This is a genomic window from Ferrimonas marina, assembly GCF_900129905.1.
Taxonomy (GTDB): Bacteria; Pseudomonadota; Gammaproteobacteria; order Enterobacterales; family Shewanellaceae; genus Ferrimonas; species Ferrimonas marina.
This window is the reverse complement of record NZ_FQXG01000003.1, coordinates 397214-508365: the sequence shown is the minus strand read 5'-3', so window position 1 is coordinate 508365 and position 111152 is coordinate 397214. Positions and strand designations below refer to the sequence as shown.

Annotated in this window: 126 protein-coding genes and 1 tRNA gene (1 of these 127 cut by a window edge); 56 read left to right on the top strand and 71 right to left on the bottom strand. The window is 56.0% G+C overall.

The features are described 5' to 3' along the window. Positions 1–14: 14 nt before the first annotated feature. The 5 genes from nrdB to BUC04_RS09755 form a co-directional block, all read right to left on the bottom strand. A complete protein-coding gene (gene nrdB, locus BUC04_RS09780) occupies positions 15–1148 on the bottom strand; it encodes a class Ia ribonucleoside-diphosphate reductase subunit beta (RefSeq protein ID WP_067655113.1) in 1134 nt (377 codons plus the stop codon). Between the two features lie 76 nt (positions 1149–1224). Then, positions 1225–3531 (bottom strand): class 1a ribonucleoside-diphosphate reductase subunit alpha, encoded by a 2307-nt coding sequence (gene nrdA / locus BUC04_RS09775; protein ID WP_067655116.1) that lies wholly within the window; start codon positions 3529–3531, stop codon positions 1225–1227. 44 nt (positions 3532–3575) lie between these two features. Next, positions 3576–4190 carry a hypothetical protein gene (locus tag BUC04_RS09770; RefSeq protein ID WP_067655119.1) on the bottom strand — a complete coding sequence of 205 codons (615 nt, stop codon included), beginning with the start codon at positions 4188–4190 and terminating at the stop codon, positions 3576–3578. Between the two features lie 116 nt (positions 4191–4306). Continuing rightward, complete coding sequence (locus tag BUC04_RS09765; protein WP_143165660.1) at positions 4307–5143, bottom strand: hypothetical protein; 837 nt, start codon at positions 5141–5143, stop codon at positions 4307–4309. A gap of 592 nt (positions 5144–5735) precedes the next feature. Next, the gene (locus tag BUC04_RS09755; RefSeq protein ID WP_067655126.1) at positions 5736–6644 is read right to left on the bottom strand and encodes a recombination-associated protein RdgC; all 909 of its coding nucleotides are present in this window, start codon (positions 6642–6644) and stop codon (positions 5736–5738) included. Positions 6645–6898: 254 nt separating this feature from the next. On the opposite strand from BUC04_RS09755, the gene BUC04_RS09750 reads away from it, so the two are divergent. From BUC04_RS09750 to BUC04_RS09740, 3 genes are all read left to right on the top strand, one after another. Further along, the gene (locus BUC04_RS09750; protein WP_067655128.1) at positions 6899–7309 is read left to right on the top strand and encodes an H-NS histone family protein; all 411 of its coding nucleotides are present in this window, start codon (positions 6899–6901) and stop codon (positions 7307–7309) included. 231 nt (positions 7310–7540) lie between these two features. Further along, positions 7541–11023: an Ig-like domain-containing protein gene (locus BUC04_RS09745; RefSeq protein ID WP_143165659.1), complete on the top strand. Its 3483-nt coding sequence runs from the start codon at positions 7541–7543 to the stop codon at positions 11021–11023. A 96-nt stretch (positions 11024–11119) separates the two neighbouring features. Further along, positions 11120–12067, top strand: coding sequence for a metallophosphoesterase family protein (locus tag BUC04_RS09740; RefSeq protein ID WP_067655133.1), 948 nt, complete (start codon positions 11120–11122; stop codon positions 12065–12067). 47 nt (positions 12068–12114) lie between these two features. Here BUC04_RS09740 and BUC04_RS23660 read toward each other — a convergent pair whose 3' ends face one another. Continuing rightward, on the bottom strand, positions 12115–12342 hold the full coding sequence (locus BUC04_RS23660; RefSeq protein WP_143165658.1) for a hypothetical protein: 228 nt from the start codon (positions 12340–12342) through the stop codon (positions 12115–12117). A gap of 482 nt (positions 12343–12824) precedes the next feature. On the opposite strand from BUC04_RS23660, the gene BUC04_RS09730 reads away from it, so the two are divergent. Beyond that, positions 12825–13220, top strand: a complete 396-nt coding sequence (locus BUC04_RS09730) for a hypothetical protein (protein ID WP_067655142.1) — start codon at positions 12825–12827, stop codon at positions 13218–13220. Between the two features lie 349 nt (positions 13221–13569). Here the strand turns inward: BUC04_RS09730 and BUC04_RS09725 are convergent, their stop codons facing one another. Continuing rightward, on the bottom strand, positions 13570–15912 hold the full coding sequence (locus BUC04_RS09725; protein WP_067655144.1) for an RCC1 domain-containing protein: 2343 nt from the start codon (positions 15910–15912) through the stop codon (positions 13570–13572). Between the two features lie 179 nt (positions 15913–16091). Between BUC04_RS09725 and BUC04_RS09720 the strand changes: the two genes are divergently transcribed. Next, complete coding sequence (locus tag BUC04_RS09720) at positions 16092–16622, top strand: DUF262 domain-containing protein (RefSeq protein ID WP_082766545.1); 531 nt, start codon at positions 16092–16094, stop codon at positions 16620–16622. 9 nt (positions 16623–16631) lie between these two features. On the opposite strand, the gene BUC04_RS09715 is transcribed toward BUC04_RS09720, so the two are convergent. Beyond that, entirely contained in the window at positions 16632–18335 is a 1704-nt protein-coding gene (locus BUC04_RS09715) for a hypothetical protein (RefSeq protein WP_143165657.1), read from the bottom strand. 138 nt (positions 18336–18473) lie between these two features. Between BUC04_RS09715 and BUC04_RS09710 the strand changes: the two genes are divergently transcribed. Genes BUC04_RS09710 through BUC04_RS09700 form a run of 3 tightly spaced genes read left to right on the top strand, consistent with a single transcriptional unit; the run spans position 18474 to position 20797 of the window. Continuing rightward, complete coding sequence (locus tag BUC04_RS09710; protein ID WP_067655153.1) at positions 18474–19268, top strand: sugar phosphate isomerase/epimerase family protein; 795 nt, start codon at positions 18474–18476, stop codon at positions 19266–19268. A 9-nt stretch (positions 19269–19277) separates the two neighbouring features. Continuing rightward, positions 19278–20000, top strand: coding sequence for a hypothetical protein (locus BUC04_RS09705; RefSeq protein ID WP_067655156.1), 723 nt, complete (start codon positions 19278–19280; stop codon positions 19998–20000). Between the two features lie 53 nt (positions 20001–20053). Then, on the top strand, positions 20054–20797 hold the full coding sequence (locus BUC04_RS09700; protein ID WP_067655159.1) for a hypothetical protein: 744 nt from the start codon (positions 20054–20056) through the stop codon (positions 20795–20797). A 1418-nt stretch (positions 20798–22215) separates the two neighbouring features. Here the strand turns inward: BUC04_RS09700 and BUC04_RS09695 are convergent. Then, entirely contained in the window at positions 22216–22920 is a 705-nt protein-coding gene (locus tag BUC04_RS09695; protein WP_067655162.1) for a class I SAM-dependent methyltransferase, read from the bottom strand. 266 nt (positions 22921–23186) lie between these two features. Between BUC04_RS09695 and BUC04_RS09690 the strand changes: the two genes are divergently transcribed. The 4 genes from BUC04_RS09690 to BUC04_RS09670 all read left to right on the top strand — a co-directional run bounded on the left by BUC04_RS09690 (position 23187) and on the right by BUC04_RS09670 (position 25246). Further along, positions 23187–23444, top strand: a complete 258-nt coding sequence (locus BUC04_RS09690) for a hypothetical protein (protein WP_067655165.1) — start codon at positions 23187–23189, stop codon at positions 23442–23444. A gap of 92 nt (positions 23445–23536) precedes the next feature. Next, on the top strand, positions 23537–23848 hold the full coding sequence (locus tag BUC04_RS09685; RefSeq protein ID WP_067655168.1) for a hypothetical protein: 312 nt from the start codon (positions 23537–23539) through the stop codon (positions 23846–23848). 68 nt (positions 23849–23916) lie between these two features. Then, a complete protein-coding gene (locus BUC04_RS09680) occupies positions 23917–24414 on the top strand; it encodes a hypothetical protein (protein WP_067655170.1) in 498 nt (165 codons plus the stop codon). Between the two features lie 526 nt (positions 24415–24940). Further along, a complete protein-coding gene (locus BUC04_RS09670) occupies positions 24941–25246 on the top strand; it encodes a hypothetical protein (RefSeq protein ID WP_143165656.1) in 306 nt (101 codons plus the stop codon). Positions 25247–25262: 16 nt separating this feature from the next. Here the strand turns inward: BUC04_RS09670 and BUC04_RS09665 are convergent, their stop codons facing one another. From BUC04_RS09665 to BUC04_RS09655, 3 genes are all read right to left on the bottom strand, one after another. After that, positions 25263–26027: an EAL domain-containing protein gene (locus tag BUC04_RS09665; RefSeq protein WP_082766546.1), complete on the bottom strand. Its 765-nt coding sequence runs from the start codon at positions 26025–26027 to the stop codon at positions 25263–25265. Between the two features lies 1 nt (position 26028). Further along, entirely contained in the window at positions 26029–26400 is a 372-nt protein-coding gene (locus tag BUC04_RS09660) for a winged helix-turn-helix domain-containing protein (protein WP_082766547.1), read from the bottom strand. Positions 26401–26515: 115 nt separating this feature from the next. Further along, positions 26516–27466 carry a helix-turn-helix domain-containing protein gene (locus BUC04_RS09655; RefSeq protein WP_067655186.1) on the bottom strand — a complete coding sequence of 317 codons (951 nt, stop codon included), beginning with the start codon at positions 27464–27466 and terminating at the stop codon, positions 26516–26518. A gap of 207 nt (positions 27467–27673) precedes the next feature. On the opposite strand from BUC04_RS09655, the gene BUC04_RS09650 reads away from it, so the two are divergent. Beyond that, positions 27674–27982 carry a hypothetical protein gene (locus tag BUC04_RS09650; protein WP_067655189.1) on the top strand — a complete coding sequence of 103 codons (309 nt, stop codon included), beginning with the start codon at positions 27674–27676 and terminating at the stop codon, positions 27980–27982. Positions 27983–28018: 36 nt separating this feature from the next. Here the strand turns inward: BUC04_RS09650 and BUC04_RS09645 are convergent, their stop codons facing one another. Then, the gene (locus BUC04_RS09645; protein ID WP_143165655.1) at positions 28019–29827 is read right to left on the bottom strand and encodes a hypothetical protein; all 1809 of its coding nucleotides are present in this window, start codon (positions 29825–29827) and stop codon (positions 28019–28021) included. Positions 29828–30023: 196 nt separating this feature from the next. Here BUC04_RS09645 and BUC04_RS09640 point away from each other — a divergent pair, with 196 nt between their 5' ends. Genes BUC04_RS09640 through BUC04_RS09625 form a run of 4 tightly spaced genes read left to right on the top strand, consistent with a single transcriptional unit; the run spans position 30024 to position 33477 of the window. Further along, on the top strand, positions 30024–30452 hold the full coding sequence (locus BUC04_RS09640; RefSeq protein ID WP_067655194.1) for a hypothetical protein: 429 nt from the start codon (positions 30024–30026) through the stop codon (positions 30450–30452). Between the two features lie 30 nt (positions 30453–30482). Beyond that, the gene (locus tag BUC04_RS09635) at positions 30483–31502 is read left to right on the top strand and encodes a hypothetical protein (RefSeq protein WP_067655197.1); all 1020 of its coding nucleotides are present in this window, start codon (positions 30483–30485) and stop codon (positions 31500–31502) included. After that, positions 31499–32485 (top strand): hypothetical protein, encoded by a 987-nt coding sequence (locus BUC04_RS09630; RefSeq protein ID WP_067655199.1) that lies wholly within the window; start codon positions 31499–31501, stop codon positions 32483–32485. Before BUC04_RS09635 ends, BUC04_RS09630 begins: the two co-directional genes overlap by 4 nt. After that, entirely contained in the window at positions 32482–33477 is a 996-nt protein-coding gene (locus BUC04_RS09625) for a hypothetical protein (RefSeq protein ID WP_067655201.1), read from the top strand. Before BUC04_RS09630 ends, BUC04_RS09625 begins: the two co-directional genes overlap by 4 nt. 113 nt (positions 33478–33590) lie before the next feature. Here the strand turns inward: BUC04_RS09625 and BUC04_RS09620 are convergent, their stop codons facing one another. Then, a complete protein-coding gene (locus BUC04_RS09620) occupies positions 33591–34082 on the bottom strand; it encodes a hypothetical protein (RefSeq protein WP_067655204.1) in 492 nt (163 codons plus the stop codon). Positions 34083–34182: 100 nt separating this feature from the next. Continuing rightward, positions 34183–35550, bottom strand: a complete 1368-nt coding sequence (locus BUC04_RS09615; RefSeq protein WP_067655207.1) for a PhoH family protein — start codon at positions 35548–35550, stop codon at positions 34183–34185. 266 nt (positions 35551–35816) lie between these two features. Here BUC04_RS09615 and BUC04_RS09610 point away from each other — a divergent pair, with 266 nt between their 5' ends. The 6 genes from BUC04_RS09610 (at position 35817) to BUC04_RS09585 (ending at position 39018) form a co-directional block, all read left to right on the top strand. Continuing rightward, positions 35817–36443: a hypothetical protein gene (locus tag BUC04_RS09610; protein WP_143165654.1), complete on the top strand. Its 627-nt coding sequence runs from the start codon at positions 35817–35819 to the stop codon at positions 36441–36443. Further along, on the top strand, positions 36440–36919 hold the full coding sequence (locus BUC04_RS09605; RefSeq protein ID WP_067655213.1) for a hypothetical protein: 480 nt from the start codon (positions 36440–36442) through the stop codon (positions 36917–36919). Before BUC04_RS09610 ends, BUC04_RS09605 begins: the two co-directional genes overlap by 4 nt. Before the next feature lie 8 nt (positions 36920–36927). Continuing rightward, complete coding sequence (locus BUC04_RS09600) at positions 36928–37485, top strand: hypothetical protein (protein WP_143165653.1); 558 nt, start codon at positions 36928–36930, stop codon at positions 37483–37485. Between the two features lie 130 nt (positions 37486–37615). Next, positions 37616–38146, top strand: coding sequence for a hypothetical protein (locus BUC04_RS09595; protein ID WP_073325795.1), 531 nt, complete (start codon positions 37616–37618; stop codon positions 38144–38146). A gap of 132 nt (positions 38147–38278) precedes the next feature. Continuing rightward, positions 38279–38689 (top strand): hypothetical protein, encoded by a 411-nt coding sequence (locus BUC04_RS09590; RefSeq protein WP_143165652.1) that lies wholly within the window; start codon positions 38279–38281, stop codon positions 38687–38689. Continuing rightward, positions 38686–39018, top strand: a complete 333-nt coding sequence (locus tag BUC04_RS09585) for a hypothetical protein (protein ID WP_067655224.1) — start codon at positions 38686–38688, stop codon at positions 39016–39018. The genes BUC04_RS09590 and BUC04_RS09585 overlap by 4 nt, the downstream gene beginning before the upstream one ends. Before the next feature lie 260 nt (positions 39019–39278). On the opposite strand, the gene BUC04_RS09575 is transcribed toward BUC04_RS09585, so the two are convergent. Next, positions 39279–40103, bottom strand: coding sequence for a phospholipase A (locus BUC04_RS09575; protein ID WP_067655230.1), 825 nt, complete (start codon positions 40101–40103; stop codon positions 39279–39281). A gap of 264 nt (positions 40104–40367) precedes the next feature. Between BUC04_RS09575 and BUC04_RS09570 the strand changes: the two genes are divergently transcribed. Together BUC04_RS09570 and BUC04_RS09565 are read left to right on the top strand one after the other, a co-directional pair. After that, on the top strand, positions 40368–40640 hold the full coding sequence (locus BUC04_RS09570) for a hypothetical protein (protein ID WP_159437681.1): 273 nt from the start codon (positions 40368–40370) through the stop codon (positions 40638–40640). Between the two features lie 83 nt (positions 40641–40723). Then, positions 40724–41410: an extensin family protein gene (locus BUC04_RS09565; RefSeq protein ID WP_067655236.1), complete on the top strand. Its 687-nt coding sequence runs from the start codon at positions 40724–40726 to the stop codon at positions 41408–41410. On the opposite strand, the gene BUC04_RS09560 is transcribed toward BUC04_RS09565, so the two are convergent. From BUC04_RS09560 to BUC04_RS09545, 4 genes are all read right to left on the bottom strand, one after another. Then, complete coding sequence (locus BUC04_RS09560) at positions 41402–43060, bottom strand: hypothetical protein (RefSeq protein WP_067655239.1); 1659 nt, start codon at positions 43058–43060, stop codon at positions 41402–41404. The two genes, BUC04_RS09565 and BUC04_RS09560, sit on opposite strands and share 9 nt — an antisense overlap. A 131-nt stretch (positions 43061–43191) precedes the next feature. Next, complete coding sequence (locus tag BUC04_RS09555; RefSeq protein ID WP_143165649.1) at positions 43192–43443, bottom strand: hypothetical protein; 252 nt, start codon at positions 43441–43443, stop codon at positions 43192–43194. A gap of 207 nt (positions 43444–43650) precedes the next feature. Further along, positions 43651–43893, bottom strand: a complete 243-nt coding sequence (locus BUC04_RS09550; protein WP_067655245.1) for a hypothetical protein — start codon at positions 43891–43893, stop codon at positions 43651–43653. A 68-nt stretch (positions 43894–43961) separates the two neighbouring features. After that, positions 43962–44411, bottom strand: a complete 450-nt coding sequence (locus BUC04_RS09545) for a hypothetical protein (protein WP_067655248.1) — start codon at positions 44409–44411, stop codon at positions 43962–43964. A 229-nt stretch (positions 44412–44640) separates the two neighbouring features. Here BUC04_RS09545 and BUC04_RS23925 point away from each other — a divergent pair, with 229 nt between their 5' ends. Continuing rightward, positions 44641–44910 (top strand): hypothetical protein, encoded by a 270-nt coding sequence (locus BUC04_RS23925; protein ID WP_067655251.1) that lies wholly within the window; start codon positions 44641–44643, stop codon positions 44908–44910. Positions 44911–45137: 227 nt separating this feature from the next. Here the strand turns inward: BUC04_RS23925 and BUC04_RS09530 are convergent, their stop codons facing one another. The 4 genes from BUC04_RS09530 to BUC04_RS09515 form a co-directional block, all read right to left on the bottom strand. Beyond that, positions 45138–45788 carry an HD domain-containing protein gene (locus tag BUC04_RS09530; RefSeq protein ID WP_159437680.1) on the bottom strand — a complete coding sequence of 217 codons (651 nt, stop codon included), beginning with the start codon at positions 45786–45788 and terminating at the stop codon, positions 45138–45140. After that, positions 45778–46176: a hypothetical protein gene (locus tag BUC04_RS09525; protein ID WP_067655261.1), complete on the bottom strand. Its 399-nt coding sequence runs from the start codon at positions 46174–46176 to the stop codon at positions 45778–45780. Before BUC04_RS09525 ends, BUC04_RS09530 begins: the two co-directional genes overlap by 11 nt. A gap of 23 nt (positions 46177–46199) precedes the next feature. Next, a complete protein-coding gene (locus BUC04_RS09520) occupies positions 46200–46709 on the bottom strand; it encodes a hypothetical protein (protein WP_067655264.1) in 510 nt (169 codons plus the stop codon). Between the two features lie 389 nt (positions 46710–47098). Then, entirely contained in the window at positions 47099–47986 is an 888-nt protein-coding gene (locus tag BUC04_RS09515; RefSeq protein ID WP_067655267.1) for a hypothetical protein, read from the bottom strand. A gap of 162 nt (positions 47987–48148) precedes the next feature. Between BUC04_RS09515 and BUC04_RS23655 the strand changes: the two genes are divergently transcribed. After that, entirely contained in the window at positions 48149–48793 is a 645-nt protein-coding gene (locus BUC04_RS23655; RefSeq protein ID WP_143165648.1) for a hypothetical protein, read from the top strand. Between the two features lie 150 nt (positions 48794–48943). Beyond that, positions 48944–49591: a hypothetical protein gene (locus BUC04_RS23650; RefSeq protein WP_143165647.1), complete on the top strand. Its 648-nt coding sequence runs from the start codon at positions 48944–48946 to the stop codon at positions 49589–49591. A gap of 96 nt (positions 49592–49687) precedes the next feature. Here BUC04_RS23650 and ssb read toward each other — a convergent pair whose 3' ends face one another. The 7 genes from ssb to BUC04_RS09475 form a co-directional block, all read right to left on the bottom strand. After that, positions 49688–50263 (bottom strand): single-stranded DNA-binding protein, encoded by a 576-nt coding sequence (ssb, locus tag BUC04_RS09510; RefSeq protein WP_067655270.1) that lies wholly within the window; start codon positions 50261–50263, stop codon positions 49688–49690. 102 nt (positions 50264–50365) lie between these two features. Then, positions 50366–51013, bottom strand: coding sequence for a TIGR04219 family outer membrane beta-barrel protein (locus tag BUC04_RS09505; protein WP_073325790.1), 648 nt, complete (start codon positions 51011–51013; stop codon positions 50366–50368). 864 nt (positions 51014–51877) lie between these two features. Further along, on the bottom strand, positions 51878–52063 hold the full coding sequence (locus BUC04_RS09495; RefSeq protein ID WP_067655279.1) for a hypothetical protein: 186 nt from the start codon (positions 52061–52063) through the stop codon (positions 51878–51880). Positions 52064–52186: 123 nt separating this feature from the next. After that, positions 52187–52684, bottom strand: a complete 498-nt coding sequence (locus BUC04_RS09490) for a hypothetical protein (RefSeq protein WP_067655282.1) — start codon at positions 52682–52684, stop codon at positions 52187–52189. Continuing rightward, positions 52677–52979: a hypothetical protein gene (locus BUC04_RS09485; RefSeq protein WP_143165646.1), complete on the bottom strand. Its 303-nt coding sequence runs from the start codon at positions 52977–52979 to the stop codon at positions 52677–52679. Before BUC04_RS09485 ends, BUC04_RS09490 begins: the two co-directional genes overlap by 8 nt. A 5-nt stretch (positions 52980–52984) precedes the next feature. After that, entirely contained in the window at positions 52985–53233 is a 249-nt protein-coding gene (locus BUC04_RS09480) for a hypothetical protein (RefSeq protein ID WP_067655288.1), read from the bottom strand. A gap of 6 nt (positions 53234–53239) precedes the next feature. Then, positions 53240–53980, bottom strand: a complete 741-nt coding sequence (locus BUC04_RS09475) for a hypothetical protein (protein WP_067655291.1) — start codon at positions 53978–53980, stop codon at positions 53240–53242. Between the two features lie 185 nt (positions 53981–54165). Between BUC04_RS09475 and BUC04_RS09470 the strand changes: the two genes are divergently transcribed. From BUC04_RS09470 to BUC04_RS09460, 3 genes are read left to right on the top strand one after another with little or no spacing between them, the layout of a single operon-like run. Beyond that, on the top strand, positions 54166–54516 hold the full coding sequence (locus BUC04_RS09470) for a hypothetical protein (protein WP_067655294.1): 351 nt from the start codon (positions 54166–54168) through the stop codon (positions 54514–54516). Then, positions 54516–55373, top strand: coding sequence for a DUF6884 domain-containing protein (locus tag BUC04_RS09465; protein WP_067655297.1), 858 nt, complete (start codon positions 54516–54518; stop codon positions 55371–55373). The genes BUC04_RS09470 and BUC04_RS09465 overlap by 1 nt, the downstream gene beginning before the upstream one ends. 53 nt (positions 55374–55426) lie before the next feature. Further along, a complete protein-coding gene (locus BUC04_RS09460) occupies positions 55427–55921 on the top strand; it encodes a nucleoside triphosphate pyrophosphohydrolase family protein (protein WP_143165645.1) in 495 nt (164 codons plus the stop codon). Positions 55922–55936: 15 nt separating this feature from the next. Here BUC04_RS09460 and BUC04_RS09455 read toward each other — a convergent pair whose 3' ends face one another. Continuing rightward, positions 55937–57079: a hypothetical protein gene (locus BUC04_RS09455; protein ID WP_143165644.1), complete on the bottom strand. Its 1143-nt coding sequence runs from the start codon at positions 57077–57079 to the stop codon at positions 55937–55939. Positions 57080–57212: 133 nt separating this feature from the next. On the opposite strand from BUC04_RS09455, the gene BUC04_RS09450 reads away from it, so the two are divergent. After that, a complete protein-coding gene (locus tag BUC04_RS09450) occupies positions 57213–58073 on the top strand; it encodes a hypothetical protein (RefSeq protein ID WP_067655307.1) in 861 nt (286 codons plus the stop codon). Between the two features lie 434 nt (positions 58074–58507). Then, entirely contained in the window at positions 58508–58786 is a 279-nt protein-coding gene (locus BUC04_RS09440) for a hypothetical protein (RefSeq protein WP_067655313.1), read from the top strand. Here the strand turns inward: BUC04_RS09440 and BUC04_RS09435 are convergent. Continuing rightward, complete coding sequence (locus BUC04_RS09435; RefSeq protein ID WP_067655317.1) at positions 58783–59403, bottom strand: hypothetical protein; 621 nt, start codon at positions 59401–59403, stop codon at positions 58783–58785. The two genes, BUC04_RS09440 and BUC04_RS09435, sit on opposite strands and share 4 nt — an antisense overlap. Before the next feature lie 133 nt (positions 59404–59536). On the opposite strand from BUC04_RS09435, the gene BUC04_RS23455 reads away from it, so the two are divergent. Continuing rightward, a complete protein-coding gene (locus BUC04_RS23455) occupies positions 59537–60148 on the top strand; it encodes a DUF4326 domain-containing protein (protein WP_067655320.1) in 612 nt (203 codons plus the stop codon). On the opposite strand, the gene BUC04_RS09425 is transcribed toward BUC04_RS23455, so the two are convergent. Both BUC04_RS09425 and BUC04_RS09420 read right to left on the bottom strand, forming a co-directional pair. After that, entirely contained in the window at positions 60145–60831 is a 687-nt protein-coding gene (locus BUC04_RS09425) for a hypothetical protein (protein WP_067655323.1), read from the bottom strand. The genes BUC04_RS23455 and BUC04_RS09425 overlap by 4 nt on opposite strands. 66 nt (positions 60832–60897) lie before the next feature. Beyond that, on the bottom strand, positions 60898–61653 hold the full coding sequence (locus BUC04_RS09420; RefSeq protein ID WP_067655325.1) for a hypothetical protein: 756 nt from the start codon (positions 61651–61653) through the stop codon (positions 60898–60900). Positions 61654–61833: 180 nt separating this feature from the next. Between BUC04_RS09420 and BUC04_RS09415 the strand changes: the two genes are divergently transcribed. After that, positions 61834–62220: a hypothetical protein gene (locus BUC04_RS09415; RefSeq protein ID WP_067655328.1), complete on the top strand. Its 387-nt coding sequence runs from the start codon at positions 61834–61836 to the stop codon at positions 62218–62220. A 1044-nt stretch (positions 62221–63264) separates the two neighbouring features. Here the strand turns inward: BUC04_RS09415 and cas6e are convergent. From cas6e to BUC04_RS09395, 3 genes are all read right to left on the bottom strand, one after another. After that, complete coding sequence (cas6e, locus tag BUC04_RS09410; RefSeq protein ID WP_067655330.1) at positions 63265–63849, bottom strand: type I-E CRISPR-associated protein Cas6/Cse3/CasE; 585 nt, start codon at positions 63847–63849, stop codon at positions 63265–63267. Between the two features lie 809 nt (positions 63850–64658). After that, the gene (locus BUC04_RS09400) at positions 64659–65342 is read right to left on the bottom strand and encodes a hypothetical protein (protein ID WP_067655338.1); all 684 of its coding nucleotides are present in this window, start codon (positions 65340–65342) and stop codon (positions 64659–64661) included. Between the two features lie 163 nt (positions 65343–65505). Beyond that, positions 65506–65928: a hypothetical protein gene (locus BUC04_RS09395; protein ID WP_067655341.1), complete on the bottom strand. Its 423-nt coding sequence runs from the start codon at positions 65926–65928 to the stop codon at positions 65506–65508. 77 nt (positions 65929–66005) lie between these two features. Here BUC04_RS09395 and BUC04_RS09390 point away from each other — a divergent pair, with 77 nt between their 5' ends. After that, positions 66006–67364, top strand: a complete 1359-nt coding sequence (locus tag BUC04_RS09390; protein WP_067655344.1) for a hypothetical protein — start codon at positions 66006–66008, stop codon at positions 67362–67364. Here BUC04_RS09390 and BUC04_RS09385 read toward each other — a convergent pair. The 4 genes from BUC04_RS09385 to BUC04_RS24275 all read right to left on the bottom strand — a co-directional run bounded on the left by BUC04_RS09385 (position 67361) and on the right by BUC04_RS24275 (position 70267). After that, on the bottom strand, positions 67361–68302 hold the full coding sequence (locus tag BUC04_RS09385; RefSeq protein WP_067655347.1) for a class I SAM-dependent methyltransferase: 942 nt from the start codon (positions 68300–68302) through the stop codon (positions 67361–67363). The two genes, BUC04_RS09390 and BUC04_RS09385, sit on opposite strands and share 4 nt — an antisense overlap. A 76-nt stretch (positions 68303–68378) precedes the next feature. Next, complete coding sequence (locus BUC04_RS09380; RefSeq protein WP_067655350.1) at positions 68379–68732, bottom strand: DUF4870 family protein; 354 nt, start codon at positions 68730–68732, stop codon at positions 68379–68381. Positions 68733–69020: 288 nt separating this feature from the next. Further along, positions 69021–69094: transfer RNA gene (locus tag BUC04_RS09375), tRNA-Arg, on the bottom strand. A gap of 477 nt (positions 69095–69571) precedes the next feature. Then, the gene (locus tag BUC04_RS24275) at positions 69572–70267 is read right to left on the bottom strand and encodes a cold shock domain-containing protein (protein WP_073325788.1); all 696 of its coding nucleotides are present in this window, start codon (positions 70265–70267) and stop codon (positions 69572–69574) included. 135 nt (positions 70268–70402) lie between these two features. Between BUC04_RS24275 and BUC04_RS09360 the strand changes: the two genes are divergently transcribed. The 3 genes from BUC04_RS09360 to BUC04_RS09355 are packed head-to-tail and all read left to right on the top strand — an operon-like array spanning position 70403 to position 71429. Then, the gene (locus BUC04_RS09360; protein WP_067655356.1) at positions 70403–70762 is read left to right on the top strand and encodes a DUF5983 family protein; all 360 of its coding nucleotides are present in this window, start codon (positions 70403–70405) and stop codon (positions 70760–70762) included. A 36-nt stretch (positions 70763–70798) separates the two neighbouring features. After that, positions 70799–71209 carry a hypothetical protein gene (locus tag BUC04_RS23645; RefSeq protein ID WP_143165643.1) on the top strand — a complete coding sequence of 137 codons (411 nt, stop codon included), beginning with the start codon at positions 70799–70801 and terminating at the stop codon, positions 71207–71209. Then, complete coding sequence (locus BUC04_RS09355) at positions 71166–71429, top strand: hypothetical protein (RefSeq protein ID WP_067655360.1); 264 nt, start codon at positions 71166–71168, stop codon at positions 71427–71429. Before BUC04_RS23645 ends, BUC04_RS09355 begins: the two co-directional genes overlap by 44 nt. 61 nt (positions 71430–71490) lie before the next feature. Here the strand turns inward: BUC04_RS09355 and BUC04_RS09350 are convergent, their stop codons facing one another. Together BUC04_RS09350 and BUC04_RS09345 are read right to left on the bottom strand one after the other, a co-directional pair. Next, positions 71491–72132, bottom strand: coding sequence for a hypothetical protein (locus tag BUC04_RS09350; protein WP_067655363.1), 642 nt, complete (start codon positions 72130–72132; stop codon positions 71491–71493). A 63-nt stretch (positions 72133–72195) separates the two neighbouring features. Continuing rightward, a complete protein-coding gene (locus tag BUC04_RS09345) occupies positions 72196–76137 on the bottom strand; it encodes a YobI family P-loop NTPase (RefSeq protein ID WP_067655366.1) in 3942 nt (1313 codons plus the stop codon). A 289-nt stretch (positions 76138–76426) separates the two neighbouring features. Here BUC04_RS09345 and BUC04_RS09340 point away from each other — a divergent pair, with 289 nt between their 5' ends. The 6 genes from BUC04_RS09340 (at position 76427) to BUC04_RS09315 (ending at position 80295) form a co-directional block, all read left to right on the top strand. Next, positions 76427–76861, top strand: coding sequence for a hypothetical protein (locus BUC04_RS09340; protein ID WP_067655369.1), 435 nt, complete (start codon positions 76427–76429; stop codon positions 76859–76861). 74 nt (positions 76862–76935) lie between these two features. Beyond that, the gene (locus tag BUC04_RS09335; RefSeq protein WP_067655372.1) at positions 76936–78078 is read left to right on the top strand and encodes a hypothetical protein; all 1143 of its coding nucleotides are present in this window, start codon (positions 76936–76938) and stop codon (positions 78076–78078) included. Positions 78079–78203: 125 nt separating this feature from the next. After that, on the top strand, positions 78204–78836 hold the full coding sequence (gene yfbR, locus BUC04_RS09330; protein ID WP_067655374.1) for a 5'-deoxynucleotidase: 633 nt from the start codon (positions 78204–78206) through the stop codon (positions 78834–78836). Between the two features lie 57 nt (positions 78837–78893). Then, the gene (locus BUC04_RS09325) at positions 78894–79340 is read left to right on the top strand and encodes a hypothetical protein (RefSeq protein ID WP_067655377.1); all 447 of its coding nucleotides are present in this window, start codon (positions 78894–78896) and stop codon (positions 79338–79340) included. Continuing rightward, on the top strand, positions 79337–79813 hold the full coding sequence (locus tag BUC04_RS09320; protein WP_067655380.1) for an ASCH domain-containing protein: 477 nt from the start codon (positions 79337–79339) through the stop codon (positions 79811–79813). Before BUC04_RS09325 ends, BUC04_RS09320 begins: the two co-directional genes overlap by 4 nt. A 239-nt stretch (positions 79814–80052) precedes the next feature. Then, positions 80053–80295, top strand: coding sequence for a hypothetical protein (locus tag BUC04_RS09315; RefSeq protein WP_067655383.1), 243 nt, complete (start codon positions 80053–80055; stop codon positions 80293–80295). 65 nt (positions 80296–80360) lie between these two features. Here BUC04_RS09315 and BUC04_RS09310 read toward each other — a convergent pair whose 3' ends face one another. The 5 genes from BUC04_RS09310 to BUC04_RS09290 all read right to left on the bottom strand — a co-directional run bounded on the left by BUC04_RS09310 (position 80361) and on the right by BUC04_RS09290 (position 84558). Then, the gene (locus tag BUC04_RS09310) at positions 80361–81185 is read right to left on the bottom strand and encodes a hypothetical protein (RefSeq protein ID WP_143165642.1); all 825 of its coding nucleotides are present in this window, start codon (positions 81183–81185) and stop codon (positions 80361–80363) included. 113 nt (positions 81186–81298) lie between these two features. Next, positions 81299–82027 (bottom strand): hypothetical protein, encoded by a 729-nt coding sequence (locus BUC04_RS09305; RefSeq protein ID WP_067655389.1) that lies wholly within the window; start codon positions 82025–82027, stop codon positions 81299–81301. A gap of 64 nt (positions 82028–82091) precedes the next feature. Beyond that, a complete protein-coding gene (locus tag BUC04_RS09300; protein WP_067655392.1) occupies positions 82092–82874 on the bottom strand; it encodes a hypothetical protein in 783 nt (260 codons plus the stop codon). Positions 82875–82936: 62 nt separating this feature from the next. Beyond that, positions 82937–83233, bottom strand: coding sequence for a hypothetical protein (locus BUC04_RS09295; protein ID WP_067655395.1), 297 nt, complete (start codon positions 83231–83233; stop codon positions 82937–82939). A 56-nt stretch (positions 83234–83289) separates the two neighbouring features. Beyond that, positions 83290–84558, bottom strand: coding sequence for a hypothetical protein (locus tag BUC04_RS09290; protein WP_143165641.1), 1269 nt, complete (start codon positions 84556–84558; stop codon positions 83290–83292). 65 nt (positions 84559–84623) lie between these two features. Between BUC04_RS09290 and BUC04_RS09285 the strand changes: the two genes are divergently transcribed. Continuing rightward, positions 84624–85754: an AAA family ATPase gene (locus BUC04_RS09285; protein ID WP_067655401.1), complete on the top strand. Its 1131-nt coding sequence runs from the start codon at positions 84624–84626 to the stop codon at positions 85752–85754. A gap of 62 nt (positions 85755–85816) precedes the next feature. Here BUC04_RS09285 and BUC04_RS23640 read toward each other — a convergent pair whose 3' ends face one another. The 9 genes from BUC04_RS23640 to BUC04_RS09240 form a co-directional block, all read right to left on the bottom strand. Next, positions 85817–86290 carry a hypothetical protein gene (locus tag BUC04_RS23640; RefSeq protein ID WP_143165640.1) on the bottom strand — a complete coding sequence of 158 codons (474 nt, stop codon included), beginning with the start codon at positions 86288–86290 and terminating at the stop codon, positions 85817–85819. Positions 86291–86665: 375 nt separating this feature from the next. Beyond that, complete coding sequence (locus BUC04_RS09275) at positions 86666–87478, bottom strand: hypothetical protein (RefSeq protein WP_143165639.1); 813 nt, start codon at positions 87476–87478, stop codon at positions 86666–86668. Between the two features lie 32 nt (positions 87479–87510). After that, positions 87511–88278 carry a hypothetical protein gene (locus tag BUC04_RS09270; protein ID WP_067655410.1) on the bottom strand — a complete coding sequence of 256 codons (768 nt, stop codon included), beginning with the start codon at positions 88276–88278 and terminating at the stop codon, positions 87511–87513. A 2-nt stretch (positions 88279–88280) separates the two neighbouring features. Then, positions 88281–88751 (bottom strand): hypothetical protein, encoded by a 471-nt coding sequence (locus tag BUC04_RS09265; protein WP_067655413.1) that lies wholly within the window; start codon positions 88749–88751, stop codon positions 88281–88283. 32 nt (positions 88752–88783) lie between these two features. Next, on the bottom strand, positions 88784–89749 hold the full coding sequence (locus tag BUC04_RS09260) for a hypothetical protein (protein WP_067655416.1): 966 nt from the start codon (positions 89747–89749) through the stop codon (positions 88784–88786). 81 nt (positions 89750–89830) lie between these two features. Further along, positions 89831–90682 carry a hypothetical protein gene (locus BUC04_RS09255; RefSeq protein ID WP_067655419.1) on the bottom strand — a complete coding sequence of 284 codons (852 nt, stop codon included), beginning with the start codon at positions 90680–90682 and terminating at the stop codon, positions 89831–89833. A 203-nt stretch (positions 90683–90885) separates the two neighbouring features. Continuing rightward, the gene (locus tag BUC04_RS09250) at positions 90886–91881 is read right to left on the bottom strand and encodes a hypothetical protein (protein WP_067655422.1); all 996 of its coding nucleotides are present in this window, start codon (positions 91879–91881) and stop codon (positions 90886–90888) included. A gap of 116 nt (positions 91882–91997) precedes the next feature. Beyond that, complete coding sequence (locus BUC04_RS09245) at positions 91998–92945, bottom strand: hypothetical protein (RefSeq protein ID WP_143165638.1); 948 nt, start codon at positions 92943–92945, stop codon at positions 91998–92000. Positions 92946–93058: 113 nt separating this feature from the next. Further along, positions 93059–93454 (bottom strand): hypothetical protein, encoded by a 396-nt coding sequence (locus BUC04_RS09240; protein WP_143165637.1) that lies wholly within the window; start codon positions 93452–93454, stop codon positions 93059–93061. A 276-nt stretch (positions 93455–93730) separates the two neighbouring features. Here BUC04_RS09240 and BUC04_RS09235 point away from each other — a divergent pair, with 276 nt between their 5' ends. After that, the gene (locus BUC04_RS09235) at positions 93731–94150 is read left to right on the top strand and encodes an Hsp20 family protein (RefSeq protein ID WP_067655431.1); all 420 of its coding nucleotides are present in this window, start codon (positions 93731–93733) and stop codon (positions 94148–94150) included. A 65-nt stretch (positions 94151–94215) separates the two neighbouring features. On the opposite strand, the gene BUC04_RS09230 is transcribed toward BUC04_RS09235, so the two are convergent. The 6 genes from BUC04_RS09230 to BUC04_RS09210 form a co-directional block, all read right to left on the bottom strand. After that, complete coding sequence (locus BUC04_RS09230; protein ID WP_067655434.1) at positions 94216–94425, bottom strand: hypothetical protein; 210 nt, start codon at positions 94423–94425, stop codon at positions 94216–94218. A 73-nt stretch (positions 94426–94498) separates the two neighbouring features. Continuing rightward, positions 94499–95494 carry a hypothetical protein gene (locus BUC04_RS09225; protein ID WP_067655437.1) on the bottom strand — a complete coding sequence of 332 codons (996 nt, stop codon included), beginning with the start codon at positions 95492–95494 and terminating at the stop codon, positions 94499–94501. A gap of 165 nt (positions 95495–95659) precedes the next feature. Further along, entirely contained in the window at positions 95660–96451 is a 792-nt protein-coding gene (locus BUC04_RS09220) for a hypothetical protein (RefSeq protein WP_067655440.1), read from the bottom strand. Beyond that, positions 96444–96620: a hypothetical protein gene (locus BUC04_RS23920; RefSeq protein ID WP_156479958.1), complete on the bottom strand. Its 177-nt coding sequence runs from the start codon at positions 96618–96620 to the stop codon at positions 96444–96446. The genes BUC04_RS09220 and BUC04_RS23920 overlap by 8 nt, the downstream gene beginning before the upstream one ends. Before the next feature lie 290 nt (positions 96621–96910). After that, entirely contained in the window at positions 96911–97123 is a 213-nt protein-coding gene (locus BUC04_RS09215; RefSeq protein ID WP_067655443.1) for a hypothetical protein, read from the bottom strand. Continuing rightward, positions 97116–97802: a hypothetical protein gene (locus BUC04_RS09210; RefSeq protein ID WP_067655446.1), complete on the bottom strand. Its 687-nt coding sequence runs from the start codon at positions 97800–97802 to the stop codon at positions 97116–97118. The genes BUC04_RS09215 and BUC04_RS09210 overlap by 8 nt, the downstream gene beginning before the upstream one ends. A 304-nt stretch (positions 97803–98106) precedes the next feature. On the opposite strand from BUC04_RS09210, the gene BUC04_RS09205 reads away from it, so the two are divergent. Both BUC04_RS09205 and BUC04_RS09200 read left to right on the top strand, forming a co-directional pair. Beyond that, positions 98107–99348, top strand: a complete 1242-nt coding sequence (locus BUC04_RS09205) for a site-specific DNA-methyltransferase (protein ID WP_073325784.1) — start codon at positions 98107–98109, stop codon at positions 99346–99348. 407 nt (positions 99349–99755) lie between these two features. Beyond that, complete coding sequence (locus tag BUC04_RS09200; protein WP_067655451.1) at positions 99756–102101, top strand: RCC1 domain-containing protein; 2346 nt, start codon at positions 99756–99758, stop codon at positions 102099–102101. Between the two features lie 11 nt (positions 102102–102112). On the opposite strand, the gene BUC04_RS09195 is transcribed toward BUC04_RS09200, so the two are convergent. The 3 genes from BUC04_RS09195 to BUC04_RS09185 all read right to left on the bottom strand — a co-directional run bounded on the left by BUC04_RS09195 (position 102113) and on the right by BUC04_RS09185 (position 103748). Next, positions 102113–102694 (bottom strand): hypothetical protein, encoded by a 582-nt coding sequence (locus BUC04_RS09195; RefSeq protein WP_067655454.1) that lies wholly within the window; start codon positions 102692–102694, stop codon positions 102113–102115. Between the two features lie 97 nt (positions 102695–102791). After that, the gene (locus tag BUC04_RS09190) at positions 102792–103187 is read right to left on the bottom strand and encodes a hypothetical protein (protein WP_143165636.1); all 396 of its coding nucleotides are present in this window, start codon (positions 103185–103187) and stop codon (positions 102792–102794) included. A 138-nt stretch (positions 103188–103325) separates the two neighbouring features. Continuing rightward, complete coding sequence (locus BUC04_RS09185) at positions 103326–103748, bottom strand: hypothetical protein (protein ID WP_143165635.1); 423 nt, start codon at positions 103746–103748, stop codon at positions 103326–103328. A gap of 140 nt (positions 103749–103888) precedes the next feature. On the opposite strand from BUC04_RS09185, the gene BUC04_RS09180 reads away from it, so the two are divergent. The 4 genes from BUC04_RS09180 to BUC04_RS09165 are packed head-to-tail and all read left to right on the top strand — an operon-like array spanning position 103889 to position 105760. Further along, complete coding sequence (locus BUC04_RS09180) at positions 103889–104572, top strand: hypothetical protein (protein WP_067655463.1); 684 nt, start codon at positions 103889–103891, stop codon at positions 104570–104572. Then, positions 104565–105053, top strand: coding sequence for a hypothetical protein (locus tag BUC04_RS09175; RefSeq protein ID WP_143165634.1), 489 nt, complete (start codon positions 104565–104567; stop codon positions 105051–105053). The genes BUC04_RS09180 and BUC04_RS09175 overlap by 8 nt, the downstream gene beginning before the upstream one ends. A 27-nt stretch (positions 105054–105080) precedes the next feature. After that, entirely contained in the window at positions 105081–105377 is a 297-nt protein-coding gene (locus BUC04_RS09170) for a hypothetical protein (protein ID WP_067655469.1), read from the top strand. After that, positions 105374–105760 (top strand): hypothetical protein, encoded by a 387-nt coding sequence (locus BUC04_RS09165; RefSeq protein WP_067655472.1) that lies wholly within the window; start codon positions 105374–105376, stop codon positions 105758–105760. Before BUC04_RS09170 ends, BUC04_RS09165 begins: the two co-directional genes overlap by 4 nt. Positions 105761–105858: 98 nt before the next feature. Here BUC04_RS09165 and BUC04_RS09160 read toward each other — a convergent pair whose 3' ends face one another. The 4 genes from BUC04_RS09160 to BUC04_RS09145 form a co-directional block, all read right to left on the bottom strand. Beyond that, complete coding sequence (locus BUC04_RS09160; RefSeq protein WP_073325827.1) at positions 105859–106107, bottom strand: hypothetical protein; 249 nt, start codon at positions 106105–106107, stop codon at positions 105859–105861. A gap of 217 nt (positions 106108–106324) precedes the next feature. Next, a complete protein-coding gene (locus tag BUC04_RS09155; protein ID WP_067655478.1) occupies positions 106325–107149 on the bottom strand; it encodes a hypothetical protein in 825 nt (274 codons plus the stop codon). A 28-nt stretch (positions 107150–107177) separates the two neighbouring features. Further along, positions 107178–107423 carry a hypothetical protein gene (locus BUC04_RS09150; protein WP_067655481.1) on the bottom strand — a complete coding sequence of 82 codons (246 nt, stop codon included), beginning with the start codon at positions 107421–107423 and terminating at the stop codon, positions 107178–107180. Beyond that, positions 107423–107902: a hypothetical protein gene (locus BUC04_RS09145; protein ID WP_067655484.1), complete on the bottom strand. Its 480-nt coding sequence runs from the start codon at positions 107900–107902 to the stop codon at positions 107423–107425. The genes BUC04_RS09150 and BUC04_RS09145 overlap by 1 nt, the downstream gene beginning before the upstream one ends. A 178-nt stretch (positions 107903–108080) precedes the next feature. Here BUC04_RS09145 and BUC04_RS09140 point away from each other — a divergent pair, with 178 nt between their 5' ends. The 3 genes from BUC04_RS09140 to BUC04_RS09130 form a co-directional block, all read left to right on the top strand. Then, on the top strand, positions 108081–108443 hold the full coding sequence (locus BUC04_RS09140) for a hypothetical protein (protein WP_067655486.1): 363 nt from the start codon (positions 108081–108083) through the stop codon (positions 108441–108443). 116 nt (positions 108444–108559) lie between these two features. Next, positions 108560–109045: a hypothetical protein gene (locus BUC04_RS09135; RefSeq protein WP_067655489.1), complete on the top strand. Its 486-nt coding sequence runs from the start codon at positions 108560–108562 to the stop codon at positions 109043–109045. A 10-nt stretch (positions 109046–109055) separates the two neighbouring features. Beyond that, positions 109056–111152: the 5' portion of a hypothetical protein gene (locus BUC04_RS09130; protein WP_067655491.1), read on the top strand. Its footprint extends 24 nt past the window's final position; 2097 of the gene's 2121 nt are visible here — the first part of the coding sequence; it begins with the start codon at positions 109056–109058; its stop codon lies off the right edge, out of view.

Genomic DNA, 111152 nt, shown 5'->3' with positions numbered 1-111152 from the left:
AGCGACCGGATTGATCACAAGTCGATGTCATCCAACTCCGCCGTCGCATCCTTGGAATCAAACTGACCGGTAAGGTAGGAGGACACCTCGACCTCCTGCGGCGCAACCTGGACCTTGTCGGATTCGAGCCAGGCCTGCATCCAGGGCAAGGGGTTGGCTTTGGGGGCACCGGTTGGCGCAGTAAAGCCAATCGCCTCCATTCGCTCTACCATGATGTAGTCGATGTAACTGGACAGGATCTCCTCGTTCACCCCGATCATGGAGCCGTCTTTGAACAGGTAGCGGGCCCAGTCCTTTTCCTCCTCCGCAGCCTTACGGCAGATCTCATGCGCCTCTTCGCGTACGGACTCTGCGGCGGTGGCGAACTCTTCGCCCTCCTTGCCCTGGTGGATCAGGTTGAGCTTGTATTGGGTGCCAACCAGGTGCAGCTGTTCGTCGCGAGCGATCAGGCGGATCAACTTAGCGTTGCCCTCCATCAACTCGAGCTCAGCAAAGGCGAATGAGCAGGCGAAGCTAACGTAGAAGCGGATCCCTTCCAGAATGTTCACCGCCACCAACACCAAGTACAGTTGCTGCTTGAGCGCAAAGGTGCTCACCTCGACCTGTTCACCGTCGATGTCGTAGGTCCCCTCGCCGAGGGTGTTGTACAGTGACCCCATCGCGTACAACTTGTCGTAATGCTTGGTGACTGACTTGGCCCTGGCCAGGATCTTGGGGTCATTGAGTACGTCATCAAAGATCTCACCCGGATCATTGACGATGTTCCGGATGATGTGAGTGTAGGAGCGGCTGTGAATGGTCTCGAAGTAGGCCCAGGTCTCAATCCAGGTCTCCAGCTCAGGTAAGGACACCAGCGGCAGCAACGCGACGTTGGGCGAACGCCCTTGGACGCTATCGAGCAGGATCTGATACTGCAGGTTCTTGGTGAAGATATGGCGCTGCTCTGGCGGCAGCATCATGAAGTCCATCCGATCCTTGCTGACGTCGACCTCTTCCGGGCGCCAGAAGAAGGACATCTGCTTCTCAATCAGATCTTCAAAGAACTTGTAGCGCTGCTGGTCGTATCGGGCAACGCTGACCGGTTGGCCCAGGAACATCGGCTGCTCCAATGGGCTGTTGCTGGTTTCATCGAACACGCTATAGGCCATGATTCCCTCGGCTCTATGTTGAATTGGCACCGGCAGTACCGCACTGCCGGTGAAGTGGTTCAGCTCCCGACAGAAGCTAGATCTTGCACCCGCCGCCGTCACAGTCGCCGTCATCCTCGATGACCATGGCCTCAACCGGAGCGGACTCGACGGCACCGCTGTGCTCTTTCTGACCGTCGCGAGTGTTCTGGTAGTAGAGGGTTTTGCCGCCCAGCGAGTAGAAGTACGCGAGATCACGGAGCAGTCGCTTGACCGGGATCCGACCGTCGGGGAACTTGCCCGGGTCGTAGTTGGTGTTGGCAGAGATAGCTTGATCAACGAACTTCTGCATCAACGCACAGAGCACGAGATAGCCATCGTTGTCCGGCATGTCCCACAGCAGCTCATACTGATCACGCAACCGGTTAATCTCGGGCACCACCTGGCGGTAGATCCCATCCTTGCTGGATTTAACCGAAACCAAACCTCGTGGCGGTTCAATGCCATTGGTTGCGTTGGCCACCTGAGATGAGGTCTCCGACGGCATCAGGGCACTGACGGTGGAGTTACGCACACCATGTGCCAGGATGTTGGCCCTCAGCCCTTCCCAGTCGAGCAGCAACGGCTGGTTATGGTGGCGATCCACCTGTTTTTTGTAGGTGTCGATGGGCAGGATCCCCTGCGACATCTTCGTCTCCCCGAACAGCGGACAAGGGCCACGCTCTTTGGCGAGCTCCATGGAGGCCTGCATCAGGTAGAACTGAATTGCTTCGAAGGTGCGGTGGGTCAGATCGTTGGCGGACCCATCGGAATACTTCATGCCGTTCTTGGCCAGGTAGTAGGCGTAGTTGATGACGCCCACGCCCAGCGGTCGCCGGTTCATCGTGCTACGTTCGGCCGCCTCCAACGGGTAGTTCTGGTAGTCGAGCAAGTTGTCGAGCCCCCGCACGGCCAATCGCGCCAGGTGCTCTAATTCATCCAGGCTCTCAAGGGCGCCCAGGTTAAAGGCCAGCAGAGTACAGAGGGCGATCTCTCCTTCCGGATCCCCCGGGTACTGCAGGGGTTTGGTCGGCAGGGCGATCTCAGCACACAGGTTGGATTGTTTGATCGGCGCCAATTCGGCACGGAACGGGCCAAAGTCATTACAGTTGTCGACATTTTGAATGAAGATACGCCCGGTGTTTGCCCGCTCCTGCACCAGCACCATGAAGAGATCTTCAGCCTTGAGCACGATCTTACGCAGATCCTCTTGCTGCTCGTACCGCTCGTATAACACCCGGAACAGCGCCTGATCCGCAAAGAAGGCGTCGTACAGATCCGGCACATCGCCAGGGGAGAACAGGGTGATGTTGCCGCCCTGCTGCAGCCGCTCATACATCAACCGGTTGAGCTGGACCCCGTAATCCAGGTGGCGGATCCGGTTGGCCTCCACCCCCTTGTTGTTCTTCAACACCAGCAGATCCTGGGCCTCGATGTGCCACAGCGGATAGTACAGGGTGGCCGCGCCACCGCGGATCCCGCCCTGGGAACAGGACTTCACCGCGGTCTGGAAATGCTTATAGAACGGGATGCAACCGGTGTGCACCGCCTCACCGCCCCGGATCGGGCTGCCTGCGCCGCGGATCCGACCGCCATTAATGCCGATGCCGGCGCGCTGACTGACGTAATCAACAATGGCCGCGGAGGTGGCATTGATGCTGGCCAGACTGTCACCGGACTCGATCAATACGCAGGAGGAGAACTGCCGGGTCGGGGTGCGCATGCCACCCATGATGGGGGTGGGCAAGGAGATCTTACCTTGCGACAGCGCCTGGTAGAACTGCTCCACCCACTGCAGCCGGGCAACCGGGTCCTTCTCTTCGATGAACAGGGTGGCGCAGATCATCATCATGGCCATCTGAGGGGTTTCAAACACCTGGCCAGTGGAACGGTCCTGCACCAGGTACTTACCCTCGAACTGGGTCACGCCGGCGTAGGCCAGCTCCAGATCACGGTGATGCTCAACAACTGTCTCCAGGTGATCCCACGCTTCCCTACTGTATTGCTCCAGCAGGCTGGCGTCATATCTGCCCAGTCGCACCATCCGTTTCAGGTGATCGTACAGTGTGGGCGGGGTGAACTGAGCGTAGGCGGCTTTTCTCAGCTGGAACACGGCCAGGCGTGCGGCCAATTGCTGGTAACCCGGTGCGTCTTCGGAGATCAGATCGGCCGCGGCCTTGGTCAGGATCCTGTGGATGTCTTCGGTGGGGATCCCATCGTAGAACTGGATTTTGGCAGACAGTTCGACCTGGCTGGCGCTGACATCATCGAGCCCTTCAGCGGCCCACTGAACCACGCGATGGATCTTCTCAATCGCAATGGGTTCAAGCCGGCCATCACGCTTCTTAGTACGGATCTGAGTCATATTTCCTGATGCCCCGCTGGCTTCAAATAATACTTTTGTCGGTTTCAGTGCAGAGTCGGCCCGCGGCCTTCCTGCTCCTGCTGCAATGCTTTGCTCAAAAACGGATACAGATAGCTGTCAGGCATCCGCATCCGTTCGCTGCCATCTTGGGAGATCAGCAACGTCGGCAAGACCTGACCCCGAGTCGCGAGATCATCAAAGCTGCCATCGTACTGCCGGTCAAAGCGGATGGCTCCGCCGTTACCACCACTGACGCTGGTGACATTGACCAGCATCTCGGCATCATCCCCATAACGCTCGATCAGCGCTTTGGCACGGTGGCGGCCCTCGTGGCTGGTCACCGTCGCCTTACCCTGACCGTCGTGACTAAAGTCCAATGTCGGCAGGGACGAGAATGGCGTGCCCTCCTCTACCAGGGCCCGGGTCTGGTCCAGCTTTTGCGGGATCCCACCGGGAAGCGCCATACGCAGAAAGTCCGAGCAGCGCATGCGGCTAACTGTCGTGCGGGAATTTAACCGCGCGGCCTCGTAAATTGCCTCAAAAATTCGCTCTCTTTCAAAGTGCGTCACGGTATTACACCCGGTGGCCTGCAAAACCTCAAGTAAACCGGGCTGGTCGGCCTCATTTAGGTGACCGAAGATCTCTTTTCGTACTGACATTGTGAATCCTCCAACCTCTATTTTACCTCGAGGGAGGAACTCACATTAATAACGCAACTTAACTGTGAAGTTTAACGGTCAACCACGACCACCACTGGGCCCAACCGGTCAAACCGTTAGCTGGATTGAACCGTCACTTGGCGCCTAACAAATGTGGCCAATGGCCTCAGCCTATGCACCGGCATGGTGTTTACCGCACGAAGCTGCGCTGGACTGATCCCGCCCTGGTACTGCGCCAGGCAGTGCAGCAGATCCGATAAGTCCGCAGAATGCCTCAATTCTGGACTAAACTGCGCCAACGCCTCCTCTGCAGTGATCCACTGGATCCGAGCGGTAGTTAGGTAGAGTGCCAATGCCGCGGGCGCCATGACACCCCAGAACAGCCAACTCATCGCGCCAACAACCGAACCCAGGAGCAAACACAGCAATAGCAGCACTCCACAGCCGACGGCGCGCAGGTTGTGGAGCCGGTTCAGAGCATTTGGCGGTAGCAAATCGGACGGATCCACGCCGGCGTCGGCGCTGGCGAAGTGCTGCCAGAGGGCCCCAATGGAAACTGTGGATTGTGCTCGGTCACGTGCCTTATTCTTGAAGCGGCCAGCAGACTGCTCGGGACGATTGGCGCAGAACTCCTCCAGGTGATCCCAAATCCGTTCGGTCATCCCCGGTTGATTCAAGCACACCAGCGACATGCTATCCCGCCACTGGCCGTAGCTAAGCTCAGGTAATTCCTGAACCAACTGCATAGCAAAGCTGCAGTAAAAATTCTGCGTGTAGCGCTGGCCCGCAGAGCCGAAAACCACATTAACTCCGGAGTCCCATATTCTCGCGCTGCTTATCTGTTTACCCAATGCCTTTGCCAGGGCCTCTCCATGGTCTGGGTGCCAAACAAGCTGATCAGTGATCCCGGATTCCTTTAGCCAATGCTGCACATTCAAGAGCGTGCGTTCCATGTCTACCCCAAGTCGTGATAACGGCTTAATGGTACCAGCACAACGGTAGAACTCCACGCACAATAAAAAGGCAAACACCGACTGACGATGCCTGCCCCAGGACAACAATAATTATGTCAAATAGGTTGTTCAATCACCTTGGCGAATACGTCGTGCCAGGTCAGCCGGCAACCGCTGCATGGCCTCAGCCAGGACGGCGACTATGGCCTTGCGCCGCGGCCATTCCCTGGACGCCGTGAGCCTGGCCCTAAGATCCGCGGTGTCTATCTTGCAGCGCTGCTCCAAATGTTCCAGACACAGATTGGCCAGTATGGGAGTGAACAACTCGAACCGTTCAAGTGCGGCACCTGACCCCACGTATAGGACCGGACACCCGGTCTCAAGGCAGTTCTGGTATATCCACTGGCCTTGGTGCATTAACTGGGCATAGAACTCTGCAATGACGTCCTGGGTCAGCTTTTTGGCCACAGAGTCTGGTCTCCTCTGATGATGGTTTGTTACTACTGGGTGGTGCCCCGCTTTTTTCCAAGGGACCTCTCTGCATGATGGAATAACTTTTTGGCTTAACGACAGGTGAACCTGTCGTCATAACCTAGATCTCTGCGTCAATCCCACCGAGTGCCTCGGTAACCTCATTGAGCATCTGGGTCACACTTCCGACGAACAGCACAAAGTCTGCGTCCGTCTTAGCCAGCACGTCATCTTTGTCGATGTCGTCACTCTGTGCTGTCAGTGATTCGTCAAACTTGAGACGACGGAACACCAGTGCGCCATCGAGCACGAACGAGCAATCTTCCCCGTACTGCAGACCAATCTGCTTGACCATATTGCCGGCCATCGCACTCTGAACGGTGTCCGAGTCAAATGGTACATCCTTGAACTTGGCACTAGCCCCTCCTTCGGCGGCCTTGAACAGGACGTCCTCGACCAGCTGCAAGTTACCCTGCTCCACTTCAGTATCCTCTACCCACTCTTTAAACTGCTCTTCGGGCAATACAGAGGTCATCAGTGGCACAACAGGCAGACTGCCAATGGCCTGGCGCAACAAACTGAGAACGGATTCGGCCTGCGCTGACGCCGCTGAATCAATCAACACAAACTTGGCCTCTGGCAGGATCACCATTTGGACTATCTTCGAACGAACAAAAGCCACAGGCAGCATGGTTTTGATCACCTGCTCTTTGAAGTCGTCTCGCTCCGCCTTACGAGCTGGCCGGCCCTCTCGCTTCTCAAGCTCACGAACGCGCTCTTTAACCTGCTTATTGACGATAGCCGCTGGCACTATCTTTTCCTGGTACTCAACAGCCAGCCGGTATGCACCGTCGGCGGCATGAACCAACTGTTCAGAGTCTTCGCCCCAGGGACTGATAAACCCCCACTTGCTTACCTGCTCACGGGTTAACTCACCGGTGCGCATGGCACCGCACTGCTTCTCGAGTGTTTCTTGGTCGATTGCCAACCCTTTTGTCAGCACGAAGCAGCTTAGATTTTTGAACCACATACTACTCTCTTCCTTAACTACGAAATCAGGGAACAGCTCTCAACGCTTGGATAGTAACAACTGGCCGTAACTTGTAAATAGGCTAAGCTCTACCTTACGATTTTAATGCATCCCCACTTCCCATACCGCAACACTGAATAAGCCCAATTTGCTCACTTTGCCTGTTTACACCCCCAATCTTATTGTTTAGTATCGGCTTTGTTATCTGAATTCATGCTGACAAGCGGTCGGCAATTAACAATTAGGAGACGGCCATGACCGAATTTCTGGAAATCTTAACTCACGCTCGCCGCCTGAAAGCCCAAGTGAAAGAGCTTTCTTTGGAAGAACTGGATGAAGTGATCACCAAGCTGCAAGGCATCAAAACCGAGCGCGAAGAAGAGTTCGCTGCGGAACAAGAAGCGAATGCTGAGCGCATGGCCAAGATTCTGGAAATCCAAGAGCAGATGGCCCAGGCCGGAATTTCTTTCGACGACCTTAATGCCGCCGATGTTGGCATCAAGCCGCGCAAGAAACGTGCTCCGCGTCCGCCGAAATACGAGATCATGGTAGGCGGTGAGCGCATCACCTGGACCGGCCAAGGCCGTACCCCCAAAGCCATCAAGGAACGCCTGGACGCCGGCGAGAACCTGGATTCATTCCTGATCCAAGGCGACAACGCCTAAAGATTGCCTTATCAAAAACCCTGGGCCAATGCCCGGGGTTTTTTTATTTACTCCGCCACACCCCCAGTAAAACGCTCACGGTCACACCTCCGCCAGGCAATTGACCATGTTGAATCGCGGTCGACGTTCTATTCGGCATTTTCGTTCGGTTTCTACGGTTGTTTTCTGACCCCTAATACCCCGCCGCGATATATTGGTAGCCAGAAGTAAACTATTGTTGCTGGTGAACATATGACTCGACATTGGCTACTGGCAGGGCTGCTTTCCTGCTTATTGCTCGGTTGCGGCGGTTCCGCGCCGTCAGAACCCATCGTAATTCCGCCACCGCCGACGGAGATCGCCATTACCATCGAAGCCGACACTGAAACCCAGTGGGCCGGCTTGCCGATAGCTTTGTCAGCAAGCGCCACTTCCGATGGTCAGCCGGTCGACATCATTGGCCAGGGCAGTTGGCGGCTGCAAAACGACAGCACCGCTTCCCTCAGCGCAAACGGCAATGAAGCCACCCTTGCATCTGAACAAGCCGGTCACGTCACGGTCTACTACCAGTACCTGGATGCAGAGGCTTCCACCACCGTGGCGTTTGAAGTACCGGTGGCCCAATTTCTCGCTATTGGCCAGCAAGGTGCTGCAGTAGAGCAGATAATTATTGCTGATAACAGCAGCACCACCGTCGAGGCCCTGCTTAGCTGGAGCAACCAGGAGCAGACCGCATTAACGGACGCCGGCCAATGGCTTTCAAGCGACCCTGCCATCTTCACTGTCCACCCAACCCCCGGGAGCGTGACCCTTCAACCCGTGTCGCCTGGTACCGCCAACCTCACCGTCAACGCCGCAGAACTGACAGCCAGTGTTGCTGTCGAGATCACCGCTACACTGCAAGCCGTAGCAATCCAGTTCGTAAGTGCACCAGACCAGCTGGTAGAGGATACCTTTGCGCCTATCGTGGCGCAGATTGAGTACAACGATGGCACTTACCAAGACATGAATGCCACTGCCCTGACCAGCAGCGACCCGGCGGTTGCCGATGTCACTCCTGGTGGTCTGGTACTTGGCATGAAAGCCGGCACGGCCGACATCACAGCAACGACCAGCAACGGCATAGAGGCGGTACACACTGTAATAGTGAACCCAATGGCCGTGGTGTCCCTGGGCGTTACCGCCCCCACTGAAAACCTCTTTACCGGCACATCAACCCGGGTCGAAGCGTTTGGCTCTGCCGACAACAACACACTCCAGCCTGTCGCCATCAGCAACTGGCAGTCAACCGATCCCGCTGTAGCCAGCGTCGACGCCGACGGAGTGGTTACCGCGATTGCCCCCGGGGTGGCCAAAATCACCGCGGAATCCCAAGGCCTGCTGGCGGATATCGACATGACCGTCAGCGATGATACCCTGCTGGCGCTCGACCTTTCTGTCAGCCCAACCCCCTCAGGCTCAAGCCTGACCGCGTTGCCTGCCGGCCTTAAAGCCTACCCCAAAGCCGTTGCCACATTCTCCTCCGGCAAGGTCCAAGACATCAGCCGCAGTGTTTCCCTCTACAGCTCCGACCCTGGTGTCATTGACGCGGATACCGGCGCCTACATCACCCAGGCCCCAGGAACAGCTGACGTCTGGGTTGAATTCGGCGCAGTCAGCTCGAACCTGATCAACTGGACCACCACAGGCACTACCATCAGCGCAATGGTGATCAGCCCAGCTTCTATTGAAAGTCACGCTCGCGCTTATACCGACGTTAGCGCTCAGTTCCGACTTTCTGACGGCACCGTGATCGACGCCGACCCATCAGCATTTGAATGGTCTGTCGACGCACCGGAGATCATCTCTGAGGTGCAACCAGCTCGCTTCTTTGCCCATAAGCCAGGCAACGCCCATCTCACCGCTACACACCTGGACGACCCGACCATTGCCAGCTCTGCCAGCGCCCATGTGCGCCTGGCCGCCCCAATCAGCATCGAAATCGCTACAGAGGCGGGTACCCTAATGAGCCCCGGAGACACACCAGAACTGCGTCTCCACGTCGTGTTTGAGGATGGCAGTGAGTCCTGGCAACAACTGGCCTCGCAATGGGTGGTCAGCGACCCCAGTATCGCCAAGATCAGTCTGAGTGATGGCCAGGTTCGTTTGCATGCGATTGCTACAGGACAAGCCGAGATCACTGCTTACTACCGCGGCCTCGAACATAGCTTGATGGTGAATGTCCTCAATGCTGAGGTCAGCTCCGGCTGGATCGAGGTTCAGTCGAGCAACCCAGGTCACCTATGGGTTGGCGATCCCACCATCATTAAACTCCATACCCTGCTTAGCGATGGTTCGGAATACATCCCAACCGGTAACATAACCTGGTCCAGCTCCGACGTCAGCATCGCCAGCATCGACACCACCACGGTGCCCTATATCCGCGGCCACCAAGAAGGGACGATTACCCTCACCGCTGAGTTTGGCGATCACACCTTTACCACCACACTGACGGTGGAGGCACCGCCTCAGATGGCCCAAATGACCATCTTCGGCAAGCCCGATGGACACCCGGTGTCCCTGTCAGTGGGTGAGAAGAAGCTGGTTGAAATCCTGGTGAGCTTTGAGGACGGGACCTACCGCTTCAACCCCGAAGGAGTCGCTATTGCTGTCGATGGCCAGAAGGTTCAGGTTGAACCCGGCCCCCGCGGTAGCTTCTGGTTGACAGGCCTGCAGCAATCCGCCCTGGATCCAAACGGGATCCAATACACCTACCACGATGAACAGGGCAACTTATTGGCAAGCAACCACAATGCACTGGTCATTGAGCCGGAATACCGCCGCTCAGGATTGGCCTTTGTCACAGCATCCCCTGACGAGTTGCTTGAGTACACCGCTGGCGACGCCACGTTCCGTTTTAACCTCTACAGGAACCACGGTTACGCGTCCGGCTTTACCGTTGAGAACTGGACTGAAGAGGAAACCAACCACACCAAGTTCATTCGCTACCCAGACACGTTCATCCGCAACTTTGCTCTGACCGACCCGGCCGAGGTGCCCGATATTGGAACCGACGATCTGATCAGTGTCGATGCCTACGCCAACGCCGGTGCTGGCGGCACCGGCAAAGGGGGGATTATCGTCGCCAGCTCAGGTGCCGACCCTGACGATCAGAGATTTATGATGGCGCTCCCACACATGCTGTCGTATTCGCCGGATTTCGACGACATCACGATGATGTGGTCCTACGCCATTAACGGTGACGGCTCGAAGGACTTCACCTGGTTCCAGCGCCAGATGGACGACATTATCGTGTTGCGGTGTGCAGCTGAGGCCAGCATCTTTACCCCGGATTGCACCACCTATCCGTTCCCGCACCATGACTTCGTCAGTGTCAGCCTGGCCCTACCCTATGGCGAAGCCGGCCACGTAGACCTTGGCATGTACGCGCTGGTTAACCTGACCGATCAGGGCTTCATCTTCCAGGACCTGGGCGCTGATGACTCCAGCGGGCTGGCCGCCTCACTGACCTTCCCAACTGGCGGTCTGGACAATGTGCCTCAGCACTACACCCTCATCTCTGAAGGCCGGCAAGTGCTTGGCGGTAACAACGCGCTGTTCCGCCTTCGTATCGATGTGGACGACAGTGTTGAAGGGGAGATCACCCCAACGTTCCGCTTCGTCGACGCCAACGATCCAAGCCGAGGGTTTACCGTGATTGGCAGCGTGACCGTAACCCGCTACACGCCAGAGTAGCCAGCCACCAATTAAGGGTGCCCACTGGCACCCTTAATTTTTGCTTTTTAACCAGTTCCGGTACATTAGGCACAAGCTGTCCAGCAACACGTTGATATGATGCCTGAACCTAACCCTCGCTTCTTCTTTGCCAACGATCTCCACGTTGACATCCACACCGCCAAGACCGGCAAGCCCACCACCCTAACCTCACTGGGCGTTGATCTTAGCCTCTTCGATGGCTTTGTACTCCCGGGTGACATCATCACCAACGGCTATCCGCAAGATGCGCTACCGCTGCTGCAAGAGATCAATGACACCGGTAAACCGACGCTGATGATCCTCGGTAACCATGAGTATTTCGAGCAAGTTCTGGCGGAAGCCGCAGTAAATTGGCAGGCATTCCTCCACCGCCATCAACTCCATAACGTGCACTTACTGGATTTACGCACCCAGGTCGGCAAGACCATTGCCGGTATCCACTTCGTCGGCACTACCTGCTGGTACTCCGCTGGCAAAAACCCCATTGACGGTAAGCGCATCGACCGACACTCCGTCGATCACAAGTGGATCATTGCCAACCCTGAAACTGGCCGACATTTTAACTACAAAGACTCGTACGCCGAGCATCTCATGTGCCTAGACGCTATGTCGCAGGCCATCTCCGAGCTGCGCGCCAGGCACCCGGAATACCCAGTGGTTGCCCTCATCCACCACGCGCCTTCCGTCAAGGGGTTGCCGCTGCAACCTGCCAACTACAGCCGCAATGAGATGATCCGTGCCAAAGGGTTCTATTCCGATCTCAACCAGTGGATGGCCGTAAACCAACCCGAATTGGTGCTTCATGGCCACACCCACATCGTCAAACAATACCGGATGGGTGACACCCTGGTCGCCAGCAACGCCCTTGGCTACCCACCTGAGGCCGACGACGATGCTTTCGAGCAAAGGACGACCGCGGAGTACAGCTGGGATCCGGCAGCATCGTTCCACTTTGAGGGCAAGCAGCCGGTGATTGAACTGTGCAAGCAGCCATACCATGACGAACCTGAGGCGATCGGGTGAGGGCCTCTATGTCCGGCCCTGGCCGGCCAATCGTCCTGACGGCAGCGCTATTGGGTATGACTGGCCACAGTACGGATCGCCTGGTGCACCGGGCCACCGCTGGGGTACTGGACCACTGCCTGAGCGAGTTGGGTGGCCAATGCCTGCATCACACCGCTGATCGGCTCCAACTGCTGATGCCAACGGCGACCACCACGCTGGATGTGGCCTTTCTGCTCAAGCTGAACTTGCTTTCGTTGCGCAGGCAGCCCCAGGAGCCCAGGGTAGATGCCCATATCGGCATCGGGCTCGCACGCCTGGACCCCACGGCGCTGAATCTCAACGCCCTGAGGCCAGCCTTGCAACTAGACCGAGATGCGCTAGGCCTCCCAAGCTCAACCCCCCTACTCTGCCGATTACTGAACCTCGAACTTAGCCGCTTACAACCCAAGCAAGCACAGGCCCTGTTAGCCCAGCGCTACAGCGGTAAGACTACCCAACAACAACAGGCACAATGGGTTCGTGACCGTTACTTGCTGCCGTGCAGCCGGACCTCTTTGTGCAAGCGCCTAGAAAGGGGGAATGCCACACTCATCGGCGACACCATGGACTGGCTAAAACAGGAAGCCGGCAATGCCCATGCTTAACATCCGTTTTTAATACCAAATCCGAGGCATGACTCACACCTTCGGGATTTGCATCCAGCGACGGATGGCTACAGGCGAAGAACTGTCGTAAAGTGAACGGGTTATCTGCAGTAATTAAGGATATTTATTCGATGACCCAGGGAAAGGAAACCAGCCTGCCAGTGCGCCTGCGCCGGGCAATTCAGAACAGCATCGAAAGCGGCCGCATTCGCTCGAAACCCCAGCTAAGCTACTTCCTGTCCAGGCTCAAAGCCGAAGAGCTCGAACGGCTGAAGTCCAAGATCCGGGACCAAATGGGCAACCGCGTGGGGGCGTTTGGCATCGTAAGGGCCGAAGAAGTAAACCAGCAAATGCGCGACTTCGTTATTGAGCATGACGATTTGTTCAAGGCTAAGTCTTGGTACTACTTACTGCCACAGACCGATCCTTCGGTCGTCATCGGCGGGTCCAACGCCTGCGCCGTCACCATGTCACTGGAAGGCTGGCTCTCTGACCACCGCAAACAGGTAGCGCTGGCCCGCAGGTAAATCCACCCATTGGCCAGCACCTGGCCGGATGCTGACAGGCCTGGTTCACGAAGGTTTAAATGCCCATGCCATTGCACACCCCGAACCACATTGTAGCGCTACGCCTGGTTCAGCTGGCTCGTACAGAGCAGTTGATGCATCGATTCTTTTCCTGGCATGGACTCGGCATTGCGGCGTCATTTACCGGCCTACTGGTGGCTGGCGGCCATGTTGTCGCAGCCGCTGTGCTTGCGACCACCTATTGCACAGGGCTGGGCTTTCTGTGTCTGCGCCACTGGCGCCTCACCACTATCTGAAAAAAAAAGCGCCTAGCAACGAATAGCCACTGGGCGCCTTTTCTCCAAAGCCCTTACGGGGATTCGGACTCCGCCGCTGCCTGCTCTTCAGCCCACAGCTGAGGGCGGATAATGTGAGCCACGGAGTCGGAGTTACCACCATTACCGCCACGGCCCCAAGAGACCATCTGGCCGTCGGCCCGCAAGGCTACTACGGCCTGCTGGGTACCATACACCTTCACAACCTGCTCGAGCATGTGCTCGACATTGTCCTGGTTGGCACCGTAGACCCGGTCGCCCCAGGAGGTCGTGGTTCCGTCGGAGTGGATCGCGACACAGGCAAACAGTGACGACCCCACGTCCACCACATCCGGGATGGACTCCACGCCGTCTGGCAGGTCGCCGCAGCGGTTCACCCCGCCCCAGGGGATCAGGGTGCCATCATCACGGATTGCGGTGATCGCGTACGGGACGCCAACCAACTTCTTCACGTCAAACAACTGGTGGTCCACCAGGCTGGTGTCACCGCCGTAGGAGCCACTGCCCCAGGTGAATACCGCGCCGTCCCTACGCAGTGCAGCGAAGGCCCAACGGGAGGCCGCGGTCTGAACGATGTCATACAGCTCATGATCAAACTCGCTGATGTCACCACCCACATCCGGGCGGCCCCAGGCAATCAAGGAGTGATCACGCAGGGTACCCACAAAGGCATCTTGGTTATGATTGATACGGATCAACTCCGGCATCTGGTGCTCAATCGAAGTGAGATCCGGGTACGCGCCCCAAGCCACGAACCGGCCATCACGGGTTCGGGCAGTGAAGGTGGTGCTGTTACCGAAGATCTGGATAACATCCACGAGCTGGTCCTGCACCACAGAGCTGTCGCCGCCCTTGTCCGGATCACCCCAGGTCACGACGGTTCCGTCGCTGCGCAGCGCCGCAAAGGCGTTGTCCCCGGCAAACACATCAACCACGTCAACCAGTTGTTCCTGGACCGCAGTGCTGTCACCGCCCTTCTCAACGTTACCAAAGGCAAAGGCCCGACCATCGGCGCGGATGGCGGCCACAGCATCGGTACCGACCACGATCTTGGTGATGTCGTAGAGCTCATCCGCCACAGCAGAGGCGTCGACCCCCTTACTGGCATCGCCCCAGACGACCACCTGGCCATCATTTCGCAGAGCCACCATCCCTTCGGTCAGGGCAAACAAGTCCTTCACACCGTCCGCAAGCAGATCGGCATGGGCAGAACTGTCTCCGCCACGGCCGCTACTGCCCCAGGTGACGACGAAACCGTCGCGATGCAGAGCACCAAAGGCACGGCCGGCCGCTACGATCTTGTCCCAATGACGCTCAAACTTCTGGCCATGAATGCTCTCATCACGGATCCACCAGAACTCATCGGCATCGATATCATCGTCAGCCTTCGGCACCTGGTAGTTCTGGTTCTCACCTTCTGCAATTACCTTGTCGATGGTAAACACGGTTTGATCAGTCAGGATCTCGGCATCGTACTCGTTGTCCTTCGGCACGAAGGTATGCCAATAGTCCTCACCGACCCGGTCAACCTCTTCTCCAAGTACCTTCACATTGTCGATTTCACCATTGTCCTCAATGGTTACCCAGGTGAAGTCAGTGTTGGAGAGATCCACTGGCAACTGCACTGCAAATCCATCCAGCAGAGCCTCGCCCTCCACCACATAGGTACCGGACATCTTGGCCAGGTTGAGCGGCTGCTTGTACTTGGACTCGACCCGTACCACGTCACCGGTAGTCAACTCAACGACCACTTTGCCATGAATGGAGAACGGGTCGACCTGTGCCTGCTCACCGTTGATGAACAACACGTACTCATCAGTAGAGAGGTATTCACTCATCCCCGGTCCCGAGGAAGGACCCACCAGAGACTGGCCAACCAGCATGCTAGCAGGGTGGTTAAAGCTCAATTCGACATCCCGGGTCGCCGGCGGGATCAGCATCTCCCACACCGGCCAACGGCCACTATCGGTACAGTTCCTGGACCAGGTCGAGCCGTCAGAACGGACTTCCTGTTCTTCGTCTCCCGGAAAGCACTCCCAGGGCTCGATGGTCATCTCCCATCCGCCCCAAGCGCCCTCCGCACTACAGGAACGCTCCCATACTGAGCCGTCGTCTCGACTGTCAGACTCCATGGCATTCGGGGTGCACTCCCATGGCGGCTGCACCATCAACCAAGCACCCCAGTTACCGTCATCGGTACAGGCTTGCTCCCAGACCGAGCCGTCGGCCCGGTTCTCACTTTGGGTCTCCGGTACCGAGCAAATGGGCGCCGGCTCCGGCACCTCGGGAAGTTGGGGAGTCTCAGCAATGGTGGGATCACCGCTACACGCCGCCAACAGCGGCAATACGGCCCAACCAACATAATGCTTCCTAAACATAAGACATCCTTAGCGGCCCCAATTGCCGCACTACTCGATGTCTTCATTTTACCGGAGGGCCGATCTACATTGCGCAAATCGGCCCTGAAGCCAAGCTGGCCATGACTCTGGTCGAAGTCATTGCGCAGACCAGCAATATACTTTAATATACCGCCAACACTTCAACTCAAGGCCGGATCATGGAATACCGTCTCCCTCAACCCATTGACGCGGGCAAAACTCACGAAACGTCGTTGCAGTTTCTGCATGAGAACCTGATCAATCACCTCAAGCAAGACGGTGATAAAGGGCGCTACGACGAATGCCCGGGCAAGCGCTACGCTTGCGGATTCCCGCTGCCTGAGTTCCAACGCCAGGCTGTATGGGCTCCAGATCAGCAACAACGGTTTTTGCACAGCGTCTGTGTGGGCATCGACATCGGGACGTTTAACATCCATGCCTCCGAGTGGGACGATAATGGACCGGTGCGTTTCTCCGGTTGGCTCATTGATGGCCAGCAGCGCCTGACTGGCCTGGAAATGTTCTGGACCAATCAAATGCCCTTGCATGGCCTTTACTGGGATGATCTCAACCGCACCGAGCGTCACCGTTTCTTGCGCACCAAGTTTGCCCATCGCGAGTCGGCCCTCTGGGATGAGGGCAAGATCCGCGAACTCTACAACCTGTTGGCATTTGGTGGTACACCCCACCAAGCGAACGAGCGGGCCTAAAAACTCGGACTAGATGGCACTCTGCAGGCCCAGTAGGGCTAGATCCGCCCTCAACTGCTTCATATCGACAGTGCAGTAACGGTGCTGCCTGCCGAACCGGTACTCCAGATCATTGACGTGGCGCAGTTGCAGGGTCCGCTCCCGGATCATCGGTATCAGATGGGCCACAGCTTTGGCTTTGGGTAAATGGAACACTCGGCCGTCTAGCTCGTACTCAACCACATCCATCGCACCAGTACCCACTAAGCGCTGGATGCGATGCCTGGGATCCCACTCCCCCCCGGTTGACCATCCATGATGAGCAAAAGCCCGACTATAGGCCGACGGATCGAACCACTCGGCCATGTTGTCGACCCGCCAAAGAGCCAACGACAGGGCGAACAACGGTGTGTCACGCAGTCCTGCCCATGCTCCCCGGGTCAACGCACAGAGGAAGTCATCAACCCGCGCCACTGGCGCCACACTACCGGCTTCCAGGCTCACGGAAGCCTCTTGTGCGGCATCCAGCACCAGTGCTCTCACTGGTCCCTCAGGTGCACGCCCCATGGCGCCAACGAACTTCGGCCACCATTCCCTGGCCGGCCTAAGATCGGGTAAACCGAGTTGTTCTTCTTCGCGACGACACACCAACGCAAGCAGCCTCGCTTGTCCCCGCGCCATAGACTCAGCCAAGCACTCTCTTTTCACCCTGTAGATCAGTTTTCGCTGGAAGTAGCTAAGCTGGTCCGTGTTCTTGGCTGCGTTGTTCAGCCGCTCCAGTGCATCCACGTGCTCCGATAGGCCTTGATGGGCACCCCCTCGCCCTGGCCAGGACAGAGTGAATTTGATGGCTTCCTGGGCCTTACCCTGCCCCTTCGTCTTCAGCCTTTCGTAATCACTCCTGCTCAGTACCATAGATCGCGGAAACTGCCTGACCCATTCTTGCCACTCAACTATCCCTTCAAAGCCCAGACTTTGGCTTAACTGGTCGAAGCAACGGCTCAGTTGCAACCACAACTCGGGCCACTGGCCGTCTATCTGCAACGGACCGGCGGACGGAAGCGCAATACAGATATCTACGCCGTTTAGCGAGACCTGAATGGGTGCCTCAGCGAAGCTGGCTTGAACACGTAACTTCACCTTCGGCGGCAACACAACCCCTTCACCGGCCAACTTGTCCTTGATGTAGCGCACCCGCCCCTGCTTTGCATTGAGCTTGTCCCGATCTATCAGCGCCCACATCAGGTCCTGGTTTGAGTATTGCTTCACCGCCCTGTAGCCGGCCAGACGACGTTTCAGCTCACCGCCTGGGTATGGCAGGCGCGCATTGGCCAAGCCGGCCAGGTGCTTGTGGTATGGCAAGCCAGTGTCTCCAAAGGCACTGCACCACCAGGTCTCGAACTCAGACATAAAAGAGGCAAGGCCACTGGCTCGCTGTCGCTTCCCCTTACGGGCCTTCGCGATATCCAATACCTGATCAAACGCAGCACCCTTCAGCAAATCTTGGACATCGGCCTTACGAAGGCCCAGCTTGGTCAAGTCTGCCAATTCACCGTCCAACCCACCAAGGGAAGGGGATTCTCCACTGCGGATCTCTCTGGCCAACCGGATCAAACGCTCACGGGAAACTGCTGGCGGACCTGGTCGGACCCTCAATCCATTGGCACTGAATATGGCCTGCACCAATGAACACCCCTGCTCAAGCGACGACGCTATCACTGCACTACGTTCCATCTTCAAAACTCCCTGTTTAACTTCTCTTTTTTACCACAGCGCCACCCCCTCAACCAACCAATACCGCAGCGCAGTTAGACGGTGGAACAGATGCCCACGGTAGAATTAAGTATTAGACATAATTATTGGTGCTCAGGAATGCCGACGATTGGCCTTAAACTCTATCTGGACAACCTGCACAACGAAGAGCTGTTCGAATCTGCGATCAAAGCACTCCGTGAAGGGGAATTTGATTACCTTGAGGCCTACGTGCGCCCCGGGGCCCTTCAAGGGTTCCCGCAGTTGCGGCTCAATGCCCTAATGCCATTCATCCGGGTTGTCCACGCCCCGCACATCGGCGATGACTTTGACCCGGCCCGTCGATACAACTGGAAAGCGAACCTCGATAGGCTTAACGACAGCTTTTCCCTCGCGGATATCTGCGACTCGGACACCATCATCATCCACCCTGGGCTCAATCACGGACCCAATGCGCTGGACGCCAACATCGAGTTCCTCCACGTGTTGAACGACCCCCGCATCGCCATTGAGAATGTTCCAGCAAGTTCGGGACGGTCGGCCAACCACTTGGGAAACACCCCGGACAGCATTAGCCGCTTCCTGGAGTGCTTGGATATCGGCTTTTGTTTTGACTTCAGCCACGCCGTTGTTGCCGGCCTGGAGACGCACCAGAACCCTCACCATCACCTGGCCGAATTCATGGCCCTACAGCCACGCATGTACCATCTGTGCGACGGCCTGATGGGCACCGCTCGCGATCTGCACTGGCACCTGGGCCAGGGCGACTTCCCGCTACCAACGTTTCTCGATGTTGTCGGCGATGACCGGGTGTCATTAGAAACCGGGATCAGCGTACCCCGACCGTGCTTGATCGAACAACGTAATGACGCACACCGTGCCAGGCAACTGGCATCTGCTCAAAATGCCCAATAGGGAACCGGAATGACAGACCTCGACAAGATCCACGACCAACTGTACATGCTGGACAATCTGATAGAGAAGAGCCGCGTTCCAGTCTGGGCAGACCCCACGCAAGCCATTGAGGTCAGCATGATTGGCAAAGGCTATTTCAAGTTACACCGGCCTGACAACACCCACTTTTCCTTGTTGGAAAAAAGCCTTGAAGGGCTTGAGGAACATGCATCGGAAGCGGAATCCCAAACCCAAATCCTATTTAACCTCGATAACAAGACCACCAATTGGCTCTCCTCATTGCGACAGCGAACCAATCGCTTAAAGGCATCGTCGAGGTTACAGTCATCCATTAAGGAAGGCGATCGCGTGAGGCAAGAGGTCCACCTTTGCGGTGTCAATGCCCGCAATTCCATTGCTAATGATGCTCAACACTATCAACTTGCTTTTATAAAGCAAGGTCTCTGTGACGCCCATAACATTGTGGCCAACAAGTTACCAGTCAATGACAAAAGGTGCATTGAATTACTGAAAACCTGCAGGTCGCTTGCCTCCCTTAGTAAGTTCTTTGACGACATCAACTCGGACTCCGAGATTACTAAATGTGCGAAGAACCTCTCAAGCTATTTGGGGAAGGGCGAAGGAACATTTAAAGATCCCAAGTTAGTGCACTCCTTAACATCTCGATTTAAACAAGCCGCACAAAGCCACATTGTGAGTCAAAGAGATCGCGCTGACGGCTACAACCTTTAGGTTTTTATTGACCAGATAAGTCAAACTAGATTCTCGACTACAGGCACAGAACAATGACAGAAGACAACAGGCCCGAAGATCCAGCAAAGCTCGACATTCAAGCAATTTATCGACATGTAACTCTAATGCATTCGCTCAAAAGGGACTTGATTTACATCAACCACGCAGACAAGGGCGAGTATAGAGCGTATGTAACCGCGATGCAGCATAGCAGTGGAAAAAAACGGCCAGATGAGCATATTGAACGAGTAAAAGACTCTGTAAAGGCCATGTACGAACACATCATGGCAAAAGACCAATATTTTGAAGTAATCGAGAATATCGGCAGCGGATTAGACCGTAGCTATCAACAACAAGCCCGCCGTGAACACGCTGTTGAAAAGCATAGCTACTACATGCTTCGCGCCCAAGAACAACTGGTAAGAAGCGTAGAGCTCTTGGATAAAGCCATTGAGGCAAGTGCCGCAAAATCCGTTTCTTTCCAGCGTGCTGCAGTATGGGACGGCATGCGTAAAACCTTTGACCTGGTAAATGTCGGGCTCGACCAGGCAAAGGTGAGTTATTACGGACTGCACCGGTCTGCAACAACGCTTGTTGCACTTAGTGAGATCTATCCGAAGCTAACTTGGCACCAGCCACTTCTGGACTGCGCAAAGGCCATTGTCGAAATGGACCGGTTTTCCCCTCTCGATACCGTCAGCATCGACCATCTGAACCATCGAATTGAAGCCTTCAGGGAAGCGGCTGGGCGACATTATAAACTCGATAAAAACCATGATGAATCTTTGTCACTATGATATTAATTTTTGCAATGGCCACCCAAGGGGCTGCCAATTTAACTTTAGCACCACCCATTATTTTTCTAACAGGGCTTGGCTATCTTGCTCAATTGACCATCAGAGAACGCATCAAGCATCGGAATAATTGGTGAGTCACACCTCATTATTCAAGACACAAAGCGCAGTAGGAACTTACCCTAACCTCTGCGCTTTTTACTGTGCCAGCACTAGCCAAATTCCTTGAGCGCTATAAACTCCAACAAAAAACCCAATAATCGCGACACATTGCCTTTCGCTTATTAGATTATAGAAACTCATCCAGAGTCTAATAAATCTATCGACACCAGTCGTTGCGCAGGTGTAAATATATCGTTAACACCCTTATTTTTGGTTGATTATCCAGACTGGCAAAGCTCGAGTGATATTATTAATCTAACGACTAACATGGAAATTTGCCGTCATGAAGTTACGACAGCTGTTAATTCTTTTGGGCTTACTTGCCGCAACCAGCACCGGTGTTGCTATGGCCAAGCAATGGCATAGTGGCATTGTTACAACTGCTAGCGATATTAGCTCCACCCCACTGGTTACCGGCAGCAGCGGCTCAACCACACCCAGCTATACAGCCCCCAGCTTGTCACTGTCCTGCAACCGCACCAGCTGTAAGCATCACGTGAGTAGCTATTCCGGCTCGGCCTATGCCTCTGTTACGGTCTCAGCAAGTGCCTCGTGCCCTCATGGCAGTTGCTCATACAGCTGGACCTACGGCAGCACCAACCCAGGCACTGCCAGCATCAGTGGGAATTCGCGTACCTGGGGGATTTCCCGGACTACTTCAGGCGAAAGTAAACGCCAGGGCACTGTGACGGTCAGGGTCACCGACAGCACATCAAAACTCTCCACAACCCGATCAGTATACGTCGATGCCGTCGCCACGTTTACCCAACTCCAAAGCCAGACCGCCGTACTTAACTGCAGCTCTGGCACTCTGAGTTACACCTGTACCGCAGGTAGCCAGATCCGGTCTGAAACTTCCCCCGGTGTCTGGGGCAGCTGGACCCAAGTACAGGCACCGGTTTGTGCAGCGAACGCTTTGCAATGTTTCGGTGGTGGCGGTGGTGGCTGCGTCGGGCAAGGCGACTGCGACCTAGATAAGGACGACCGCTGACCACAAGACGCAAAAAAGCCGCCAGAAGGCGGCTTTTTTACCCAGCGATGCTGGACCCGGGACGAACCGGATGGGCCAGTACACCTCACGAGCACCGGTCCCCAGTGACCTCGGCCACTGCTGTAACGACGAAACTACTCAAAACCGCTACATTAATTACGCTAACAGCTCTGCCGGGAAATCCCAAACCCCCGTGCAATATTTAATGGTTCTTACCCCGCACCCACGATGTAGCCACTGCCCCTTCAAACACCCCGGTCACTGCGGATCACTGACTCCAGGCACTTTGCTGGGCAAGGTAGCCTGTCACACGCTCCGTCCTATGGTGGTAACTCCGGTAGGGGATCCCAGGGAAATCCGGCCATAATCTCAGGTAATCATCAGCTTCCAGCGGCAGATGACAGCCCCCTGGGGACTCGCCGACCACAATCACTCGAGCTTCCGCCCCCTTTAGTTGCGCCCAGGTCCGGATCACCTCCACATAGTCTTCAGCCCTGTCAGGGCACACAAGCAGCAACACGTCGGATTGCTTCCCATAGCGCCGGACCGCCTCTTTACCGTTGGCCTTTACTACATGCGTACCCGTGAGCGGGTCAACCTTGCCCTCCGACCGGTCCGTAGCAATGACCTCCACATGCCTGTCACGCAGGGACCTGGCCAGAAGGCCCCGGCCGGCGCCGACCTCCAGTACAACCTGTCCCCGCAGTAGCAGTGCCAGCGCGTCCGCCATAGGCGCCGCTACCAGGCCAAAGAAACCATGAGATTGCATTAGCAGACCATGCCCCCAGTCCTTCATGCCGAAATCATCCACCACCGGACCTTTGGGAAACTGGTTGGGTACCCTACCCGCCATCACGTCAAAGAAGTAATCATCGTGAACCGCTTCAACATCAACCCCAAGTAACTGGATCAGATGCTCTGTGCAGCCCCAGGTTGACCTTGAGGCGCAAGCCTCTGCCATGGTTGCATTCATACCAAACTCCATCAATTCAACGAATAGACGATAGCACCCCGGCAAAACCTGACAATCGCTAGCCACACAAAGATTGATCCATCACCGCAACAATGAGTTAACTTGCATTATTATTGCCACTGTGTGACCATCCAAATCGTTAACGACAAGACGGAATTTGTCGGGTTCTTGAAGAGAAATCAAAGCGCACTGGCCCAAAAGGCCAGTGGCAAAAAAGTTTCTTGTTGACTATCGTTTAGCTTCAATCACCCAAGGATGGGAACACAATGGAAAACCTCTACCACGTCGCTCAGAACGGCGACAACATGACCACGTCTGACCTAATCCAGGTTGAAATGACTACCCTGCTGACCAAGCCCCGGCTCAAAGCCTGGCTATGCAGCCGGCAAGACCGCCGCCCAGTCACTGTTGCCGAAGTGATCCCGCTGCGTGGACGCAACTTCGGCCGCAACGGTGACATCGTCTATGACGGCACCCTTGCAGTCCAGAAAGTGCACAACTCCAACGAAGCCATGATGCTTTGAATGGTGAAGGCCGGGCGTTAACCCGGCCTAACTACCCCTGCTGTACGCACTTTGGTATGCTCGGACGCTCGGTAGCCCTTAGGACGAAATCAATGCACGAGCAGCTTCAGCAAGACCTCCAGACCCTTCTCGACAAATACCCTAAAATGGCCATCCAGCTGAGCTTCGCCGGCACAGACACTGCCGGTCACATCGTTTTGTCCAGCCCCGATCTCGGCTTTACTCCTACCCACCAAGGCATGACCAGAAATCCCCACTTCCAGGGCAAGGAGCAGGACAACGACCATTACCTAAAATTTGAGGCCGCCCTGCTGCATCACAAGGTTGCCCTGATCAGCGCGCAATGCAACCAGGAACTCCGGCTTGTTATTGATGCTGAGTTTGAGCCTGGCACCTTCGAGTAACCCGACAGTTGCTTTTCACAATCGCTTACGTCAATATATTTACATATACTGACAATTAGGAAGTCACTATGAACCGATCGCAATGTGTGCTGCAACTGGCCATCGCCTGGTGCCTGAACAGAGATCCAGAAAGTGTCACCCAGGTGTTCGGCCGTCAAATTGCTCACCCGAGCAGCTTTGACGTCCTGACATTTACAAAGGCAGCGGTCGAGAAAGCCCTGACCACCTATGGCACCGAAGTAGCAAGGGACGGCTCCTTCGAAATGATAAAAGCCAACGGTGACGTTCTTCAGATGCTTAGTTTTCTCACCCAACGCATTGCCGGGGTCTCCTCCGCCGACGGCACGACCTATATTGGCGCCCACGATGCCGAATGCATCATTCTGAAAGAAACCGGCCTGACCTGGCGTGGCAGCCAGATCCAACCTTTCGTGTTCGCTGAAGAGGAATTAGGCCGACACAGTGACTGGAAGATCAATCGGGACAAAGGGATCATTGACCTCGCCATTGGTGGCGCGGTCCGGATGGATAGCGACCAAGTCCAGCTGGTGATCCGTATCGCTTAGCGCCCGACAGCACTGGACAGACTGCAATCATGCCCCTATGTTATGGGGCATGAGATGTGTCGATCTGATTAAATTACATATAGATAGGTTCGGTTTTTTTGTTATCCACACGGATGACCCGAGAAACCCTGTCTGCTACACCATCGGGCTGACTAACCAGGGGTTACCCGAAATGGTGCTGTCTTGCGCTCCGGCAGATCAGCAGGTAGATATCCTTTCCCGGATAGCCAGGAACACTCTCGATCAAGGCCTGAGTCACTCCCTCGCCGGCATCGATTTACCACTGCACCTGCATCCCCTGCAGGACCCTGAAATCGACGACACACAGGTGCCGTTCCTAACCGCGTACTACCAAAGAAATCCGACTCAACACACACCGAGTCTGCTCGAGCTGGTCATGACCCACTAAAACACGGTCTGCCTCAACGCGCCCCTCTGCGGCCTTCCAAATCATCCACCAGGGATTGCTTGCCAGTGGAGGGTTGTTTCGGTATTGTGCGCACCCGTTTTCATGCCGGTGCTTACCATGTCCCCCAACTCCCGAGCTCTTGATCTTCTAGACTCTATGCCCCGCTTTGGCCAGGGAGAGTCCGACAGTTACCTTCCTCCAGAGATCCAGGTCAACCAGCACTGTGCCAAGGTGTCCTACACCGACCAACAGGACCGCTCCAGAACGGTGTCGTTCTCCATCAGGCAATACGGCAAGGACGAAGCCGTGCTCCGCGCAAGGGCCTGGCTGGCGCAAAGAAGGCACGATGATCAGCGCACCGACCCGGCCATAAACTGCAAAGGGGCAGATACCTATCGCACCCGCCCCAATCACATGCTGTAACCCTACCCTGGTGAAGTTAGTGCAGGTTCGCTCTGGCCTCCGGCCAATGAACTGGGCGGGAGAAGTGGTAGCCCTGCAGCCCGAATACGTGCGGAAGCGTCTTGGCGTTGTTGTACTCCCAGGAGTGCTCAACACACTCAATGACCACACCCCGCGCGGCAGCCTGTGCCTGATCACGACAGAACCAGCGTAGCTCTTCCCACTGAGCATGGTCCACCGGGCACAACACCTTTACGATGTCATAGCAGCCTGCAGAAAGCTCAACCTGACGCTCATCCCCAGCGAGAAAGTCGTAGTCATCGACTGCCAAGGCCACCCCAGCCTGTTTCAGAGCCTGCAACCCTTTCAAATACTCCAGGCCGCGACACTGCATCTCGCGCTCAGTCAGCTCTACCACCAGCTCACAACCCCGTTCTCGCAGATGCTCGGCGGCACTGATTACCAGCTTCAAGCATGCACGCTGGGTAACACTGCTGCGCTCCAGATTGATGAACACTTTGCCCGCCGGCAGAACGATATCGGGCCTTAGCACCTGATCCAACATAGAGCTGAGATAGCCGACAGAAGAAAGCACATCGCCACAGTAGGCCTGGAGAATATCAGGCCTGATCCAGTGATCACCATGAGCCACGGTCATGCGGTCAAAATCTATCAGAACCTCGGTAGCTAGCGGGCCACCTGTACGGCTTCGGATCTCTTGGTGACGAAGATACAACGGGGTAATACCGCTAAGAGCGGGCGGCAGGGATAGGGCTGGGTTGGAACTGACGAGTCTTGGCATCTCACTCCGCTTCTACTAGCAGGTAACCTTTTCCTCTCTCAGTGTACAGGTTTCGACCCGACCCCCTCGCAATCAGCCGCAAGGTCGCAATTAGGCCCCTTACAGTTGGATCTGATACTTCCTTATTACCCCAGACATACTGCTTTAACACATCAACCGGGACGACCTGGCCGACCCGACTTGCGAACAGACACATCGCACGCACATGGGCAACGTGCAGGTACTGCTTCTTTTCAGGGAAATAGATCTTGCCGTTGTGGCTCACCACCAACGCATCCGATGACGCAACAAATTCTGCCACCGCACAACGCGTTTTGAGATCACAGTTACACATCTTTGCAACTGCTGCTGCATTAAACTCACTTTCACTCATTATTCTTACTTTTCATGCGCTTAACGGAACCCGACACATTGTAAGTTGAGCATTTAGTGGTAGAAGGGCATTGAGCAACAAAGCTTTAGAGCTCAATGCCTAATTTGCGTAGTAATTAGGACAACGCTCTTGGCTTGGAATCGACCCGTTCAACCAACCCGGTTTGACCGATGTCCAGTTCCATGGCCGCCATTTCAGAACTGAGAAAATCGACCACCCTCACCATACTCAATGCCCAGGCATAGTGTTTATGACCAATTTTAACGCCACCAAACTCCTTTTCCGGGCCTCTGCCAATGATGGTCCCGCCCAAAGCTTTGATCAGCGCCTTACCGCCCTCTGAGGCGTTGTGCAAAAGACACCACTCAACATGTCGGTCACGGTCAAACAGATCAAGCAAATAGGCCACCTGGTAGCGATACACGTCTACATGAGAGGAAAAGCTGGAGTAGAGGTACATGACCTCCCCCGTCCCCGCGGTCAATAATCGTGCGCTTTCGTTCCCAACGCCACTCTCAGCCAGGCAGGAGTCCAGCAGCACCTGGGGCCGGGCCATCACATAGCTCAAGTGGCCAGCAATCTTGTTGCCAGACTCAATAAGAACGCTTTCACCTGTGTATAGCCCAGCTTCGAACCCCACTGCCAGAGCCCCGACCGGTGCACCCAATAACCGGGTAACAGGTAACAACTGCGGGTGAGTAACGCCCAATTCTGCTGGCAAGCCGCGAGTGACTGTCAGCGCGATGTTCCGAGGGTCATAGACATTGTCTGAGTAGCCATTGAGGTGACTAAAGCGCATGGCCATTGGATCAGGCGCCCTAGGCCCACGCTCTCCCTGGTAGTGCTCACGCACCCAGGACCTGAAGACGCCGATCTGACCATAGTGCCGCGCAATGGCGATCTGCCGCGCCAAAGAAGGCTTGGTCTTCTTGCGCTCCCACCGGCTCACCGTCCCCTCATCAACCGAACCGAGGTCGCTGGAGATGGTGTGCAGCTGATCAGCGAAGTCTTTCTGGCTGAGGCCAAGGGAAGTACGTAGATGCGTTATTAACTCTGAGAATTCCAATGCTTGTCACTGATGGTCTTAGTCAAACACATCATAGTGAACTTGGTTTATTTTACAAACGGTAATGGATGCAGCGTGAGATGAGGATCACGCCTTCTGCCTGACCGTGATCTGCTATACCAGGCCAACTCGGTCTGGTTTGAAGTTGGGCGCTTCGCTGGTTAGCATAGCTGTGTTGATGTTGTTGTTTTGCAAAGGAATGCAGTAATGCAGATTGTTCATGTTGCCAGCGAGCATTTCACCGCGTTGGCCACTGGTGTGAATCCGACTTCCGCGCTCATGGCCTTTCAGGAATCTCTGTTGATGACAGGGCCGGCCATAATCCAATGCTGCACCCCCGGCCGGCTGCCCATCGATGCTGAGATCTTAAAGGTCGAGCAAATCGATCCCAACACGCTCACCGGCGCAGAACTCGACGCCCTGGGCCCACAAAGTGATAGCACTCCCGATCTCAAACCGCCTCGATATGGCCGCCACATCCTGCAAAGGGTTGAGGTGAAAGTCTTCAACTGGTGACAAAAAGGCCCGGGTTAGTGTCCCGGGCCTTTCGCTTTAGACGTTGTTTGCCACCAGGGCCAGCCCTGGCGAGTTCTTCTCTTCCCGTGCCAGCTCGGCGCTTTCAATTTCAAAACGGATCGATCTTAGCAGGCTCTCCCGGTTTTCGATCCTGGGGATCTCGCGGCAGAAGATTACTACATCCTTTTGACCGCGGAAGTGCTCCCGCACCTCGGACTCACGCCACTCAAGCTCTTTTGGTTTGATGTCCCGCAGCATCAGCAAACGGCTACCGCGGAAGATCTCGATCACATCATCACCTTCCCGCAATCCGCTAACGATTTCATTAAAGCCTTCGAATCGCTCGCTGTTCGGAGCCGAGATAAAAATGATCGAGCCAGTTGCCTTCTCAGTGCGAACGTCCCCAATAAAGCTGTCCAGCTTGGCGCCATGATCTTGTACGGCGACCACTTCACCAACCCGGGCATCCTTGCGCCGACGATAGAGGACGTAGCTTGCGCGTGTCAGGAAATACATGACGAGTAATCCACCACCAGCACGCCAAAGGGCCCTCTCGCGCTGAAAAGCATGCTCTTCTTTGAGCAACCCCTCAAGTGCCTCTCGCCTTGACTCGGCCTGACTGGAAAGCATCTCTGCCTGCTCTTCTTTGCGATCTTCTCCGCGGCGCGCCTCTAGCCTGACGGCCTCTAACCGTTCCTGCTCCTTGGCATGCAAAGCAGCCTCAAAGTTACCCCGCTCAGCATGATACTCAGCCATCCAGCTCCAGCTCTCAACCAGGGCCCCCCAGTCTCCCCCAGTGATGGTGAGGTGTTCGCCCATCAACTCCTGACCCCTGGTGATGTTATCCCACCCCCGCTCACCATCAGTGAGCATGACCTCAGACATACCGGCATAGATCATCGAAGAGGACAGCGGCTCTATCATGTCCACCCTTTCGAATTCCAGCATGGCGATGTTTGCTCGCATCAGGCTGTCATCGTAGCGCTCTAAACGAAACATGATTTCGGCCATCATCTTTGAGAAATAGCCACTGTGGATAGGGCCAAATTCAGGCGGATTGTTATTGAGGTTATCCAACTGAATGCCAGCTGCATTAAGGTCGCCCCAGCGCGACAAGACAGTAGCGTAGTTGAACCGAATGAACCAGGCCAGCGAGCTTTTGGGGTCTGTGACGGCAATGGCCTGCTCAAATGACGCCCGGGCGTCTAGTTGTTTACCCAGGTAGTGGTATGACCTACCGATACTGAAATGCAGCAACCCTTCAGGGTATGCAAAGATGTGTTGCTTCGGGCGCAGCACCATATGGCGCATGGCCTCCAGGTGGGCCTGCATGGCCATGGCGGATTTGCCCTGATCCGACAAACCGTTTGCCTGACGAGAGAGCAGGATCGCAAGGACCTCAGGGTTACCCTGCACATGCTCGCTTTGCAACGCGGCATCATAGAGCTTGTCCGCCGCCTCGTATTGTGTGGTGGTCTGAGTAAAGCCGGCCTCGCAGGCGGCAAAATACCCTTTGTAGTAATGGTACGCCGGGCGGTGTTCCATCAAAGCCCGACCCACTGCCAGGTACCGTGCAACCCCCTCCCCGTCGGAAACCAACGTTGAAGCTTCACAGGCCAACAGGTTCCAGCGCAACTTCCAGGCCATGTCGGCCTGCATGTAGTGCTTAACGTACAACGCCTCCAACTGAGGCATGGCACCGGTGTCATACATCGCAATCCGGTTGGCCAGGCGATCCAGTGACGGGGCCTTTACCTCTTCCGCAGCATGACCGAATGGCATCAGCGCAAAACAACAACCCAACAGCGCTATCGCTTTCTTAAACTTCAGTCCAGTCCTAGACACGGCATCATCATCCCTCTGAGTAACAACGCTATTTTGCCAACCCTAAGTATACTTCTCAATAGCTTGGCAACACTTTCGTACAAATAGTGGATTGTTATGTTGCCACATAGGCTCCAAACCCCGGGGTTCTGGGGTCACTTAGGATTTACCACGCGCCCAATTACACTGAATCGAGACCCCCTTTCCCGAGGCACTCATGACTGATCCGCTCGCCACCATCCATCGGCTTGAACAACACCCCTGGCTTGAGCCCACACAACCAAGTACCGCCAGGCTCATCCAGATACAGCGGTTGCGCGGCATTATCCTCATCCTACTGGCGGCCATCGGCCTACCCATACTCCACTGGATGGTCCCTTTTGCCGGATGGCAGGTGTCGCTGTTCCTGTTCTTAGTGGTACTCAGCGGGGCTTATGCCGGGCTGTTCAGCTACAGCCAAAAGCCCTCTAGCCTTGAACAGCCCCCCGAACTGATCAACCGACTACGACTGACCCACCTGGAAAAGGACCGCCTAGATGATCTGGTGGCCTCGCAAGGGGTGCTGTACCGGTTTCAGTATGGCCTGCTCACCCACTTATCCAAGTGCCGCCGACAGGTCGAGTACAATAATAAATATAGGAGTTAGCTTTTCGCCAATGACGCACTGGGGATAAAGATGAAGAAATATGAGCCGCTACTTCGCATGGTCCAGAATTGTATTTTCATGCTGCGGCAGCAGTCTCGCAAAGAACACTTCCCTGATTGCGTCACAGCGGCCTATACCAGTTCACTCTTGAACCGGGTGGCCAACGAGGTTGTTGAACACCTACCTGAAAAAACCTCCAGTGACCCGCGCTGGGTCGACCTCATCAACGACGCTTGCCGAGTACAAAAAGAGCATGGGCTTAGAGAGATGGCCCTCTTAAGACTGGAGCACGATCTGGCAGAAGCCGCTGACTATATTGCAAGGTCCAATAGCCGGGCAGACTTACCAGCCCTGCTGAAACAATTTTGCGGGGAGTGGTCCCCAAACGTCATCAGTTTGCTGACCGATGTGATCCACGACATGGAAACCGTCCTGCCAGTACAGATCAGATATGCCAAACGCGCTCTGGCAGAGACCAACCACACAATTTTGAACTGCCAACACAAGGTCGAACACAGTAACAGCACTGCAAACAGTCCATACAGCCCGGTCCACAAACATCACGATACGTTCTGCATCCCCCTGAAGGAGGATCAGTTCGAATCTGGCTCTAAGCTGAAAATTACCACCTCTCACTGGGAGTACCCTGAAGGTGGACTTCGAGCACGCCGTAACGGCTACAACCCCGACAACCCAGCGCCATCGACGTCACCGTTCCCCTATGACGAAGCGAGTTGGCCAGGCCTAGTCGTGCGCCCGATGAGCGCGAAAGCAGTATACGTTTCCGCTAACGGAGTTGAGACAGAACTGATCAACCATGAGATCCCGGTTGAGAACGCCCAAGTAGATGACTTGGCTTTGGTTGAATTTGCCAGGCAGATTCAAAAAGGTCGGGCCCAATCAGTCCCGGCTGATCTGCTGGCCGAGGTCGCCATGCGCCGAACAAATATGGCAGCACTAACCCCTGATGCGGTCTCCAGGTTCACTGCAGAACAGATCAGCTCTAATGCCCGCGAACCTCAGCCCACCATCAAAGGAATCTACGCATGAGCACCACCTGCACCAGAGAAATACTCAAAGACCTAGCGGGTGTGGCCCAAATCGTACTCCTCTCTCATCGCGGCCCGGTCACATTACCTCAGTTCGACAAAGCCTTACATGTCAGCCTAAAGTCTTGCTACGGATTTGGCTCCGTCACCATACCAACCGTCGTCGTCGAATCCACGTACAACGCATTGAAAGGTAATGACGATACCTTAGCATTCACCAAAGATCATGGGCCCAGGGCAAAAGCCATAATACTGGGAGATGATCCTCATTGCGACTCACAACTACAAAGGTTTCTGGAATCGGTTTGCCGCAAGAACCTCACCCAATGGCGCACCGCAGCAAAGACACTCATCGACCAGCACTGCACTCACCTACTTGGGTGTAGCCTCGACCACGAGCACGTCTACGGAACCACTGGCATGACCCAGAACATCAACCTCGCCGGCAAATCGCTTCACATCGAATTCGATCAGCCAGAGACCCCTCAGAAAAAGGTCATAGACAACCGGATCGCCAGCCCCCGAGTGCAGTTGTCACTCTCCCTGCCCAGCGAAGCTGATAGCTCGATCCGTTTCAGCGACTACTTTTTTGACACTGAAACCCTGCCACCACAGGAGCGAAGTGGGTGCCTAGTAGCACTAAAACAGTTCGCTAACAACGCAGGCAGCGTGCGGTTAACCCATCTCCCAGTCGTCATTGTCGCCGGCTACATCGAGGCGCAAGCACAACAGCATTGTGGACTCATCCCAAGGGCTGTGACCCGCGAACTCCTGGAGACAATGGCACCGCTCTCGCATGACCACGCCCCGGGCACGCTCGGCAACCATGACCCAGACACCCACATGCTGTATTGCGGCGGGCCGCAGTACGAAGGCACCCAGGCCGCCTCCAGATCCTTTTCCGCCCTATCAAAAAGGGCACAAGACCACCTCAACAAGAAAGACGGGCTTCACTTCGAACTCGGACGCGAGGCAACACGATGACCCACCAACTGCTAAACAGGAACCAAGAGGCCCGTGAAATTTTGGCCCAATACCTCATTGACCTTTCCTGGGACATTGGCTTAAAAACACAGCCAAGCTCAGAGGAGTTTCGCCAGAAGTTAGTTAATGGCCTGAAGGAGGCACCTGGCTTCCGTAAATACATCCGGGTGCCCATCAAGCACATGGCGGACATCCGCGCCCCCGGGTCACACACCGAGTTGTGTGTCCAGCTGCAAACCATTTCTGCTGCACTGCGGGAATCCGCAAAAGAGAGCCAACCCTTCTGCCTGGACACCTTCGAGAGCATGAAGTCCATCAAGGGACTAATCCCATTCGCTCAAACAGTTGAAACTCAGATCAGGGATACAGTGGCTGTTTGGCGCGAAGGATACCTTGCTGCTGCCTACGACGGCGAGGGCCAGTTTCGCGCAGAAGTACCGCAGGTCGGCGTGGCACCTGAAGCCCCAGATGTAAAACCTGAGGCAGCATGTGAGAATGGAACTCCTCACCAACGCTTTAGCTTCTCTGCGTTCTTCGGGCACGCCGGGCGAGTAAACTTTATCATGGACGTGGAGTATGAGCCCGCGAGCCAGCACCCTGCCCAGGATGAGCCCAACAATGCCGCCCCCTACCGCAAGCTGACCGTCTCGCTGGAACGTAATGGCGAGGTGCTTGGCCAGAAAGCCGTCTTTGGACCTGGTGAATCACAAGGCGAAGCACTGTTTAAATCTGTTGCCACTGGCAGCAGGCTTACATGGATACCCGGCAAGTTCCGCGATTGCCTGGCACAGGCTGCCAACCCAGAACTGCAGGTACCTTTTGCCACCCGGACAAACTGTGCTGCGGCCACGGATGTTCTCGACGCCAGAAGGCGCGACCTGAGACACGGCCCCTTGCAGCAATTTGAAGAACTCCCCCGCCGCGCACTAAATGTGCTGACCCGATCAGACAAGGCAAAAGAGCCCGACCCAGTACCGGAACCTACCAGTTAAACCAAAGCGGTGGCCTTCGTGGCCACCGCTTTTTTTCTCTGCAATCCGTGAGGTTTAGGCCGTGGCCATACCACGACGCCCCCGCTAGTCTCGCCCTGCAACGAAGCGCATCCCTAGTCGTTAAACCGGCTGTAATCCAGTGTGAATAGCGCGCCCTCTACGTCCTCACCATAGAGCGCGCGGACCTTACCAGCCAGAGCAATGATCGCCTGCTCAAAGGTCTCCCCGCTGACATCCAATTCAATGTCATGGCCAGTGGTCTCTTCGTCCCCCAGTCGCAGGTAATACCCACCCGGGAAATCGTGCTCTTCCCTTACTTCATGGCCGCGCTGAATGACGGGCTGACCACACTCCAGCGAAACCCGGGTAGCAGTGTTTATCTCGGGGTTCTCGGAGACCCCCCCTGTCGCAGGATCTACCCGGACGACTTCGATCTGCAACGAATAATCAAACCAGGATCTGCGCGACTCCAACTCATCACCGGGCTCTAAGCCGGCCATAGCGCCCAGTTCGGCGACCGCACCCTCGCCACTCAAAATATGGCGGTTGTTCACGTTAAAAATTCGGTGCTCGACCAGAAAGTGCCAAGCCTCATAAAAATCCATCACCGCTCCCCATTCCCTATCCCAACAACTGGATAAACCTTACATCCTGCAGCAGAGAAAGCAAAGGCGGCCTAAGCCGCCTCAATCAAACACACAGTGACTAGACGAAGTGCTTCTCGGTGAACTCAGCCAGGGGGCCACGCTCCACTTCATCGAAGATCATCACCGACCCGTTTTGGTAATGGCGGTAGACGCCGACCGCCGCCGTGAGGCCTGAGCTTTGTGCACTCACGAACCGCTGATCAATCTGTGAGAGGTTCCCCAGCAGCATAATGCGGCAGTTCTTTCCAGCACGGCTCAGCATCCCCTTCATCTGCGCATGCGTCATGTTCTGGCTTTCGTCTATGACAATCACTCCGTGATCGATCGACCGTCCGCGGAAATAGGCCATCGAAGTGAATTCGATGTTGGCCTTCTCAATGATCATCTCCATCGAGGACGCCGAGTCATGGTCATCGTCATGCATAGATTGCAAGGCATCTGTCACACCGGCCATCAGCGGTAAGCTTTTTTCCTTCAAATCACCGGGGAGGAAGCCAGGGTCGTCGTCCATGAAATCCCTGGAACGCACGACAACAATGCGCCGGTACTGCTTTTCCTCAACCACCATGTGCACAGCCGCCGCCATGGCCAAGAAGGTCTTACCGGAACCTGCCGGCCCAAGCATCACGTTCAGATCAAAGTCAGGGCAGGTCAGCTGGTGCAGGGCAATAGCCTGGCGCGGGTTCTTTGGTGCGATCCCCCACACCCTGCTCGGGCGCTCCGGCAACAACTCTGTCTCGACGTGGCGATCATCGACATGAAGGATCCGACCTATATGACCCGCCTCGTCGTACCAGTACATACGCGGCTGAGCTTCGTCATTAAACAGCCTCCTGGGCAGGCGATACGTTTTACCGGAAAGGCTGTATTCCTGATCGGTGCTTAACTCATCAAACAGATCACCTTTGAACCGTTGAACACCACTGTAGAGAAGGTCCAGATCAGAGACATGGGTCTCTAACGCAACGTCCTCAGCCCCGACACCAATGGTCTTGGCCTTCAGCCGCATGTTGATATCCCGGCTAACGATGACCACATCCTCCTTCAGCTTACGCTTCAGGTGCAGGGCGTAATTGATGATCCGATTGTCGGCCTCACTGCCAATGCCGCAGGCTAGCCGGTCATCAATTGCGAGCTCTGTATCCACCCCGACGAAGAGGCGGCCACCCTCCCCGTCGGCCGATGTCGGTAGCGGCAAACCCGCCTCAATCTCTTCGGCACTGTGGCCGTTGATGATCTGATCGAGAAGCCTAATCACTGCCCGGGCGTCGGCGCTAACACTGCGGTCACGTCGCTCTTTGAGGTTGTCCAGCTCTTCCAGTACCGTCAAGCAGACATAAACGTCACCCTGGTAAGCAACGAGGGAACCAGGATCGTGAACCAGTGCCGAGGTATCCAGCACACGAGGGGCTGTCGGTTTATCCATACAGAAGGAGACCTTTATCGGTGAGGGAATCGAGGAATTCGGGGATATGCAGGGCATCGCTGCGGGCCCCGATGCTGGCGGACACATCCAAGGGACTAAGGCTAGCCGAGCATGCAGACGCCATTACCGATACGCCACATGACTCAATGCCATGACTGTGGAAACTGAACTGAACCAAGAACCCTGGCATGCCACTCCGCATTATTTATTGCAGTTAGCTCCAGCATACCTTGTTCAGTACGGGTCCATTACGAAACGCTGGCTAAATGACCAACCTCCTGCTAAACCCCCGAAATCCCGGCACCTCGCGGCCCACATCAACCATTGGGGTTTTCAGAATTGCTTGGTACCCTTTTTTAAAACAAAGACAGAGGGATACTGCCACCATGTCCGGTCGCTCATACTTACTGGCCGCCATCCTGGCGATGCTGGGCTATGCCCTACTCACCACGATCATTCAGCACCTAACATCAACCCCACCACCGAAGAGCGAGTTTATTCAATCCTCGGTCCTTTCTGACGTTGCCACGCGCCTTAGGGACAAGATGCAACCCGATCAGTCGCTACTGAGCGGCGATATCGTCAAAACCGAGGCCACCTCACTCTGGTGCATCCGGGGCGTACGGGACCCTAACGCTTGCCAGCCCTTTAGCCCACTGAACAACCACAACCCGCATGTGTACCGGATTGACTGTACTGAGCCCAAGTGCCGAGCATCCATCCTCATGACCAGTACCGATGTCATTCGCCTGAAAGAGGTCAAAGCATCCTTCCTGTCAGATCTAACCGACGCGTGGAGCAATGCTTCATCCACATCACTGCGGACCGAGTCAAACATCGTTGCTGAGCGGATTGACGTCCTCAGGCAAACAGGGGCGGAGAGGGCCAGATGACCAAACTGTTCGATTCTATCGTCTCGCTCTGCTTTGTGACCGCGATTGTCTCAATCTTGTTGTACGGCGCGAACCAATCAAAACCACGTCCATCCTGGGCCCTGTCAAAAGGGCTCTCGGAAACGGCGACTGAACTTCTCGGCCTCCACCAGCCAGACCCAGACTTGCTCCACGGCGAGATACGAACCATTAAGGGATTCCCGTATTGGTGTCTCCCAGGAGAAACCGACCGTAGCAACTGCATTGGCTTAAGTGCAATGTTTGGGGGTTGGTCCCCCTACAAGGTTGATTGCCTGGGGCCCTCTTGTGTCGTCGCTATCCGCGACGACGACCCACATGCAGGGACCCTCGCCGGCCGCAAGAAAGAGCTGAGCCATCTCCTAACCCAGTTGTGGACCGGCAAAGGCAGCGGGTCTTTAAACCGTGCCAGCCTCATTGCCCAGGAGTGGGCAGAAGACCTAACTGAAATTAAATAGGTGTGCTTATGACAACTATGACTGAAGAGCAAACACGAACCAGCGAGTCCGACAGGGTCTACAAAAGTTTTCAGATACAAGTGATCGTACTAATGCTTATTGCACTCGTGTTGGTCCTTTACCACGGCGCGAATACAGATAGCTTAAGAAATCCCACTCAGTCCGAAATGATGGTTTCAGGCCGACTTTCTGATGTTGCTGATAAGGCATATGAACGCTACGCCACATCAGAACACACAACCACAAGCGCCTTCACAGCACCAAAATTTGGGTATGGAGTCGAGCGATTCACTGCCACCTGGTGCACGAAGCTCGAATCCGGCGAAAACTCCTGCACCCACTTAATACAAGCCCAACCAACCATTTCAGTGATTTCAGTGGAATGCATGAACGGGGCCTGCCAAGTCTCTCTACCCAACGACGATCTTGCCCACATCACTCCCGAGGACGCCACTACCATCCTCAACGCTCTTCTCACGGATATGTGGCTCAATGATGATGTCCCTGACGTGACATCGACCGAGGGTAACACCCTGTTGTGGGAGGGCGATGTCACGCCAAGGTAGGGCAAATTACGCAAGGGGGTCAGAGCACCACAATGCCAATCCAACCAACCGCATTGCCCAGGAGTGGGCAGAAGATCTAACTGATTTTATTAGGGAGCCTATGCAAAGCCATCATACAGACCGACAGTTCATGAACAGTGCCAAACTGCCTCTGCATTTGAAGCTCATGCTTTGCGGCATAATGTCCTTACTCGCTGCTTTCGCTGTTTGGCCAATCTGCCTTTTTGAACGCGCTGACAAATTAGCGGACCCTAACGTGGTCTCCCGCTCCCTTTCTGATGTTGCCGAAAACGCTTACCTACGCCACGCCCCACCCCTTAACTCAAGACGAGGCATCTTCGACCAATACCAGTCTGCATTCACCGAACGCGGTCACTACGTTCGCTGGTGCCTGGATGGCGAGATTGGCGATAAATCCTGTGCGTATCTGGAACAAGGGACACTCTATAGCTCAGGGTTCATCGTGGACTGCTTGAAGCGCCCCTGCCGAGTGTCACTGCCAAAGGCCGATCTGGCAGACATCAGCCCCGAACGGGCAGCTGACACCCTCGACGCGCTACTCGAAGAGCTTTGGGGCAATACGGATACTTCTCGCCTTACCACCAAGGAGGGCAGCATCGGGTTGTGGGATGGCGACGTGCTTCCTAGCTTGCATAATTAAAGCAATAAGTTCGGAGCGGTTCGACACCACGCAAAGGTGCCGAAATACTATATTGACCTATATGAAACATACGGATAATATCGACTGAGTTGAGGCACTTGTGCCCGTGTTGTGCAGAAAAGGATTTTTTGAATGGCTACTCGACGCTCATCCCCCTGGGGGACCGTACGGTCTACTCAGCGCCACTTCCGTGGCGTCAACTCATTCTCCACCGGCGATGTTAAAGGCTTGATGATTGGCAAAGGAACTGCCACGAAGCACTTCTCCCCCGAGGCCCTGGCATACGCCACATTCCATGGCTCGCACTTCTGGTTCGAAGGTGAAGTTGGGCTGAGCGTCGCCCTGTTCGACTCGGATCAGATCCGGGATGCGTATTGTCTGGACCACCCCCAGGACTACCTTGAGGGTGAAAAGCTCAAGTCTAACCAGACCGTCAAACGAGAGCTGCTGGCCAAGCTGTCCCTGGCTGCCCCTAGCTACCTGCAAAACATTGGCATAGAGCCACTGCTGGGCCATCTGGACCCCGCTTACCCAGCGCCGTGATCGACAAGGCGGACCGACGGCTTTACCGCCCCACCAACCAGACGGCAAGGCCAAGCTGGTTGGTGGTGATGTCGATCATCACGGCTGTAACGGTACTTGTGGTGGCAAAGCGTGAAATCAGCCTGCAGGACGACGCCCTTTGGCACGCCGGCCACATCGCAACAACCCCCACGACTGCCGAACAATGCATCGAGATCAAAGGCGACATCTACACTGCCGCAGCAGCCTACAGAACCGAATACCACGATCTCGACCGCCGCTTGCAGCAGCGCACCATCAAAGCCAACGTCGAGGCCTGGTACCAGCATAACTGCGGCCCCAGGCCTTAACTTCAGCCCGCTCAGGGTTTGACCTTCGGGCCCTGCTGCTTGCTCAGCGCCAGATTTTGCGCCTTGTCTGCCAATGCTCGCTTTGGCCATTGGAGATCACCCTGACGATGCGCAGGACGTACGAACTCTCCTTTTACTTCAACCTGGGCCTTTGCCGGCCAAACTAGGTCTGCCTCGCCGGCTACCGCCGGTAACGAAGCCAGTACCGCTGCCGCAACACCCAAAGTCCTAATCACGCTCATTCTGTTCTCTCCTGCCTTTCAGTACCATCGCCCAAGCATCAAACCGACTCCCAAACGCTCCATATCGCGATTTGCATCCACCAGGCTTTCGCCATACCCCCGGGAGTATTTAGCGTATATGCTGACGCTGCCGGTCACCGGAACCACCGCACCCACCTCAGCATACCCCCGACCGGTCCCCTGCCCGGGCGCCAACCGGAACAGGCTCCGCAGATCGTAACCGGTTCCTCGGTAGCCAAGCTCCAGCTCACCCGGTCCATAGTAATCCTCCAGCTCGAAGGCCTTACCCCGACCGGCATTGCTCTGGTTCAGGGTTTGCCAGATCTTTGCCGACGCCCTTAACCGCTCCCACCGCACAGCCGCCCCAAGCGCCGCCCTGTCCCACGAATGTGACAGCAGCTTTGCTCGCCCATTTGAGACGTGCTCAACGGCGACGTAGGGCTCAAGGTGGAGATCATCTGTTAACGCAAGGCTCCAACGATACCGGAGGTCGGCGGCATGCAGTTGTTCACGCATGGGCCGCGACTCCGGCTTGTTGTACCACTGCCAATAGGCCCGGAAGGTGTAACCCACCTCCCACTGATCATCACTCAGCCAGCCAGGCTCTGCGACTGGGATCAGCAGACCAACCTGAAACTCCACCTCCACATCATCAATGCGCGGCTCCGCCTTACCATCGGAGAAGTAGGGCATCTGCCGCGGCTTACTCATCTGTGAGTAGGGCATGATGTACGCAGCTTCTGCAGCTCGAACGGCCGAAGGCTCAGCTACCGCAGGGAACCCAACCAGGGCCACCATGACGGCAGCTGCAGTCGCCTGTGCTTTATTATTGTTGTTTTGCATAGCGCGATATTTTGATTTGTTAAGCCATCCTACCAAACCCCAAGTGACCCCGCTGGAAGAGTCTGGCCTACACGCTATATACGCTAGCGAGTGGTGATGACCGGCCTTTCGGATCTTTCTGTTTCCTTTGGTCTTTTTCTGGGCTAAAGTGGCCTTGTTGCGGTGTAGTAATCACCAAAGATTAAAGATGTTGGAGTTGTGACAATGGATGTTTGCGCCCCAAAAATCAGTAAGCTGAACCAGGAAGGTTCCAAATTGCTGGCCATGATCAAAGACACCATGCTGCCGGATCTGTCGGAGGCAAACGCCGCCCTGATGGTGACACAGCAGACGCGCCAATCTGCGCTGATCCACATTGAGGCAACAGGCCAGGCCTACCTGTCTCACTGGAACGGCCAGGCCACCTTCTGGCACGGCCAGGCCCTACGATCTGGCTATTTCGAAGCTACCTGGGATCCCGCCACTCAGGGGCCGCGGCTCAAGCCGCTGTGCAAAGCCGACTACGAGTGCCGCCTGTTTACCCGAATGGCTGCGTAAAGGCACCATCCCACTCAGATAACCCTCGCCAGCGCCGCTGGCGTGCAAGGCTCCGTATGCCGCCCACGCTACGGAGCCATCCCATGTCCCTGGTACGATTCAATGCCCTCGCCGGCATTCCCCTCCATTACGACCGCTATCTACCCCCATCACCCCATGTCTACGGCACACGAGGCAAACAACTGTTCTTCAAAGCCGCTCCGAGAATGCTAGGGGCACTGGAAGCCTGCTTCGAACAGCTAAGCAGCGAGTGTCCCATGGGCAGGCCCCAGGTCATCACCACCGCGGGTGCCTGGGTTAGCAAAGGCGGGTCGCACGGGAAGGGTATTGGCTTCGACCTCGATGGGCTGCACTGGGAAGGTAATCAATGGATCGCCACTTCCTACCCGCAATCGCCGTCGTTTTACCTGGGGATCGAGTCGGTCTTGCGCCAACATTTCGGCACGGTTCTGGGATTCAACTACGACCGGCGGCATGAAGATCACTTCCACATTGACCTAGGCACAGCCGTTGGCTTTAACCGGTACTCCAAGTCACGAACGGAATACGTGCAGGCCTGCTTACTCCACTTGCATGGCTACCAGATCGATATCGATGGCCGGTACGGGCCAGACACCACCGCTACAGTGAAAGAGGCGCTGGCGGACCTCCAGATCAGTGGGGGACTCAGCTCGAAGGAAAACTGGCACCAGTTCCTAAGGACCAATGCGAAACTCGGGCTAGGCGCATGCCTCATTGCCGCCCCCGAACAATTGCCCCGTTCAGCGTGACGTTCGCTCGAGGGGGCTCCGTACATCGAGGCTACCAGCCCCCGTAGCGACCCGCAGCAGTTTGCTGGCCATCACGGTACTGTTGAGGTACCGGCCCTCTTTAAGGCCATAGATCATCGCTGCCGCCGTGCCCTTAACCAACCGGTCATTGTCAGGCACCTCACCCAGGTCGACGATGTCCTCAATTGCCCTGGCGAAGTCCTCGTGACGAAGTTTGAGATCCACACCATAGTGGTAATTGGTAGCAGCAGTAAATCCTGCAACCGCCTCGAGCAGCTCCGTAGGCGCATCCGCTACCTGAGCCGCTGCGCACAGATTCTCCAACACGTAATGACCCAGCAACTCGTGGGCGACCGTCTTCAGGTTAGCCGCTCCCTGAACCAGGCTGACAGCTGCAGCGCCAGACTCATAAAAATCAATAAAGCCCAGGCCTGATACGGCAAAAGGTTTGGCCGGCTTGATGCGCGCCGACCGATTCATATACACCTCACCTTGCGGACCCGTGGAAACCATTTCCACCAGCCGTCCGAGCTTCTCTCGTTCGCTACCAGGCCCCTCTGCAACCCTTGCCATCTCTTCGACCAATTGTGCGGACAGTTCCCCGTACTCCCGCCAGTAGATACTGTCTGCCCGGAACGTCGACGAATCGCTGTTTTCAACACGCTCCCGAGTCTCCTCAAGCACCTCCAGCCGGGAGTATAGGTCCCAATACCGATCCGATAGTTTGTCTAACGCATCCGCTTCTACAGGGGTCACATGATCCCAGATGTCGTCCAGGCCACATCCGTACTTCTGGGCTAATTCCGCTCTACAGACCCCGTGCTCCTCAAAGGCTTCTACCGCTTCGGAATCCGTGCCTTTGAGGATGGCCATGGTGCGGTCCAGCAAACTTATCACCTGCCGAGTGTTGGCCCGCGGGCTGAACCCTGCACACCACCTCTCAATGCCGGCAATGGCGTGCTGAAACTCATGATTGAGAACAGAGATTATCTGTTGCCTTGCGGATGGAGCAGAGAGATCCAGGGCCTTACAGCCAACTTCAATCCGCATCTCAGCTTCTGAATAGCACCCACCTCTTCGCTCGGGGTCAAACACAACGGTGATCTCACTGAGCAATGGATAGGCCCGGAGTAACGCCTGCCCCATCGGCAGCAAAGAACCAGCCCTGATGTGGCATGGCTTATTTGGGCTCTCTTGCAGTTGCCCCTGGACCCTATCGAAGTCGGGCTTCAGCGGGTCTAACAGTAACCCCTTGAACACCCCCTCATGCTTATCGAACACCAGGCCCGTGGCGTCAAATACCTGCTGCGCCGACGCCCCGCCGTCGTGCAAACGTGCAGCTGCGTCAAACGCCCCAGCAGACATGTTCACGACACCACCATCAGCTGAGCCAAGGTGCGACCTCGCCCCGACCAACTGGAAATAGCGGTTGGCGCCAACAGGCACTGCTGCAATGTCCTCGACCAGGTCGACACGTATCTGCTCGAGCATCGCCATGGGCTCACGGCCGAGCACCGGAGCTATGTACTCGACGTGGGCAAAAAGCAGATCAAGGATGTTTTGGACGCCCTGGGTGTTGCCCGACAGATCAGCCCGCTGGACTGAGGCTGCCAGAGCTTCACCGGCCGCTGTTTCTTGGTATGGATGCATGGTGACTCAATCGTTGGGCCGATACCCCTATTTTACCCCCTAGCCAAATCGGGCGATGGATATCCAATAGGCACAAAAAAACGCCGCAAAGTGCGGCGTCTCATAGTGACTGGTGCAGATAAATCATGGCATTAACAGACCACACCAGCGACCCGCAACTCTTCCACCAAATCATCTGCCACATCGTCAGCCATCTGGCAGCGCAAGCCGAACTCAATGGTGGCCACAAGACGCCCAATCAAACAGCCACGGCTGATCAGCAACGGCTCAGCCGACCCAAGAACCTGGTCTGCCAGTGAAACCGCGAGCTCCTCTGCTGGCCTGCCCTCTTCTACCGACTGAAGATCTGTTACCAGTTCGTAGCGACTGATTTCATGCGCCATGTTGCCTTCCTTACCGCTCCGGTTGCGATCCGATTGCCGACGCAGAGCGATCACCATGATGCCGGTGCCGCTCCCGCGCCATCTCTTTGCCGATTGCGTTCGCCATACAGGCTCCTATCCGACCACGGTCCCCTTTCCCTGCCAGGAAATCAGAGACCAGCGCCTGCGTGTGGCTTTTCAGTTGATCACGCCACTGCGACATCGGCTCTACTCCTCAAGTTCGTTCATCGCGGCATCCAAGATCACCAGGTAATCCTGCACGACCTTGAGATACTCCTGCCGATCTTTACTGGTTTCCGACATAGACGGAACAACCTCCTTCAGGCAGGTATCATGGCCACGGCCAACCCGGTATAAATGCTTTAGCGCCGGATCGTGGCTGTAACCTTTAAATTCTAAATAATGCAGGCCCTTGGTGAGTGATTCCTGCAATTGTTCCAATAGTTGCATTAGCTGAACCTAGAATGGACATACTCGACCATTCTACCGCCAATTAACACACCACTTTGCTTATCCCTTTATCTCAAAGGGTTAATCATCATTTGTCTTAATTCGGCTACACGCGCTTTTTTAATATCCGGATCAGCAATCCGCTGGACAGACGCATCAGGCTCCCCGTGAAGCACCGCGCCCTCAGCCAAACTGTAAGTCTGACCACCCCCAGTGTCACCCTGGGAAGAACCGCTTGGCCAAGCGGTTTGCCGACACTGCGCATTCATCTGCCGGCCAGGGCCCTGTCGAGCCAGGTCACCGGCCGAAGTGGGCTCGGCACTGGACTCAGTCACCTCTCCGGTGGACAGCGCCCCCTGGAGTAACCCCAGCACAACGCGGTTCTCATCGTAGTCAGGGTCTACCGGGTCTGAGCGCTCAACACGCTTTTCAAACTTGCCGACCAACTCCTCTACCGAGGCGCGATCCTGCCCTTTGGCCAGCCACGCCTTAGCACCCTCAATCCTTGAAGATTCCATATATAGCTCCATGTACACAGACACGGGAAACGGTTCTCACCTGGCTTCAAACTAGTTGTTCGAATTTTCCAGCCACAGAGCAAAGCCCTGCAGAAAACACCTATTAATTTAGCAATTCGGCGCTTGCAATTCAAGACAATTAATTATGGTAGTATCGAATGAACTCGAGGCTATCGAGTGCCACCAACCATAACTATAAAGGCACCGGCATCCTTGCCGAAAATACATAATGATTGAAAACCTTAAGAGCCAATGTGGCCAACTGAGGATCATTGTCACTGCACTGCGGGAGTTGATTGAGAAGTCTTCTCGACCAACCTACAAAGAACGCTCGACACTGGAGCGCGGTGAATCGTTACTCAGCGGGACCGAAATCATGATCACCAAGATAGAGGCCGGGTATCTGGGGGCCCCGAGCCAGGCGTATCAGGAGACGCTCAACGGCTACATCCTCTACTCCCAGAAGATCGTCAGCGCCCTTAGAAAAAAAACCGCCTGAAAGAACAACGCCACGTCTTACGTGGCGCTGATTACTTCTCGCTCTGCTTAAACTGCCCGGTGCCCCAGTCATACTGGGAATCGCTGTCAGTTTCCTCTGCATCCATCCAACCGAGCATCCATTCCCTGTGCTGCCAACACTCCTCTGCAAACGGATTGTCCTCTAGCAGCAACCTGCTTCGGTAGGCATCTACGCCCATATCAAAGGGGAGGTACTCCCCGGGCCGCTCACCCATACAGCCCAACCTCAACTTGGCGGTATGTGTCCAAAGCCTCTTGATAGCCACGCTCCAACCTACTGACCAGCACCTGCAGGGATGGGCGTCGTACAGATGCAACAAAGGCCGGGTGCTCATTAAGGTACATCAGCGCTTTTCGCTTCTCACCATTAGCAAGAGCAAACTCCTGGTTGACGATACGGTCAGCCAACTTCACTGCCAGGGCGCGCAGAGCCTTCTCATCCTCCGGCAGCCCGGCAAAGCGCCGGTTCATGATAGCCACCTTGGCCTTTCGGTTCGGGCAATCCGGCCCCTTGGGTGGATCGGTTACCACAACAACAGCATCCACCGCGGGCCGGTAAAACATTTCTGCCAGCAAGTGTTCCGATGCCTGGGTATCTTCGAGCACATCGTGCAGCAGGGCCGCCTGCAAGGTCGCCGCGTCGACAAACCCGGCATCCAACAGCACCTCAACTACCATGGCGAGATGAACACTGTACGGGTATGTGCCATAACGCTGACCAACCTGACGGTGCAGTGAGGCTGCAAACTCACGTGCCGCGTGGATTTGACACAACTCAGCCGTCGTCAGACCAACGGACTGTAGCTTTAAGCTGACCCTGAGCCAGACCGGGTCCAGATATAACGCCTCAGCGCTCAAGGCCACCGGTCTCGCTATGCAAGTCCGCTTGCCGGCCCTTTTCGTCGCATACTACTGAACTGAACACCTCAGCTAACACGTCTACATACAACCCATCGATCTCCAACACCTGCTCGTAGCATTGTTCTGCTTCGTTAGCAGCGTAACCCTTCAGCACGTACTCATCTCGAGGCGAAACCTCCACTCTGAACCGGGTAGCACCATCCTTGCCAACCAAGCCAGTCCCCAGGTCAAACTGAAGTCCGCCATTGATCGCCCCGTTCGCCTCCGTTAGAGCGCCACCAGTGATATTGCCTAGACATCCATACCTGATGGCAAAAGGCTTTCCGCCCAGGTGCTGATAAATCAGATTTGCCTTTTCAATATACTCTTCGCGACTGTAACGCATCCCGCCACTCTCCTCACGCAGGTTTAAGCCGCCGTCAGAACCCGGGCAAACCCCTCGGAAGGCGCGAACGCCGCCTTAAAAAAGGCAATCTCGGCATTGGCTGCAACGCCCAGGTTCATAAACCGCATTGGCTCGTTTCTGACCTGCTTCATTCGTTTTCTAATGACATCGCGCACCATTCTGGCAATGGCACTCCCATGCTGGGAGGCCCACCGCTGAACATCCTGGCTGCCGATGTCCCGCTGGGCCAGTTCCAGGAACTGGCAAAACTGAACGTACTGACCAAGACCTTCAAGCACGGCAGTGCGCACCTCAGCCATTTCCAGTATCTCATTGTTGCGGGTGTAGAGGTGCCCATAGAGCACCTTCTGCTCCAGGTATTCTAACTGGCCATCAGCGATGAAGGTGCTGTCACAGGACTTAAGCACGCGCTGGCAGTATTGCAACTGTTGCTGGTGCTCAGTGTCGAGCGTGACCGAAATTGTGCCACCGTGGGCCGTTGAGAATATGAGCAGGCGATCGAAACGAGTCAAAACAAGGGCTTCCTTTCCAGAGCAACGGTCACAATGTACCGCCCCTGAACCGTTCTGTCGAATCCCATTGACTTGACGGGCATTTACCAGCAGGTCCGACCACCATTGTTCTGATATTCAGTCACTGGAAAGAGAGTTAGCCTGCTTGCTTACCGCACACACTCCGGCCCGAGACAACCTCCCACAACCACCAGTCATGGGTTCCATGGCATGCTCCAATTAGGATGGAGCAGACTGGCGCAACCAGATATCCCGTTACCCATGTGGTCGTGGCCAAGCCCGGTGAAGACGTTCTGAATACCAAGGGGGCGATCTCTTGGCGAAGCCCGCACGTTAGATGCGGGCTTTGTTACGAGTTAGGCCTGCCAGAAGAATGGTTAACGACTGATTTACCCTTGACAGTTATCACGAGAAGCAGAGTCACCCTTAAATAAGGAGTCAAATCGCTGGCCGGCAGCCCGGTACGCCTCCGCCTTGGCATCCCGCGTCTCAGCCACATCGCGACAATAGACCCGCTTTAGAGCAGAAACCTGACGCTCTGTTAGGCTCTGAACCGGCTCCCCCTTAATGAGCAGATGGTTGGCCATGTCAGAGACAAAATCCGACCTTCCCTGGTGCTGGTACCGAAACAGCACGTCTTGGTAGCCGTTGCGGGACTCTCCCTCAAAAACTTCAAGCTCCAGGTCCTGGGTGAGTACGTTACGCAACCACTCGTTCGCGGCGATCGCCTTGGCCAGGCTCAGGGGCGCCCGGTCGATCTTCTCGCTGCGCCAATCCACCAACGATTTACCGGTCAGTGCAAGAACCTGCGAAGCCACTGCGTCCAGCACCTCCCGATGCTTGTGGCCCTTGGCGATGAAGGATTCCAGCCCCAGCCACAACAGGTAGTCCTTATCCGTGATGTCGCGTACCCGGGTACCCTTGTGCTTACCGAAGGGCAGCACCTCATCACCCACCTGAACATGCTCAGTGCGCTCATCCTCGTAGAGTTCAAAGGGACGGATATGGACCGGAACCACGTCCTCGGGACTTCCCTTACCCCGGAAATAACGAATCAGGTTAGCTTTTGCCTGCTCATAGTCCTTAGCCAGGGTACGAACAAACTGATCACGATGAACCATCCGAGGATCGGCGCCACGGCCCAGCGGGTCCTTAACCCAAATACGCTCGATAAACGCACGGCGAAGCGTGTAGCGCTTGGCACCCTCGCCTACGCTGACGTAGTAGCCCTCCCGAGGACACCCCTTATCGGACTCAACGAACTGCACCTGGGCCATGATTTACCCCCCTCCCGCAAACACCTATTGATATATTAACGTATATTTGGCATCTGGGTCAATTGCTAGTCAAATCTGGAGTTTGCCACCCAGGTAACGCCACAAGGTATTATGTACTTAGGTATACGTAAATCCCAAGAACCAAGTGCGAGGTAAAACGGCATGAAGATCAAGGCCAATTTCATCATCCTAGGCGCCATCCTGGCCCTGTTGGCCGGGGTAGCCGTTGGTAAACAGTGGCACCCGGGCGTCGTAAAGAACGCGAGCAGCATCAGCACAACCCCGCTCGTTAGCGAAGAGGTGGACACCACGCCGCCGGCTCCGAGCTATCCGAACAGCCCAACGGTCAGTCTGAGTTGCTCGCCCAGCTGTAACCCATCGTCCTCTTCGATTGGTAGCACCGCGCGGACCTCTTTGGACTTGCGGGCTTCCGGCAGTTGCCCGTATGGTTCCTGTACCTACACTTGGAGCTACGGCTCCATGGGCACCGGCTCAGGCAGCTCTACTCAGAAGGCTTGGACGGTCAGCAGCTCAAACGGTACTGCCAAAAAAAGCGGCACCGTACGCGTGACTGTCAAGGACAACACGTCCGGCAAGACCGCCTCTGCGAGCAAGAGCGTGTCCGCTACGGCCATCTACCAGGCATGGACTCCAGATACACAGACCAACTATTTCAACTGCCCCTATCCGCAGAATACCTGCATCACAGGGATAGAAAAGCGCACTGAAATTTCGCCTGGAAAATGGGGCTCCTGGGTTACTACCCGCTCACCCAGTTGCGTTGCTGAGAATAGAATGTGCTTCTAGAGCAATTAACTCAATGGGCGGCCAGTAGTAATTGGGCCGCTTTTTTGGTGCTTCAATGAGTCCCCAGCAACACCAGATTCACTCATGCGCTACAAAACGACGATAGAATATAAATATACATGTTTACCACTAGCAACCAGGAAGGCCGTTATGAATAGCAAGATCACACTCGCGGCAGTGACCCTGGGTCTGGCTTTAGTTGCCGGCCTGGCGTACGCCAAACAACATCACAGCGGCATTGTGACTAATGCCAATCAGATCACCACAACCCCACTGAACTCCACCACACTAGACGGGGAGGACGGGACCGTGACTCCGCCGGTGACGCTGTCGCCGTCGATCAGCTGTTCCCCCAGCTGCGGCCCGTCGACAACTACCACCGGTGGCAGTGCGTCAGTTTCAACAACCCTGACGGTGTCGACCTCTAACTGCTCCGGCAGCTGTTCCTATAGCTGGAGTTATAGCGGTTCACTTGGATCTCCCTCTGCCCCGTCGAATAACAAACGTACCTGGTCGCTGACCAGCTACAACGGCTCTGCCAGCATTTCCGGTACCGTCACAGTGACAGCAACGGACAGCGCGGGTAACCGCGGCACCACCAGCCGGGCGATCACCCTAAGTGCTACTCAGGTTGACTGGGTACCCGAGGTACAAACTGTCACCACCAACTGCTCCTACCCACAGAGGACCTGCGAATTCGGGTCTGATAAACGGACTGAAACCTCAGACGGTGTATGGGGCCCGTGGGTAACTGTTACCTCGCCGCTCTGTGTCGGCGAGAAACAAGCCTGCCCATAAAGCAATAACATCAAAAAGGTGGCCAAGTTGATTTGGCCACCTTTTTATTGCAACGTCACTCTATAAAAACCCTATAAAAATCAACAACTTAGACCGTCAGAACGGGATATCATCGTCCCAACCCTCATCCAGATCGGGGGTGAAGTTCTGATTTTGCTGACCCTGAGTCGCATTCCCAGCTTGCTGGCCACCCTGCTGATTGCCACCCTGCTGACCGCGGTTCTGCTGACCACCCTGCTGCTGACCACCGCCGAAGTTACCACCGGACTGGTTCTGACCGCCGCTTTGCTGCTGACCGCCACCCTGCTGTTGGCCACCGCCTTGCTGTTGGCCGCTACCGCGGGAGTCCAGCATCTGCATCTCGTTGGCAACGATCTCGGTGGTGTACTTGTCCTGACCGTTCTGATCCTGCCACTTACGGGTCTGCAGTTTGCCCTCGATGTAGACCTTAGAGCCCTTCTTCAGGTACTCACCGGCGATCTCACCCAGTCGACGGAACAACACAACGCGGTGCCACTCAGTGCGTTCCTGGCGCTGACCCTGCTGGTCCTTCCAGGACTCTGAGGTAGCGATGGTGATATTGGCAACGGCGTTGCCATTGGGCATGTAACGTACTTCCGGGTCCTGACCCAGGTTACCAACCAAGATAACCTTGTTGATTCCACCAGCCATAGGGGGCTCTCCTTATCCAAATTCAACACCCCCAATATATACTTTTGTATATCGAGAGTCAAACACTTATCCCCTCATCATAATAAGGGGATGGCTACTGCATCAGAAGTGTACCGCAGCCCCGAGGAAAAAGCCCGATTGCTGAAGATCAGCCGTAACCTGGCCAAAGTCGCTCACATCAAAATCGTGCTGGCGGTAGCCTACCCGGCCAACCACCTTACCTATGGCCAGGGACCAGGCCTTACCCAGACCAACGTTCAGATCGCCAATGGACTGGTCGCTGTCCAGACCAACACTGACATCCGCGAAAGCGAACAGGCCCGTCCCCCACAGATCTACTTGGCCGGCCCCGTACACCATAGCCAGGCCCTCACTCAGATCCGCGTCCCTGGTTAACGCACCATCATAGATCCTGTAGTTGACACCCAGGTCGAGACTTACCAGACCGTTATCCAAGATCTCGTAGTACAAGATGAGGTCCAGATTGTCCATGGTGTAGGTCTCGCCGGCTTCCTCCAGGCTCAGTTGGTTGAAGCGGATCATCGGGTTCGGCAACAGCGGCACCGGATGCTCTGCCGCGACATACAGGCCAAAGCGGCTCTTGTCGGACCATTCCTCACTTTCAAAACCCATATCACCCGAGGCATCCAGGAAAAACACGTCTACCCCCGCCTTTACACCCACAAAGTCTGCTCGAGCAGACTCAATGCTTAGAACAGAAACGATCAGGATCGCAATCCAATACTTCATAACACCCACTTCTCCCAAAACACGGACAACCGTTCGCAAACCTAACGCAGACCCTATCTCCCACTGGGCCGCGATTAATTACGTTCACTATAAAGCGCATTCAGCGAAACCTTAAGATCGCCACGAGCAATTACGGTACAAAGCCTGATCCACTCCGACACCCACCGCCGAGAGGATCCCATCGATTGACCTGTAAATATATTCAGGTATATCATGATCGCGAGTTTGCTCACTGAGGATCTGAACGATGAAGGTAAAGTGTCTTGGCCCTACCGGACCCACTGACGTTTTGGTGATCCCCGGACGCACTGGCGGGTTTGAACCGATACGAATAGGGCCCGTGCCCCCGATCGGTCAGAAACTCGATCGGCATAATTGCCGCCATGTCACCCTGCATATCAACCTCACCGAACCGGTTGGTGATCAGGAATGCCTGCTCTACCGGCAGCCTGACTATGGCCTTCGGTCGACATACAGACTGGATCCAGGGGGTCATGAGGATGGCCGGGTATTACTGATTGTGCAGTCATTGTCGGACATACCAGGCCAGATGACCCTCAACGGCGACATCCGCCTGATAGACGAGGGATACTGGCGCAAGCCACCGGCGGTCTGCCGGCCACGCACTCGCTATCGACGCTTTGGCCCGGAGAAGGATCTAAGACCCAGGGTCCCAGCGGGGGTAATCAATGGGAATGGCTGTCTAAGATTTCCGGTGTTGCTGGCGGCGGGGCCGTGCAGCATCGAGTGGCGCCAGCCAGGCAACTATGGGTCTCACTTGTTTGCCTACCTGGCAGAATATGATGGTCGAACCTGGCGAACCACCAACATTGCACCCGAGCTTATGAAGCAAACCGCCTAGGGCTATTCCCCCTGCTCTGATACAGGGATGCCCTCGGCCGCGGCTGCGGGATCTGACACCCCGTACGCCGCCTTAAGCCGGTCTTGTGCAATGTCATCGGTGTACAGGAGGTAGCTATGATCACTGGTGCTGATCTCAACCACCTCAAAGGCAGAGCCAGGCCATAGGCCAACGAGAAACTCGGCCATGGCCCCTGCTTCCATCTCTGAGGCGAAAGCTCCCCCATGTACCCCAGTCTCTCGGTCCAAGCACAGTAAGCGCATTGTGTTTTACTCCAGGCTCAACTCAAGACAGGCTATCAGAGGCCAATGTCATTTGGTAAGGAATTTCAGCACTACCCCGTCCGGGAAGGTGTGGCTGCTCATCAACCGGTAGCGCCGTTCAGATTCTGGCAACGAGACCGTCGGTTCTTGCACGTAATCATCCACACACCGGCCAAGAAACCCTGCGACATGAGGAGCAAGCAAATCATGCTCCGTCTGCTCCCGGTCGCGGATGATGGACATTAACGCGTCAGGCTCTGACTCGATCTGACGACGGAAGCTTCCCCAGAGACACTCTTCAAGCCATGCCTGCGCATGCAGCGCCTCCCACTCAAAAGCCCCCTCAATGCCTTCAAGGGCCAGGCTCACTTCATACTCGGCTAAGCCCTGCACGGCGACCTTGTACTCGTTAAATCGGCTGTTAAGCCGCTCATCGCGCAACTCACTGTAGGCATACCCAACAGCGAACAACAGACCATAGACGATTACCACTTGAACCCAGGTCTTAGCCCACAATTTGCCGACGACACCCGGTTCGTTACTCATCTGCACCTCCGGCCTTTTCCATCATGCGCAGGTGGCAACCAGAGTCCTCAAACTGGCCCAGGCCAAGCCTGCGCCAACTCTCCACCATGCATTGGTGCTGTGCTTCCGTGAAACCCGCACCACTGTGCAGTGCCTCATACTGTGCTGCGCCACAGCACTCCGCCACGATCACTTCGCAGCGGTCAGGGTGTGGCTTATCAACGTCTGGATAGTAGATCCGGTTGGCCAGCACACAGCCAGCCAACCCGGTCACCAATACGACCGTCCACAGTCCAGCAATACAGCGAGAACTCATGCCTTTCAACGTTGCCCCCACTGCTCCGCTACGTCAGCGACCAACCGCTTCTGCTCAGTGTCGAGCAGCGGATTGCCATCTTGGTCGAGAGCATCCAACAAACCGGCCGCAAAAAGCTGGACCGCTACTCCGCCACAGGCCTGGCCGAACGCATTAACCCTTGAAAAGCCGGCGCCGGAGCCACCGTCACTCTCCGGGGCCACCAAATGGCAGGCCTGAGCCAGCTCCAGAACATCCTGATCATCAATCCGCATTGCAACCTACCCCGCCTTTGAAATGAAATCTTCGCCCTTGGCACCGAATACAACGGCATAACGCTCTGGCCGTTCCTGGCCCTGCAGTAGCATCGCCCCAACCAGCTTCGGTGAGTGGCGATCCGGATCGATACCGCCCCCCGGCTTCATCCCGCAATACTCGCTGGTCAGTACCAGGTTAAGGCTGAACTGCCGGCAATGCTCTCTGGCGATGCCTGAGCGCTGAAACAGGCGGGGGACCTTAGCCGAGGCATCACTAGCCGCAACCAAAATCCCGCCGGCTGCGGCTATGAGCTTGGCCTTGGTGTGGATTTCCTTTGCGAGCGCACTGCCGGTGTAGCCAAGGATCACCGGCGCTTTCACCACTGGGCTTGGCCCCTGCGCAACAAACAGCTCACGATCATCCAAGAAGCAGGTGGCCATGAGGTGCAGCAACTTATCCACCAACCCCCGCTCCACGGCGGTTTGAGACACCTCAATCAAGACCACATCACCCAGCCTTAGGTGTGACAGCAGGCCACCAGCCATGCCCATGGAATTCACCACGCCCTTGTAATCACCCATCCCCTTGAGCTTCACCAACCGAAGCCGAGATGGGTCGCCACAGTATTCACCAAGGCGTTTTTTCAGCGGCTCGATGGTCTCCTCATCGGCAAACCACACCCCAGGGCTGTTTGCGAGCACCGGTCCGAACACGCTCAACAGCACGTCCTGAGAGTCCCTGTCGATTTTGGAGTGCACCAGCATAGGACCCGAAGCCCCTTTTAGCGTCGGCGCCACATCCAAGGTACGGCCTTTTCTTAACCGCTTAACTGCCCGGCGAGCCCGGGCTACCAGCCCATGTATACCCATAAACCACATTGCCCCAACAAAGACTTGAAAATATACTTTTGTATAGTAAAATGAACTTAGTCACTCGATAAGGACATCCCATGACCAGTTATCTGCAGTTCATCACTACCATGTACCGCAACAAGCAAGATGGTGCGGAACTTTACGCGTCCCTAAACCTGTTTCTGCAGGACCGATGGCGCTGTCATGAAACCCAGCGCCAATGGCTGGAAACCTACCGTGGCCAGACTGCAGATCTCCGTGCAACCCGAAACCTGGTGAATTATCGGCTTAAAGAGTGCCCTGACTCAGAGGTACGCGTTTCGCACGTTGAGTTTGTCCCGGGCTTCCTTCGGGATGTCGCCCAAAAGTACGACATCCAATTGCCACTCATCGAGGGACTGCTCACTACTGAATATTGGTCGCAAGCACTGAAGGTTCAAAGCTCCTGATGACGATTATTATCGCTGGGTGCTCAAAGTCCAAGCTCGACATGCCGTCTCCGGCATGCGAGCTCTACCAAGGGGCATTGTTTAAGAAGACCCGGCGCCTGGCCAGAACCAAGTTATGGGCTTTGCGTATCGCCAGCGCCAAACACGGGATCCTGTTGCCTGACCAGGAAACTGCCCCTTATGACACCACCATGGCAGATCTCACTCCGGCAGAACAAGAGGCCTGGGCACATCTGTGCCTGAAACAGTTCGTGGATCACCACCCACGTCGAACTGAGGTCCATTTCTATACTGGGCGCCGCTACTACCAACACCTGGCGCCCCTGCTTCGCAACCACGGCTATGACGTGAAAACCCCGCTGGCGGGCTTGCAGCTCGGCGAAATGATGCAAATGACCGACTGGCATTGCCAAAGCCTCGAATTCCAGGCTGCCGTCCATACCAGTATCGAGATGGTGCGGAAGAGCTTTCAACCTGCCGCCACTCTGCAGCACGACGTCACGGAGACCATGTACCAGTCCCCGACCTTTCGCAGTTGCCGCCTACCCGCCCCGCCACTGGTAACCCAGGGCAGAGTCCGGCGCCACCCCGCCGAGGCCGCCAAAGAGGCTACCGACGGCATTGTCCGTTTCGAAAAGTCCCTGGCCCAGGCCATCACCGACTACGAATGGCATCGCGTAAATGCTGTGGACCCGAACCTGCAAAAGCTGTTCTACCTCCTGCGCGGGAAGAAGAACGTGGTTATTTCCAACCTTAGAGTCCTTTATGCCCTGAACCGGTATCGCGATGAGATGGTGGCGGCATGTGATGACGCACCGTTCTCTTCAGCCAACCAAGCAGCCGCAGTGTTATCGTAGACAGAAACAGTACCGGCTGAACCATGGATTTAAGTGAACTGCACCAGGCCCTGGTGTCTAAACTGGGCAGCAACCAGGTTATCCACTCCGCTATGGGCACCTTGGGAGCACTCATTCCCATTCTTTACCAACACCTCGACCACGCTAAACCCGCTGCTGACCCATCAGCCGCCATCGCTGAGGCCGAACTCGCTATGGAACAGCTCAAAGCACTAGCAGGCCCGGAGGCAGTGCAGAAGCAACTTGAGCGACGCATGGCAGCGCTCAATAGCAAACTAGGCCAGATGGCAGAGGTCGAAGGGGTTCACCTGGCAGCTATCCACCTTTGGGGCGCAGAAAGACAGATCATCAAGACCATGGGCGATGCTGGCGGGCTGATCTACGCGTTGAACCGGTACCAGAACCAGCAAAGCGGGACTCTTTCCATGGTGATTAACGCCCTGGTGGAATGCCAGGTGATGTGCACCAGGCTTCACTACCTGTTCGATGACCAAGCCATACGACTGCACAAAGAAAAAGGCCTACAGCGCCTGAGACAAACGCTGTAGACCAGGAACTCTCTTTTAGAAGGGGATCCCGTCGGCACCGAGTTCCTCTTCTTTGGTTAGCTTTCTGTAGAGTGCTGGGTCTGGCGCATCACAAGGAACGATAGAAGCGTGAAAATAGCCGCCATAGCGTGCCTTTTCTACTTGGAACCAGTCTCCGCGGTTAACCTCTTTCACACCTCCATCCTCACCACTGATGTAGGCCCTGTTACCAAGTGCACCCAATGCATTCAGCACCTCACGGTCAACACGATAGAAGCCAACCTCATTACCGGCACCATCCTTCATATGCAGAGCTGAAGGCAGACTCTGACGCGACACCGAGCCACTATGCGGCATTTCCTTAGAGTTACAGAACCCCGTCACCCCGACTTCCAGATCATCTGCGAAAGCCTCTGTATTGAATTCCCCCGGGCCTGCGAACTCACCCACTGGCGTTACCCAGTAAATGACAGATCGCTCGGGCTCTAAACCATAATCCTTTTCATCTACTGATGTACGGATAGCCGGGCGAGGAGTCAGACGCTCAAGGTCAGATAGGTTCTGGAGATCCACAGCCTGAGCCACGTCCTTACGAACCCACACCAAAGCGTATTCATGATTTTGGGCACCATGGCAAATGCTGCCCACCATAGTCACGCCAGTACGGGCCATCTCTCGCTTGCAGGACGGGTCATTCTCTTTGTAGCCAGGGTACAGCAAGGGATACAGGCCTTTGTTCACGGCAATTGGCGTCCAATCAACATTACCACCAGCAACATGGTACGTCTGCCACTCAATGGAACCCTCATACAGCTCTCTGGGAATATGGGTCTTCACCAATAGACCCACACTATCACCCAAGTCCACAAACCGAGGATCGCTTTCACTGTCCGGTCGGTGGTCTCTGGCCCTATCACCATAAAGCGATACGAACTGTTCCTTCGATAAACCAACGGCCCCGCAACGCTCCTCATCGTAGTAGCAACTGTACTCAATCAAATCCGCAGCAGCGCGCATGGCCTTCCTTGACTCATCGTCCGCAGGGCGCAGTTGTGTTCCATCACAGTAGCCTGTTATTAACGAGCCCCTCCAAGCGTCTGCCATTTCCTGGACAGAGGCAAAGGTTTGCTCAGTCAGCCCGTCCGGCTCATACGGGGAATCCACAATGAGTTTGTACATCACTCTTCCAAAGTTCATCGGCTTTCCTCCATTTTACCACCACCACTCCACCAACCATTGCGCATTAATAATGGCCTTTTGAGTTCGGAGTGTCAGGAATATACTGACTGAAAACCTTTTAGAGGCCTCAGACATGCTGCTCCAAACTCTACTCTGCGCCGACGGTGACCATTTGGCAGGCACCGGCACCCTGATGACCAACCACCGGTTCCCTGGAAGTGATACCGTGGTGTTCCACCCCATTCGGGCGGTACCGGACGGTGAGGGCAGGCTCCTTATCCAGATCGATACCAACGCAGTGCCCAAACCAGAGAAGCTCGATGAAGTCCCAGAGCTGGAACTGCTGGACCTCCGGGTGCTCATGCATGCCCTAGAGTGGCCAGCACCGCAGGACCCGACCCCAACTGGGCGCAGCGGACTCGTAGCTATCCGGGAGGGGCAGAGTTTTAGCGGAGAGGGCCGGCAGCGCTATCTACTGGCCTTCTACCTAAAGGATGCGGCGGGGATGCTCCCCATGGACGGTTGCTCTCACCATCTTTACTGGAGCTCCAGCGACGCCCACGACGACAGCAACCAGGTCACAAGCTTCAACATGCGGCACAAAGCGTTCCGGGACAGCAACGGCATGCTGGCGGACGTTCACGGCAAAGATCTGCCTGCAGCACTTACCCTACCCGCCTGGGTCAATGAAGAGCAGATGATGTACGGCAACAACTCCTCCCTGCCACCAGTCATTTTTCGAAAGGTCCAGGAAGCCAGGCACCTACTGGCATCCGGCACCCTGCCGGAAGACATACCCGACGCCCCACTCATTGAGGCGCTGATGCCCCACATCTTAAAGCCCAGTCAGGGCACCCTGGCCTTTGACAAGGCGTGCATCCACACCGATCCGACCTACTTTTTGGCTCGAAACAAACACCCCAGCACTATGCAGTCGATGGAAGAACAGCGAAACACAGCCATGCAGGCAATGATGCATCTAGCGCAAGGCTAGGGGGCCCGGCCGGAGTCAGGATCCAAGCATTAAGAATTTATGATCGCAGTTGATTGCAAATAGATTTTCGTATATCGTGAGGATGTTGAGTGTTAAATGATCAGGAGCGATCATCAATATGCGATTCATCGAACAAGTACACGAGGCAGTCAACGATCAACGGATCCTCGTGCGCCCCAACGGCCCTAGTAGCCGTGGGCTAGTAGCCACCCCCAGCGCGACTCAGGAAGATCGCGCTGCAGCGTCTCGCTACCTCAAATTACACGGCTGCACCAACCAAGTGATCCTGGGCATCATCGCCGTTACTGGATACTTTGGTGCCGGCATTGTTGCCAGGGCATTCGGGTTCGCCTAGACCCTGGCATTCTGATCCACCCACGCTCACCGGACATTCCGCCGGTGAGCTTTTGTTGTCTTGAAGTAGGAGTTACACGATGTTCAACGCGACGGAACGCGGCATTTTGGCCGCAGCTGCGACACAGGCCATGAATGCCCACTCATACAGCTTGCTTGATAAAGGCCGCATGACTGACCTTATCAACCGACTTGCTGATGACTCACAGAGCACCGAATTAGTGCTGTCTGACGTCGATGCACTCACTCTGCGCCAGGCCCTGCAAGAGAATCAGCTGGCGGAGTTCACCGCAGAAGAACAGGCGGCGCTACCACCTCTGTTGGCCAGCCTAGACAAATCCGCCCACGGTCCGCACTAAGGCGCCCCTGCACCAGCAACCGGCAACACTGCTGGTTGCTGGTAGTATTGCTGGAGCTTAGCACTGGCCTGCTCGGACCAATCACTCGCCCTGCATGCTGACAGAGCATCTACCGTCAACAAGACCTTGCTGGTCACCAGTCCCATTCCCATCAACTGCCGCAACACCCCAGACTCACCCCGCGCCAGATAGATGGAGGCCCTGGAAATAACATCATACGGCCGCTCCCCTCGACGAAGAGCCAACCCACACTGGTCCACCAGGTAACGGCAATCCTCTTTTTGCCAAGGCATGCCGGTGCGCCGTCTCGAGATCGCACCCCTTGATAGGCTAGATCCAGGCGCTGATCCCGCACGTTTCGCCTGGGCCCGTCGCCGAAGCACTTCCAAACGCGAGGGGGCGGTACCGATTTCACACCAGCGCTTGGCTTCGAAGCTTTCCGCCCAGCTGTCACCTTCGGTCACACCCAGGCTGTCTAAACGAGCCATCACCTCTTCAGCGCTGCAACCAAACTGACCACACAACTCCTGAGACACTTCAGAAGGCGGCCGGCAGCCGATTGCCTTGATGGCATTACGACGCAGCAGATCTAACTCTGGTAAGCTCAACTCGTACATCAACAACTCCCTGTCCTGTACAACTACAAAGGTCAGTAACCCCGACCAGGCTCCACGTGTGGGAGCGCATTTAACGGATTGATTGTAATTGATTTCAATGGCGATTTTAACCCCCTGAGAGGAGGCGTCAGACGTGGGCAGCACGACATTGCTTTGGTATCCGCGCGAGTTCTACAACGTTGAGGCCCTGCACCAGGCGCTGCGTGTCCTGGCCGACGCAGGTCAGCTCGGCGAAAGCTGTACCATATGCGGGCCAAAAGCCTTCTCTGAGCACCTCCCAACCAACCTGGTTTCTATCGCTTTCTACTCAAGTAACGCAAGGGAGGCCCTAGGCGCCTGCCGCTCAGCCATCATCGTGACTGACAACCATGGCCGTGGAGATCAGGCGCTTAGACACGCACTGACAATGGATCTTCCCACGGTGCAGATCGATACCCGCCTGATGCGAGTGGCCCACCGTAACCAGGGTAAATACGATCGCTATGGGGGCCGAGGCACCCCCTGGGGCAACCCCCACGATCTGGTGAGCGCGGGATCGCGAGAGGAAGCAATTCGGCGCTTCCGTTATGACTGGGACAGGGATCTATTACAAAGCCCTGACCTTAAGGCCAGGGCTTTGTCGGAGCTTGCGGGCAAAACAGTAGCCTGCAGTTGCAGGCCGCTGGATTGCCATCTGGACGTCATAGCAAAGCATGTGAACCGAAACTGCCCGGCCGACATCTTGCCTCACAACATCCGCGATTAATCCAGGATACCGTCCTGCCGGGCGCGGCGGAAAATCCGCTTGATGCCAGTGAACTCCAGGTTCCGCGGACGGAAGAAGTTGCTCAACCGACCACCTGGGTTCTTGATCTGCGGCTCCCCATCAGCCAACGAGAACAGATAGACCGCAGCCTCTTTCTGAGAATCGAAATGGTCTATGGCCATCAGATACACCTCGAGCTTATGCAGATCATCGTAGCTCTGATCCTTGAGGGTATCCGGGAGTGCACCAGCCTGTTCCAGCGAGTCTATCAATATGTAAGACAGCGTGAATTCCTTGGCGAACTTCATGCGCTTGGGAACCTTGGGCAGCTTGAGGTTGCCATCATGGATCCCTCGGCTCAGCACGTTCTTGATCCTCTGGAAAGTCAGACCCCGCTTAGTGCAGAAGTTCTGAAGCCGGCTGCCCGGGTTCTTGATCAGAACCTCACCGGTGTCGGACTTGTAGAGAAAATCTGCTGCCTGAGCCTGGGTGTCACACAGCGCGATGGAACGCAGCTTCATCTCCAGGTTCACAAGCTCGAAGAAATCCAGCTCTTCAAAGATCGGCATGTTGCCCTTCTTCACCGGTGAAAGGTTGCCCTCGACGAAGCAGTAGACACAGTAAGTGAACACCTTCTCAAAGGAGTGCTCTACGGGCAGTGTGCCGGTTTGGAATAGGAGCATCCTATTTCTCCTGAATATACAAATCTTGATTTGAAGTTTATATTTTCTTATACCGCGGGTCAAATATTAGATCGCACATGCTCGATCTTGGATCCAACGCCTTTTGAACTTGGCATGCCGGCGGATCAACCCAGCTACCGCCATCATTGCCATACACTGACCTGAATCCACGTTACACCCTGAGAAGAGATCATTCATTGCAGATGCAGTGATCCCCGACTTCCCTGCCCTAACCACACGGTCATATACCCCCTGGTAGGGCTGCTCTAAATGATCGGGTGCGCGCAGCCAGTTCCCACTGGGCGCTAATCGCACTTTGCCGGACCGGCGTAGCGCTTTGAGCTGCTCTTCAAGGCGCCCATGGTCAGAAAGGCCCAGGCTTTTCATCAGCAACAACTCCGGCGCACCGTAACCAACCGACGGCACTTTGGACAAAATTGCCTGCCTGACGTCCACCCCAGGCACCTCGAGCCCTATCCCCTCTGCAGCAGCGGCCAGGCACTGGTAGAGGCTAAACTCTACCCCCGCGGATTCACACGCACCCTGAACACACTGGGCCAGGGAACGGTCACGAGTCAGCAAGTGCACTGCTGAGATCTCTTCGCTAGCCAACCGCCGGCCGAGTTCATAGAGCATCATCATGTCAGCGCCACCAGGTACCGGCGGTGACGTCACTCCACAGATCATGCCGTTCACCGCCGGGTGAAGCATAGGATTGTTGCTGAAGCTCAGAAAGCGTATCGTCGGGTCCCGGTACCTAATAGCCTTAACCGACAGGTTATCCGCATCGAGCAAAACATAGCGAATCCCGTTACCGCTCATATTTTAACCACCACCTATGTACCCCCACCACCACTGATCTGCGACAGCCTGTCCACACGCTTTTCCACAGCAAACTCAATAGCCCTGTGGGCAACTCGCCAAGGCCAACGAAAACCCTTGCGCATGCATATACTTTTGTATATAGTCGGAGTTAATGATTTCACGTCCAGGGAGATGGACATGTTCTTAAATCCTTTGGAACACCCGCAAGACTATTTGGCGTTTTATGGTAAAGCGAGCCGCGTTGAGCACAACAAAGTAAACGGCCTTGCCACCTGCCTAGCTTACGGCGGTAACAAGCAAGATCTCACTAACACCTTGCTCGACCAACTGCGTCCGGCGGTGATCCAGACTGTGATGCACTACACCAACGGCATCCCGGCAGCAGAACACCTGGATGCCGGCGAGCAATACGCTCGCCAGGTTCTGGCTGAGTACGAACGCATGCTCACAGCATCTGCGGGTGAAGCCCCGAGTGACTTCCTGGCTTTTGCGACTGCAGAGATCACTCAGCGCCTGGCTGCCTTTATCAACGATGGATCTGTGATGTCCGGTTTAGTGCACTAATCCATCTCAGCCATTCGAGACACCAAGGGCCAGCAGACACATGTCTGCTGGCCCTTCCTCGTTACCGAGGCAATATGGCAAATCATCGATGGGAACCAGTTACCTGGACACATCTCCGCCGAAGCGGTCCTCGTTACCGAGGTACATAAAGACGCTTTGCGCACGTGAGCTCGAATAAGAACTTACGTTCACAGCCACGTTACCGTGGGGGATTTTCACATTGAAGTCAAAACACTCGAGGCGGTCATGGAGGTACCACCCAAGCAGCCGCCGAAGCGGACCTCGTTGCCGAGGAATAGAGACCAGCAGAAGCGGTCTTCCGATAGCGCCCTCGTTACCGAGGCTAATACAGCATTAGGCTTCAATGAGGCCTAACCTTTACCGGTTCGGCCCCCGTTGCCAAAGGCCGATAGTGTTCACAAAGCTTAGAGCAGTGCGACGCACAGCTTTGTTCCGCCGAAGCGGACCTCGTTACCGAGGAGTCAATCTAGTAAGGTCACTGTCACAAGAGTCACAAGAGTCACAACTTCAAGGAACAGCAGGCACCAGAGATGCCGCCTCGTTGCCGAGGACAAGACTGTAGCTTCACCAACTACCCACGTTACCGTGGTCCGTTACTTTACTGTGGGCCATTGGATCCCACACCACGTTGCCGTGGAACTATGTTACAACCTTTTCCCACGTTGCCGTGGTGCTAAACCTTCGAGACGAGCATCTAAGACAACTCGTTCCCTCGCATCCGAGGTCTTCCTACGCATCACCAGATCTCGACAGAGTCTGTTGATGTACCGCCCTCGATACCGAGGTCATCACCAAAAGGAACGTACAACTTATCGCGCCTCATTACTGAGGATTTTGCCACTGAATACCATAAAACGGTATCCCCGTAACCGGGGTAGACACGGTCCAACGGACACATCAGGTAAGGAAACGGGTACCTGATTTCCACGTTACCGTGGTGAAAAAGACTATCTTAGTCACCTCGCAACCGAGGGTAGGCAAGCAACCAAATCAAACGATCACCCGAAGCACCAGGATCCCGACTTAGCCTACGATTACCATCATCCCAAACCCGAATGCCTTTTGCCGGCCGATGCCATTTACATAGGCCTGCTTTGCTAGCACAGGATCTGTGACTTTTACCTTCAACATCAGCTCGCCGCCCTGGAACGAGTAGCCATGGCGCTTCACGTTGTACTTGTTCAGGCTCCGGACCTTCAAAGACAACACTTCCATGCCGCGAGCGCGCATCCGCTCACCCACCCAGTCCGAGATTTCCTCAGGCTCAAGATCGGTCTCTCGATTCTTCTTAACGACCTGGCCTTTACCGTTCGTCACCGGCGCCCGGGATGTTAGACACAGCCGGATGACAAAGCTCACCTCATCACCCACTGCAGGGTCAAATTCGACACCCTTTTTGCTGAAATCCTTTACGAAGGAAGGCTGCTCTGAGCGGATCATCAGGCAAGTGCCCTTTTGCCCCTCAGAGGTCATTGGCCAGTATAAAAATGGGGTCTTAGGCGCGTCTCTTCGAGGCCGATCTTTGCCGGTGAATTTACGCCATGTCTCCTGGTGGAGAGCGTAGAGGTCCTGGGAATCAATGTCCGTTATAACGTGCGACTCGTACATCCATCTACTCCAATTTCACTGCGTGCCAGTCCCTGGCACCAATCAACGAAATCACTATATCCGAGGGTATCCCCCTGATCAACAGTATTTTTTGTGATGTGAATCAACAGTAAAGACGCTGTGGGCTGACCCGCTCTACCCAGCCCCGCTCCTGCTGCAACCCCTCCTCCGGAGGCGGGATTACCAGCATTGGACTGAGTCGAGGCCCTCTGGCAGGTCTGGTGCCCTTTGTGTCCTGGACATGCTCATTGCGAAGGTCTTCAATCCGGTTCAGGCTGTGGTCCCCACACCAAACAACAAAAAGGAACGAGGTGGCCAGACCCGGAGAGCGTTTAAAATTCACCTTAGACGGCGATATCAGCTCGAGCCTAACGCCCCGGTAGACAACGCTACGCTTGAATCGAAGCTCTGATGCAGCCTCAAGTCCTATCAGCTCTCCCCAGACCGGCAGTTCAGCGTGATCCACCGTAGGTAGAACAATGGTGATAGACGTTTCAAGATGACGCGCCTTCTCCAGCGCAAATTCGAAACCCTTCCTCAGGTAAGCATGCACCCTACGGCGCCCCGGAATGTAGTAGAGCTCAGACACGGATCCCTCCCATCTCAGCCATTGGCACTGGGCCCTACACCCACCCGTCAAGCACTGCGATGGGCCCAGAAATGGCTGCAAGAACTGCAATCAACAACAGGACAATAACAAATGGTCCAGATCTGGCAATCCCACACCGGCCGCTATATACCCTAAGTTTTTGCGTTGACAACCACCACATTAATTATAGGTATTAAAAAAGGGCCCTAAGGCCCCGTGGTCATCGCTGACGAGACGGTGGAACTGGCCGGCTAAAGCCTGGTTTTTCGTCCTCCTCCGGCTCTATCTCGTAAGCCAGCGGCTTCTCCGCCTCCGGGCTATCCATGCCGGTTTCGCAATCCAGATTTCGGATCAGCATTTCATCAGCAATCTCTGCAGATTCCCCTCGCGCAATCAGGGCCGCCCTGGCGCCGCCGATCAAGCCATCCACGTGACCATAGGCAAAGAACTTGTCAGCCATACTGCCAGGCAGCGCACCAGAGAGTTCTGACAGCGTATGTGCAGTGGCCACCGCACCGTTCACACGGCCCGTCCGTGACAATAACAGCGTGCATGCGGCACTGGCGTAGAAATCCTCATTCGCCGCAATACTCACGGCATTGGCCTTCTTAAAGGCAAACAGCGGGCCCATCGCCTGCGCATGACCATCCTTGTAGGTCTCCGGCACGTCCTCTGGGGCCATCACTACCCCCAAAGCGCCATAACGCTCACCCAGGGCTTTAAAGTAAGCATCCCTGTCAGCTGCCGACTTATTCATGGCAGCATCATGGGCTGAGGTCGCCTGAAGACCCTTTGCAACCTCGTGGTCGTATCGTCCCTGCAGGTCACTCAAACGCACTGTCTGGGTCGCACCAAAACCGGCGCATCCTACCAACAGGAGCACCACTACAATCATTTTCACCATCGGCACACCTCATATGGCCTAGAACAAAAGTGCACATCCTGGGCCAGTTCAGACCCGGATATAGCCTCTATGAACCAGTGTACCCGACGACTTCGAAAACCTTCACACACAAAGAACGCTCGGAACGCAGAAGCTTTCCGAGCGCTTGTATTTCCACTCAGAGTTACATGGCGTTGAGCATCTGGCTCATGCGCTCTTCCGGCGTCATGGCCGAATTAGGCGTAGAGGGAGTTTTGCTGGCCTTGGCAAAGACCGGCGGAGCTTTTGGCTTGGTGGCTTGGATATTTGCAGCGACTTTTACTACCGGCTCTTTTTCTGCCGCTACACTCACGTCGGAATTTTTAGCAACGAACTTGCCAGACTGAATCTCTTGTGTACGAACTTCGTATGCAATATCGAGGTCTGTGCGGTCTTGATAGGTGGAATTGCCAGTTTCTTTCTCTTTCCGGTGCAGTTCACGCTCTCTGGCGTCTGCCATCATGTCCAAGGTATCTATCGACTTCGCTTTGCGAAACTGATTCAACCATCCCATCTGATTCACAGTGAGACTTTCTGCAGTAAAGCTCATTCCCTTTTTTACAGCCATTTCAACTCCAGCGGGCCACACCCATGCTTTCGGTTCCGGTACTATTAAAGGTAGTAGCCGAAAAAGAGTCGCACAAGATGTCTCACCCCAACAATTACGGTAATCCGCTAAACGGTAGCAGCCAAAGCATCCGAATTGAGGAAGACTGGTTCGAATTCCCCAAGTACGTGTACAGCTTTACGGATGGGCAGCCCGATACTACTGAAGTGCAAGGGATGTTGCAAGCAAATGCACAGCGACGCCAATGGACCGATGAAATGGGGCAAACCTGTACACTCAGGAGTCTAAATCAGCGCTCTCTGGATGCGATCATTGTAGGCCTCATGGCAGCACGAAATGATGGCTCATTGGTAGGGATGGAATTCACTGAAGAGGGCCGTAATGCCGTTTTCAAAATCCTTAAAGATGCCACTGACTTAGCGACTGAATACCGGCTACGGAAGAGTCTGTTCAATGCCCGCAAGGCCGTGTATGGGCTGATGTGCGACTGTATGACTATGCGAGAGAAGCTTGAAAGCTTTGACGATCCTCGAAGCCAGAGACGGATTCAGAGCCTGCTCAATCGGCTCCCAGATAATGTCCGCTCTCTGCTCTCCATCAGTGATAACCACAGATTCGACGCAACCAGCCGCGTCTATCTAGCTGAAGTAAATGAAGCCATTCCTGACGTTACCAACCTGATTTCCACCCTCACAGAACAGCCGGAAAACCAGGTAAAGGCTTCAGAAGCCCTAACAGAGATGGCTATGAAGCTCTATCGAATCGAACGACTCGAAAATCCGAATCGACAAGAAACTACACAGGAGATCATGTCAAGCACGCCCGAAAATCTTCCTGACGTAATTGAGGATCTCAAATTCGAGCACGAAGCGACTTATGGCAAACCCCCAAGGAATCCTAAACTGAGACCAAGGTCAAACGGCAATCACACTTTTTTCACCAACTATATTGTGAGCCTGCACGGTGGTAAACGGGTAGAGTCAGAAACCGGATTACCTGAACGGAAGTATTCAGTTTATTACCAAGAGGGCATTATCGAAGAGCGCAAAGCGAACAAGCTTAAAGAGCACTCTTATGAACAAATCAAAGCTCGCAATTACCTTGGCGACGTAGTTATTCGAAGTAATCAGCCCAGGCTTGATACTTTTGAGAAAACTTCAACCCTTTCTCTGTCACACTTAGAACTTAGCGATCTAGGTCGAAGCTCAGGGCATATTACCTTAATAGCGGAAGCACTTGCTTCGATCTCGATGGACGGATCCTTAACTATTCTGGAGTCTGTTGATCCCCAGTTCCACACGCTATTCAGAAACAATGGAGCAGTCACATCTAAAACTAACCCGGACCAGCTACGCTGGATTGCCCCAGATGTAGAAAAAGCTGCACAAACGCACCTTGAACACAACGATGTTCCAGCGCTGAGTTCCGGGCGCTAAAACCCACTCATTTGTTGCCAGGCATCCATGTCCTGCTGCAGGGCACCAACCTGGCAACCCTGCTCCGCCATCTGCGACTCAAGATCCCAGTCGATCGGGTCATATGGCCTTTCCAAATCTGACGACGCGACTGCATCGAGGCCCACGCCAGGCGCGACCCCTTGGGTAGACAGCTCTTTTGGTTCTTCCTGGGTCTCTGGTACCCACAGCTCTCCTGGCAACGCCACAAAGCCCATAGGCACATCCTGGTTTGTTGCTATTGGCCGGTAACCCAGGTCCGAGTAATCCTCACCGCGGGCCAATTGCTTGAACCCGTACCAGCCCAGACTGGATTTGCCCAAGCTCTCACCCAGGTAAAGGACCTCTGCCCGGTCCGCCTTCAGATTGCCCCACTGCGCTAAGGTGTTTGTCGCAGATGCACCCCGTTTCGGCCAGGAGAGCAACAGTAGGTCGCAGTCAGCAGCGTATTGCCCCACCGCCTCTACAGAATCCATCTGCTCAACCCGGGAACCGAATTTGCGATGCCCGCCAGAACGGTAAAGGTCAGTCGCAATAACTTCTACACCGCGGTCCTGAAGACCCTTGGCCAACACACCACGCCCCGCCATTACCTCGAGGACACGCTTGCCACGCAGCCGGTCGGCCAGCTGGTCGAGAACCGGGTGAGGCAACACCGTGCTGTGCCCCAAAGCCAGGACAGCATCTCGGAACTTCTGCCAGACACGGATTTGGTCCATGTAGTCGTAAAAGCGCAGCCGGAAGCCAGTATGCCTGATGATGCTAAGCAGATCCGGGCTCAGATGGTACGGGGTGTATGCCCGGGGCACAGTCCCATTTCGAAGGTCGGAGAGAAACTGGTCCGGGGTGATCATCTCGCCGAGCTCAGCGAAGAGGCCTGCAGGCAATAATGCCTGCAGGTCTTGTATGGGACAGCCCATGCGACATCCTGTCTTGGTGGTGCTGTCAGCACCAGTTACATCAGAGGCCTTGGCCTACTCAACAAATTGCTCTGGATCAGACCAGCCAGGTCTTTTGTTCCGGGTAAGGGTCGCCATCCTTGGACCGCAGGTAACCGCGAATCGCACGCGCGATAACCCAAACAGGGATCAGGAACAGAACCACCGCGCCAACCCCTAATGGCCAGAACAAACTGCCCAGGAATAAGTACAGCGCCCCTATCCAAAACGTCCGGATCATCACCCGGTAATGGCTATCGGCCCAACCACGGTCCGGGGTAATCAACAGATATCCGACTACAGCACCGGCCAGGCTACCAAGCCACATGGTGAAGACACCACTGGCCATCAACACATACCCAAGTACGATGAACCTCTTATCTAACGCTGGATCCCGGTTAGCCTGCTCCATTCTCACCCTCACACTTCACGGCACCATAGACTCTGGCGCACCAACAAAATGCTACAGCCCAGCTGCAGCGCAACATCCCAACAGGCAAAAAAATACCGGCCTCTCAACGGGGGGTGAGGCCGGTTTCGCTTAAACACCCGCGAAGGGAAACTACTCAATAAAAAAGGGGACCGGAACTAGGTCGCGACTAGGCGCAGTGCGGGGCAAACCGCTCTCCCAAAACCCAAGTAGCAGGCACACATCCGCTACTCAGCGGGCCCAGACCAAGGCCGTTTCACTCCTAAATCACCGCAGCGGTGGGGCACGATCCCACAACCTTCCCCTTAGGAGGGGGACGCTCTATCCAATTGAGCTACGCCGCGTTCGAACCGTCAGCCAGCACTTCCGTGCCGGCTACCTGGCTACTGCCTCACAAGCAGTGCCAGGCAAACTTCAGAGCGAGCTACGTAAAAGTCACCCGCCTCAACAATGTCGATCAATCTACGACAGCACAGAGGATCGCGTCAAACGTTTTTTGAGATCGCATTTGTGATCGCCGTCAGACCTTAGTGCACTCGAGTTGACCCTCATCATCGCCGCCGATAATTTTACAACCTAACCAACAGCCTGCGGACTCCGATAATTATGTGCTTTAAGCCTCAAATGCTGCTTGTTGGCGTCATGATCGGCATGGCCGCGATAGCCTCTTATCTTACCGGGGTGATCACCCTCGCAGGCTTCCTGTTGTTCCTCCCAGTCGCCTCTCTGCTGGTTTTCCTCGGATTGCCTACGCCGGGCCCAAACCAAAAAAGGGGGGCGGATAAACCGACCCCCAAGGCAGCGTTGTTCAGACGTTTTCTTTAAGCGAAGGCCGGATGGCGCCCCACGAACCGGCTCTTCTCACCGCGCCGACGGGGCTCTGCAGACCCAGACCAGGAGGCCAGGCGCTTGGCGATCTGCGGCAAACGACGTTCCGGAATAGGCTCAACCGCAGGCATGGCATTAGCCTGCTGAATGCTGATTGCATCGATGACGTCCTCGCCGCTCGCGAACACTGGTTTAGCATAGCTGGCCCGGTAGCGCCCATCCTCGGCCTTGTAGACTTCAACCAAGACAGTCTGACCGGACAGCAGGGTACGATGCCCGGGCATATCAATGGACTGATAATGAATCATGACATCCTCACCACAGGGTCGGCTCGCAAAACCATACCCAGCGTCCTTGAAAAACTTAACCCGGCACTCTTCCAGTACCGGCTTACCAATGCCCCCGGCCAGGGCTTTTCCAGCCATAGGACTCGGCTTGCATCCGATACCGCCCGGCTTGAGATCACCACAGACCACCACATTGCTCGCCAAAAGCTTGCCGTTTCGCTCGTTCAGGGCAAAATCGACCTTTACACACTGGCCATAGCTCAGCTCATCGATAGTAATCCCGCTAAGATCTGCTTCAGAGAACTTCACCTTCCCGAAGGAGCCCTCCAGCAGGATGAACCCGTAGTCGTTATGCCGGCCGTATTGCAGCACAACGCCGTGCTTCCCAGTAATGGTGGTCATATTTAACTTCCTTATTCAATTGACTATGGCCCTGATTGGAGCCAGGCTGTCCACATCTTGTGGTACAGCATTCCTTACACCCCAAAATATACATAGGTATACTTTAGGCGTCAACAGCTGAGAGAATCTTTATTTATGAGCATTGGGAATTCAACAAAGCCAGCACCAAGAATTGACCTACCCAGGACAGGCCAGATCCTGCTGTTGAGCACCGCGCACGTCTGTCCTGAGGACTACCAGGCTCTGATGACACAGGCAGCCTGCGATAAACCGGGGCTGGCCGTGTACCAGATGGACTACCAATCGGGCCTGATCATCGAAACCCACAGCGCGCACGAGGTCGCCGAGTTGCTCGATATCAGCGTGGTCAAGTACAGACACCTCCCCAGCCTGCTGACGTACGCCTACGAGCAAGGGTGCAGTTTCATCAAGCTGGATAACGCGTACACCCCCTGCGGGCTACCCCAGTACCCATGGCCTTGTGACCAGGGTTGACGCCAGAGGCTTTGCCCGTATACTCGTAGTGGTTACATGATGTTGATTTGTGGTGAAAATATGGATGTTCAATCACTCGGCGCGCGTGTCGCTCAACGTCGCGCCACACTGGCACCGGACTGCCAGGCACAGGGTTTAGCCCTAGCTTTAGAACAACAAGCAGATCAGATTGCCACCGTGCACTCTCTGCCGATCTCGGTGTTCCTTTTGGCCGGCCTAACCCCAGCGGTATCGACCAACGATCAGGTCGCTGCGGTTTTTGCTAAACGACTTGAGCACCTGGTCGACCGGGACTGTACCTTGCGTTTCGGCAACATGGATCATCCGGCCAGCTATCTCCAGACGCTGTTCGTTGCCCTGTGCGACGAATGTTCGATCCCTCATCCAGCAAGGAGTGCGAACGATGAAGATAACCGAGGAAAAGGCGGCCGAAGCCTGGCTCACTGAAGATCGCCCCATTACAGTCCGGGAACTGGCTCACCTGATCGGCGGGACAACCTCTCAGGCCACCACGTTGATCCAAACGATGATGGACTCCGATCGGTACCAGATCGAGAAGACCACAGACACACGACGGCGTGCGCTCTACCGCCTGGTCTCGGCCGACGGTATCAAGCGTCGCGTAAAGTCTGACATCAACCAACTCCTTACCCGGGCCTGGACCTAAAAAAGAGCCCGTGACGTTTTGTTCACGGGCCCTTCTATTTCTCCACTTCGCGATTCTGTGACTAGCGCTGTAGCCCCGACTCCGGCTCAACACGCAGTCGGCCACTCCCGGGGCAAAACTCCGCCAGCAACTCATCCAGGTTGACCAAGTGCTTTGCGTCCACCGACGGCACAACATACTGATAGCTACCCGACGCAATATCACTGTCATCCGGATCCTCTCGGTACCAGGTACCTAGGGCATCGACAGGCACCGCGACGGCCAGAGCAACCGGCTCGCCCCCATGCACCCGTGCCGCCCTTCGGCCATAGAGCTCTACAGTGGGACCAACCGTCTCAGTCGTCAGGTATACTCCTTGGCACTCCTCTCCGTTGCGGTTGGTGTCGCTAATGCCAGCAACCAGCCCACTTCGAGCAATGTCCGCCAGCTGTGCACTGGACGTGTAGTGATAGAGCACCACACTGCACCCAGCGAGTAACAGCCTTGCATGCTCAGAAAGTGGCTCCGATAACTCAAAGCCGCCCTCTTCCGCCTCGATGCCGGCTATCTCACTTAGGTATGTAGGCAGCTCATCGGAAGCAAAGTCCGGATCCCGACGCCAGCCTGACGCATCATCGTAGATACCCTCTCCCTCGACCCAGTCTTCGACGGATTGGGCCAAGGTAGGGCTCGATAAGATGTTGTTGAGAACATTCTTCAGCACGGCTAAAACTCCAGTGGCCTCACACTTACAGTCTATCTGAGGTCTGCCATGCAAACGCCGAAATCATCCTTCAGTTAACCCCTCGGAGGCAGTTGAACGAGCCCTTTTGGCATGAAGGACAATGCTGCCACCCCTGTTTGCGAACGATGACATCAAACCCACTTCGACAAGGGCCGCTGCCAGCGCCGTGGTCTCGCTGGTGATCACCGCCCCGCTCAACTTGCCTGTTGCATCGCTCATGGTGAGCATCTCCTCGGCTCCACCAAAGCCTTCAATCAAGGGCCAAACGTCCTCGCCCAGGTATTGCACTTGGCCCACCAGGATTGCCAAGCGCTCCTCAACAGGTCGAGCTAGGTCACCCAGCAACTGCTTTAGTGCGTCTGCCCCCAGCTGAACTACTGGTGGCCGAGACACGACCGCGAAGCCTTCCTCAGCAGCGAAATCGCCTGCTTTAATGGGCGGCCCTTCAGAGATCTCAACCTTCTCAATGCTGGGCACGTACAGGCTCTCATCCAGATCATCACCCCCCAGGTCGTCAAGCGTGAACTCAACAGACGCTAGTAGTGACCGGTACCGATCACCACCAACTACCTGACCGCGGATCAGGCGCTTCACCAGGTCAGTTTTCGACAGCAGTTCACTATCCCACTCTTCACCAGGGCAGAAGACATCCAGGTTGTCGGCAACAAGCCGTTCGCAGGCGCTAAACATTCCCTTCTTCAATAACACGTCCACGATGTCGCACGATGGCGTTACCAGAGAAGTTCCCAGGACCTTGCTAATCACCTTCGGCTCCAGAGATTCCAGCTCATCAGCCTCATAAGCGGCACGCAACAACGGCAGAATGTCCTGCGCGTACTTTAGCGGTAACCGCTGCTCTTCAATCTCCGGCACCAGCCAATTCGTCATCGAATCACCCGGGACTCCCTGTTCTTGCAGGCACGAGATAGTGGAGTCTGAATTGAGCCACGCTTCGATCTCTGCCTTGAGATATCTATCTGGCTGCTCCAGGGTATCGTTGGCATCTTCTTCCTGCCGAAGAACAAACACGTTACGCCAGGTCGCCTCTACCCTTTTCTCTTTCAGCAGTGCCTTAAGGGCCCCTTCCATCAAACCAGACTCTGGAAGCTTAGCCATCTTGAACTTGGCGCCATGGACCAACACCTTCATGTTCGTGTTGCTCAACTGGCCATCGCCCTCAGCGCAGAGCAATCCCTGGATGACCGATTCCGGGACGGAAGTAATTTTTTCCAGCGCCACCAACGGCGCCAGGTCATTCGCGTTAGCCTCATCGTGCAGCCACTCCCTGAACGCGGCCGTGTTGTTGGGAAGTGCACTGTAGGTCACTGTACCTACTTTCTCGCCCTCAGGCTCAAGGGCTTTGATCACCTCAAACAGCGTCGTTTCATTAAGACGGAGGAAGCGATGGGTCATCGCTGTCAAAACCAGCTCCTGATCATCCACGGCACGTCCAATAGCGGTAAAGCGCACCCCCATGCCCTCGAGTACCTTGATCAACGCCCTCCGGTCAGAATGGCCCTTAAGGACTTCCATCGCTCCTTTAAAGCCATCTAACAAGCTCTGCAGGGCTTCAATTACCTGGCCATCTAGCATGTACTGCTTGTTGTTGCGCGAGTAGTACGCAATCAAGGTTAGCCCCACTGCCAAACGACCTTCGCTATCGGCACTGCCATCATCCAGTACCCTCATCAGAAGGCCAGAGGTGTTTTCCGCCAGCATGCAGAAGTTGATGCCCAGCTCTTGATGCAATTCAACCAATCTGGCGACACCGTCGGCATGCATCTCTATCTGCTTCTCTACGATCTGGTCCAGCAACTGCTGTTCACGGACACCACCGCCCGCAAGATGCCTTATTAGCCCGAGATTGTACGCCGCCGGTGAGGCGGTATGCGGCTCACGCATCCACAACGCAATCCGGTCGTAGTTTTTAGAGTCATGCTCACTCTTAGGTGGACGCTGCTCTGACAAGTCGCGCATAAACTCGAAGTCCTTCGCCGTAAGATCCCCCTCTACAAACTCGCAGAGTGACTCACGGAAATCTTCGTCAATGAAGCCCAGCCTGAGCAATACCTCCACCAGCGGGAAAGCCTCCAACTCCTTAAGCCAGGCCTTTTGCTCAGTGCAATTTTGCAAAACGGAGTCTAGACAGGATGACAAAGGCTTGATGCTCAAACGCTCCAACTCAGCCTCTAGCTGTGCCCGACGGCTTTCGTGAAAACGTCGCCCCGATGACGATGCGGCATGCAATGACCCATAACGCTTTTCAAATCCCGGGTCGAGCGATTCAAACAACTCTTTAAGGGACATCCCTGATGTATTTTTGGCGTTGTTATTTAACTTCAGATTTGCGGTAACCTCCCATCCTTCTGAAGCAAGCTTTTCAAGGGCCCCAGCCCTATCGGACAATGAGACCCCGTTCAAACGTAGTAGATGAAGCGGACCATACGTATCCACAAAACGCCCCGTCAACAGCTCGCTGTAGTGTTCTACTCGCAACTGACCCTCTTTCTTTGCCTCGACAAGCAGATCTTCGATCATATCGATCTCTTCCCGGATTTTAACCTGTCGCTCATCAAGCCAGGCTTCACGCATCATCGCCGCATCAGGCAGGAGACCCTCCCCAATCTGCCAGCGCGCAAACTCCGAGGGGTACTTCACTTTACAGGCCATCAAGGCCATCAGCTTAAGCTCAGATCTATCTCCGTTAGCCACATTAAGGGCATCCTTGTACTGGTGGAAGTCCACCACCATCGCCTTCAACATCCGCATGTCCTGGACGTAAAGGGAGATGTCCATCAGCAGCGCACCCCAGTGCTCCTTCGCCTTCGCTGAGCCATCGTAGAACCCGGCCAGCTCCATCTCTTTCAGCAGGCGAGGATAAACGTTGGCGGCAGCTACAACAGGCACCACTGGCACCATCCCATCGAAGAACTTGGTCCGGTCGGTGGCGTCCTCAAACACATCATCACGCAAGGCATAAACAAACCGTACAGTCTGCTTCACCTTCACACTGTCGTTGATGATTTTGTTGATCTCCTTGAGGCGCTCAAAGATGCCCGGCTGCTTGAACCGGTCCATGTCCTCGAAAACAACGACGTCCACCCCGCTGGACTCAAAGTACGCCAAGATCTCTTCAAGGTATTCGTTCATCGGCGATGGCGCATTGCCGTTACCGTGGTCCAGCTGAAACTCGCCACTGACCGCATTCACCTTTGAGAGCCTAATCCGACTCGCCATACGCACCAGCTGGTGCGAAAACCATACCGCGTATGCACCGATGCCGGCCAGGACGGCGAACGCCCAACTGTTACCCAAATTATGGTGAGCGATCTCGATCCAACCCCACACCTCTTTTTTGCCCGCGATGGCCACTGCCGATGCCACCGACAAAATTGCCGCAACCGCCACTGCCATGAAGAGATTACGCACCCAGTGCTCTTTAACCACTGCTTCACGCAGGTTTGATGCCCTTTTCCCATGCGCCGGGTCCCGGTACAGGATCTGGCGAAGAATTCCGGCTTCGATCGAGCACACCACTTCCTTGCTCGAGACCGGCACTCGAGTATCACCCTTCCCCGAGTGCACTAGCTGACCGTCTTTGGACTGCCCCAGCGAAATAACAATGTGGTTGAAACCCTTCACAAGAGAGAAGAACGAGTACAGGAAGCTGCTCTTTCCGGCACTATGACCACCGGTTACAGCAATCAGGCGTACCCGGTCAGACCGTCCGAGATACTCCGATAAAAGGCGTCGCGCCCTGGAGAATGACTCGGGATTCGGGGCAGGCGCTAAGTCAGGGAGGCGACTTTCGCCAGAACCTTCTGCCTTAGAGTCCACCAACAAAGCCACAGCACGATCAACACCGCCGGCTTTCTCGGCCCTGGCTAACAGCTTCTGGGTTCTGCGCCCATCAAGCCAGTCATCAAACTTCTGACACCACCCGGGCGCTACCTTCCAGGCCGTAGCCACCAACACATTCTTCATTTTCCCCACCACTTTTCCACCGGCCACCGCATCCTGCGACGTTCATATTCATTGGTATATTAAAGAGGCAATCGGACCCCGTCCACCTCAACCCATTGTGACGGCAATCACATTACTGAAATGTCGCGAAAAATCCTACGTGAACACCACGTGTTTTCGGTTTTTCGCGGCCTGCATTCTCTGCAGTCCCACGCGAAACACTTTGCGACAGATATGTGCCCCTATTGCCCAGTTGACGGCCCACACCAGGGACGCTTCAATCGCCGTGAACAACATGGAGCACCCAGCAATGCACAACCCACAGGACCAACAGCGACTGCTTTCACTGGAAGGCGCCATTGAGATCCTCTCCAACGAAGTAAACAACCTTAACGACCGACTCAACCTGGTGTGCGGCGACGTGGCTCTGTTAGGTAAACTGGGCCCCCGAAAAGCAGCACTGTTACAGTTACTGGCCACGGGCCGTCTACCCCACCAGGCCCATGCCCGCCTGGGTATAACCAAAGACAGCGCGAGAACGTTAAAGCTTCGAGCCGGAAAGTACCTCAAGGTACCCGGGGATATCGTCGCTGCCTATCACCAGGAACTGGCAAGGCAAACCACCGATCAGACGTATCTTGCGCTTACCGGCGTACCCAAGACTTGGGCCGAGACATACTCCGATGTATCCCCCGACAAAGATCCCTGGACGGCCGCTATCCGGGCCACCGACAAACCAAAATAATAAATATACTTTTGTATATTTAACCAGCATGAGTTACACTGTTCTTGTTCACTGAAGTCAACAAGGAAGAGACCATGTCTATGCGCACTATCGAAAACGTCCGCCTGCCCAACGGCACCGCCCTGGCCTTTGGACCTGAGCACAACACCGCCCAGGCCCTTGCCAACCACCTCGCTTCCCAAATGCAGCTGGAGAACGATTACTGCCCGGCACAATGGGAGGCCCCCAATGGGCCCCACGACACCAATGGCGACGTGGCCAAGGCCGCTCTGGTGGCCTGCAACAAGGCTGAACGCCGCATTATTGCCGAAATGGATGACCTTAAGGCGTCCGACGCGGACATCAACGCCTATTACCGCGACTACGCCAACGAGTACCTGCTCGAGGCGCTCAACGAGATGGCCATTGGGGACTGCGAACAGGCCCATTTCGAATACGTACACAGCTTTGTCCGGGGCGAGTACGGCAGCGTACTGACCGAGGTACAGGAACACCTGGAGTCCATTGATGCCGATCTGGACTTTGGCCTCGACGAGCTCGAAACCGCTTTCTTCACCGCGGTCACCGACCGCCTACTGCAGAACGACCGCTCCGTGCCGTTCCACTTCATCAGCGACTGTACCCGGGCAGAGTTGGTGTACAGCCCCGATGTAGACTGGGAAGGCGCCTGGACCGACTACTACACCGAGTTTGACCAGGGCAGCAACCTGCTCGAAGCCATCCGCGCGGATGAGCACGGCAACCTGCTGCGCCTGTTTAACCTGGTGGGCATTGCCCCGGGCGACTTCGCCGACTACCTGGCGAGCGAACCGCTGCCCGGCGGACTGGAGATCGCCCCGGAGGCCATTGAGAAGTTTCGGGCCCTTGGCCAACCGGCCGATCAGCACACCTCCCCCGGGGAGGTTATCGACAATGAGCTGCTCTTTCACATCCTGGAGAATGCCAACTACCATGGGGTACCCGTGGCAGCTACCTACATGGACATCCGCTCTCTCTACCACCGCGACGTGACCCAACCGATGAAACTGGCCAAAGTCAGTGTCGGGATCCACACTCCGTGCGTCGGCGCCGGCCACGTCGAGAGCATCAACAAAGACGCGGAACTGGTCATCCCGCCGCTGTCAGCGCCGTGCTGGACCGGCAGTGACACCTTACACTGCCCACCGAGCCGCCTCTATGACTTCAGCGTCCCGGAAATGACCAGCCAAGCCGCCTAAGGAGCAGGCCCGGACCGGTACCCCCGGACCGGGCCTTTCCCCTTCCCTTTTCCGGGAAAAAAGGTGACAATAACCATGTTTAAGTGTTAATATACTTTTGTATATTTGTTAGAGGGATTGAAGTTATGGATGACCTGTCTATGTTCCGCCCCGGCTCGTTCGTGGCCTGGATGCTCCGCCTTAGTCACATCAGCCGCTGGAATACCATGAGCGGCGCCCGGCATGAGAACGTCGCCGAGCACAGCTATGGCGTGGCCGTTATTGCCTACATGATTGCCCAGTACGGCGTTGTTCGTTTCGGCCGGGACTATGACCCCAAAGAGATTGGCATGGCGGCAGTCTTCCACGAGGCCTCTGAAGCGCTGCTTGGTGACATGACCAGCCCGGTGAAGTACGCCATGCCGGAGTTCACCAAGATCTACAAAAAGCTGGAACACAACACCGAAGAGGCCATGATCAAAAGCCTGCCGGAGGACATCCGCGGCAGCCTGGCCAGCCTGGTGATCCAGCAACAAGTCGATCCCCAAATTAAAGCCATTGTGAAGGCCGCTGACGACATCTCTGCGTACCTGACCGCTTGCGAGCAGGTTGACGCGTCCCGCAAGGACTTCGTGGAAGCGAAACGCAAACAACGAGCCAAGGTCGACGCTCACGGCGATGAGCACGAAGAGGTCCGTGCCTTCCTCGAGGAGTTCCTGGAGCACTGCACACTGCCGTATGACTCCCTGGTTTTGCGAACTGACGGTGAGGCCGCTTAGGCCTCTACCCATGCGTTGCGCCTGGGTGTAGGCTAGAGGGGCACAAGGAGGCCCACTATGTTCAAAGGATTGCACCTGTACCCCCAGGCGGCCATGTCGGACGCTATTACCGATGTTCTGCTCCGACTGAGCATGCCGGACACCGAGGATGGCCTGAACATCACCCCGGAGAGGATGACTGCGTTTCTCGATAGCGAGAAGGGGCAGCCCTACCGGGAGATGCTCACCAATCCGCCAGGCATCGACGTCAGCGCCCCCACCAAGTTCTTTCTCATTGCGCTGTGCACTGACGACGAAAACGCCATGGGGCCAACCGGGGTTGATCTCTATTTGGAAACCCTGCGGATCATCACCCGGGCCGACGGCAACCCCAACTGGGACTTGCTGCGCTTCGCACAAGCGTTTCCCCGCGGCTTTCCCGACCAAGCGCACATGGAGCAGGCCCTGGCAGACTACCGCTGCGCCTCCTCTGGCGCTAACAACCAACAAGGGGCACTGCAGTGAACCCAGCCACGCTGATCTCGATCAAAGCGGAGCACGTCATCAACATCCTCTCCGGCGACAAGACCATCGAGCTTCGTCGTCGGATTGGCAAGCACATCGCCCCTGGGGCCCAGCTGATCATCTACACCTCATCCCCGGTCAAGGCGATCACCGCCACCGCCCGCGTCCGGCTCATCGAACATGGCGCACCGGCCGATATCGACAAAGCGACCCTGGCCAAGTGCTGCGTTTCTAGCGCTGATGTCTTCCACTACGCGGCCGGCCTGGGCAAGCTGTTCCTCATTCACCTGGAACAAGTCACACCGCTGATGCACCCCATCCCGCTGGCTCAGCTGCGCTCGTTGGGGATCACCCCGCCCCAGAGCTACCGTTATGCGCCCAGCATGCTGGCTGACCTAGTCCAGCAGCAAAACCCCACCGTCCACCAGGGACAGTTCAGAGTCGTCGACTGCAGCCTCTACGGGCCGATGTAGGCCCCGCCGGCAATCCACCCAAGGTGATGGCCCCACACGTTGGCCTGACATCCTAGCCGCTCCAGTGCCGCTAGTGGCACTGTCCTGACCATAAGCCCACTAAGAAACTGGATCCGCGGCATCGCCCTCAATGGCGCTTTTGATCCCGGTCATCATTTGCCCCGATACACCACCCCAGGTCCCGGCGTATCCCCGCCCCCGATGGGACAATGGTATTAGGACAATCATTGAGACCGGATATGAGCGACAACATTGAGTTCCTCACCGTGGTGCTACTGATGGTGGTGCCCATGAAAGCCCTGCCCTGGCTGCTGCTGGCCGGCTTCGCCTACCGCGGTTATCAGGCCCAGCAGGAAAGCCGCCGCCAGCGCCGCCTGGCCGCCAAAGCACGCCCCGAAGAACCTGAAGCCGAACCCGGTACCCCGCCGATCACCGCCAACCAGCTGGAGCACTACAAACTCCACCTCAACCGCCAGCACTAAAAAGACCATCGCTTGTACGATGGCCCATCAAGGTAGTTCGCTTCCAAAATCAGCACTCAGTTACATCACCGATCCAGCCCCAGGTCCAGCGCAGGCTCTGGAGTCCAACCGTAACGGACCTGGACCATATCGACCTCTTGCTTGATGTCACGCAACTGGCCGTCGTGGCTAATTTCGCCCTTGTTTCTCATCACCGCATCAATCGTTCCAAGCAGGTCCTCAAGGTCAGTCCTTGCCAACGCTCCCAACCCTTGCAAGAGACTGGCGAATGGCGCCAACCGAAGTTGCACCCGCTCCAATGATGACAACGAGTCATCCTGGCCATCTAACCAGTCACCCAGCACATTGATCATCTGGCCCTGAACCTTGGTAAAGAATGGTCGGAAATCTCGCTCAAAGTTACTCAGAGCGGTCTGGGCGTCCTTCGCTAAGTCCCCAACCTGGGCCCAACGTTTGTATAGCTTTACGCTATCTGCACGCACCTCTGCTACCGGCTTAAGCGGCGCTGATCCAATCCGGAAATTCCGCTGATGCTTCTCAATGTCACCCAACAAGGCTTGAGCCGAATGAAGCAGGTCAGCAAAGCGGCAAGCACTCATTTCATTGACCGCCCGCTGTGCGGGATGGTCAACACTTTCGTCAAGCACGTTCCGATAGGCGCGCATTAGGGGCTTGGTTGGGCCAAAGCTGTTGGTACCCTCATCCGGCTTGAGCGGGGCCAACAGACGCGCCATTTCTGCAAAGGTCTGCCCCATAACTGTATAGTTCTTAGTCCTTTCAACCCCTTCCATAGCATTACGCCAGTCCCGTAGGTGCCCACTCAATTCCTGGACACTCTGAGCAAGCCGGGCGCTTTGACGAACACCACCAGCAATAGAAATCTCCGACATCTATCCAACCCTTTTCTTTTTATTTTACCCCGTCCCGCCTGGACGATGCGCGACACCGACCCATCAACAAGGGCCCAGTGGGCCCTTGTTATTCACTCTCAATGCCAACGCCATTAGGGCGCCATCTCTGCCTGCGGCGTCCGGGCGTCTTTCAAGTCTTTGCGAATATCGCGAAACTGTTTACGGAAACTTCCCAGTTCCCTGTACATATCTCCTGCTGAATCCGACCGTAGGATCTGATCCACCGCACGGTCTGTATATATAGGGCTAGCACCCACCGCCTTGCACAGATTCTGGAACTTGGGGTACCAGCTTTCCAACTGCTCTTTGATAGCCAAGACGTCTTCGCTGTCCAGACCTTCACTTCGATAGCCTTCAACCCACTGGTCGGCGTCGCCCAGGGTTTTTTCAAGGCCCCGCATCACCTTAATGCGATTGCGCTCCAGCTCCCGGCCTATCTCACACCCTAACTTACTGAAATGGCCATCAAGATCTGACTCCTCCACCAGCCCACTCAGGCTACCCTGGATGTGATCAGCGTACTGAGCCAGCAGGCGGTAGCTAACGCGGTCGCTATCACGCACCGCATTAAAGTCCTCAACCATCCTAGGCAGGGCCTTGTCGTACCCCCCATCAGGCTTACCCATCTGGGTCAGGACATCCAGCAACCTCAAGGCATCTGCAAACACAGGCTTAGCGGCCAGCAACTCCGTGTACGACGTCAGCTTGGCGGCTTTGCGCAGTGCCTTTAACCCCAGGTCCAGATCTTCGCGCAATCTGGTATACCGATTGAATCGCTCCAAATCATCTTCAATTCGCTTGTCCAGCTTTAGCTCAGCCACGGCCGACCCCTTTATTATTATGCTGTTGTGTTAATAACCGTTTGCAAAGAACCAGAACGGCCGATCAACGGGCCAGTTCTTCATTCTGGCTCAAAGCCTGGCTCACCTCGCTGAAGAGCTCTTGCGCATGGTGGTGCAAATTCCCCAAAGCAGGATCAAAATCTGAACCAATATTTGCATACGTTACTTTATCAATCGCCCTATCAATTTCGCGGCTGTCTAGGTCGGCTGCTTCGCACAACTTGCTTACAACGACATACCAGTCGCCGAGACTTTCTTTGTTGCGATCTAGAGCAGCGCCGACATCACCCTGCTCATGCAGTTTGCCAATCCACTCGGTCAAATCACCGAGGACTTGCTTTGCAGCCCTCTGCACGCCCACTTCTCGTTTTGCCAGGTCACGATTGATGGAATACACCGCGACCTCAGCGGCTTCCAATAAGTCCCTCAGCCCATCTTGGGCTTCATCTGCCACCTCTGTAAGACGCCGGTAAGAGACTTCGCCCTGGGGCTGACCGCTGGCCTCCCGCACAACCTTCCGCGCCTTCTCTTCAAACTCCATATGACTCATCTGCAAGGCATGGAACTGGCGATAAAATGCCTGCGCATTGGTTGCTGGTACATTGACGCTCTCCGCCATCACCCGAATGATGCGATCGAAGTCGCCCTGGTCAACCGGAACATTTCTGAACGACTTTGCCCCACGCTGCACTTGAGTGAAGCTGTGCAGGTTGGCCACACCATGTGCTTCCTTAAGTGAGTCGTGGAGAAGCGAACGCAATTCCACCAATGCACCAAGGTATTGAGCGTATTGAGTGATCGCAGGACGAACATCAAGCTTAGCCATTTACCAATCCTTTTTCTTTTATTTTACCCCGCGTGACGGGCCCATGGCGTCATTCGCCGTAGCTAAGGATTCTGCTGCAGACACTCAAGCAATCTCAGGGTTTGCGCGCACAGGTCATCGCCCCGGTGGGCGCCCAGCCTGACGTGCTCTGCGGCCCGGTGATCACTGGCAAAGCACTGCAGCATGCCACCTGACTCTGTGGTATCCAGCGGGCCCTCGACCGCCTGCAGTTGATACACCTGTCCGTTGCAGCAGTGCGGCCCATGATCACCCTCGACCCCGGCACACTCGTAGATACCCCAGCCCAACGGCTCCGTCTTCTCGTTCAAAGCCAACTGCGCCTGACGTAACGCTTCCATATCCACTCTCCCAGCAGGTTTGGTAGCAGTTATTTACGCGCTTTACAAAGCCCCTGTCAAACCCTTTCCCTATTCGGCGATGCAGGCACAGCAGGCCCTGCTGGTACACCAGCACCCCCTGCACCCCCTGCATTATTATTGGTACCTAACTCCCGGCCCATCCAGCGCTCCAACTTCAGCGACCAGATCAACACCAAGCCTACAGCCCCGCACACCAGCGCCTCAAATCCGATGGTGGCCATCGCCACCCCGGCCGCAGCGAAGCCGAAGGCTGCCCCGGACACACTGATGGTCAGGTGGTAACGCATCGCCATGACCCGGTCTTTGGAGCGCTCCATCAGCAGATTGGTGTACCCCAGAGTCCAGAACCGTGCCACAAACTGCTCAACCACCACCAGCAACAACAACAGCACCGCCGCGGTACCGAGCGACAACACACCACCCAGGGCGAGGGAGGAGAGCCCCACCATCAACACCGGGGCGATCGCCATCATCCGCACCCCGAACAACATCATCTTGGCCGGCGGTACCCGGTCGATGCGACTGGACAGCAAGCTGATCAAGGTACTGACCGACACAATCACGCCCAGCGCCGGCATCACCCACTGCGGCGCCCGGTCCGCCAACAGGCCGAGCACCAGCATCGGGATCAGAAATTGCCGGGTCACCATGCATATCGCGTTGTTCATCCACGACAAGGCGAACATCTGCCGCTGCAGCGGTGTCATTTTGGCGGTCACCGGCTGGTTGCTCCGAGTCGGCCGCGGCTTAAACGCCACCAGGCCAAACACCGCGGTGGCCGCCACCAGCCAGTAAAATAGCCATGGCACAAACCCAGCAACAAACCCCATGACCGCGTTGACCAAGGAGGAACAGATCATCGCCAGCAGGATCCCCATCCCGGTCCCCCGCCGGGCACCGGCCCCCAACGCCCTGCCCAACACCCCCAGGCGGGCCACCGACGGCGCGTAGGCGAATTTGGAGAACACACTGGCCAACACCATGGCCGCAACGTACAAGGCGGCATTGGGTTGCGGGATCAAGGCCAGCGACACCAGGTTGCCTACCAAAGCCCAACCGATCGGCTGCACCAGACGGCCGGGCCAGAACATGTCCGCCAGCAGCAACACCAGGCACGCCAGGTGAAACCCGCAGAAGGCAAACGCCACCTGCTGCAGGGTCAGGCCCATCCCGGTCAGTTTTACCGTCCCGTAGACAATCAGCGCCAGGAAGACGGTCCACAACGCCGTCATCCCCTGCCACTGCCGGTAGCTGACGATCGCCAGCATCAGCCCGAAAGCCCCGCCAACTTTGTGTTTACACACCTTGTTATTTTCATTATTCTGCAAATGTTGCCTCACTTGATACATTCTGATTTGCAGGGATCCCCATGCTTCTGAGTTTCGCCCTTACCAACTGCCGCAACTTCAATACCCGCGCGCAACTGGACTTCCACACCCGTGCCACTGGCGCTGAGGACATTGACGGTCTGTTTCGCTTCGGCGATCTGCAGATCAACCGGGCTACCTTCCTTTGGGGCGCCAATGGTGCCGGCCGCTCTAACTTCATCGAAGCCCTGGGCGATCTTGTGCAGTTCATTGCCGGCCGCAAGAGTGCCAGCCAGCTAACCGGCCTGCAGCCGCACAGCCTGCACCCGGACCTACCCACCCAGGCAGAACTGCTCTTTCTACTGGACGGCACCACCTATCGCTACACCCTGCAGCTGCAGCACGGCGAAGTTGTCCAAGAGGTCCTCAGCGCCAAACACAGCCGCCAGTTCTCTACCGTGTTTGAGGTGAACCACGGCGCGGTGAAGCCGACCCGCAATCGCCACCAGGGCAAGTTCGCCTCCGCCGCAGCGGAAAGCCAGCTGGATACCGGTACCTCCCTCATCACCCTGGCCAACAAGTCCGGCTCAGAGCAGGCAGCGCAGGTATTCCGCTATTTTTACGTCATCCAATGCTTCACCCCGCGGCAGCACCCCGAGCAGGTGTGGTCGCAGACCCTCGCCAAACTGCAGCAACCCCACGTCCTGGCCGCGGCATCAAAGTCGCTCAGCTGCATGGACCTGGGGCTGACCAGTATTGAGCTCGACCCCCACAACCCAACCGGCCTTATCGCTAACCTGCCGATGGACGATGGCCAGACCGCGCAACTGCCCTATCCACAGATCGGCGGTGGTGCCATCAGCATCCTTACCTACCTGGTTGGACTGATCACCACCATCGAAACCAACAGCCCGCTGCTCATTGACGACATGGACAACCGGCTTCACCCCCTGCTGATGCAGATGTACCTGAAGCTGTATCAGGAACACCGCAGCCTGGAGGACGGCCACGCACCCCAGCTGGTAGCCTCAGTGCGCCACGCGGAGTTGATGGACAAGCTAGAGCGCCAACAGATCGCCCTGTTTGACAACGACGAGATCTACACCCTCAATTCCGTCACTGGGATCCGTGCCGGCGACTGCTACTCCAGCAAGTACCTAGCCGGTGCCTACGGCGCAGTCCCGAACCTGTAATCCCCATGATACAGCACGGGCCCAGGGTGATCCCCGGGCCCGCTTGCCTGCAACGGTTGTGATTAACGGCTTAGCTCGGACTCATGCGGTACCAGCATGACGGCAAACCGGTAGGCATCCATCACTTGCCCTCGGGCACCCCAGCCCCCCTGCACCGGATCCTGACCAAAATAGTGCTCGGTCTCCATTGGCGCTACGCCAAGCAGACACCGAGCACTGTGGTCACCCGCCCGGTAGGGGCGCTCGTTGTCCGCCAGGTAGGCAACCCCCAACAACTGCTCACCGACCGCTCTTGACTGCCAAGCGGCACCACACTGACGCACAACCCCACCATTTTGCAAGGCTTTGCATGTACGCTTCTGGCCAACCATCGGCAAGCCGGCGAAGTGATCCACCTTCAGCAATTCACCGCACGCCTCCCTAGCCCTGAAGTCTTGTATGGCATCGATCAAGGCCCGCTGATCCACAAAGGTGCCAACCACATCCAGGCAGGTCTCCCCCTGCTCAGGGAAGTGCGCGCAGGTCAAACGCCGCATGCCCGAGGCCTTAACGTAGTAGTCGATTTTGTCAGCCAGTTTGGAGCTAAACCGAAAACTGGAAACCGCGCTGATGACACCTGACTGGTCCAACCCCAGTGCTCTGTCCAACGTAACCGCGGCGTTGTCGAACCCTTTCTTTGCCGCGTCTCGCAGCGAATCGAATTCCCGACTTATAGCTTCCATTTCAGCGACAGCAGAAATACTGAGCCCGCGGCCCTTCCACCCGGTGATGTCTGGCTCAAGGCTCCCATAGGGCACGCCATTAAGCACCAGACGGTCGACTCGACCACGATGGTAGGTGACTGTTTCCGCTGTTAGGGCCTCTACCGACCTCGCTGTACTCATGATCTCTCCTGCTCCCAGAGCTATTAGTTAGCGCGCCAACTCGGCGGTCGCTTCCTTTGGTAATGGGGCCTGCTTAATCGCCTCAACCTCCCGGGCCAACTCCGCCAGCACCTCGGCACGGTCTTCGCGGTCCGCAGATGGCTTCACTTTGACGCCATAAGCCATAGGCACCCGACTGGGACACAACGCCTGCAGACAAGCCGGCCAGACTTCCCAGCGCTGCACAGGTGTCATGTTGGGTTCGACCTCCACAAAGGTAGAGAACAATGCAGCGGCCGCACCAGTCCCTGACAAATGGTCCGGCCGGCAAGCCTCATCAAAACGCTGCTCCAGCCTCGGCAACCCAACGAAATGTCGGGCCCGAATAAACACCGGTTCGGCCCCACCATTCGCTTCCAATGCCTGCAATTTCTCTTCCAACAGAGCACCCTTCGAGGGCTTAGCAAACACCACTCGGTCGATCAGCCCATCCCGGGAATCCACCCGTGCAAACCTCACCCCTAAACCGGTCAAAACGGCATCCAGATCAGATGCGAGCCCACCCTCAGCGCAAACCCAGCTCATCGCACTGCAAATGCTGTCATCTCGCTCAAACTGTTCTCTCAAGTAGCCCGGTGCGGAACCATATACTAGACCGTACCGCAATGAGCGCTTGCGATAACCGGGCAGGTAGTGAGCTACGATCGCCTCACGCGCACTGGCGTCCAACCCATCCGCCTCCATCGCCTGGACATTGGCGATCCAGTCAATACCATTAACCACGGGGTACGCCTCGTTAAACACCGAGGTCTCCTCAATGTACTTCTTAAAGGCCATCAAGACACTTCTGTTGTGTTTCATTGCACAAATCCCACCATCAATAATATTGTCAGTTAGCCTGGCTGCATGGCCTGACCCTTCATCTCCTTCACGAACCCGTAGGCCTGACGGTACTTCGCCATGGCCACGTCAAAGCGCTTCTCCTGGTGAGCAGGAACCGGCGGATACCCATTGGAACCGATCTCACTGGCCACCGCCGGCGACACTGCTGCGAACAAACCCTCGGCTGCCACCTCGGCCGCCCGCTCCCCACACCGGTACGCCCAGTCGCTGTGAGCGCAGACCAGGAACTGCTGGCTGCACAGATCATCAAACCCGCCGACATCTTCATTAATTTCGCGACACAGCGGAGCGGCCTCGCCAGTGATCTTGTGCAAAGCGAGGCGTTCAAGGCACTGTTCGAACTTGGGCAAGCCCACCCTATGATGGTGCGACAAGCCGGGGATCCTGCCATCGCGATCCCCAAGCTCACGCCACAGATCTTGCTGACCTGACATGTTACCGATCAGACTCAGATGCACCTTGCCTTGGACCATGCGGAAGTCGACCACCGTCATGGGTCGCTCTGCCTGGCAGTGCCAGCGGAGGACTTCGACCACATCTGGCCACCGATCCTCGGCAAAGACAATCTCACTCAGCGCCGTATCCACCTCAGCCACCATCAGCTTCTCGGCGATCCTGGGCACACAGACCTCGTTGGCTTTCTTCAGGTTAGCCAAGGCGCCGGCCTTGTCACCCTTTGCACGCTCAAGCGCTTTGGCACGCCGGGCATGCACCACGGTCAATTGGGCAAAGGTCAGCTCATCCTGGGTTAACTTCATCGCTATCGCTCCAGTGTGGCAGGGCCAGATGACTCCAACGCCTGCTGCTCTCGGTGAATCTCCTTGTCGATGTCGGCGGCAATCGCTGCTCGGTGAGGCGCCATCTCTGGCCAATCCGCCAAGATCCCATTCTCGGCGAACAGATCCCTTGCAGCCGCCAGGTCCGTGCACCACTGCTGTCGGTATCCCTCGGGCAGTTTGGGCGCGCCATGGCGCTGAACTACGGCATCGACCAGGTCCCGGGTCCGCTCCGCCCGCTCCTTCCTTGCCGCGGAGTTAAGCTTTTCTTCGAACTCTTGCTCGCTCAGACAACTGACATCCACCGTACAAGACGCACCGTTACGGTTCTGCATGATGGACCTTCCGTCAGAGCCCTTGAAGTCACGATGGGTGTGTTTAAGGATCAGCTTTTCTTGCTCTTGCCGGCTGACTTGCTTGATGCGCGCAATAGCGGCCGATTCGATGGCATTCATAATGGCGTTTCCTGATGATTTGCGTTGCCCAATCATAGCCCTGGGCCACTGTAGCTAGAAGTCTTTTCCATGTGGCGCTGGTGCAGTTTGCAGTACACCTCAAAATCCCCCTCACGACCAGGCATCATTGAGGCCGGCGCAATCTTGCTGTGCTCCCGGTAGACATCCAGTTGAGGCGCCATGGCCTTAACCACACTCCTGGCCACCTTATCAGCGGCATTGGGATTACCCAACAGCGGCTCACTGTCCACCGCGCAAGTTAACAGTTCAGCTGCCACCAGATGCGCGTCACAGCCTGCAGGCGGTGCAGGCAAATCACATTGCGCCCTCTGTCCCGGCTGAGGAAGACCGGCCAGGTGGTCTTTTTCCAAACGGAACCAGCGCCTTTCACCAAAGTTTCCAAGACGCTCTGCCAGCTTCTCCTGCTGACGCAGGTTGCCCACCAGTACGTATTTGATGGAGGGGGCACCCAACACATTCCCCTCCTCTTTAGAGAGCAGGTGCATATGGTCAAGGGTATTGCCCTCGATGAGCCCTTTGAATTCACAGGCATCCAACCTGAAGTCCGCCGCACTCTGGCCACGTGTAGCCACGAACTCCAAGACGGAAACCGCGGTGGTACGGCCCGGTTCCCGATCCTCCAAGAACCGTTCGAGATCGAATTCGATATCCTGAACTTTGTACAGCACCTTATGGTGGCGATCTAATGACTCAGCCACTTCTTTGTTCAGACCATCCTTAACCTCAGTCAAGCCCTTCACGCTCTGTCGTGCCTTGTCGTAATGCTCCGCCGCCCCAGGGAACAGCTTTAGATCAGTGACAACGCTCCAAATGTCGTTCAGCGCGGTGCTGACCTTCTCGAGCGCCTGTACCTTACCGCGAACCTCCTCCGACGATATTGGGCCCGTTTCCGCCGCCAGGGCCTTTAACCGATGCAGGATCTTAGCCGGCCACAACTCATTCATACGCCTAGCCTTATTGATTTCTTCCGAAGCCATTTCAATACTCCCAACCGCAACAACATGGGCCGATAAACCCAACAGAGGCCAGGGCCCCTAAGCCCCAGCCTCTTGCATTTATTACCGCTCTAAGCCGCCGGATTTGTGCTCTCGCGCCTTCGCCCGCATTGCCAAAGCGCAAAATGCCTCAACCTCGCGCTCCATACCATCTGCAGGCAAGGTTGGCGTAGCGGGTTTGCCCATACCCGGAAGGTTGCCCAACGGCACCAAGCGCTCCAACGCGGATCGAGCCACCAACGTCCCCACATCCCCCATGGGTATTTCATCGGTCACATCGACATAGCAGCTCAACACGGGCTGAGCCGCTCGCTTGGCATCATCATCACCCGGACTGGGGATACACCTTGACGCCTGCTCTGCCACCTTAGCCACTCCACCAAGGTGTGTGGAGGTGACTCTTTCCCGGGACTTTTGCTGGCTATTTATCGCTATCACGACATTTAAGAACAGGGCAAAGTCCCTCATCTGGGACAAGTTACCCTGCAACACGTACCCACAACAAACCGTACCGTCTTCTACAAAGATCCGCTCGCTGACCAGTTGCATACCATGGGACCCCTTCCCGGTGTTTTTCACCAGGTCATGAATCTCCTTTACCAACGGATCCGCCATTAGCTCGTCTATAGACTGACCTGCCTCGGCAGAGATTTTGACGGTCGACAAACCACTCACCAGATCACCAGTCCGCAGAACCTCTGCTAAATCGGCCTCACTTTTGGCCAGTTTTTCAGAGGAATCTGACAGCCAGCGCAAGATATCCTTGGTATTCGTCAATGACTCGATTGTCCCTTTCCCAGACCCCGACTGACCTGCGCCGATACTGTACCGCGTCTGCTCGACTCTGGAAGAAACCGCATCAGCTATCCCTTGAAGCGCCCCTACCTGGCCTTTATTAACCTTCCTACCTTCCATACAACCACCCTCTGATTATGATTATCTTGGCCGCCTGTGCTTGGCGATCCCCTGTAAACCTATCTGCCTGGCGCCACATCCGATACCTGTTTGGGCCCTGTTACTGCCCCAAGTTTGATTAACCCAGAGCACACCAGGCGGCATTCAATTCTGTCTGCAGGTACAGTAGGCCAGAACTCACCAGCCCTGTCAGTACCCATAAATTAACGCTCCAAGCCGCCGGACTCTTTCTTGTGTTCCCTCGCTTGTTCAGCCATGGCGAGCAAGGTCGCAACCTCACGGGCGAGACCATCGACGTACTCGGCAGGCGTCACGGGCTCACCCTCCTCCGGTAGATATTCGGCCAATGGCACCATACGCTCCAATACTGACTGGGCCAAACGCTCTGGCACGTAAGCCTTACTGGCGAAACCAGTCACATCGACGTAGCAAGAAAACTTTGAAACAGCGGCACTGAACGCACCATCATCAGCGTTGTAGTCGAAAAAAAGCCGTGATGGCTGCGGTGCGATTTTAGGCATCCCTGCGATGTGCTGGAGACGAGTCGCGATGACGGACCGATCTGGGTCATTAAGCGCAATGTAATCACCCAGGCACTTAACCAACTTCTGCATCTGCGACACATTGCCATTCAGCACAAACCCATGAACAGCGGCCCCATCACCACCCCTGGAACGCTCAGATACCAGTTTCATGCCATGCAGTTCACTACTGGAGCCACTAACCAGTTCACGAAGCCCGGCCATGACCGGCTCTGCCATTAGATCATCCAGGCTCTGACCCTTCGTACCTTGAACTTGGATCGTTGACACCGCACTTACCACTTCACCCGAGTGCAGGACTTTTGCCAACTTTTCCTCGTTCTTTCTTTCCCTCGACTGATGGGTGCGCTGCGCACTCGACAGATTGGTCAAGCTGCTTGTAAAGAACGACTCAAAAGGCCCGGCAGCAGCATTCAGATCGCGAAACCTGGACAGATCAGCATCGCTGGAGATCAGTCTTCCTGGGCTGTCTGCAAGTTGCTTTAACCTCTCGATCGCCCCATTAAGCATCCCGAGCGCCTCCTCCCCGATCATTGACTCGGCAGTGCTCACTTTATGTTTACTCAGTTGCTTAGCACGCCGATCTCGCGAAGCGACCGTCTCAGCAATCCTTAGGATTGCCTTTCCCGCCCCTTTCTCGACTAACCTGTCCAACATGCGACTGCCCTCTTGATATGATTGTTGTGACCGCCTGCATTGGGCGACCGAATCTGAAACCGTTTGTATCTGGGAATCGTAAAGCCAACCCCATTCAAGGGCGGCCTCATCTTTAATTACCGATCTAAGCCCTCGACTTCGTTGCCCCGACCCCTAGCTTTCTCAACCACAGACCTCAAATCCATGAGGTCACGTTCATACCCTGGCGCCTTTATTGCAGGGTCATCGTAATCGTGCCCCTTCGGGAGAAACCTGGCCAGAGGTGCCAAGCATTCCATACCAGCGCGGGCCACCACGTCAGCCAGATCTCTCTGGTGAGTAACACCCGTCACATCCCGGTAGCAGACAAACCTTTTGAGCCCCGCCACAAAGGCACCGTTGTCACCTCTGTCGGGGATATCCACCGCCGGCTTCGGTTCCATCTTGGGGATCCCCGCGACGTGCATGGAGTCCACCTCGATACCCAAATACCCCCCCTCATAGAGAATGTGGCGTAAGCGCTCACAAAAGCGCTGCACCTGGGATAAATTGCCAACCAGAACGAACACGTGTGCAGCGGACCCATCAGCATCTAAAGAACGCTCTGATTCCAGCTTCATACCGTGGGCATTAGGCCCGTCCCGTGTCACAAGATCTCGGATTTCTGCCATGGCCGGCTCTGCCATAAGGCCTTTCAATGACTTACCCCCTACTCCGGTCACCTTCACTGTAGAGAGCACGCTAGCGACCTGACCCGAGCGCAGCACCTCGGCAAGTTGGTCCTCATGCTTACTTTTCATTTCCAAATGGCGACGGATGGCCTGTTCCGTCTCAATTAACTTCTCGTGCAATAGAGAGCTCGAACGAGCCGTCGCTTCTAACTGCGCCTTCAGAGCATCCTGAATTTCCTTATCGGCGAAGAAGCCGGTGGGTAACCGCAAATGATCATTCAAGCGCTTCGCCTCAGCTTCCCCTTCCTTGTACCGCTCCCTCAGTGCCAAAATGTAGCTGGCGATAAGACCCGAAGCTTCAAGTTGCTTCGCATGCCCCACCCGCCCTGCAATCGCTTGAGCCATACTTAACACTGCCCTTTCCTGGGCTTTCTTAGTCGACCCATCCACCATGCAACTTGCCTCTCAATACGGTTGTTTTGGTCGCCGACATTCGACAACCGAATCTGAATCCCTTTGACCCGGCGCTACACCAGGTCCTTGCTTTCGCCCGACGCCTTTACCCCAGGGGCAGCACCGGGGAGGCCCCGGGCGGCCTTCAACTCTGCCTGCAGCTGTGCCACGGCGCCATCCCCGACAACGCCTGCTACTGGATCACCCAGCAACCCACCGGCAGAACCCGGTCGCTGCTCACGCAGTTCTTTGCGCGCAGCCGCATCCAGGTGGGCTTCGAATTCATCAGGGGTGAGTTGCCCGAACGGGACTTGGCGATTAAAACCGTTGCGCCGAACCAGGAACCAGTATTCACCGTTGATAAGCGTCCGCTTCTCTGTGCCGGTGTGCTTGACGATCAAACGTCGCTGCTGCTGAAGTTTTTCTGCTTCTGGCCAACCATATTTCAACGCATCAATTTGGGATGTCACGGCGTGGTTCCTCGCACTTCACTTATTCCATTGTACCCCACGATACTGTGGCTCCGACCAATACCGAAGCGGTTTCCACCACCCACTCCATGAGCACGTTTTCCGCTTTACATATAGGGATACTGCCGAGTTAATGACCTGCCAGCACATTGGCCCCATCGCCATTAAGTTCAAATCTACGCACAACACTTGAAATAGGTGATTACCACCCACACTTGATCAGTGGGCGCTTTATACAAGGCCCACGCAAACAGTTGCTCAAAAGAGGACACTACTATGAGTTTTCAAACTATCGATTTTTCACCGCTGTTTCGTAGCACCATCGGGTTCGATGTTATGCCACGCATGTTTGACGAAGCACTCAAACCTGATGGCAATTATCCGCCCCACAATGTCATCGCCATTAACGAAGATGAATACCAGATTGATATTGCAGTTGCTGGTTTTAAAAAAGATGAATTAGGTGTGGAATTGCATGGCGACAAACTTAGCATTACTGGACGGAAAGAGAATAAAGAAGTCGATGTTGATTACCTTCACCGCGGCGTGGCTTTGCGCGACTTCACCAAGGCGTTCCGCCTGGCTGAACATGTGCACCTGAAAAGCGCACTGCTTGACCACGGATTCCTCAGCATTCGCCTCGAACGGGAAGTACCTGAGACCGAAATGCCGAAGACCATTCCGATCTCAACTTAAACCAACTGACTGGTTCAAAAAAGGCACCCTCAAGGGTGCCTTTGTCAATCCATCGCCTGCGTTTACTACAGTTTGCCTTCGAGGATCTTCTTCATCCCCTGTAACTGCTCTGCCAAAGACTCACTCTGCACCATCGAGCCTGGCTCGAGGGTAAGTGCGTTAGAGCCAGGCTTGTGAGTAACCTGAATCCCACGGGATGTTGGGGCTAAATCAGGCATTTGCTGCACTTGATGGCGCAGCCACTCAGGCATAGGCCTGAAGTCCTTCTTATTCATACTCAGCCCTCCTCAAATCAATTACATCTCATTGTAATTCTATACAGCATCATGTCAAATACGCACCCACCACCTACCCTGGCGCACCCAGATGAAGCTGGCCCGGTTCTGCCGGTGGGTTTGCCGCCTCATCCCCCAGCGCAATCCGGTCTTGGAACACCTGCTGCTCGACCGTGCCAAGGGATTCAATCTCCCTGACCGCAACCGTAACCCCAGACTCCCAGAATTTCTCAAGGGCAAGCATATATGGACCTACCTGAGCCAGGAAGTGTAGGTAGGAGCTCCCAGGCTCATAATCCGCTTGAGGTCTCGGACCACAGAATTCTAGAAGGTAAAGTTTACTCCCGACTTCCCTATACTCCTCGACGGCCTTTAGATTATCTTTATACTCAACAATACCATAAGGGACACCCTTTTCATCTTCGCGCATTTCATAGAAGACCCTAAAGCGCAGATCATTAAAAGGCCCTATCGGTATTGATGCTGGCGCAGCAAAAAGTATACGACCTGACTTCAGCCTCAACTCTAAGAACTTTGATTCTATTTTGGACAACTCTAATCCTTGAGTAAATTCCGGACTGCCGTCATACTCAACCATTGCCTGAAACAACATCTCAGAGTCTAAGTCCTTAGGCGCGTCCCAAGCTTTAAGCCCAGTTACCCCACCCGAATCACCTGCGACATTGGTGACGCCAATGCAAAGCAATCTTTTGCACCAATCTGTCTTTCGACAGAAGTAGATTGCTGGGACAATTAAAAGCATAGACACGGCAACCTCAAGCACAACAAGATTAAACCCGTCTTCCGGCAACTTATATGTGACTCCAGAAATATCCAGCAGCCATGTCATTATGCGTCCGCTAATACCGGTTGCTGACTGGATAATAACAATCAGGGTCCGCCCAATGAATACACCCACGGCAAGCACAAACCCCATACCGATCGACATATACAGCGTATGCGAGCCAACGGAGCCGCTAAGACGAACGCGAACATAAGGCATCATTTGGCCTACCCAATAACCGGACAGGCCCAAAATCAGAATCAAAAAGGCAGCGCTAAATAGCATGGAAGACTTCCCTATCTTCAGATTCAAAGCAGTATGACTTGGCGAAACTCCGGTGTAAACAGCTCCCTGTCGTCCTGATTCCCCTGGCCCTTCCGCCAACAGATGTCATCCAAACAAAGAACCCCACCTTACGGCGGGGCCCAGAACGTACAAGTCGGTTGCCAGTTAAAACGGTGCTGGCGACACCTCTGGTTTCAAATGTACGCGCCCCTTACCTACGTAGTAAGCTAGCTCTTCACCCACCATCCCCCTTAACGAGGTCTCAGTAGTACCCGGCTCTAGCCCCTTAAGAACCTCAAGTGCACACTCCTGGACCCAGTCTTTATCTTCCTCAATCGTGGTCAACCAATGTGCCGCAAGGTATTGCTTGGCAAATGACCACAGCGTCCGCTCCTTATCAGCTACCCGGGCAACTTTCGGACCCTCCCAACGTGGAAGGCCGACTGCGGCCTCACCATACTGGCAATCCGGCCAGCCCTTCGATGCTTCTACAAGCTTCTCTATTTCGCCAAGATCACCACACACAACAAAGCACTCCCGTCGGTGCCAACTCGGAGCACACCTGTCTTCCATCCGCAGCTTAGTGCCGAGAGAATCTAGATACTGAGTCAGATCACCATAGGCGTCACGTGTAAAATGCAGCTCAACAAGTGCGCAAAGAACACCCCTGGCAGCTCTCAGCGCTTCCGCCATATCGCCGGCCCGCGATGCTGCAGTCTTTGCGGGAGAAACATCCTGCTCTCGGGGCAGCACTCTAGCGGTAACGATTCCAATATGAGCCTCAGAGAGAGCCAGGAGTCCTGGCGCCCCCCCGGTTCGGTTCAACGCAGCATGACCCTCTTTAAGTTTGAGCAGGTCCACGCGATCTTTTTCACGCCTGGCCCAAGCGTCGCAATCCTTCAGTTGAGCCGCCATCAGATCATAGAGAGGAGTAATGGCCTTATCTCGTTTATTCATCGTGGGAACCCCTTTCCGCCTGGCTGATCACTGCCTGCTGATCTTTGTCGACCTTCTCAAACACACGGCGATAGACCTCTGCCTGCTCTTCAGGCGTAGATTGGTTCACAAACCTCGCCAGAGGGGAGCTGGCCAATGGCTTGACCGAACCGACCTTGTCACTGCGCATAATGCATCCCGTTTTTCTTCCAATTTACCCCGACCGGCCAGATGCACGGTGCACTCAGACCGATGAACTCCTGCTGACCGTCACCTGCTCGCGGGTCTCTAAGCTAACCTGGATCACCCTGGCCCACTGCACCCGCCCTTTTCTTCAATCTCGCCAACGTCAACCTGCCGCGCTGCAGCGCTTGTCCTACCGCCGGCCGCCCTGGCGAGGCCTCTACCTGCTCAACGAACTTTCTGCTGTCTTCACCCGTCAAGCGGACCGGTGAAAATGGCGTGCTTTTGACAGCCAACTTACCCCGCCCTTCTCAGCTGCACTGCGGCCGCCATCCATTGAGACCGCGGCACCTCCGGGTACAGCTCCCGGGCCCGGTCGACCGCATGACGCGCTATCTGCCGACGCACAGCGAATCGGGTCAGCATGAAATCTTCGTACTGCGCAGTCTCAATGGCCAACAGGCGGGCCAACTCGCTTTCCAGGTCCAACCGATCAGGCGCTTCACTCATCGCCAGCCTTTGCTCTTTGCTTAGACATCTCAACGAAGTTCGCCGCAGCGATACGCATCAGGGTGTGGGCAAACCACCCTGGCAGCAGCCAGATTAGCGCCAGGTTAAACCCCAGCGTCCAGGGCTTACCAGACAACCGACAACCAACTAAGGCCACTATCATTGCGGTGAACCAGTACCACCAGTCCCTTCCGCCCAACACGACGTTAACCCGCTCGCTGTTGAACATGCCCATATGCACGTTGGTGATGGACACTGCCGCCAGGAACACCATTACCATCATCACCATCAAGCTCAGCACTCCGGTAAACACCGGGAACCTTGCCACGATGGCGCCGGTCTCGATACCCGAGCTTGCCAACAGCCAGGCCCCACCCCATCCGGCGACTCCCCATAGAGCCACCAGGCCGACGAACACCTGATGCACATAATGCCCGTCGTTACTTTTCGGGCTGTAGCAGCAAAACACCATCTGCAATGCGTGCGTGCCCCTCTCACCACTGGTGTAGTTGCCGACCACCCCGACCCCAATGATCGGTACCAGCAACAAGCCCACGAACAGCGGTACTACTGGCAGCTCTGCTGCGAACCAACACAAAGCCGACAGCAGCACCGCCAGCAAAACCCCTTCAGGGTGGCGACTGTGCCACCAAAGCACCTGTTTATACCACTTCCACATACTCAGCCCACCACAACGCAACACTTTGATGCTAACACCGGATGGCATGAACCTTTAGCCCCAAAGAACAGCCTATGCGCTGGCCAGAAAGCACTGTTCGATCTACTGGGATCCGGGTCTTGCTTATTAGGGTTTTCCATAGGGCACGTGACGGGCTTCAACCTTCGCACATACTGACCCCCTGTGCCTGTGCCAAACACCGTACCGCAAGGAACCAGTACCGACGCAACAGGGCCATCTCCGACTTGACCACTAATATATACTTTTGTATATTTAAAGGGTTGATAATGAAGGAGTCAGAACCATGCATGGAATGCAACCAGACCTGTTTGACGCTGTCACCGACGCCTACGCGGCCTGCGAAACTCCCCTGAGCAACACCGAGCTGTACTCTGCCGTCGCTGATCGCCTCGAGCTAGATGAGGCACAGCGCAACGAGATGGGCCTGTTTGGCCAGGCGCAGACCCAGCACAACAAATTCCACCACCGGGTGCGCTGGGCTCAGCAGGCGCTGCGCGACCAGGGGATCCTGACCCGCGTTGACCGCGGCCAATGGACCCTCACCGGCAAGAAGCGCCAGCAACTGCACGCCATCAAGCAGGCAAAAGCCGTGGTCGCGATGTCTACTAGCCTGGGCATCGCCATCTGCTGCGACAGCATCGACCTGCTCTCCCGCGATATCATCGACGAGCCCATCGCACTGATGATCTCCTCGCCGCCGTATCCGCTGCGGGTCGCCCGCGCCTATGGCAACCCGGAGGTGAAGGAGTACATTGACTGGCTGATGAAGGTTCTCAAGCCCATTGCCAAGCGCCTGGTGAAAGGTGGCTCCATGGCCATCAACCTGGGCAACGACATCTTTGTCCAGGGCTCCCCGCAGCGCTCAACCTACGTAGAGCGGTTGCTGATCCGCTGCGAAGACGAACTGGGACTGTACAAGATGGACACCCTGATGTGGCAGTCGAATAAGTGCCCCGGACCGACAACCTGGGCGCACGTAAACCGGATGCAGCTGCACACCTCTTACGAGCCTATCCTCTGGCTGTGTAACTCCCCGCTGGACTGTTTTGCCGACAATCGCCGGGTGCTGCAACCGCACTCGGAACGGATGAAGAAGCTGATGGCCAGCGGCGGCCAGCAGCATCACTCAGAGCATGGCGACGGCGCCTACGTGCAGCCGGTAGGCAGCTTTGGTCGGGTCACCGAGGGCAAGATCCCCACCAACACGCTCAAGTTCAGTAACTACTGCCCGGAGGGCCGGGCCGTCAACGCCGAGGCACGCACACTGGGCCTGCCACCGCATGCGGCTAAGTACCCGCAGCGCCTAGCTGAGTTCCTGATCGGCTTCCTCAGCCGACCCTCAGACCTGGTGGTTGACCCGTTCGGTGGCACTCTGACCTCGGGCGCCGCGGCACAGAAACTGGGACGCCGCTGGGTATGCCTGGAGCAAACCTGGGAATACATCAAACAAGGCTTTCGCCGATTTGCCGGCGACGAGGACACCTGGGTCAACCCGGCCTTTGCCAACTTCAACCCCCACCGCTAACCCCGCCTTTCAACAAAACAGCCCCGCCGAACTTAAGTATCGGCGGGGCTTCTTAATAAGGGCCGGGCATCTTGGTTATCTCTGCGCTTTGGCGGAGACCTGCATATCCCTATCAGCGATGGGGACCTGGAGAATCAGGCGTCACGGCAGCTACCCCTTTCGAGGACACCGGCTCATACGTACCGCCCATTTAATATAACATCTAGCCACACTCTGAGGCCATACACCCACAGCCGCGATGGATGTTTCCCGAGGTCCGTGCCTCCCTGTACCCCCCATCCCTATCATTGCGCCCCTACCATAGTTGACCAACCAACGTGGATTTGAACACCCTGCGATCCAGCGGCCGTATAATTAGTATTAATTACGCACGTTTGAAAAGGCCACCTGGCCGCAGGAGACGTTCTATGTTGCATTACAAAAAAGCAGGCATTGCCTCGGCCCTATTGCCGTTGCTCGCCGCCTGTAGCGGCGGCTCTTCGGTGGACGATATCCCCGAAATCATTGATCCGCCCGTGGTAGCTGAGTGTTCCGCAGACCAAACCCAAACCGATAACCGCGATGACGGCTCGGTCTGGGTGCAGGCCTGTAGCGCCGATGGCACCTGGGGCGATTGGGAACAGGTTTCTGAGCCCTGGGACTGTCAGCCCGACAGCACCGAGGCCGAGACCCACGACGACGGCTCACAGTGGCTGCGCAGCTGTTCTGCTGAAGGCCAATGGGGCGAGTGGCAGATGACCGCGCCGGCCTGGGAATGTGAACCGGGCACCTCAGAGGAAGAGATCCGCTCCGACGGCTCCTCCTGGTCCCGCATGTGTTCCGATGAGGGTGCCTGGGAAGAGTGGGTGATGCTGATCCCCTCCAGTACCCGTGAGGTCACCGTAACCTTTACCCACCCGGGCAACATCAACCTGGGCGGCGCCAGCTTCGCCGGTGCCAGCACCGGTCCGCAAGTGGGTCCGGATATGAGCACCTTCCTGGATAAGGACGCTTACATCCTGAAGATCAACGGCGCTAAGGCCGAGGTCGACCCGTTCAGCATTGACGAGGATCTGCCGGTCACTCTGACCACCGGTGACGTGATCCACGTGGAATCCGCGCAGAAGCAGACCTACAACCTGTCTGCCATGAGCGCCACCTACGTGGTGGAAGGCGAAGCGGAACTGAACGAGACCGCGGTGGAGCTTAACGTTGACCTGGTCAATGGCGGCTTCACCTGGGTGACCGTCGACAACCACGAGCAGGTGGAGAAGGTTTCTGTCTCGGAACAGGAACTGCAACTGGCTGAAGATGACGCCTACTGGTACACCTTCATCCCGGTGGACAACGAATACACCACTGAGATCGTGACCACCGACAACATCTTCACCATCACCGACATCAAGGCCGAGGGTGAGTCCCAGCACTACCCGGTGCCTAAGACCGACGATGATCTGGATGACGAGCAGTGGTGGTGGATCCAAAACGACCTGCTGACCTCCGGCATGTACCAACGTGTCTGGGATCAGGTGGTGGCCGGTAACCGCGCCTTCGCGGCCCTACACAAAGACAAGTGGGTTGTGACCTGGGGTAGCCTGGAGCGCGGCGGTGACAGCTCGGCCGTGGCCGATCAGCTGGTGGACGTTAAGTCCCTGCACGTGACCACTCAAGCCTTCGCGGCCCTGAAGGAAGATGGCTCCGTCGTGACCTGGGGTGATGTGACCCAGGGTGCTGATACCACCGGCCTGGATGCTGAGCTTTATGACATTGTCCAGATCGTCAGCACCAGCAAAGCCTTCGCCGCGCTGCGTGCCGACGGAAAGGTGTTCGCCTGGGGTGACATCGAGAAAGGAGGTGACATCAGCGCTGTGGCCGAACAGCTGGTTGACGTTGACTCCATCCACTCCGGTGAGAACGCCTTCGCGGCCATCCGCAAAGACGGCACCGTGGTGACCTGGGGCTTCCCGACCCACGGCGGTGACTCCTCCGCAGTGCAGGATCAACTGACCGACGTGGTGCAGATCTTCGGTAACGCCTCCACCTTTACCGCCCGCACCAAGGACAACCGGTTCGTGGCCTGGGGTGTGTACCCAGACCTGAGCAGTGTCGAAGACAAGCTCGAGGACGTGGTGCGACTGCGCTACAACCAGGAGTCCTTCATGGGGATCCTGGACACCGGTGAGCTGATCACCTGGGGCCGCTCTGATGTGGGTGGTGATCCGGGCGAAGACGCCGCTGAGCTCTACGACATCGTTGAGATGGCGCATAGCCGCTGGGCCTTCGTTGCCCGTCGTGAAGATGGCCAGATCTTCGCCTGGGGTAGTGTGAACTACGGTTCGGTCACCGACCACGTTGAGCACCTGTTCTTCGACATCAAGCGCGTGTTCGGCACCCCCTACGCCCTGATGGCCGTACAGGAAGACAACTCGCTGATCACCTGGGGCGGTGCAACCCGCTGTGGTGCCCTGCCAGACGGCGCCCTGTCACTGGCCGATGTGCGCGATGTGGGCCACAGCCTGCACGCCTGTGTAGCGATCCACTCAGACGGCTCCACCACCTCCTGGGGTGACAGCAAGTACGGTGGTAACCAGTCCGGTGTCCAGCATCTGTTGGACGGCAACCAAGTGGTCCGGATCTACGGCTCTGACCAGGGTGTAGCGGCGATGCTGTCTGATGGTCAGATCGTGACCTGGGGTAGCGGCACCGGTGGCGGTAACTCCGATGTGGTGGCCCACATCATCCGCCCGGCGCTGACCGACGAGTTCGGGCCGTAACCAACCCTGACCTACCGAACCAACGCCGGCTCTGAGCCGGCGTTTTCTTTGGCCCGACCCAACACCCCTTCATTGAGCATCAAGGAACGGTGCAGCTTGGCCAGGCGCAACGCCAATGGACCCTCCACGCTGCCAGGTTCCACTGCGGCCAGATCGGGAAAGTTGGGTAGCGAGATCTTATCTTCTGCGCCGAAGCGCTCGCGGGCCAGGGTGGCCAACTCGATGTTCTCCATCTGGGTCACCGTCAACGCCAGCAGCACATGCTCCGGTGCTGACATCCCATCCGCCGGCGGGGTAATGTCATAAAAGGCGTTCTCTGTGATATGCCAGAGCACCGCATGGCCACAACACAGGGTGTTGTCAGCCACAATCAGCACATGGGCCATACCCCACTCGCCACAGTACGGCCCCAACTGCTGCAACGCGTTGTGGACGTTGTTATAGCACTGATTACGGGCGGTCCAGGCGGGGTCACGCTCCAGCCCTTCGGGCAGCCCAGTGATCAGGTTGCAGGGCTCCAGGCCTTTCGGATTAACCGCGACAACCGTGTTCTCCTCAAAATTGGACCCTGGATTGTCGACCACGTAGAGCATACCGCCCCCTTATCGTTCTTATTTTGCCGCCAGTCTACCACCGCCAGCACCCTTCCCCTAACGGGTCGAGCGTATCCGACGGGTCGATTTCTCGCCCCTATGCCTTAAGGAACTTGACCAGCGACTGGGCGTCCGCCATGGTCATATCCACCCCATGGGTATGGGCCCCCAGGGTCCAGATAAACGTCACGACCTCTGCGTAGGGCTCACCCTGGACAGAACCACCCACCTCGAGGATACCGCCGTCCTCACCCAGTTCCAAACAGCGGTACCCCCGCGGGTACTTACCATCTACCTGCGTGGAGTAATACTCAAGGGCACTGATCAGCTTGGAAGCCCACGGCGACAGCATCAACTCCACCCCAGATCCACTGTCCTCTGCATCCCGCAGTGTCACCACCAGAAACCCATGGCCGTCTCCCTCGACGCGCTTCACCATCAGCTGGCTATGGGCGTCTGACCCAAACCAGCTTTTAAACAGCATTGCTTTCATATCTGTCCCTATCTCCTTTCAATCTCCCTGGGGGATTGTCCCACCCTCGGGCCCTTTCGTCGATATAGCGAGCCTATCGGGCCCGCTATGCCGGACTCTGCAACTACCCGCGCTATCGACCCTCAACACCGCGCTAGGTCAGTCAAGATCTGCCTGGAGGAATTTCAGCAGTCCAGCGGCGTCCATCATGGTCAGTTCAACCAGGCCGCCCAGGTCGTCCCCTTGCAGGTGCTCACCGTACAGGCCACAGGTCAACCGCACGACCTCGCGAAAGGGCTCGCCGCGAGTCACCACCTCCAGCCTCAGGCACTGCTCGTTATTGTAGATGAGCTCATAGGAACCCTTTCGGCCGGTTTGCGTGCTTTCCGTGAAGTGTTTCAGGGCGGCAACCAATCCTTTGCACTCCACCAGAACACGGACCCCAGAAGCCTCACTCGCAGTCATAGCAAGGTGGATCTCCACCTCAACCGGCTTTTCAACCTTGGACGCGATCCGTTTCACCACCACGGTGTGACCCGCTTCGGTTTCAACCAACCGTGACACAAAACGCTTCAGACCCATCTTCAATCCCTCAACTTTCCTGATTTTCTAAAGCCATTGTCTCATCCTTATGCTTGACCGTCAATATACTTTTGTATATTATAGATAATGTTGAAAGGCACAGGACAGGCCTGAGCCACTGAAGTCTAAGGACAGTCACGATGAGCAATAAACAACGAGAAGAAGGCACCATTCAACTTAACCAAACCGGCTTCCGTGCTTTGGCTAAGCAACTCCGGGCACTGTACAACGCCCACGTGGAATACCACTACGCCTGCGCGGTGGCTTTGCATGCGCTGGTGCAGGGTCAGAGCAAGCGCGACCGGGCCGCTAACCGCTTTGTTGATCTCTGCACCGAGCGTCGTATTGGTGACATTCTTTGCTATCGGGTCCCCGGGGTACCCCAGCCCCGTGATACCGCGCTGGATCTTAAAAACCTGCTCCGGATCAGCAGTGAACTCTATCGCGGCAAAAACGCTGCGCTTTGCAAGCCGCGCAAAGCGACCTTTAAGACCCTGACGTCGCGAGACTGGTCATTCACCCTGCACATGGATGAGTGGTCGCTGCACGTGGATCCCGAACAGCGCACCCTGACGTGGCACATCGAAGAGAACAACCACTCGGTAGATGAAGCGCGCAGCCACCCGCTGGTCAAAGCGGTACTGACGCTGCTGAATCAGCACAAGTGGGGCCGAGGTGAAACTGGCATCTTTTACTACACCGACGAACACTACAAAGAAGTGCTCGATGGCGATGAGTCTGTCTGCACCGGCCTCTACGGCCAAGCCCAGAAAAACTACGAGGCGCAGTTCAGCCGGCCCAACAAGCGACGCCGCTATGCGTAGCACCTTGGCACATCGCCGGCCCTGCGGGGCCGGCTACCGCGGCACGCTCGTTCGGCTGGGCAGGCGACTTCGCTTTAATCAGATGCTGCGGGACACCCTAGCCGGCAACACGGCTCAGGCCCTGCTACCCTACGGCGACTTCGGTGCCGGCGGTTGCGTACTGCTCGCCAAGGCTTTGGAGCCCCTCATCCCAGGCATCGCCCTGGTGATGATCGGACGCAAGGCGATTAACAGCCAGGATCACATGGCAGTGCAGCTGGCCAATGGCGCCGACTACGTCGATTACCTGGGGGTGCAATCCCGCCAGCGCCTGGTACGGCGCTATACCGGCCTGTTGCCACCGAACCAACAGCACTGGCCGGTTACGCTGGCACAGCCTGACTGGCGCTATTTGAATCAGCAAGGGATGGTACCCAACGAGGCGACCGTCGCGGAACTACAACGACTCTTGATGCCGGCCATACGCTGGCTGCGAGCTTAAACCCAAGCATCCAAGGAGGGAGCAGAGATGCAACAGCTGAAACACATCGACATCGTGTACGGCGAGCACCCTGAGCGCAACCAACGCCGGCGCCACCTGCGGATCTCTGCCCTGGCCGGCAACGTCCTCAATCTGGATGGAATGTGGCCGGAGCAGCAAGCCGCGGTGCTGCCCGAGTTCCTGGAGAAGCTCAATGAAGCGTTTCGGGTGTTGGGCGATGAGCCGTTTATCATTCACCTGGAAGGGCTGGTTGATCACGAGCCTGACATTCAAAAAATGCTGGGCCTTATCCCAGCCGCGCCAATGGAAGAGGAGCCGGCATGAGATACCCGAAAACCGCAAAGGAAATCATGGACTTTCAACTGCATGGCCGGCTACCCAAGGAGAGTCCTACGCCGGAGACGCCGCTGCGGGCGCTTCTGGCCGCGATCTACCCACGGGACCGCAGCCGGCTTGGCGCCATTCAGTTAGGTCCTGAACTGGGCTTCAACTGCCGGCTGGTGTTTGACAATGCAGAGCAACTGCTGCGCTGGCTTGGCCACAACCAGACAGTGCGAAACAACGCCCCGCTTGCCTATCAGAGCCACCAAGACAGTCGGGTCAGCAAAGTTACACTGGCGATGCTCAATAAGCATCTAGTCAAGCCAATGGACGATAAAACCTTTAAAGACATTAGCCACTCTCTGAAACGGCAGGGATTCCTCTAACGTAATAGCCCCTGACTGCTGCGCCGCGGTTATTAATGGCGACGGAGCGTGTCAGGGGCATTGTCATCATCATACCGCACCCAGTCCCAGGTCCGCACCTAGATCCACGACTCCAGCACCACCGGATCGTCCGACGGATCCCGTTCCAGCTTCACCGGCACAACCCCGAAGCGCCGCCCCTCCTGCTGAACCCAATCACGCACCGCCGCCACGTCTTTGTTGGCGTACACCTCATCGGTCAACCTAGGCCCACCCACCGGCGTAACCTCAAATCGACGGGCAACATATTGCCCTGGGTAGTCCTTCGGCGACTGATACAGGGTCCAGATTGGCAGTGTCTTTTCCATCTTGCTTACTCCACACCCAACAACGCCAGCCAGGGCAGACTTTAGGCCAGCATCACCGGCAAGCCTACCGATGTTCAGCATGCACGCTACTCAATTTGGTCATTCATATCAAGGGACTATCCGTAGGAAACACCATAAGCAATGCATGCACCGCCGCACAGGTACAAAAAAGGGCTCCAGAGGAACCCAACCCAAGCCGCGCTTCAAACAACCTAGCCTATTTCGATACAGGCAGTTGACCTAGCCGCTCGAGCAAATCTCGATCAACCACCAGCACCAAATATCCAGTTCTCAGCTTACCCAACCGGACTGCCCCCAGGGCATGGAGTTGGTTGACGGTTTGGTGTGAAAACTGACCAACACTTCTGGCCGGCACCAGCGCACCTGACTGGATGCGAAATACCTTGTCGCCCCCTTGCTCAACCTGCTTGAGACAGCACTCCACCAAGGCCTTCAGCTTGGGTGACAAAGTATCGCCAACAGCGGCTCTAGCATCGGGCAGCGGTAACAGGAACCGCATGGGCTCGTTTTCTGGTTGCCACGCCCCTTCTACCCACTCCAGAGCGTCATCGCTGCATCGGACGCGCAGGTATCGACGGGACTCAATCGCTCGGTGTAACCACGCAATAGGCAGGTCGTAAACTTCATCGTCGCCGCCAAACTCCGTGCGTAAATCTTCCTCAGAGTTGGGATCTGCTAAACCAAAGCCATCCGCGTCTACCTCGGTAACGACAGGCCAGTGTGCCACATCTGAGGGGTAAGCTACGTTGACTCGCAAAAACAACCGCCCCGTGGTTCTGACTAACTGCAACATCGCAGGCACCTCCCGATCCATCCGTGAAGCACTTGGCTCAAAGACCCCTCCCGCCGGTACCTCACCCTCTGTCCGCCCTGATGCATCCAGTGGTTGCCCCCCAGGATAAAAGCGCCCGTCGTAAGTCTGTAACGACGTCGGCACAAACCGCGCACTTTTGTTGATATCAGCGTCACTCACAGCAATCGCTAGCAATTGCAATTTTGACAACGAAAAATTCAAATCCATATGCACTCCGTCGCTTGGCGTAAACCCCTCAAGGCTTCGCCTTAGCCTCTGCTGCGGTTTTCACCACTCGGTAGCGCTGCCGATACACGCCGGTGGTTACCGGCTGCGATACCCAGTGCGCGGTAAGCGGACCCAAGTCCTTCTGGCACAGCACCCCCATCTCGTTCAGGCCCAACACCAAACCGGGCTTGAAATCCTCACCCTGGACCCAGCCGGCACGAGTCATGACAACAGAAAGCGCTTGATCAAAGTCGAGCTCAAATCCCTTGCTCATCACAGGCGCTCCTTACGTCTGACACTGGCCAACCAGTCTTTCCAAGTGTCGAAAGCCACCCAGTGAAGACTCAGCGGCCCCAAGTACACGGCCTGGACCACCTGATCCACGCCCACCTCAGGCTCGGAAATCTTCTCTAGGGCGAATAATCGGCTCAAGCGACTCCCATCCATTAGCCGATTGGCCCAGCAACGCTCGCTGGGATTGCAGGCCAGCTTCGCCTCACAGAAGAACGGCCCCAGCATGAACTGGCGTCCCATCTCCACGTCCAGCACCCGTTTGCACGCCTTGGCCTGCTTGGCGGCCCCCATTGCGAACACGGCGAGCTTGCGACCGAGATGCAGCTGCGTCACCCGCCGCCCATCACTCAGCTGGCGCCGACTCAAACCAAAGCGCAGATAGTGGCTGCGGCCGCCCTGCCCCAGAAACAGCATGGGCCGGTTGGCCACCACGGTAAACGGCAATCCTGTCTGGTTCATCCTTGACTCCTAATCCCTCAAGTTCGGCAGGGAGCCCTACCGAATCAACACCCTTATAGTAATATACTTTCGTATATTGCGCAAGGGATTTAACTTTCACTGAACAAACCTCATGTATTGCTTTTTATATACAAAAGTATATTATGGTGGCGTTGGTGTTAAAACACATGGAGTGAATATGAACGAACGTATGCGCGAGCAACTGCTTACCGTCTGGCCGCAGTTACTGACTGCCCTGGCCACCACCGTCACTCTGGACAAAGAACAATGGGCTGCCCTGAGTGAACAAACTGGCCTTAGTGAGGGCCATTTGCGACGTCATCTGGACGAAGTCCAAGATTATGTCGAGCAGGTTGCTCCTCGCACCAACCTGACCTGCCCCAAATGCGGCAGTGATTGCTGGGGCACCGTCGATGCCGCTGACTGGCATGAGCCCCGTAATCCCGCCTTGGCCGGTCAGCTGGCCAAGTGCGACGACTGCGGCGCGGACCTGATGCTGCAATTTCAGGCCCTCTGCCTGACCGAAGAGTCCGAGGATTAGCGCTCTGCACTCCCAACAAGGCCGCCAGACCGGCGGCCGCCCTTGAGCTTTAGGGCATAGCGACAAACCACTGTTTAACGGCAGGCCCCACCTGCCAATGACGTTAAGGAAAACGCATGAATACTTTTGCCGGCTTCACCCTGCCCCGCACCCTTCGCATCTCCCATGGGACCCTAGCCCAGCGACTGGACCTCTTCCGCAACTTGAAGACAAAAGGTTACGCCAATGGCCGTTGCACCGGCCCCTACCGGTTCGATATGCGCCCCACCCACGAGACCATGGGCTTCTATTTGGAATCCGATTTCGCCCCAGGTCTGCGCTGGGACTGGGCCCATGAAGTCCCCGGCGCCAGCATTACGCACACAGGCTGGTTTTGTGACCGCGATTCCCACCAAACTGCACAAGGGATTGTGCTTCGCCTCCCGAAAGGCCGGGGATTTCTGGCCGGTTACACCCTAGGTGAGGGTATGTCCTCTGAGCTACTTCGCACCCAAACCTTCGACTGCCCCATCGCTGCGGGCTATTGCGCCGACTCGATGGCGGAAAACGTGGCCGAGGCGAGCCTTGAGAACAACTCAACCGATCACGATGAAGCAGCGTAAGGAGAGGACCATGCGTAACTTCGAACAGGAACTGTCCCAACCGGCACTGGCCTCCGCTGCACTGGAGATGCTCATTGACGCCACAGGCAAACATCACCCCATCCTGACAGACCGCCTGAGCAATGGAGCCGTGCTGGCAGGCAGCGCCGTTGCCGCGGCGGTGTTCCACCTGCTTAAGCTCGACCTTTGCACTGATTACGGGGACATCGACTGCTTTAACGTCAATACGGTCAAGGACAAGCCACCCATCGACAACGGGCCTGAAAGCGCAGATAGACTTCGAGAAGAAGCCCATAACGATGCCACCACCGTGGTTGAGGCGAACAGCCAGATCGCGAATTACCACATTCACCCCTACGGGATCCCCTGTCTGGTAAGCTCCGAGCGGCTCATCCGCCGCACCTTGAACAGTTCCAGCATCGGCATCCTCAACCTCATCGAGCTCGACTGCAACCACAAGGTGACCGACCCTGCCGAAGCCATCATCACCAGCTTTGACATCAACGCCTGCATGGTGGCACTAAAAGTTACCGAGAATGGCCCCCAATTGGTGCCACACCCCGAATTCCTCGCCTTTCTTCAACACCGACGCCTTGAGGCCCTGAACCTGCGTACCCCGGTTCGGACCGCCATTCGCCTGATCAAAAAAGCCCACCGATTCGGCGATGCTGTTTCACTGGATCTCAACCAGCAATTCGACCAGTTAGCGTTCGCCCATGCCGCTCGCAAGACCTACCTTGCACTTAAGGCCCAGCCGTTTGAGGAATCCAGCTTTGAGTATGCCCACCGGGCCCACGACGACCTACGCAGCGATGCCATGTGCCGTGAGTTCAGCAGCTTTCATGCCTACACACAGCGGTTGAGCCAACATCAAGAGACCCTTGATCAGCGTGACGATGGTGTTTACCTGGTATTCCCCGACCAGTTGGGCGATACGGTCCGACGCGGGACCTTGGACGCACTCAACCCAGAACAGCAAGCACTGCTTCGCAGCCACTGGCACTGGCAGACCGCCACGATCGGCTTCGATGAGATGGTGATGGTGTACCCCAAGGTCATCGGCCAGCATTGGAAAGATAAATTGAATACACTGATGCTTGGCAACTGCACTTATGCCTACTTCCATCCGGCTGGCAACAACCCGCTGGTCCACCGCGTGGTCCGGGCCATGACCGGGAAGGCTGCCCGCCTGTGGCTGACCCCCATTGAGCAACTCGAAGAGGGAGTGAGACCCTTGGCCACCCGAATGCAGTCCGGCCAGTTTGCCCCATCTTCCCTATCCCCCTGGGGAGAGCTTGATCTAACTTCACACCCCGGTGTGGACCTACTGCAACTCGATGCCTATCCACAGGGGCTGAGTGAGTACCAGTGCCAGACTCTGTTCGAGTTCTTCCATCGCCACCCTGACACCCATGAACAGTTAATGACGCGATCATTGTCCGACATGAACGAGCACTGGTTAGCGCTGCTCAAAGTAGTCCAGTGGAGCCCCGTGCTGCTTGCGCTGAGCACCAATAACATGCTCTCCCCCACCACCTTGCTGGAACTGGCGGTGCGCCACCAACACAAGCCAGAACGACTGGCCGTGATCGGCAAGCAGATGTCCGAAGCCACTGCCTTTAAACCGCTCGATGTCACCCAGCACCTAAGCAGTGACTTGGTAGAAATCACCTCTGCTAGCCAATGGGAGGGGCTGCGCGAACGCTATTTCGACATCCCGGTCATTAGAAATACAAAAGGGTTTGGCCCCCACCTGAAGGCGTACCGTCACTTCATTGCAGCCCACCAGGTACTAGACGGGCGGGCCATCTTCACTGCTGTTCACCGCCCCCACCCGCTGTACGACAATCTGGACTTTCGAACGGCCATTAAAATCACGAACCACGGACTGGGCACCCTCAGTACTATCGTGGCTGCGGCGCTAAAAGACACGATCAAACGCAAGCGCTGGTTACACCGTCTGGTCAATGCGCCCCTACTATGGGCCCTCAAAGGAATGGAAAAGGCCGTCCCTGCGCCCTATTGCTATCGCTTATCGGAGCAGGCTCGCTGGCGTCAGCAAGCACGGTTGCACGGGGCCAATTACAAAGCGACAGAACGGGTGGCT

Bases quoted from the DNA above. Each gene is read 5' to 3' on its own strand.
- BUC04_RS09680 (WP_067655170.1), top strand. From the start codon at position 23,917: ATGAACCGATCGCAATGTGTGCTGCAACTGGCCATCGCCTGGTGCCTG.
- BUC04_RS09755 (WP_067655126.1), bottom strand. From the start codon at position 6,644: ATGTGGTTCAAAAATCTAAGCTGCTTCGTGCTGACAAAAGGGTTGGCA.
- BUC04_RS09670 (WP_143165656.1), top strand. From the start codon at position 24,941: ATGTCCCCCAACTCCCGAGCTCTTGATCTTCTAGACTCTATGCCCCGC.
- BUC04_RS09435 (WP_067655317.1), bottom strand. From the start codon at position 59,403: ATGTACGAGTTGAGCTTACCAGAGTTAGATCTGCTGCGTCGTAATGCC.
- BUC04_RS09770 (WP_067655119.1), bottom strand. From the start codon at position 4,190: ATGTCAGTACGAAAAGAGATCTTCGGTCACCTAAATGAGGCCGACCAG.
- BUC04_RS09345 (WP_067655366.1), bottom strand. From the start codon at position 76,137: ATGAAGAATGTGTTGGTGGCTACGGCCTGGAAGGTAGCGCCCGGGTGG.
- BUC04_RS09720 (WP_082766545.1), top strand. From the start codon at position 16,092: ATGGAATACCGTCTCCCTCAACCCATTGACGCGGGCAAAACTCACGAA.
- BUC04_RS09565 (WP_067655236.1), top strand. From the start codon at position 40,724: ATGTCCCTGGTACGATTCAATGCCCTCGCCGGCATTCCCCTCCATTAC.
- BUC04_RS09325 (WP_067655377.1), top strand. From the start codon at position 78,894: ATGTTCAAAGGATTGCACCTGTACCCCCAGGCGGCCATGTCGGACGCT.
- BUC04_RS09705 (WP_067655156.1), top strand. From the start codon at position 19,278: ATGACAGACCTCGACAAGATCCACGACCAACTGTACATGCTGGACAAT.
- BUC04_RS09160 (WP_073325827.1), bottom strand. From the start codon at position 106,107: ATGGAAAAGACACTGCCAATCTGGACCCTGTATCAGTCGCCGAAGGAC.
- BUC04_RS09450 (WP_067655307.1), top strand. From the start codon at position 57,213: ATGCTGCTCCAAACTCTACTCTGCGCCGACGGTGACCATTTGGCAGGC.
- BUC04_RS09505 (WP_073325790.1), bottom strand. From the start codon at position 51,013: ATGAAGTATTGGATTGCGATCCTGATCGTTTCTGTTCTAAGCATTGAG.
- BUC04_RS09235 (WP_067655431.1), top strand. From the start codon at position 93,731: ATGAGTTTTCAAACTATCGATTTTTCACCGCTGTTTCGTAGCACCATC.
- BUC04_RS09210 (WP_067655446.1), bottom strand. From the start codon at position 97,802: ATGTGGAAGTGGTATAAACAGGTGCTTTGGTGGCACAGTCGCCACCCT.
- yfbR (WP_067655374.1), top strand. From the start codon at position 78,204: ATGGATGACCTGTCTATGTTCCGCCCCGGCTCGTTCGTGGCCTGGATG.
- BUC04_RS09220 (WP_067655440.1), bottom strand. From the start codon at position 96,451: ATGAATAAACGAGATAAGGCCATTACTCCTCTCTATGATCTGATGGCG.
- BUC04_RS09485 (WP_143165646.1), bottom strand. From the start codon at position 52,979: ATGAGTTCTCGCTGTATTGCTGGACTGTGGACGGTCGTATTGGTGACC.
- BUC04_RS09725 (WP_067655144.1), bottom strand. From the start codon at position 15,912: ATGTTTAGGAAGCATTATGTTGGTTGGGCCGTATTGCCGCTGTTGGCG.
- BUC04_RS09255 (WP_067655419.1), bottom strand. From the start codon at position 90,682: ATGGAAGGTAGGAAGGTTAATAAAGGCCAGGTAGGGGCGCTTCAAGGG.
- BUC04_RS09490 (WP_067655282.1), bottom strand. From the start codon at position 52,684: ATGAGTAACGAACCGGGTGTCGTCGGCAAATTGTGGGCTAAGACCTGG.
- BUC04_RS09690 (WP_067655165.1), top strand. From the start codon at position 23,187: ATGGAAAACCTCTACCACGTCGCTCAGAACGGCGACAACATGACCACG.
- BUC04_RS09610 (WP_143165654.1), top strand. From the start codon at position 35,817: ATGACCAACCTCCTGCTAAACCCCCGAAATCCCGGCACCTCGCGGCCC.
- BUC04_RS09265 (WP_067655413.1), bottom strand. From the start codon at position 88,751: ATGAATGCCATCGAATCGGCCGCTATTGCGCGCATCAAGCAAGTCAGC.
- BUC04_RS09590 (WP_143165652.1), top strand. From the start codon at position 38,279: ATGGCTACTCGACGCTCATCCCCCTGGGGGACCGTACGGTCTACTCAG.
- BUC04_RS09625 (WP_067655201.1), top strand. From the start codon at position 32,482: ATGACCCACCAACTGCTAAACAGGAACCAAGAGGCCCGTGAAATTTTG.
- BUC04_RS09340 (WP_067655369.1), top strand. From the start codon at position 76,427: ATGCACAACCCACAGGACCAACAGCGACTGCTTTCACTGGAAGGCGCC.
- BUC04_RS09570 (WP_159437681.1), top strand. From the start codon at position 40,368: ATGATCAAAGACACCATGCTGCCGGATCTGTCGGAGGCAAACGCCGCC.
- BUC04_RS09300 (WP_067655392.1), bottom strand. From the start codon at position 82,874: ATGGCTAAGCTTGATGTTCGTCCTGCGATCACTCAATACGCTCAATAC.
- BUC04_RS09710 (WP_067655153.1), top strand. From the start codon at position 18,474: ATGCCGACGATTGGCCTTAAACTCTATCTGGACAACCTGCACAACGAA.
- BUC04_RS09515 (WP_067655267.1), bottom strand. From the start codon at position 47,986: ATGGCCCAGGTGCAGTTCGTTGAGTCCGATAAGGGGTGTCCTCGGGAG.
- BUC04_RS09200 (WP_067655451.1), top strand. From the start codon at position 99,756: ATGTTGCATTACAAAAAAGCAGGCATTGCCTCGGCCCTATTGCCGTTG.
- nrdA (WP_067655116.1), bottom strand. From the start codon at position 3,531: ATGACTCAGATCCGTACTAAGAAGCGTGATGGCCGGCTTGAACCCATT.
- BUC04_RS09155 (WP_067655478.1), bottom strand. From the start codon at position 107,149: ATGGATTTGAATTTTTCGTTGTCAAAATTGCAATTGCTAGCGATTGCT.
- BUC04_RS09250 (WP_067655422.1), bottom strand. From the start codon at position 91,881: ATGTTGGACAGGTTAGTCGAGAAAGGGGCGGGAAAGGCAATCCTAAGG.
- BUC04_RS09550 (WP_067655245.1), bottom strand. From the start codon at position 43,893: ATGCAACTATTGGAACAATTGCAGGAATCACTCACCAAGGGCCTGCAT.
- BUC04_RS09715 (WP_143165657.1), bottom strand. From the start codon at position 18,335: ATGGAACGTAGTGCAGTGATAGCGTCGTCGCTTGAGCAGGGGTGTTCA.
- BUC04_RS09495 (WP_067655279.1), bottom strand. From the start codon at position 52,063: ATGGCCGAGTTTCTCGTTGGCCTATGGCCTGGCTCTGCCTTTGAGGTG.
- BUC04_RS09390 (WP_067655344.1), top strand. From the start codon at position 66,006: ATGTCTCACCCCAACAATTACGGTAATCCGCTAAACGGTAGCAGCCAA.
- BUC04_RS09295 (WP_067655395.1), bottom strand. From the start codon at position 83,233: ATGGAAGCGTTACGTCAGGCGCAGTTGGCTTTGAACGAGAAGACGGAG.
- BUC04_RS09620 (WP_067655204.1), bottom strand. From the start codon at position 34,082: ATGGATTTTTATGAGGCTTGGCACTTTCTGGTCGAGCACCGAATTTTT.
- BUC04_RS23660 (WP_143165658.1), bottom strand. From the start codon at position 12,342: ATGGGCATCTACCCTGGGCTCCTGGGGCTGCCTGCGCAACGAAAGCAA.
- BUC04_RS09635 (WP_067655197.1), top strand. From the start codon at position 30,483: ATGAAGAAATATGAGCCGCTACTTCGCATGGTCCAGAATTGTATTTTC.
- BUC04_RS09465 (WP_067655297.1), top strand. From the start codon at position 54,516: ATGACGATTATTATCGCTGGGTGCTCAAAGTCCAAGCTCGACATGCCG.
- BUC04_RS23655 (WP_143165648.1), top strand. From the start codon at position 48,149: ATGAAGATCAAGGCCAATTTCATCATCCTAGGCGCCATCCTGGCCCTG.
- BUC04_RS09175 (WP_143165634.1), top strand. From the start codon at position 104,565: ATGCGTAGCACCTTGGCACATCGCCGGCCCTGCGGGGCCGGCTACCGC.
- BUC04_RS09380 (WP_067655350.1), bottom strand. From the start codon at position 68,732: ATGGAGCAGGCTAACCGGGATCCAGCGTTAGATAAGAGGTTCATCGTA.
- BUC04_RS09470 (WP_067655294.1), top strand. From the start codon at position 54,166: ATGACCAGTTATCTGCAGTTCATCACTACCATGTACCGCAACAAGCAA.
- BUC04_RS09415 (WP_067655328.1), top strand. From the start codon at position 61,834: ATGTTCTTAAATCCTTTGGAACACCCGCAAGACTATTTGGCGTTTTAT.
- BUC04_RS09145 (WP_067655484.1), bottom strand. From the start codon at position 107,902: ATGAACCAGACAGGATTGCCGTTTACCGTGGTGGCCAACCGGCCCATG.
- BUC04_RS09310 (WP_143165642.1), bottom strand. From the start codon at position 81,185: ATGTCGGAGATTTCTATTGCTGGTGGTGTTCGTCAAAGCGCCCGGCTT.
- BUC04_RS09740 (WP_067655133.1), top strand. From the start codon at position 11,120: ATGATGCCTGAACCTAACCCTCGCTTCTTCTTTGCCAACGATCTCCAC.
- BUC04_RS23650 (WP_143165647.1), top strand. From the start codon at position 48,944: ATGAATAGCAAGATCACACTCGCGGCAGTGACCCTGGGTCTGGCTTTA.
- BUC04_RS09650 (WP_067655189.1), top strand. From the start codon at position 27,674: ATGCAGATTGTTCATGTTGCCAGCGAGCATTTCACCGCGTTGGCCACT.
- BUC04_RS09205 (WP_073325784.1), top strand. From the start codon at position 98,107: ATGCATGGAATGCAACCAGACCTGTTTGACGCTGTCACCGACGCCTAC.
- BUC04_RS09695 (WP_067655162.1), bottom strand. From the start codon at position 22,920: ATGAATGCAACCATGGCAGAGGCTTGCGCCTCAAGGTCAACCTGGGGC.
- BUC04_RS09640 (WP_067655194.1), top strand. From the start codon at position 30,024: ATGACTGATCCGCTCGCCACCATCCATCGGCTTGAACAACACCCCTGG.
- BUC04_RS09385 (WP_067655347.1), bottom strand. From the start codon at position 68,302: ATGGGCTGTCCCATACAAGACCTGCAGGCATTATTGCCTGCAGGCCTC.
- BUC04_RS23640 (WP_143165640.1), bottom strand. From the start codon at position 86,290: ATGCGGCGTTTGACCTGCGCGCACTTCCCTGAGCAGGGGGAGACCTGC.
- BUC04_RS24275 (WP_073325788.1), bottom strand. From the start codon at position 70,267: ATGACCACCATTACTGGGAAGCACGGCGTTGTGCTGCAATACGGCCGG.
- BUC04_RS23925 (WP_067655251.1), top strand. From the start codon at position 44,641: ATGATTGAAAACCTTAAGAGCCAATGTGGCCAACTGAGGATCATTGTC.
- ssb (WP_067655270.1), bottom strand. From the start codon at position 50,263: ATGGCTGGTGGAATCAACAAGGTTATCTTGGTTGGTAACCTGGGTCAG.
- BUC04_RS09140 (WP_067655486.1), top strand. From the start codon at position 108,081: ATGAACGAACGTATGCGCGAGCAACTGCTTACCGTCTGGCCGCAGTTA.
- BUC04_RS09395 (WP_067655341.1), bottom strand. From the start codon at position 65,928: ATGGCTGTAAAAAAGGGAATGAGCTTTACTGCAGAAAGTCTCACTGTG.
- BUC04_RS23645 (WP_143165643.1), top strand. From the start codon at position 70,799: ATGATGTTGATTTGTGGTGAAAATATGGATGTTCAATCACTCGGCGCG.
- BUC04_RS09475 (WP_067655291.1), bottom strand. From the start codon at position 53,980: ATGCTGGTGCACTCCAAAATCGACAGGGACTCTCAGGACGTGCTGTTG.
- BUC04_RS09700 (WP_067655159.1), top strand. From the start codon at position 20,054: ATGACAGAAGACAACAGGCCCGAAGATCCAGCAAAGCTCGACATTCAA.
- BUC04_RS23920 (WP_156479958.1), bottom strand. From the start codon at position 96,620: ATGCGCAGTGACAAGGTCGGTTCGGTCAAGCCATTGGCCAGCTCCCCT.
- BUC04_RS09215 (WP_067655443.1), bottom strand. From the start codon at position 97,123: ATGAGTGAAGCGCCTGATCGGTTGGACCTGGAAAGCGAGTTGGCCCGC.
- BUC04_RS09420 (WP_067655325.1), bottom strand. From the start codon at position 61,653: ATGAGCGGTAACGGGATTCGCTATGTTTTGCTCGATGCGGATAACCTG.
- BUC04_RS09745 (WP_143165659.1), top strand. From the start codon at position 7,541: ATGACTCGACATTGGCTACTGGCAGGGCTGCTTTCCTGCTTATTGCTC.
- BUC04_RS09190 (WP_143165636.1), bottom strand. From the start codon at position 103,187: ATGAAAGCAATGCTGTTTAAAAGCTGGTTTGGGTCAGACGCCCATAGC.
- BUC04_RS09225 (WP_067655437.1), bottom strand. From the start codon at position 95,494: ATGCTATTTAGCGCTGCCTTTTTGATTCTGATTTTGGGCCTGTCCGGT.
- BUC04_RS09355 (WP_067655360.1), top strand. From the start codon at position 71,166: ATGAAGATAACCGAGGAAAAGGCGGCCGAAGCCTGGCTCACTGAAGAT.
- BUC04_RS09750 (WP_067655128.1), top strand. From the start codon at position 6,899: ATGACCGAATTTCTGGAAATCTTAACTCACGCTCGCCGCCTGAAAGCC.
- BUC04_RS09665 (WP_082766546.1), bottom strand. From the start codon at position 26,027: ATGCCAAGACTCGTCAGTTCCAACCCAGCCCTATCCCTGCCGCCCGCT.
- cas6e (WP_067655330.1), bottom strand. From the start codon at position 63,849: ATGTACGAGTCGCACGTTATAACGGACATTGATTCCCAGGACCTCTAC.
- BUC04_RS09525 (WP_067655261.1), bottom strand. From the start codon at position 46,176: ATGCGTTACAGTCGCGAAGAGTATATTGAAAAGGCAAATCTGATTTAT.
- BUC04_RS09315 (WP_067655383.1), top strand. From the start codon at position 80,053: ATGAGCGACAACATTGAGTTCCTCACCGTGGTGCTACTGATGGTGGTG.
- BUC04_RS09480 (WP_067655288.1), bottom strand. From the start codon at position 53,233: ATGCGGATTGATGATCAGGATGTTCTGGAGCTGGCTCAGGCCTGCCAT.
- BUC04_RS09185 (WP_143165635.1), bottom strand. From the start codon at position 103,748: ATGGGTCTGAAGCGTTTTGTGTCACGGTTGGTTGAAACCGAAGCGGGT.
- BUC04_RS09455 (WP_143165644.1), bottom strand. From the start codon at position 57,079: ATGTACAAACTCATTGTGGATTCCCCGTATGAGCCGGACGGGCTGACT.
- BUC04_RS09630 (WP_067655199.1), top strand. From the start codon at position 31,499: ATGAGCACCACCTGCACCAGAGAAATACTCAAAGACCTAGCGGGTGTG.
- BUC04_RS09285 (WP_067655401.1), top strand. From the start codon at position 84,624: ATGCTTCTGAGTTTCGCCCTTACCAACTGCCGCAACTTCAATACCCGC.
- BUC04_RS09335 (WP_067655372.1), top strand. From the start codon at position 76,936: ATGTCTATGCGCACTATCGAAAACGTCCGCCTGCCCAACGGCACCGCC.
- BUC04_RS09555 (WP_143165649.1), bottom strand. From the start codon at position 43,443: ATGGCGCATGAAATCAGTCGCTACGAACTGGTAACAGATCTTCAGTCG.
- BUC04_RS09230 (WP_067655434.1), bottom strand. From the start codon at position 94,425: ATGAATAAGAAGGACTTCAGGCCTATGCCTGAGTGGCTGCGCCATCAA.
- BUC04_RS09150 (WP_067655481.1), bottom strand. From the start codon at position 107,423: ATGAGCAAGGGATTTGAGCTCGACTTTGATCAAGCGCTTTCTGTTGTC.
- BUC04_RS09260 (WP_067655416.1), bottom strand. From the start codon at position 89,749: ATGGCTTCGGAAGAAATCAATAAGGCTAGGCGTATGAATGAGTTGTGG.
- BUC04_RS09545 (WP_067655248.1), bottom strand. From the start codon at position 44,411: ATGGAATCTTCAAGGATTGAGGGTGCTAAGGCGTGGCTGGCCAAAGGG.
- BUC04_RS09275 (WP_143165639.1), bottom strand. From the start codon at position 87,478: ATGAAACACAACAGAAGTGTCTTGATGGCCTTTAAGAAGTACATTGAG.
- BUC04_RS09765 (WP_143165660.1), bottom strand. From the start codon at position 5,143: ATGGAACGCACGCTCTTGAATGTGCAGCATTGGCTAAAGGAATCCGGG.
- BUC04_RS09605 (WP_067655213.1), top strand. From the start codon at position 36,440: ATGACCAAACTGTTCGATTCTATCGTCTCGCTCTGCTTTGTGACCGCG.
- BUC04_RS09595 (WP_073325795.1), top strand. From the start codon at position 37,616: ATGAACAGTGCCAAACTGCCTCTGCATTTGAAGCTCATGCTTTGCGGC.
- BUC04_RS09195 (WP_067655454.1), bottom strand. From the start codon at position 102,694: ATGCTCTACGTGGTCGACAATCCAGGGTCCAATTTTGAGGAGAACACG.
- BUC04_RS09685 (WP_067655168.1), top strand. From the start codon at position 23,537: ATGCACGAGCAGCTTCAGCAAGACCTCCAGACCCTTCTCGACAAATAC.
- BUC04_RS09270 (WP_067655410.1), bottom strand. From the start codon at position 88,278: ATGAAGTTAACCCAGGATGAGCTGACCTTTGCCCAATTGACCGTGGTG.
- nrdB (WP_067655113.1), bottom strand. From the start codon at position 1,148: ATGGCCTATAGCGTGTTCGATGAAACCAGCAACAGCCCATTGGAGCAG.
- BUC04_RS09360 (WP_067655356.1), top strand. From the start codon at position 70,403: ATGAGCATTGGGAATTCAACAAAGCCAGCACCAAGAATTGACCTACCC.
- BUC04_RS09180 (WP_067655463.1), top strand. From the start codon at position 103,889: ATGAGCAATAAACAACGAGAAGAAGGCACCATTCAACTTAACCAAACC.
- BUC04_RS09575 (WP_067655230.1), bottom strand. From the start codon at position 40,103: ATGCAAAACAACAATAATAAAGCACAGGCGACTGCAGCTGCCGTCATG.
- BUC04_RS09730 (WP_067655142.1), top strand. From the start codon at position 12,825: ATGACCCAGGGAAAGGAAACCAGCCTGCCAGTGCGCCTGCGCCGGGCA.
- BUC04_RS09615 (WP_067655207.1), bottom strand. From the start codon at position 35,550: ATGGATAAACCGACAGCCCCTCGTGTGCTGGATACCTCGGCACTGGTT.
- BUC04_RS09600 (WP_143165653.1), top strand. From the start codon at position 36,928: ATGACAACTATGACTGAAGAGCAAACACGAACCAGCGAGTCCGACAGG.
- BUC04_RS09425 (WP_067655323.1), bottom strand. From the start codon at position 60,831: ATGCTCCTATTCCAAACCGGCACACTGCCCGTAGAGCACTCCTTTGAG.
- BUC04_RS09660 (WP_082766547.1), bottom strand. From the start codon at position 26,400: ATGAGTGAAAGTGAGTTTAATGCAGCAGCAGTTGCAAAGATGTGTAAC.
- BUC04_RS09170 (WP_067655469.1), top strand. From the start codon at position 105,081: ATGCAACAGCTGAAACACATCGACATCGTGTACGGCGAGCACCCTGAG.
- BUC04_RS09135 (WP_067655489.1), top strand. From the start codon at position 108,560: ATGAATACTTTTGCCGGCTTCACCCTGCCCCGCACCCTTCGCATCTCC.
- BUC04_RS09440 (WP_067655313.1), top strand. From the start codon at position 58,508: ATGTTCAACGCGACGGAACGCGGCATTTTGGCCGCAGCTGCGACACAG.
- BUC04_RS09560 (WP_067655239.1), bottom strand. From the start codon at position 43,060: ATGCATCCATACCAAGAAACAGCGGCCGGTGAAGCTCTGGCAGCCTCA.
- BUC04_RS09400 (WP_067655338.1), bottom strand. From the start codon at position 65,342: ATGGTGAAAATGATTGTAGTGGTGCTCCTGTTGGTAGGATGCGCCGGT.
- BUC04_RS09165 (WP_067655472.1), top strand. From the start codon at position 105,374: ATGAGATACCCGAAAACCGCAAAGGAAATCATGGACTTTCAACTGCAT.